This is a genomic window from Acidobacteriaceae bacterium (genome assembly GCA_028283655.1).
Taxonomy (GTDB): domain Bacteria; phylum Acidobacteriota; class Terriglobia; order Terriglobales; family Acidobacteriaceae; genus Granulicella.
Window position 1 is genome coordinate 172718 of sequence record JAPWKE010000001.1, and the last position, 113353, is coordinate 286070.

At 61.6% G+C, this 113353-nt stretch carries 106 protein-coding genes and 1 tRNA gene (1 of these 107 only partly in view); 52 read left to right on the forward strand and 55 right to left on the reverse strand.

The window, feature by feature from the left end:
- The first annotated feature begins 14 nt into the window (after positions 1 to 14).
- The 7 genes from PW792_00770 (at position 15) to PW792_00800 (ending at position 8254) form a co-directional block, all read left to right on the forward strand.
- A complete protein-coding gene (locus PW792_00770) occupies positions 15 to 476 on the forward strand; it encodes a hypothetical protein (protein MDE1160457.1) in 462 nt (153 codons plus the stop codon).
- Between the two features lie 64 nt (positions 477 to 540).
- The gene (locus tag PW792_00775; protein MDE1160458.1) at positions 541 to 1506 is read left to right on the forward strand and encodes a hypothetical protein; all 966 of its coding nucleotides are present in this window, start codon (positions 541 to 543) and stop codon (positions 1504 to 1506) included.
- Positions 1487 to 2239 carry a TetR/AcrR family transcriptional regulator gene (locus PW792_00780; protein MDE1160459.1) on the forward strand — a complete coding sequence of 251 codons (753 nt, stop codon included), beginning with the start codon at positions 1487 to 1489 and terminating at the stop codon, positions 2237 to 2239. Before PW792_00775 ends, PW792_00780 begins: the two co-directional genes overlap by 20 nt.
- Before the next feature lie 143 nt (positions 2240 to 2382).
- Positions 2383 to 2679, forward strand: coding sequence for a hypothetical protein (locus PW792_00785; GenBank protein ID MDE1160460.1), 297 nt, complete (start codon positions 2383 to 2385; stop codon positions 2677 to 2679).
- 117 nt (positions 2680 to 2796) lie between these two features.
- Positions 2797 to 3396 carry an HAD hydrolase family protein gene (locus PW792_00790; protein ID MDE1160461.1) on the forward strand — a complete coding sequence of 200 codons (600 nt, stop codon included), beginning with the start codon at positions 2797 to 2799 and terminating at the stop codon, positions 3394 to 3396.
- Between the two features lie 56 nt (positions 3397 to 3452).
- Positions 3453 to 8090, forward strand: coding sequence for a DEAD/DEAH box helicase (locus PW792_00795; protein MDE1160462.1), 4638 nt, complete (start codon positions 3453 to 3455; stop codon positions 8088 to 8090).
- Positions 8087 to 8254 carry a DUF5522 domain-containing protein gene (locus PW792_00800; protein ID MDE1160463.1) on the forward strand — a complete coding sequence of 56 codons (168 nt, stop codon included), beginning with the start codon at positions 8087 to 8089 and terminating at the stop codon, positions 8252 to 8254. The genes PW792_00795 and PW792_00800 overlap by 4 nt, the downstream gene beginning before the upstream one ends.
- 6 nt (positions 8255 to 8260) lie before the next feature.
- On the opposite strand, the gene PW792_00805 is transcribed toward PW792_00800, so the two are convergent.
- The 3 genes from PW792_00805 to PW792_00815 are packed head-to-tail and all read right to left on the reverse strand — an operon-like array spanning position 8261 to position 14961.
- Complete coding sequence (locus PW792_00805; GenBank protein MDE1160464.1) at positions 8261 to 10450, reverse strand: VWA domain-containing protein; 2190 nt, start codon at positions 10448 to 10450, stop codon at positions 8261 to 8263.
- 15 nt (positions 10451 to 10465) lie between these two features.
- On the reverse strand, positions 10466 to 14074 hold the full coding sequence (locus tag PW792_00810) for a TonB-dependent receptor (protein ID MDE1160465.1): 3609 nt from the start codon (positions 14072 to 14074) through the stop codon (positions 10466 to 10468).
- Positions 14075 to 14106: 32 nt separating this feature from the next.
- Entirely contained in the window at positions 14107 to 14961 is an 855-nt protein-coding gene (locus PW792_00815; protein MDE1160466.1) for a hypothetical protein, read from the reverse strand.
- A gap of 188 nt (positions 14962 to 15149) precedes the next feature.
- On the opposite strand from PW792_00815, the gene egtB reads away from it, so the two are divergent.
- The 3 genes from egtB to PW792_00830 all read left to right on the forward strand — a co-directional run bounded on the left by egtB (position 15150) and on the right by PW792_00830 (position 18467).
- Positions 15150 to 16472, forward strand: coding sequence for an ergothioneine biosynthesis protein EgtB (egtB, locus tag PW792_00820; protein MDE1160467.1), 1323 nt, complete (start codon positions 15150 to 15152; stop codon positions 16470 to 16472).
- Between the two features lie 93 nt (positions 16473 to 16565).
- Positions 16566 to 17537, forward strand: coding sequence for an L-histidine N(alpha)-methyltransferase (gene egtD / locus PW792_00825; GenBank protein MDE1160468.1), 972 nt, complete (start codon positions 16566 to 16568; stop codon positions 17535 to 17537).
- A 15-nt stretch (positions 17538 to 17552) separates the two neighbouring features.
- Positions 17553 to 18467: an SOS response-associated peptidase gene (locus PW792_00830; GenBank protein ID MDE1160469.1), complete on the forward strand. Its 915-nt coding sequence runs from the start codon at positions 17553 to 17555 to the stop codon at positions 18465 to 18467.
- On the opposite strand, the gene moaC is transcribed toward PW792_00830, so the two are convergent.
- The 9 genes from moaC to PW792_00875 form a co-directional block, all read right to left on the reverse strand.
- Positions 18464 to 18937: a cyclic pyranopterin monophosphate synthase MoaC gene (gene moaC, locus PW792_00835; GenBank protein ID MDE1160470.1), complete on the reverse strand. Its 474-nt coding sequence runs from the start codon at positions 18935 to 18937 to the stop codon at positions 18464 to 18466. The two genes, PW792_00830 and moaC, sit on opposite strands and share 4 nt — an antisense overlap.
- An 11-nt stretch (positions 18938 to 18948) precedes the next feature.
- On the reverse strand, positions 18949 to 20172 hold the full coding sequence (locus PW792_00840; protein MDE1160471.1) for a molybdopterin molybdotransferase MoeA: 1224 nt from the start codon (positions 20170 to 20172) through the stop codon (positions 18949 to 18951).
- A gap of 99 nt (positions 20173 to 20271) precedes the next feature.
- Positions 20272 to 21459, reverse strand: coding sequence for a hypothetical protein (locus PW792_00845; GenBank protein MDE1160472.1), 1188 nt, complete (start codon positions 21457 to 21459; stop codon positions 20272 to 20274).
- 50 nt (positions 21460 to 21509) lie between these two features.
- On the reverse strand, positions 21510 to 21797 hold the full coding sequence (locus PW792_00850; GenBank protein ID MDE1160473.1) for a DUF2007 domain-containing protein: 288 nt from the start codon (positions 21795 to 21797) through the stop codon (positions 21510 to 21512).
- A 42-nt stretch (positions 21798 to 21839) separates the two neighbouring features.
- A complete protein-coding gene (locus tag PW792_00855) occupies positions 21840 to 22640 on the reverse strand; it encodes a DUF3108 domain-containing protein (protein MDE1160474.1) in 801 nt (266 codons plus the stop codon).
- 30 nt (positions 22641 to 22670) lie between these two features.
- On the reverse strand, positions 22671 to 23252 hold the full coding sequence (locus PW792_00860; GenBank protein MDE1160475.1) for an isoprenylcysteine carboxylmethyltransferase family protein: 582 nt from the start codon (positions 23250 to 23252) through the stop codon (positions 22671 to 22673).
- The gene (gene waaC / locus PW792_00865; protein MDE1160476.1) at positions 23252 to 24304 is read right to left on the reverse strand and encodes a lipopolysaccharide heptosyltransferase I; all 1053 of its coding nucleotides are present in this window, start codon (positions 24302 to 24304) and stop codon (positions 23252 to 23254) included. Before waaC ends, PW792_00860 begins: the two co-directional genes overlap by 1 nt.
- Positions 24301 to 25362 carry a tetraacyldisaccharide 4'-kinase gene (gene lpxK / locus PW792_00870; protein ID MDE1160477.1) on the reverse strand — a complete coding sequence of 354 codons (1062 nt, stop codon included), beginning with the start codon at positions 25360 to 25362 and terminating at the stop codon, positions 24301 to 24303. The genes waaC and lpxK overlap by 4 nt, the downstream gene beginning before the upstream one ends.
- 17 nt (positions 25363 to 25379) lie before the next feature.
- On the reverse strand, positions 25380 to 26684 hold the full coding sequence (locus PW792_00875; protein MDE1160478.1) for a 3-deoxy-D-manno-octulosonic acid transferase: 1305 nt from the start codon (positions 26682 to 26684) through the stop codon (positions 25380 to 25382).
- A 75-nt stretch (positions 26685 to 26759) separates the two neighbouring features.
- Between PW792_00875 and PW792_00880 the strand changes: the two genes are divergently transcribed.
- Genes PW792_00880 through PW792_00895 form a run of 4 tightly spaced genes read left to right on the forward strand, consistent with a single transcriptional unit; the run spans position 26760 to position 30440 of the window.
- Complete coding sequence (locus PW792_00880) at positions 26760 to 27425, forward strand: hypothetical protein (protein ID MDE1160479.1); 666 nt, start codon at positions 26760 to 26762, stop codon at positions 27423 to 27425.
- Entirely contained in the window at positions 27422 to 27928 is a 507-nt protein-coding gene (locus PW792_00885) for a GNAT family N-acetyltransferase (GenBank protein MDE1160480.1), read from the forward strand. The genes PW792_00880 and PW792_00885 overlap by 4 nt, the downstream gene beginning before the upstream one ends.
- A gap of 19 nt (positions 27929 to 27947) precedes the next feature.
- The gene (gene trmFO / locus PW792_00890) at positions 27948 to 29321 is read left to right on the forward strand and encodes a methylenetetrahydrofolate--tRNA-(uracil(54)-C(5))-methyltransferase (FADH(2)-oxidizing) TrmFO (protein ID MDE1160481.1); all 1374 of its coding nucleotides are present in this window, start codon (positions 27948 to 27950) and stop codon (positions 29319 to 29321) included.
- 39 nt (positions 29322 to 29360) lie between these two features.
- Positions 29361 to 30440, forward strand: coding sequence for a hypothetical protein (locus PW792_00895; protein ID MDE1160482.1), 1080 nt, complete (start codon positions 29361 to 29363; stop codon positions 30438 to 30440).
- A 6-nt stretch (positions 30441 to 30446) separates the two neighbouring features.
- On the opposite strand, the gene PW792_00900 is transcribed toward PW792_00895, so the two are convergent.
- The 3 genes from PW792_00900 to der all read right to left on the reverse strand — a co-directional run bounded on the left by PW792_00900 (position 30447) and on the right by der (position 35882).
- Entirely contained in the window at positions 30447 to 31760 is a 1314-nt protein-coding gene (locus PW792_00900; GenBank protein ID MDE1160483.1) for a trehalase family glycosidase, read from the reverse strand.
- Positions 31761 to 31845: 85 nt separating this feature from the next.
- Positions 31846 to 33948 carry a hypothetical protein gene (locus tag PW792_00905; GenBank protein MDE1160484.1) on the reverse strand — a complete coding sequence of 701 codons (2103 nt, stop codon included), beginning with the start codon at positions 33946 to 33948 and terminating at the stop codon, positions 31846 to 31848.
- A gap of 74 nt (positions 33949 to 34022) precedes the next feature.
- Positions 34023 to 35882 carry a ribosome biogenesis GTPase Der gene (gene der / locus PW792_00910; protein ID MDE1160485.1) on the reverse strand — a complete coding sequence of 620 codons (1860 nt, stop codon included), beginning with the start codon at positions 35880 to 35882 and terminating at the stop codon, positions 34023 to 34025.
- A 66-nt stretch (positions 35883 to 35948) separates the two neighbouring features.
- Between der and PW792_00915 the strand changes: the two genes are divergently transcribed.
- From PW792_00915 to queD, 4 genes are all read left to right on the forward strand, one after another.
- Positions 35949 to 36224: a hypothetical protein gene (locus PW792_00915; GenBank protein ID MDE1160486.1), complete on the forward strand. Its 276-nt coding sequence runs from the start codon at positions 35949 to 35951 to the stop codon at positions 36222 to 36224.
- A gap of 62 nt (positions 36225 to 36286) precedes the next feature.
- Positions 36287 to 38464, forward strand: a complete 2178-nt coding sequence (locus PW792_00920; protein MDE1160487.1) for an ATP-dependent DNA helicase — start codon at positions 36287 to 36289, stop codon at positions 38462 to 38464.
- A gap of 12 nt (positions 38465 to 38476) precedes the next feature.
- Positions 38477 to 38740, forward strand: a complete 264-nt coding sequence (locus tag PW792_00925; GenBank protein ID MDE1160488.1) for a hypothetical protein — start codon at positions 38477 to 38479, stop codon at positions 38738 to 38740.
- Positions 38741 to 38753: 13 nt separating this feature from the next.
- On the forward strand, positions 38754 to 39131 hold the full coding sequence (gene queD / locus PW792_00930; protein ID MDE1160489.1) for a 6-carboxytetrahydropterin synthase QueD: 378 nt from the start codon (positions 38754 to 38756) through the stop codon (positions 39129 to 39131).
- On the opposite strand, the gene PW792_00935 is transcribed toward queD, so the two are convergent.
- The 3 genes from PW792_00935 to PW792_00945 all read right to left on the reverse strand — a co-directional run bounded on the left by PW792_00935 (position 39119) and on the right by PW792_00945 (position 42126).
- Complete coding sequence (locus PW792_00935; protein MDE1160490.1) at positions 39119 to 40297, reverse strand: glycosyltransferase family A protein; 1179 nt, start codon at positions 40295 to 40297, stop codon at positions 39119 to 39121. The two genes, queD and PW792_00935, sit on opposite strands and share 13 nt — an antisense overlap.
- Before the next feature lie 190 nt (positions 40298 to 40487).
- Positions 40488 to 41150 (reverse strand): dephospho-CoA kinase, encoded by a 663-nt coding sequence (gene coaE / locus PW792_00940; protein ID MDE1160491.1) that lies wholly within the window; start codon positions 41148 to 41150, stop codon positions 40488 to 40490.
- 4 nt (positions 41151 to 41154) lie between these two features.
- Positions 41155 to 42126, reverse strand: a complete 972-nt coding sequence (locus PW792_00945; protein ID MDE1160492.1) for a bifunctional 5,10-methylenetetrahydrofolate dehydrogenase/5,10-methenyltetrahydrofolate cyclohydrolase — start codon at positions 42124 to 42126, stop codon at positions 41155 to 41157.
- 145 nt (positions 42127 to 42271) lie between these two features.
- Here PW792_00945 and PW792_00950 point away from each other — a divergent pair, with 145 nt between their 5' ends.
- Positions 42272 to 42538, forward strand: a complete 267-nt coding sequence (locus PW792_00950; GenBank protein MDE1160493.1) for a hypothetical protein — start codon at positions 42272 to 42274, stop codon at positions 42536 to 42538.
- Between the two features lie 16 nt (positions 42539 to 42554).
- Here the strand turns inward: PW792_00950 and PW792_00955 are convergent, their stop codons facing one another.
- The 5 genes from PW792_00955 to PW792_00975 form a co-directional block, all read right to left on the reverse strand.
- A complete protein-coding gene (locus tag PW792_00955; protein MDE1160494.1) occupies positions 42555 to 42842 on the reverse strand; it encodes a DUF5076 domain-containing protein in 288 nt (95 codons plus the stop codon).
- 39 nt (positions 42843 to 42881) lie between these two features.
- The gene (locus PW792_00960; GenBank protein MDE1160495.1) at positions 42882 to 43112 is read right to left on the reverse strand and encodes a hypothetical protein; all 231 of its coding nucleotides are present in this window, start codon (positions 43110 to 43112) and stop codon (positions 42882 to 42884) included.
- A 258-nt stretch (positions 43113 to 43370) separates the two neighbouring features.
- Positions 43371 to 44432 (reverse strand): phosphate acyltransferase PlsX, encoded by a 1062-nt coding sequence (plsX, locus tag PW792_00965; protein ID MDE1160496.1) that lies wholly within the window; start codon positions 44430 to 44432, stop codon positions 43371 to 43373.
- A gap of 117 nt (positions 44433 to 44549) precedes the next feature.
- Entirely contained in the window at positions 44550 to 44744 is a 195-nt protein-coding gene (gene rpmF / locus PW792_00970; GenBank protein ID MDE1160497.1) for a 50S ribosomal protein L32, read from the reverse strand.
- A 116-nt stretch (positions 44745 to 44860) separates the two neighbouring features.
- Positions 44861 to 45412 (reverse strand): DUF177 domain-containing protein, encoded by a 552-nt coding sequence (locus PW792_00975; GenBank protein ID MDE1160498.1) that lies wholly within the window; start codon positions 45410 to 45412, stop codon positions 44861 to 44863.
- A 159-nt stretch (positions 45413 to 45571) separates the two neighbouring features.
- Here PW792_00975 and PW792_00980 point away from each other — a divergent pair, with 159 nt between their 5' ends.
- Positions 45572 to 47356 carry a DUF885 domain-containing protein gene (locus PW792_00980; protein ID MDE1160499.1) on the forward strand — a complete coding sequence of 595 codons (1785 nt, stop codon included), beginning with the start codon at positions 45572 to 45574 and terminating at the stop codon, positions 47354 to 47356.
- A gap of 44 nt (positions 47357 to 47400) precedes the next feature.
- On the opposite strand, the gene PW792_00985 is transcribed toward PW792_00980, so the two are convergent.
- Positions 47401 to 47955 (reverse strand): thiamine phosphate synthase, encoded by a 555-nt coding sequence (locus PW792_00985; protein MDE1160500.1) that lies wholly within the window; start codon positions 47953 to 47955, stop codon positions 47401 to 47403.
- 158 nt (positions 47956 to 48113) lie between these two features.
- Here PW792_00985 and sthA point away from each other — a divergent pair, with 158 nt between their 5' ends.
- Both sthA and PW792_00995 read left to right on the forward strand, forming a co-directional pair.
- On the forward strand, positions 48114 to 49508 hold the full coding sequence (gene sthA, locus PW792_00990; protein ID MDE1160501.1) for a Si-specific NAD(P)(+) transhydrogenase: 1395 nt from the start codon (positions 48114 to 48116) through the stop codon (positions 49506 to 49508).
- Between the two features lie 113 nt (positions 49509 to 49621).
- Positions 49622 to 50605, forward strand: a complete 984-nt coding sequence (locus tag PW792_00995; GenBank protein ID MDE1160502.1) for an ROK family protein — start codon at positions 49622 to 49624, stop codon at positions 50603 to 50605.
- A 63-nt stretch (positions 50606 to 50668) separates the two neighbouring features.
- On the opposite strand, the gene PW792_01000 is transcribed toward PW792_00995, so the two are convergent.
- The 5 genes from PW792_01000 to PW792_01020 all read right to left on the reverse strand — a co-directional run bounded on the left by PW792_01000 (position 50669) and on the right by PW792_01020 (position 56739).
- Positions 50669 to 51859 (reverse strand): MFS transporter, encoded by a 1191-nt coding sequence (locus PW792_01000; protein MDE1160503.1) that lies wholly within the window; start codon positions 51857 to 51859, stop codon positions 50669 to 50671.
- A 98-nt stretch (positions 51860 to 51957) separates the two neighbouring features.
- Entirely contained in the window at positions 51958 to 52764 is an 807-nt protein-coding gene (gene mutM, locus PW792_01005) for a bifunctional DNA-formamidopyrimidine glycosylase/DNA-(apurinic or apyrimidinic site) lyase (protein ID MDE1160504.1), read from the reverse strand.
- Between the two features lie 22 nt (positions 52765 to 52786).
- Entirely contained in the window at positions 52787 to 53809 is a 1023-nt protein-coding gene (locus PW792_01010; GenBank protein ID MDE1160505.1) for a hypothetical protein, read from the reverse strand.
- Positions 53806 to 54990 (reverse strand): polysaccharide biosynthesis C-terminal domain-containing protein, encoded by a 1185-nt coding sequence (locus PW792_01015; GenBank protein MDE1160506.1) that lies wholly within the window; start codon positions 54988 to 54990, stop codon positions 53806 to 53808. Before PW792_01015 ends, PW792_01010 begins: the two co-directional genes overlap by 4 nt.
- 342 nt (positions 54991 to 55332) lie before the next feature.
- Complete coding sequence (locus tag PW792_01020; protein MDE1160507.1) at positions 55333 to 56739, reverse strand: APC family permease; 1407 nt, start codon at positions 56737 to 56739, stop codon at positions 55333 to 55335.
- Positions 56740 to 56786: 47 nt separating this feature from the next.
- Between PW792_01020 and PW792_01025 the strand changes: the two genes are divergently transcribed.
- From PW792_01025 to PW792_01045, 5 genes are all read left to right on the forward strand, one after another.
- Entirely contained in the window at positions 56787 to 57299 is a 513-nt protein-coding gene (locus PW792_01025) for a DUF1572 family protein (GenBank protein MDE1160508.1), read from the forward strand.
- An 88-nt stretch (positions 57300 to 57387) separates the two neighbouring features.
- Positions 57388 to 58716, forward strand: a complete 1329-nt coding sequence (locus PW792_01030; protein MDE1160509.1) for an adenylosuccinate synthase — start codon at positions 57388 to 57390, stop codon at positions 58714 to 58716.
- A gap of 81 nt (positions 58717 to 58797) precedes the next feature.
- A complete protein-coding gene (locus PW792_01035) occupies positions 58798 to 59085 on the forward strand; it encodes an antibiotic biosynthesis monooxygenase (protein MDE1160510.1) in 288 nt (95 codons plus the stop codon).
- 74 nt (positions 59086 to 59159) lie between these two features.
- Positions 59160 to 59663: a nuclear transport factor 2 family protein gene (locus PW792_01040; GenBank protein ID MDE1160511.1), complete on the forward strand. Its 504-nt coding sequence runs from the start codon at positions 59160 to 59162 to the stop codon at positions 59661 to 59663.
- A 24-nt stretch (positions 59664 to 59687) separates the two neighbouring features.
- Positions 59688 to 60674, forward strand: coding sequence for a nucleoside hydrolase (locus PW792_01045; protein MDE1160512.1), 987 nt, complete (start codon positions 59688 to 59690; stop codon positions 60672 to 60674).
- Between the two features lie 82 nt (positions 60675 to 60756).
- On the opposite strand, the gene PW792_01050 is transcribed toward PW792_01045, so the two are convergent.
- Positions 60757 to 61110, reverse strand: coding sequence for a hypothetical protein (locus PW792_01050; GenBank protein MDE1160513.1), 354 nt, complete (start codon positions 61108 to 61110; stop codon positions 60757 to 60759).
- 225 nt (positions 61111 to 61335) lie between these two features.
- A complete protein-coding gene (locus tag PW792_01055; protein ID MDE1160514.1) occupies positions 61336 to 61932 on the reverse strand; it encodes an HIT domain-containing protein in 597 nt (198 codons plus the stop codon).
- Between the two features lie 408 nt (positions 61933 to 62340).
- On the opposite strand from PW792_01055, the gene PW792_01060 reads away from it, so the two are divergent.
- On the forward strand, positions 62341 to 64239 hold the full coding sequence (locus PW792_01060; protein ID MDE1160515.1) for a 30S ribosomal protein S1: 1899 nt from the start codon (positions 62341 to 62343) through the stop codon (positions 64237 to 64239).
- 78 nt (positions 64240 to 64317) lie between these two features.
- Here PW792_01060 and PW792_01065 read toward each other — a convergent pair whose 3' ends face one another.
- Positions 64318 to 65274, reverse strand: coding sequence for an AI-2E family transporter (locus tag PW792_01065; protein ID MDE1160516.1), 957 nt, complete (start codon positions 65272 to 65274; stop codon positions 64318 to 64320).
- 211 nt (positions 65275 to 65485) lie between these two features.
- Here PW792_01065 and PW792_01070 point away from each other — a divergent pair, with 211 nt between their 5' ends.
- Together PW792_01070 and PW792_01075 are read left to right on the forward strand one after the other, a co-directional pair.
- A complete protein-coding gene (locus PW792_01070) occupies positions 65486 to 66619 on the forward strand; it encodes a glycosyltransferase family 4 protein (GenBank protein MDE1160517.1) in 1134 nt (377 codons plus the stop codon).
- Between the two features lie 26 nt (positions 66620 to 66645).
- On the forward strand, positions 66646 to 68046 hold the full coding sequence (locus PW792_01075; GenBank protein ID MDE1160518.1) for a serine hydrolase: 1401 nt from the start codon (positions 66646 to 66648) through the stop codon (positions 68044 to 68046).
- A gap of 35 nt (positions 68047 to 68081) precedes the next feature.
- Here PW792_01075 and PW792_01080 read toward each other — a convergent pair whose 3' ends face one another.
- The 4 genes from PW792_01080 to PW792_01095 all read right to left on the reverse strand — a co-directional run bounded on the left by PW792_01080 (position 68082) and on the right by PW792_01095 (position 72654).
- Positions 68082 to 68741 carry a transglycosylase domain-containing protein gene (locus PW792_01080; GenBank protein ID MDE1160519.1) on the reverse strand — a complete coding sequence of 220 codons (660 nt, stop codon included), beginning with the start codon at positions 68739 to 68741 and terminating at the stop codon, positions 68082 to 68084.
- A 51-nt stretch (positions 68742 to 68792) separates the two neighbouring features.
- Positions 68793 to 69194, reverse strand: coding sequence for a hypothetical protein (locus tag PW792_01085; GenBank protein ID MDE1160520.1), 402 nt, complete (start codon positions 69192 to 69194; stop codon positions 68793 to 68795).
- Positions 69195 to 69237: 43 nt separating this feature from the next.
- Positions 69238 to 69831 (reverse strand): hypothetical protein, encoded by a 594-nt coding sequence (locus PW792_01090; GenBank protein MDE1160521.1) that lies wholly within the window; start codon positions 69829 to 69831, stop codon positions 69238 to 69240.
- Between the two features lie 72 nt (positions 69832 to 69903).
- Positions 69904 to 72654, reverse strand: a complete 2751-nt coding sequence (locus PW792_01095; GenBank protein MDE1160522.1) for an RNB domain-containing ribonuclease — start codon at positions 72652 to 72654, stop codon at positions 69904 to 69906.
- 381 nt (positions 72655 to 73035) lie between these two features.
- Here PW792_01095 and PW792_01100 point away from each other — a divergent pair, with 381 nt between their 5' ends.
- The 5 genes from PW792_01100 (at position 73036) to PW792_01120 (ending at position 75903) form a co-directional block, all read left to right on the forward strand.
- On the forward strand, positions 73036 to 73221 hold the full coding sequence (locus PW792_01100; protein ID MDE1160523.1) for a hypothetical protein: 186 nt from the start codon (positions 73036 to 73038) through the stop codon (positions 73219 to 73221).
- A gap of 69 nt (positions 73222 to 73290) precedes the next feature.
- Complete coding sequence (locus PW792_01105; GenBank protein ID MDE1160524.1) at positions 73291 to 73473, forward strand: hypothetical protein; 183 nt, start codon at positions 73291 to 73293, stop codon at positions 73471 to 73473.
- Between the two features lie 70 nt (positions 73474 to 73543).
- The gene (locus PW792_01110) at positions 73544 to 73726 is read left to right on the forward strand and encodes a hypothetical protein (protein ID MDE1160525.1); all 183 of its coding nucleotides are present in this window, start codon (positions 73544 to 73546) and stop codon (positions 73724 to 73726) included.
- A gap of 90 nt (positions 73727 to 73816) precedes the next feature.
- Positions 73817 to 74746 carry a hypothetical protein gene (locus tag PW792_01115; GenBank protein MDE1160526.1) on the forward strand — a complete coding sequence of 310 codons (930 nt, stop codon included), beginning with the start codon at positions 73817 to 73819 and terminating at the stop codon, positions 74744 to 74746.
- 35 nt (positions 74747 to 74781) lie between these two features.
- Positions 74782 to 75903: a metal-dependent hydrolase gene (locus PW792_01120; GenBank protein MDE1160527.1), complete on the forward strand. Its 1122-nt coding sequence runs from the start codon at positions 74782 to 74784 to the stop codon at positions 75901 to 75903.
- Here PW792_01120 and miaA read toward each other — a convergent pair.
- Genes miaA through PW792_01135 form a run of 3 tightly spaced genes read right to left on the reverse strand, consistent with a single transcriptional unit; the run spans position 75900 to position 78183 of the window.
- Positions 75900 to 76847 (reverse strand): tRNA (adenosine(37)-N6)-dimethylallyltransferase MiaA, encoded by a 948-nt coding sequence (gene miaA, locus PW792_01125; GenBank protein ID MDE1160528.1) that lies wholly within the window; start codon positions 76845 to 76847, stop codon positions 75900 to 75902. The genes PW792_01120 and miaA overlap by 4 nt on opposite strands.
- Positions 76841 to 77065 (reverse strand): hypothetical protein, encoded by a 225-nt coding sequence (locus PW792_01130; GenBank protein MDE1160529.1) that lies wholly within the window; start codon positions 77063 to 77065, stop codon positions 76841 to 76843. Before PW792_01130 ends, miaA begins: the two co-directional genes overlap by 7 nt.
- A gap of 20 nt (positions 77066 to 77085) precedes the next feature.
- On the reverse strand, positions 77086 to 78183 hold the full coding sequence (locus tag PW792_01135) for an energy transducer TonB (GenBank protein ID MDE1160530.1): 1098 nt from the start codon (positions 78181 to 78183) through the stop codon (positions 77086 to 77088).
- A 115-nt stretch (positions 78184 to 78298) separates the two neighbouring features.
- Here PW792_01135 and PW792_01140 point away from each other — a divergent pair, with 115 nt between their 5' ends.
- Positions 78299 to 78790: a MogA/MoaB family molybdenum cofactor biosynthesis protein gene (locus PW792_01140; GenBank protein MDE1160531.1), complete on the forward strand. Its 492-nt coding sequence runs from the start codon at positions 78299 to 78301 to the stop codon at positions 78788 to 78790.
- Positions 78791 to 78890: 100 nt separating this feature from the next.
- A complete protein-coding gene (locus PW792_01145) occupies positions 78891 to 79544 on the forward strand; it encodes a VTT domain-containing protein (GenBank protein MDE1160532.1) in 654 nt (217 codons plus the stop codon).
- Between the two features lie 101 nt (positions 79545 to 79645).
- Here the strand turns inward: PW792_01145 and PW792_01150 are convergent, their stop codons facing one another.
- The gene (locus tag PW792_01150) at positions 79646 to 80185 is read right to left on the reverse strand and encodes a hypothetical protein (protein ID MDE1160533.1); all 540 of its coding nucleotides are present in this window, start codon (positions 80183 to 80185) and stop codon (positions 79646 to 79648) included.
- Between the two features lie 168 nt (positions 80186 to 80353).
- Positions 80354 to 81277 carry a hypothetical protein gene (locus PW792_01155; GenBank protein ID MDE1160534.1) on the reverse strand — a complete coding sequence of 308 codons (924 nt, stop codon included), beginning with the start codon at positions 81275 to 81277 and terminating at the stop codon, positions 80354 to 80356.
- A 249-nt stretch (positions 81278 to 81526) separates the two neighbouring features.
- On the opposite strand from PW792_01155, the gene PW792_01160 reads away from it, so the two are divergent.
- Both PW792_01160 and PW792_01165 read left to right on the forward strand, forming a co-directional pair.
- Positions 81527 to 81931, forward strand: a complete 405-nt coding sequence (locus PW792_01160; protein MDE1160535.1) for a hypothetical protein — start codon at positions 81527 to 81529, stop codon at positions 81929 to 81931.
- A 249-nt stretch (positions 81932 to 82180) separates the two neighbouring features.
- Positions 82181 to 82831 (forward strand): carbonic anhydrase, encoded by a 651-nt coding sequence (locus tag PW792_01165; protein ID MDE1160536.1) that lies wholly within the window; start codon positions 82181 to 82183, stop codon positions 82829 to 82831.
- 119 nt (positions 82832 to 82950) lie between these two features.
- On the opposite strand, the gene PW792_01170 is transcribed toward PW792_01165, so the two are convergent.
- The 7 genes from PW792_01170 to PW792_01200 all read right to left on the reverse strand — a co-directional run bounded on the left by PW792_01170 (position 82951) and on the right by PW792_01200 (position 91052).
- Entirely contained in the window at positions 82951 to 83607 is a 657-nt protein-coding gene (locus tag PW792_01170) for a hypothetical protein (GenBank protein MDE1160537.1), read from the reverse strand.
- A 30-nt stretch (positions 83608 to 83637) separates the two neighbouring features.
- Positions 83638 to 85899 (reverse strand): bifunctional (p)ppGpp synthetase/guanosine-3',5'-bis(diphosphate) 3'-pyrophosphohydrolase, encoded by a 2262-nt coding sequence (locus tag PW792_01175; GenBank protein ID MDE1160538.1) that lies wholly within the window; start codon positions 85897 to 85899, stop codon positions 83638 to 83640.
- A gap of 276 nt (positions 85900 to 86175) precedes the next feature.
- A complete protein-coding gene (locus PW792_01180) occupies positions 86176 to 87471 on the reverse strand; it encodes an alpha/beta hydrolase (GenBank protein ID MDE1160539.1) in 1296 nt (431 codons plus the stop codon).
- 66 nt (positions 87472 to 87537) lie between these two features.
- Positions 87538 to 89301, reverse strand: a complete 1764-nt coding sequence (locus tag PW792_01185; protein ID MDE1160540.1) for a hypothetical protein — start codon at positions 89299 to 89301, stop codon at positions 87538 to 87540.
- A 110-nt stretch (positions 89302 to 89411) separates the two neighbouring features.
- Positions 89412 to 90473 carry a low specificity L-threonine aldolase gene (locus PW792_01190; protein MDE1160541.1) on the reverse strand — a complete coding sequence of 354 codons (1062 nt, stop codon included), beginning with the start codon at positions 90471 to 90473 and terminating at the stop codon, positions 89412 to 89414.
- Between the two features lie 125 nt (positions 90474 to 90598).
- Positions 90599 to 90675 (reverse strand) — tRNA-Pro (locus PW792_01195).
- Positions 90676 to 90779: 104 nt separating this feature from the next.
- Positions 90780 to 91052 carry an oxidative damage protection protein gene (locus tag PW792_01200; protein MDE1160542.1) on the reverse strand — a complete coding sequence of 91 codons (273 nt, stop codon included), beginning with the start codon at positions 91050 to 91052 and terminating at the stop codon, positions 90780 to 90782.
- Between the two features lie 63 nt (positions 91053 to 91115).
- On the opposite strand from PW792_01200, the gene ligA reads away from it, so the two are divergent.
- The 3 genes from ligA to PW792_01215 all read left to right on the forward strand — a co-directional run bounded on the left by ligA (position 91116) and on the right by PW792_01215 (position 95522).
- Positions 91116 to 93245 (forward strand): NAD-dependent DNA ligase LigA, encoded by a 2130-nt coding sequence (gene ligA / locus PW792_01205; protein ID MDE1160543.1) that lies wholly within the window; start codon positions 91116 to 91118, stop codon positions 93243 to 93245.
- A 122-nt stretch (positions 93246 to 93367) separates the two neighbouring features.
- Positions 93368 to 95020: an FAD-dependent oxidoreductase gene (locus PW792_01210; protein MDE1160544.1), complete on the forward strand. Its 1653-nt coding sequence runs from the start codon at positions 93368 to 93370 to the stop codon at positions 95018 to 95020.
- 10 nt (positions 95021 to 95030) lie between these two features.
- Positions 95031 to 95522, forward strand: coding sequence for a RidA family protein (locus PW792_01215; protein ID MDE1160545.1), 492 nt, complete (start codon positions 95031 to 95033; stop codon positions 95520 to 95522).
- 103 nt (positions 95523 to 95625) lie between these two features.
- On the opposite strand, the gene PW792_01220 is transcribed toward PW792_01215, so the two are convergent.
- The gene (locus tag PW792_01220) at positions 95626 to 96402 is read right to left on the reverse strand and encodes an SDR family NAD(P)-dependent oxidoreductase (protein ID MDE1160546.1); all 777 of its coding nucleotides are present in this window, start codon (positions 96400 to 96402) and stop codon (positions 95626 to 95628) included.
- A gap of 301 nt (positions 96403 to 96703) precedes the next feature.
- Here PW792_01220 and PW792_01225 point away from each other — a divergent pair, with 301 nt between their 5' ends.
- The gene (locus PW792_01225) at positions 96704 to 99523 is read left to right on the forward strand and encodes a DNA translocase FtsK (GenBank protein ID MDE1160547.1); all 2820 of its coding nucleotides are present in this window, start codon (positions 96704 to 96706) and stop codon (positions 99521 to 99523) included.
- A 60-nt stretch (positions 99524 to 99583) separates the two neighbouring features.
- On the opposite strand, the gene PW792_01230 is transcribed toward PW792_01225, so the two are convergent.
- From PW792_01230 to PW792_01240, 3 genes are read right to left on the reverse strand one after another with little or no spacing between them, the layout of a single operon-like run.
- Positions 99584 to 100357: a hypothetical protein gene (locus PW792_01230; GenBank protein MDE1160548.1), complete on the reverse strand. Its 774-nt coding sequence runs from the start codon at positions 100355 to 100357 to the stop codon at positions 99584 to 99586.
- A 43-nt stretch (positions 100358 to 100400) separates the two neighbouring features.
- Positions 100401 to 101708 (reverse strand): hypothetical protein, encoded by a 1308-nt coding sequence (locus PW792_01235; protein MDE1160549.1) that lies wholly within the window; start codon positions 101706 to 101708, stop codon positions 100401 to 100403.
- Positions 101705 to 103552, reverse strand: coding sequence for a DUF2339 domain-containing protein (locus tag PW792_01240; GenBank protein MDE1160550.1), 1848 nt, complete (start codon positions 103550 to 103552; stop codon positions 101705 to 101707). Before PW792_01240 ends, PW792_01235 begins: the two co-directional genes overlap by 4 nt.
- A 105-nt stretch (positions 103553 to 103657) precedes the next feature.
- Here PW792_01240 and PW792_01245 point away from each other — a divergent pair, with 105 nt between their 5' ends.
- The 9 genes from PW792_01245 to PW792_01285 all read left to right on the forward strand — a co-directional run bounded on the left by PW792_01245 (position 103658) and on the right by PW792_01285 (position 111596).
- Positions 103658 to 104395, forward strand: a complete 738-nt coding sequence (locus PW792_01245; GenBank protein ID MDE1160551.1) for a response regulator — start codon at positions 103658 to 103660, stop codon at positions 104393 to 104395.
- A gap of 32 nt (positions 104396 to 104427) precedes the next feature.
- On the forward strand, positions 104428 to 105123 hold the full coding sequence (locus PW792_01250; GenBank protein ID MDE1160552.1) for a response regulator transcription factor: 696 nt from the start codon (positions 104428 to 104430) through the stop codon (positions 105121 to 105123).
- A 3-nt stretch (positions 105124 to 105126) separates the two neighbouring features.
- Complete coding sequence (locus tag PW792_01255; protein MDE1160553.1) at positions 105127 to 105651, forward strand: L,D-transpeptidase family protein; 525 nt, start codon at positions 105127 to 105129, stop codon at positions 105649 to 105651.
- Positions 105652 to 105701: 50 nt separating this feature from the next.
- Positions 105702 to 106742, forward strand: coding sequence for a YpdA family putative bacillithiol disulfide reductase (locus PW792_01260; GenBank protein ID MDE1160554.1), 1041 nt, complete (start codon positions 105702 to 105704; stop codon positions 106740 to 106742).
- 95 nt (positions 106743 to 106837) lie between these two features.
- Positions 106838 to 108385 (forward strand): fumarate hydratase, encoded by a 1548-nt coding sequence (locus tag PW792_01265; GenBank protein ID MDE1160555.1) that lies wholly within the window; start codon positions 106838 to 106840, stop codon positions 108383 to 108385.
- Complete coding sequence (locus PW792_01270) at positions 108385 to 108681, forward strand: hypothetical protein (protein ID MDE1160556.1); 297 nt, start codon at positions 108385 to 108387, stop codon at positions 108679 to 108681. The genes PW792_01265 and PW792_01270 overlap by 1 nt, the downstream gene beginning before the upstream one ends.
- A 143-nt stretch (positions 108682 to 108824) precedes the next feature.
- A complete protein-coding gene (locus PW792_01275) occupies positions 108825 to 110375 on the forward strand; it encodes an OmpA family protein (protein ID MDE1160557.1) in 1551 nt (516 codons plus the stop codon).
- Between the two features lie 306 nt (positions 110376 to 110681).
- Positions 110682 to 111152, forward strand: a complete 471-nt coding sequence (locus PW792_01280) for a PA2169 family four-helix-bundle protein (protein MDE1160558.1) — start codon at positions 110682 to 110684, stop codon at positions 111150 to 111152.
- 81 nt (positions 111153 to 111233) lie between these two features.
- On the forward strand, positions 111234 to 111596 hold the full coding sequence (locus PW792_01285; GenBank protein ID MDE1160559.1) for a DoxX family protein: 363 nt from the start codon (positions 111234 to 111236) through the stop codon (positions 111594 to 111596).
- Here the strand turns inward: PW792_01285 and PW792_01290 are convergent.
- The 3 genes from PW792_01290 to bamD all read right to left on the reverse strand — a co-directional run.
- A complete protein-coding gene (locus tag PW792_01290; GenBank protein MDE1160560.1) occupies positions 111593 to 112156 on the reverse strand; it encodes a hypothetical protein in 564 nt (187 codons plus the stop codon). The two genes, PW792_01285 and PW792_01290, sit on opposite strands and share 4 nt — an antisense overlap.
- 17 nt (positions 112157 to 112173) lie before the next feature.
- Positions 112174 to 113079, reverse strand: coding sequence for an undecaprenyl-diphosphate phosphatase (locus PW792_01295; protein MDE1160561.1), 906 nt, complete (start codon positions 113077 to 113079; stop codon positions 112174 to 112176).
- Between the two features lie 67 nt (positions 113080 to 113146).
- A protein-coding gene (gene bamD / locus PW792_01300; protein MDE1160562.1) for an outer membrane protein assembly factor BamD crosses the window boundary here: on the reverse strand, positions 113147 to 113353 show its 3' end. The gene runs 810 nt beyond the window's last position; 207 of the gene's 1017 nt are visible here — the last part of the coding sequence; its start codon lies beyond the right edge, outside the window — the gene reads right to left on this strand; its stop codon occupies positions 113147 to 113149.

Below are 113353 nucleotides of genomic sequence, written 5' to 3' on the forward strand. Positions count from 1 at the left end.
TAGACGGTGTCTTGATGACGCTTCTGCTCTCCGCTGATGTTGCAGTTCAAGCAGAAATCGAAGGAGCAGGAAGCCAAAGGGTCAAAATCGAAGAAGGCAAGAATAGAAGGGACACGGTTTCAGCCGTGCCATCAGAGATCACTCTCGAACGCGCCCTAATGCTCATCAAGGGCGGCTTTTCTCATCGACTCGGCTATCTCGCCTGGCAGCGCTCCTTTACCGATCGCCGCATGCGCAACGAGCAAGACTTCCTCACCCATCGCGAATACATCCATAGCTACCCGGTCCGGGCCGTCTCTGCCAGTGCCTCGAAGAGTATCCCTACTCCTCCGCTTAGGCCTCCATCTCAGCGTTTGAGGTCAGTTTTCAGCCCGAGCAGGCGAGACAAGGGCTTTCAGTTGCCCCTAAAAGCCGCACCACGAGAGGTGCCTCCCTCCCAAACAGGCAGGGGCATCAGCAACCGGCGCAGAAAATAAATAAAAGAATTGCGTACTCTTTGGTATATACCTACTAGTACGCATTCAAGGAGATGCGCCTCCCATGTTCGATCGCCTCCTCCCCGTACTTCTTGTCGCTGGATTCTTTCTTCCTGCCGTAGCCCTTGCTGCTCCGGCGCAAACTCCGCCTGCTCCGCCGCTGTGGCAGTCTTCCTCTGTGCAGCACTTCTACGGCCTGCCGGACACCAAGGCCCACCAGAAGGGAACGCTTGTTCTCACGGGAGAAGCCCTCACCTTCACGTCAAAGTCGTCGAACACCACGATTCCTCGGTCGTCAATCGGGGCTGTAAGCGCGGGCAACGAACGGATCGAGCTTTGGGGGACCGGCGGTCAGGTGCTGCGGATGTTCATCCCGGAAGGCGGGGGGCTCGTGGCTGCTACGGTCATGCATCACCGGGTCGACATGCTCACGGTCGAGTTTCACGATGGCCACGACGTATGGCATTCGGCGGTCTTCTTTCTGCCGGCGCAGGAGGCGGAGCGAGCGCTGGCCGACTTTGCCGGCACTCCCTTCACGCCGCACCCGGCCCTTCCTTTCGTCTGCGAAGGACGACCGATAGAGCCGGGCAGCGTGGTCGTGGACCCCACGAACTGGGAGCATGCGGAGGTTCCCGCAGCGTATCGCGCACTGGTATACGAGCACCTGGTGGACCGTTTGCGTGTCACAAAAGGAGTGGGCCATGTGTACAGACCGGGCGAGCTTCGCTCTTCGAGCGTGTGCCCGCAGTTCACCATTCGCACTTCGATCGAGGTATTCAAGCCGGGCAATCAGATCAAGCGGGCCGCCCTGGGGCCGGTTGGGATGTTTGTGGGCACGACTCAGATGAGTTTTACCGCGACATTTTCTGACTCGACTGGACGCCTGCAACATATGGAGCAGATCAAGGCAAGCGTTCGCTCGCAGAGCGAAAGCACCGGCGTCGCGACCAAGGTGAGCAAGTCGATCGCCAAGCACTATGCCATGGCGATCAGGACTGCCGAGGAGAAGAATGCCGCGATTGCTCACTAGACAGACAGAAGGCGTTGCGATGAATTTGAGCGGGCCTCTTTTTTCGCCCTGGTGGGAGTGGTTTCAATCCAGCACGGTCACATCAGCTACGATGGGAGCGGTGAAACAGACCGCTCCCAAGCTGACGAAGCATGAGTTGAAGACGCGTGAAACTCGCGAGCTTCTACTTCAGGCTGCGAAGACAATCTTTATCCGCGACGGCTACGAAAACGCTGAGCTCGGTGAGATTGCCACTCTTGCTGGCCGCACGAAAGGCGCAATCTACGCGCAGTTCAAAAGCAAGGAAGACATCTTTCTGGCGCTTGTCGAAAGCCATGCGTTAGGTCGTCGCGCCGCGATGATGGAGCGCCTTGAACGGGCGAGCACGGTTACGGAGAATCTGGCAGAGTTTCGCAACTTCTTTCTCGATTTCAGCTCGGAAGAAACCTGGGGGCTGCTGCTGCTGGAGTTTCGTCTCTATGCGCTCAGGCACCCTGAGGCAAAGGAGCGGATGAGTCGCGTCTACGAGACGATCATGCCTCCGAACGAAGAGCAGGCTTATGCTGCGCTGCTGGGGCCTGCCAGCAAAAGTAAGGACGGCGTCAGCCGAACGGCAGCGGTACACTCTGCGTTCGGAATGCGATCTGCCCTGATGCTGACAGCACGCTTTGCGCCTGAAGTCATGAGCGTCGCAGAGGTAGAAAAGATTGCTGGAAAGGTTTTTGATGCTCTCTTTGGAGAGGCAAAGCGGTGACCTTCGCGATGTACGAAACGCACTTCATGCAAGCGTGAAAAGTGTTGTGCAAAAAGCTGAAAGCTCACCACAACTTTCAATCGCGAAGTACGTTTGACCTCCTAGTTGCACGATCTCAGGACGTGCAACGAAGGAGAGATGCGATGAAAAAGTACATGCTTACCACTGTTTGCGGACTCTGCCTTGCCTTCGGAGCCGCTGCTGCTGCTGAAGCTCAGGTCTACGTCCATGTTGGCCCGCCACCGCCGCGCCGCGAGTTTCGTCCAGCGCCCCGTCCCGGGTATGAGTGGCAGCCTGGTTACCATCGCTGGGACGGTCACGCGTACGTCTGGGTACCTGGCGCTTATGCCGCTCCTCCGCGCCGCGGTGTGCATTGGGTTCCCGGCCACTGGGACCGCCGCCACGGTGGCTACTTCTGGGTGGATGGCCACTGGCGCTAAACCTCTGTAGCCGTCCTGCTACAGGGCGCGAAGAGTAAGAGCAAACGCCGCGGACCTTTCATGGGAAAGGTCCGCGGTTTGCTTTCCGCGTGCGACCGCGTTCAACTAGTAGCCACCATGAGTGAATTGACTGCACAGGACCGCGCCCGCCGTATCAAAGTTCTCCTCTTCGACGTTGATGGTGTCTTGACGAACGGTGACATCACGATCATTCCGTCGCCGGATGGCGATCGCCACAAGGCTGTCGAGGTGAAGAGCTTCTCCGCACACGACGGCATGGGGATTTCGATTGCTCGGCTTGCCGGGCTGAAAATCGGTTTTGTGACCAAGCGTCAGTCGCAGGTCGTTGCGATTCGCGCGCAGGATTTGAAGATCGACCACCTGTATCAGGGGCAGTCGAATAAGCGCGAGGCGTTCGACAAGGTGTTGCTGGATGAAGCTGTCACAGCGGACGAGGTTGCGTTTGTCGGCGACGACATTATCGATCTGCCCGTCCTGCGTGTAGCTGGGCTGGCAATTGCCACGGCCAACGCGCGCTCGCAGGTAAAGTCGATGGCGCACTATGTCACCCCGCTGCCGGGTGGGCAGGGTGCGGGGCGCGATGCGATCGATTTCATTCTCGAAGCGAAGGGCGTGCTCGCGCAGACGATTGAGATGTACCTGGACCCGCATAATCCCGAGGCGAAGAAGGCTGATATCGGCACGGGAAATATGTAGTTTGATTGCACTGGAATTAGGGCGAAGAGGCGGCGAATAACGCGCTAGAATGAGCCATGATTCACGGGCCCTCCAGTAACAGCGCGACGACATCTCTTGAGCACCCGGCGTTAGCCTGGGCGCATCCGCTGGTGCAGGAGTGGTTTCTGACGAAGTTTGGATCGCCGACCGAACCGCAGATTGCGGGATGGCCGGCGATTCTTCGTGGTGAACCGACGCTGATTTCCGCGCCCACAGGTTCGGGCAAAACGCTGACGGCGTTTCTGGTCTGCATCGACAGGTTGTTGCGTGCGGCGTTAGAAGGCGGGCTCTCGCCGCACACGCATGTGGTGTACCTCTCGCCGCTGAAGGCGCTGTCGAACGACGTGCAGAAGAACCTCGACGGGCCGCTGGCCGAGATACGTGAACTGGCGATGCAGCGTGGCTATCTGTGCCCGGAGATTCGTACAGCGGTGCGTACAGGTGACACGTTGCAGAAGGACCGCACGGCCATGCTGAAGCATCCGCCGCACATCCTGGTGACGACGCCGGAGAGCCTGTACATTCTGCTTACGGCGGGCAAGCCTCGCGAAAATCTGCGCCGTGTGACGACGGTGATCGTCGATGAAATTCATGCGGTCGCGGATGACAAACGAGGCGCGCATCTGGCGTTGTCGCTGGAGCGGCTGGATGCGTTGGTGTGTGGTGAAAATCGTTTGTCGCCTGGAGCGATGTTGTGTGGGATGTCGCAGCGGCCGCAGCGTATTGGTTTGAGCGCGACGCAGAATCCAATTGAATTGGTGGCGCAATTCCTGACGGGCACATGGGAGCAACGCGCAACGATCGTGCAGGTAGGGCAGCGCCGTGTGCTTGATCTGGCGATTGAGGTTCCGGGCGATGAGCTTGGTTCGATTACGTCCACCGCGATGCGCGAAGAGATGTTTTCGAAGCTGGCAGAGCTGGCGTTGGCGCACCGCTCGACGCTGGTGTTTGTGAACACACGCGCTCTGGTGGAGCGGCTAAGCTTCGAACTCGCCGAGCGGCTCGGCCCCGATGCCGTGGCTGCGCATCATGGGTCGTTGTCGCGTGCGTTGCGTTTGGACGCGGAGCAGCGATTGAAGAACGGCGAGATTCGCATCCTTATTGCGACGGCCTCGCTGGAGCTTGGCATTGATATCGGCAGCGTCGATCTTGTTTGTCAGATTGCGTCCACGCGCGCTGTTGCTGTGGCGATGCAGAGAGTTGGTCGAGCAGGGCACTGGCGTGGAGCAATTCCGAAGGGCCGCTTCTTTGCGCTGACTCGCGATGATCTGATGGAGCAGGCGGCGTTGCTGCGTAAGATGATGCGCGGTGAGCTGGATCTGCTGGAGGTTCCGCCAGCGCCGACCGATGTGCTGATGCAGCAGATCGTCGCGATGTGTGGCGCGGAGAGCTGGGACGAGGATCAGCTCTTCGCTGTGATTCAGCGTGCTCATCCTTATCGCGAGTTATCGCGTGCGGCGTTCGATGAGCTGCTGGCGCTGCTGCACAACGGCATCGAGAGCTCGCGTGGACGATACGGAGCGTACTTGTTGCGCGACCGCGTGCAGGGCCAGGTTCACGCGCGACGTGGGGCGCGGATGATTGCGATCTCGAACGGCGGCGCGATTCCTGATACCTCGTTGTTCAGCGTAATGCTGCAGCCGGAGAACGTACAGATTGCCACGCTCGATGAGCACTTCGCGGTGGACTCTTCGCCAGGGGATGTGGTGTTGCTGGGCAATGCAAGCTGGCGGATTCAACGAGTGGACCCCGCAGGCAAAGTGCTTGTCGAAGACGCGCATGGTGCGCCGCCAAGCATACCGTTCTGGGAGGGCGAAGCCCCGCAACGTACGGGAGCGTTGAGCGATGGTGTGAGCGAGTTGCGCGACGAGATCGACCAGCGCACGCGCAGCACGAAGCCAAGCGACGTCAGTGCGTCGAGCGAAGAGGTTGCGGCATGTATAGCGTGGCTGAAGGCGGAGTGCTTTGTGTCAGACTCTGCTGCGTTGCAGATGGTGGCGTACGTTGTCGCAGGCCGCGCGGTGCTGGGTGCCGTGCCGACGAAGAAGCGCATCATCGCGGAACGGTTCTTTGATGAAGGCGGTGGACAGCAGTTGATTCTGCACGCGCCGTTTGGTGGGCGGTTGAACAAGGCGTGGGGGCTGGCGCTGCGCAAACGCTTCTGCCGTGGTTTCAACTTCGAACTGCAGGCAGCCGCGACGGACAACGGCATCAATATCTCACTGGCCGAGCAGCATAGCTTTCCTCTTGCAGAGGTCTTCCACTTTCTAAGTGTCAACACGGCGCGCACTCTTCTGGAGCAGGCTGCGATTCCTTCGCCGCTTTTCAAGAACCGCTGGCGTTGGGCGGCGGGGCGTTCGCTACAGTTGCTGCGCATGCAGAAGGGCAAGCGTGTGGCTCCGCAGATTCAGCGCACGCGTTCGGATGATTTGCTGGCGAGTGTGTTTCCCCATGCCTCAGCGTGTCCGGAGACGATGACGGGCGATATTCAGATTCCCGATCATCCGCTGGTGAATGAGGTGATGCGCGATACGCTGAGCGAAGGCATGGACATTGATGGTCTCGAGCAGTTGCTGCGCGACATCGCCTCGGGAGAGATTGAGTGCCTGGCGGTGGATACGCCGGTGCCTTCGCAGTTCGCACATGAGCTGATCAATGCGATGCCGTATGCGTTCCTGGATGAAGAGGATGCTGCGGCGCGGCGTACGCGCGCGGTAACGTTGCGGCGTTCGTTGCCGGACTCTGTGGCGGATGGCGCGGGCCGGTTGGACCAGGCGGCGATTGATGCGGTGCGCGCGCAGCTGTGGCCGGACGTTCGCGATGAGCATGAGTTGCATGATCTGTTGTTGCAGGTTGTGGCGTTGCCGTTGGAGTTTGTCGGAGAGGCTGCCGGGGCGAAAGCCCCCTCCTCTTCGGAGAGCCACAGGGCTCAGCAGCATTGGCCGCTGTTCTTCGAGCGTTTGGAGAAGAGCGGACGTGCGTTTGCCGTTGTGAGGGATGGCTCTGCTGCGTGGGTTGCGGCGGAGCGTCTTGAGGAGGCTCGCTTGCTTTGGCCGCAGGCTGCGTTGCCGGAAGTGCTGCTGGATACGGCGCGGCGCGATTCGGTAATTGGTGGCACGGAGGATCGTCCTGCGCAGACGCTGAGTGCGCGTGACGCGGCAACGCTGGCGGTCGCGCAGGGATGGCTGCAGTTGCTGGGACCGACGACGGCGCAGGAGTTAGGCGCGCGGTTGAAGCTGGCTCCGCGTTCCTTGCAGCAGGCGTTTCTTGCCATGGAGTTGCAGGGACTGGCGATGCGTGGCGTCTTCGAACGGGCTCGGCCGGGTGAGGATGAGCCGTTCCGCATGGAGTGGTGTGAGCGGCGGATTCTACAGCGCATCCATCGGTTGACGTTGCGCTCGTTGCGCGAGCAGGTAGAGCCGGTGACGGCGCAGGCCTTCATGCGTTGGCTGCTGGACTGGCAGCATGTTGCGCCGGAGCAGCAGGTGACCGGCGAGGAAGGCGTGCTCGCGGTGCTCGAGCAGCTTGAAGGTTTTGAGGCTCCCGCGGTGGAGTGGGAGCGAACGATTCTTCCGCGACGTGTGAAAGAGTATGACCCGCGTTGGCTGGATAATTTGTGCCTCGCTGGCGTGGTGGGCTGGGGGCGGTTGTCGCCGCATCCTTCGTGGAAGGAAGAGGCGGGCGCCGCTCCACGGCGTGTGATCCCAACGTCGGCGGCGCCGATCACGTTCTTTTTGCGTGAGTCTGCGGAGTGGCTGCCGGAGGCGATGGCGGCGAAGTGTGTGGAGGAGTCTGTGCTCGCGCAGTCTCTGTCGACGGAAGCGCAGAAGGTGCGAGCGTTGCTGGCGGAGCGTGGCGCGGCATTTACGGCGGATGTGCAGCGCGGGTGTGAGCTTTCGAAGCAGCAGACGATGATGGCGTTGTGGGAGTTGGCTACGGCGGGACTGGCTGCTTCCGATGGCTTTGACCAGTTGCGCGCGATGATGGACCCTCGCCGCAAGAGCGTGGCGTTGGAGCAAACAGCGGCGGTGAGTCTGCGCAAGCGTGCAGCGGCGCGGACGACGACGGGACGGTGGTCGCTGCTGTGCGCGCCTGTTGCGGAGACGGCGAAGGTTCGCTTCGAACACGCGAGCGAAGAGCAACGAGCGCAGGTGATTGCCCGTGCGAAGCAGCGTGAGTCTGCGCTGGATGCGCAGGCAAGGATTCTGCTTTGCCGCTACGGTGTGTTGTGTCGCGATCTGTTGGCGCGTGAATCGAATGCGCCGAAGTGGAGAGATCTCGTGCCAGTGTTGCGAAGGCTGGAAGCGCGTGGAGAGATTCGCGGCGGCCGATTTGTGTCCGGTGCGTTTGGCGAGCAGTATGCGTTGCCGGAGGCTGTTGAGGGCCTGCGTGCGGCGCGTCGTCAGCACGAAGCTCGCAAGACGGAAGCGGCGATTACCTTTGCCGCGGCTGACCCTTTGAACCTCGTCGACATTATCGTGCCGGGCAACCGCGAAGCCGCGATTCCCGGTCGCGAGGTGTCGATGGTGAACGGCATGGTGCTGCAGCCGGAAGCTGAGGCGGTGGTGAAGAGTTCGCGTCGGCGTTCTCTGGTGGACGTCGTGCGCGACGACATGGGACGCATCCCACAGATACGGCCACAGGTCACGCCGCAGCCGGGGTTGTTTTCGTGAACGAGAACGAACGCGTAGAACGTGAAGACGCTATCACCGAGCCCGCAGAGTTGCAGCCCGGTGACTTCTACATGGAGAACGGCTTCATGGTGTTTACGGAGCAGTATCACCTGCGCCGGGGTTACTGCTGTAACTCCGGCTGCAGGCACTGCCCGTATCGTTAGCGCGCGCTACTGCGCAGCCGGAGTGCTGGTCGCTGCTGATGCTGGCGTAGTCGTAACTGCTGGCAGCACGCGGACGGCCATGCGTGGGAAGCTGAAGGTGCCACCTGCGTCGTCGACGACGTTCACCTGGCAGATGTAGGTGCCGGGTTTGAGCTGCGAGGCGGGCACGTCGAACTGGAAAGCTACCGCGTCACGGTCAGGAATGTTGACGCGATCGGCAGTGACCGTCGGGGTTTCGAAGACCTTCGCTCCGTTGGAAAGAAACTCGATGGAGGTCAGTACCTTGGCGGCCTGTCCTTCGCGTCGGCCAAGCCCAGGCGACGCCGCAGGTGTAGCTGCTTCCTTCGGCTTGGTGGGGTTGTAGAGCTCGTAGAGGAAGTATAGGTGCTGGTCCTGGCGCACGATGTGCGAGACGTTCGGCACCCACTCCTGCCCGTCGCGCACGAGCAGTGACTGCGAGTAGCGCTGGTTGTTCGCTGTACGCTGCGTGCTGAGGACGACCGATGAGAGCTTCATCGTTGCCTTCTTCAGATCGGGTACATTGATGTCCGTTTCAAACGAACCCATGTTGCCGGTCTGGTTTTCGCGCACCACAAACTTCAGGTGATAGTGACCGGGCGCGAGCAGGAAGCCGGTGGAGTACTGGATGTTCTTGTGTGCGGCCTGCTGCGACTGGTCGACGGCGAGCTTGATCGTCTCGCGCACGTTGCCAAAGTCGACGCCGGATGCTGAGCCTGTGCTCGCGCGTACCTGCCCCATGATGTCGATCGTGGCCTTGTCTTCATTGCCCTTGCTGACGAAGGGAATCGCCGAGCCCGGGATGAGGATGCTGACGGGAACGTAGTAGCGATTATCGGCCTCGCGCAGATAGAGCGCCTGCAGATACACGGGCACGTCGGTCGCAGGGTAGTCGCTGCGCATCTGCTCCTTCAGCGCAAGCTCGCGATCTTCGTTCTTCTGGTGCTGGAAGTCGGCGGGCGAGAAGTAGCCCGGGCGATACTCCAGCTTCACGTCCTTGCGGTTGACCGTGACAGTGAGGTGGCGATAACTGCCATCGCGCTTCTGGTTGCTGGAGCGGAAGCCGAGGATGTAGTACGCCTCCGTGTCGTGCTGTACCTGCTGGAAGGCTGGTGCAAAATCGTTGGAGTCAAAGAACGCTTTGCCGCCGGTGTCCGTACTCAGGTTGCTAAGCGTTTCCTGTGAAGCGAAGTTGGAGTTGAACTGGCTCTTGACTGCAGCGCCGGTGTACGCAGAGGTGCCGCGCAGGCTGCCCTTGGTCGCATCGCCGACAGGTGGCAGCGCCTGCAGACCGCGCGTGTCCACCGAGTAGATCGCGAGGTTCGAGCGTGCGGCTGCGTTGGTGGCGGCGCGTAGACTGGCCTGGTTCTCGATGCCGTTGCGCGTGATGCCGCCGGAGAAGAAGAGCATGGACTTGCGTTGCTCCACGCGCTCAAGGCTCTTGGCGATGGTGCGGATCGCGAAGAGTTCGCGGTCCGTGTTCAGGGAGTTGAACTCGCTGTCGTCCGCGGCGAAGCTGGAGCCATCATCGCTGGTGGCATCGGTGGAGCCCGTGGTACCGCCGTTTGCAAAGCCCGTATCATCGTCGCCGTTGTAGCGCGAAAGAACGCGCAGCAGAGCGTCCTTGTTGCTGGTGAAGTCCTGGTCCATCTTGAGTGAGGTGGACATCGAAACCATCGCAACCAGATCGGCGGGCTGCATCTGCTTGTTCACGTAGTTGCGTGCGGCGTCGACGGCGCGGTCGATATCGTCGTCCTGCATGGAACTCATGTCGAAGAACATCACGATGAGCCGATGGTCTTTGAGCGCAGCGGGATCGGACGCGAAGTCGTTGTTCAGCATGTCGGCCACGCTGGTCTTGCCGGTGGCCGTACCTTTTTCGTTCAACACGGCGGCTGCATCGACGTTTTGAAAATCGAAGCTGGAGATCTTCTGCGGCTTCTTGTCTTCGGTGATCGTGAAGTCCGAGGCCGTCAGACCTTTCACCACTTCGCCGGTCTTCTTGTCACGCACGACAACGTTGGTGAGCACCATGTTGGTGCTGATCTTCATGGTGAAGCCACTGCTTTCCTGCTGCGGCTGGGCTTGCTGCGCGAAGGCTGCAACAGGCAGCGAAAGCAGCGCGCAGAGCAGCGCAGCGGTGGACTTGCGGGCGAATTCGTAACAGATATCTCGCATGGTTTCTCTCGCCGTTTAGAAGCGGTAGCGTGCAGTGAAGACGATTTTGCGCATGGCGGCCGCGCCGGTAACCTGGCCGAAGGTGGCCGAGTTCACGACAGCGTTTACGCCGCTGTACTGCACCGTGTTGAAGACGTTGGTCGCGCTCATGCGCGCCTCAAAGGAGCTGGTGCTGCCGAGCTGCACGATGCGCGAGAGCGCCGCGTTCGCAACCACCTGGCCGGGGCCTTCAATGCTGTAGCGCGAAGCCGAGCCATAGTGCGTCGGGTTGCAGGTGGCAAGTCCTGTGCTCGAGGCGCTCGAACTGCCAGGGCAGGTAAAGGCTGCGGTGTTGAAGTACTGGCCGACGCGCCCCGTGCCTGTGACCGACTGCGTGTAGTCGCGGTCCGGGCGCAGCGTGTACGTGCCGCCACCGGCGATCTGGGCTGAGGTGGATTGCACGCTCGGCGTGTAGTACGTGCCGGAGGCGAAGGTGAAGCTGCCGCTCAGAATGAAGCCGTCGAGGATCGAAGCCATCACGCCACCGTTATGCAGGAAGGCGCGGTTCGGGCCGAACGGCGCTTCCATCACCCAGTTGCCGGTGAGCTTGTGGCGAACGTCAAAGCTTGAGTTGCCGCGCTCGGCGAGCAGGTTCGCATCGTCCTGCGTGGAGCTGGTCGAAGTCGAGCCACCGATCGAAGAGGCATCGTCGATCGAGTGCGCGTACTGGTACGTTGCCCCGAGGCTGAAGCCATGCTGCAGGCGCTTCTGCGCAGAGACGATCAGGGCGTTGAAGGTCGACGACGCAAGCGAGTCTTCATAGGTGAAGGCGACCGCGTTCGGCGTCGTCACCGTGGAGAACTGGTGGTTCGGTGCGCGCACCACGTCAAGGTTGCTGCCGTGGGAGCCGTTGTAGTCAATGTTCAGCACGATGTTCATCGGCAGCGTGCGCTGGATGTCGAAGTTATAGACCTGCACCATACCGAGGCGATAGTTTGGATTCACGCCAAAGGAGTTCTGGTACAGCTTCGTCGAGCAGCCGTAGGGTGAGGCGATGGTGAGGTTTGACGTCGTGCAGCCGGTCGCGTTGGTGCTGCTGGCAAGCACGTTGTTCTGCACGGCAGCGAACGGCGGCTGGTAGCTGAGCAACTTGGCGAAGTTCGCAAACTGCGAAGTGTTGAAGTTCATGCCGTAGCCGCCACGAACGACGGTCTCCTTCAACCACTTTGGATGCCAGGCTATGCCGAAGCGCGGCGCGAACATCGTGCGATCAGGATGCAGCAGCGACTGCGTCGGGCCGACGCCGCACTGCAGCGAGCCGCTCGTGACGCCGTTCGGCGAAACGCAACCAACGCTGGTCGTGTAGGTGGAGACGCCGGTCAGGTTAACGAGGCGGCCGTCCTTCTCGTTGTACGGCGCGAAGTACTCGTAGCGCAGGCCGTAGTTGAGCGTGATGTTGCTGGAGACGCGGAAGTCATCCTGAGCGAAGAGGTCGAAGACGTTCTCGCGCAGGTAGATCTTATTCAGGCCGGCTTGAATCGTGCTCTGCTGCGGCAGGCCGATGAGGAAGTCGGCGAAGGACGAGCCGCCCGTGGCATCGGTTGCATTCTGTGTGTTGATGCCGGTAAACGTCAGCGTGCCAAGTGGGTTGGAACCGCCAAGAGAGTCCTGATGCAGGCGGCGGATGTCGAAGCCGAAGCGCATGTTGTGCTTCTTGCGACGCCAGCTCAGCATGTCAGAGAGTGAGATCGTTTGCGAGATAGTTTCACTTGGCTCGGTGTTGCTGATGGAGCTGTAGCGTGAGAGCGACATGCCCGGCAGGCCGTTGTAGAAGTTTGTACGGAAGCCGATGGCATGGTCGCTCGGTGTGGTGATGCCGATCTGCGTGGCCGGGTCGGTCGTGGTGTCGGTGAAGTAGTTGCGCGTCATCGCATGGGAGCGGTTCCAGGTGATGGTGGTGCTGTTGCTCAGGCGGCCATAGCCGATGGTGTAGCCGGTGCTGACGTTGTACCCGTCGCTAAGCGTCGCGCCGCCAAGTGCGAGGAAGATGTTGCGTGAGTCACTCGCGGAGTGCGAGTAGGAGAACGCTCCGTTGAGGTTCTGGCGCAGCGTGGGCTTCACATCCCGCCGCTGATGCATGCGCTGGAAGGGATTGCCTGCATCCTGTCCGAAGTTGCGCACGAAGCGTGTGTTCAGGCTCGTCGTATTCTGCCCGGCGGTGGTGATCGTCTGGTAGTTGTAGTTGTTCGTCGAGGTGCCGTCGCAGTTGACGTTGCACTGCGGATAGAAGCGCGCGAGAATCTGCTGCGCCTGCAGCGTAATGCAGCCTGTCTGCCCTGCTGTTGTGCAGGTAGGGATCGTGTTGTTCGCAAACGGCAGACCGGTGACCGGGTTGTAGATGACCGGCTCGCCGGAGGCCGTGAACTGGCCTGCGCGCTCCAGATTCGTCGGTACAGTGCCGGTGAGGATCTGCGGTGTCGTGTTGCGCGTTCCGCTGAAGTTGCCGAAGACGAACTGCTTGCTGCTCGGTTTGAACAGGCCGGGAATATACGGCGATCCAGCGAAGCTCGCGCCAAAGGAGTTCTTGCCGTAGCTGGGATTGGTCACGGGTGTGAGCGTGGGCGACCACGGCGCAGAGTCCAGGCCGGACCACTCCCCGTTGTAGTAGAGACTGCCGTGCGGTTGCGTAGGGTTGAAGCCGCGGAAGCTGCCGAATCCACCTCGGCCACCACCACCTCCTCCGGGGCCACCTCGACCGCCGCCGCCACCGCCACCGCCGGGACCCATGCCGCCCATCATCGGGCCAAGTACGCCGACGATCGCGTCGACGCTGACGCCTTCGGGCATGCTGCGGCCTTCTGACTTGGCGCGATCCATCGCTTGTTGGACGCGGTCGCGAATGTCATCTTCGCTGAAGTTGGCGAGGCCGTTCATCTGCGCGGACTGGCCGCTGATGGAGATGGACTCCGTGGAACTGGCTGCGCCACCTTCGAGGCCCGCGAGCGAGGGCATCGTGACGCCACTATTGCCACTGCCTGCGGCGCTGGCTTCTGAGGTTGCGCTGTCGTTGCCGCTGAGGCTCAGCCCTTGCAAACCACTGGTGAGGCTGGTTGCTGAAGTCGTAGAGGGCCTGGCTGCTGCCGTGGCTTCTTCCTGCGCGGCGCGGCTGGCGAGCTCCATGGAGAAGTTGGTGGCGTCGACGGTCGCAGGCGGGGGAGCGTCTGCGCTGAAGACCACTTCGATGGTCTTCGCGGCGAAGCCCATCAACTCCGCTCGGATGACGTAGCGACCATTCTTCGGAATGGCGATGGCGTAGGCTCCATCGATGTCTGTGGCGGCGGTGTACTTGCGGCCTGTAAGCGTGTTGGTGGCGGTAACGGCGACGCCGGGCAGCGGCGTCGCCGCTGCTTTGCCTGCGCCTGCTGCTGCAACCGTTCCGCGGATCGTTCCGCCCTGTGCGGCTGGGGCAACCTGTGCGGAGGGGGCAACCTGGGCTGTGACCATTGCAGGAGCCTGCTGGGTGGCAGCGGGTGCTTCGGCAGGTGCTTGCGCCATAAGGCTGGCAGCGCCGGTGATGAGCGCTAGAGTTACGGCTGCTGTGGCCGACACGTTTGCTTTCGCGCGCAGGCGCGTTCTGAACAACACGATGGGGAACTCCTTACTTCACTTCTCTTTTGTTACTTCGAATCCGAGGGGCCGGGCGGGTTGCCACTGCTGGGCATCACGGGTGCACCGTGAAGATGAGCGCCGGGTGTAGAGACGGAGAGTTCTTTCGGTACAAAGATGCCGTTCTTCAACTCGCCCTGTCCGTAGATGTTGTCCCCGATTTTGATGTCCGCGAGCGTAATGCTTTCTGCTCCGGGTTGTTGCGGCGGAGGTGTTGCTGCCCCGTTGCCGTTGTTGAGGTTCATGCGTCTTCCGCCGCCACGGCGGAAGGAGGTGGATTCGTCGAAGCCGATTGTCTGGGAGACGCCGTCCGTGCGATGCACGGTCATCTTCGCGTTGTCGAGATCGATCGCGGTGACTTTGCCGGTGATGTAGGTCTTGCCCATGTTGGCGCGCATCGCGGCAAGCGTTGCGCCATCGGTGGCGATAACGGCGACGGCGTGCAGCGTCTTGGTGGAGGGATCAATTTGTCCGACGGCCATCACGCCGTCCCCGGCCTTCAGGTCCGCGAGCGTTGAGGTCTGCATGTTGCCCATGCCCATACCGCGGCGGCCCTCGCCGCCACCGTACTCCGGCGCACCGGTCCCCGGGCCGCCAGCATGCGGAGTGCTGCGCAGAATGCGGGTGTTGTCACTGGTGACCACGAGCGTCGTGCTGCCGTCCTCGGCCTTTAGCGTGAGCGTCTTCCCGTCGACGGCCTTCAGTTCGCCCTGCGCACGCGGCATTCCGGCGAACATGCCGCCGCCCTGACGCGCGTGCGGTTCTTCCTGCGCGTGGAGCCGCGCTGCGGGAGTGGCGGCAAAGAGCGCGAGCGCTGCGGCTGCAGTGAAAATGCGGTGCCGGGATGCAAACGTGGGCCTGGTCAAAACTTTCCTCCAAATGCCTGAAACGGTGGTCAGTTGTAGAGACGTCCATCTTTTCAGGAAGTTCCTGTGTCGCGTGGGTATTTTCGCGTCGTGGCACGAATTTAGACGGTATCCGCGTACTCTTGGAGCACCGCGACGGGCGGTGAATGCATCCAAAACTGCACATCCTGACGAGGAGAGCCACGTCCATGCTCACCCAGAACACCGCCGCCCTTTCGCTTCTGGAACGCTATCGCAGCGTTCGTGGCGCGACGATGCGCTTTGTTTCGCCACTTTCGGCCGAAGATCTGATGGTTCAGTCATGCCCGGAGGCGTCGCCTCTGAAATGGCACCTCGCGCACACTTCCTGGTTCTTTGAAACGTTTTTGCTCTCGGAGTTTGTGGCGGGCTATCAGCCGTTCCACCCGGAGTTCCGGTGGCTGTTCAACAGCTACTACAAGTCGCTGGGAGAGATGCCGGAGAAGAAGCTTCGCGCGTCGTTTTCGCGACCGCCGCTGGACCAGATTCTGGCGTATCGCCAGCATGTGGATGCGGGGATCGAGAGGTTGCTGACGCAGGCGGTCGAGGACGAGGCGCTGCGGCGCATTGAGCTGGGGCTGCAGCATGAGCAGCAGCACCTGGAGTTGGCCGCGACGGACATCAAGCACGCGTTCTTTACCAACCCTCTGCATCCGGCGTACGCGAGCGCGGTGGCGAAGGGTGAGGAGGAGCGGATTGCGCCTCCGCTGGAGTGGGTGAGCTATGCGCCGCCTGCGCCGGGGCTGGTGGAGTTTGGTGTGACGCCGGACGTTGCGGCGGTGGACCAGTTTGCGTTTGATAACGAGACGCCGCGGCATCCTCGCTATCTTGGAGCGTTTCAACTGGCGTCGCGGCTAGTGACGTGTGCGGAGTACCTGGCGTTTCTGGAGGAGGACGGGTACACGCGTCCGGAGCTTTGGCTCTCCGAGGGCTGGGATGCGATGCGCGAGCAGGGATGGCAGGCTCCGCTGTACTGGCAGCGCGATCCCGCGGCGAAGGCAGGCTGGTCGATCTTTACGCTGCATGGCTGGCAGCCGCTGGAGGAGCTTTCGGAGACTCCGGTGTGTCATCTGAGCTTCTTTGAAGCGGATGCGTTTGCGCGATGGAGCGGGTGTCGGCTGCCGACGGAGTTTGAGTGGGAGTATGCGGCGGCGCAGCTTGCATTGCCTGCTGTGGAAGCCGGGACGGCGAATCTGCTGGAGTCCGATGCGCTGCATCCTCGGGCGGCCGTGGTCGGCGAGCGGGCAGAGCAGCTTTATGGCGATGTGTGGGAGTGGACGCAGTCGCCGTATACGGGGTATCCCGGTTATGCTCCGCTGCCGGGGGCGCTGGGTGAGTACAACGGTAAGTTTATGAGCTCGCAGATGGTGTTGCGCGGAGGCTCGTGCGTGACGCCGCAGACGCATATCCGGGCGACGTATCGGAACTTCTTTTCACCGGGAACGCGATGGCAGTTTTCGGGGCTGCGGCTGGCTCGGGACAGAGCGGCGTAAGTTTTCTAACAACCAGAAGCCGGGGTCGGGCATCTGAACGCCGTAGCTCCAAAGCACGCCAACCTCAACCAAGAGAAATGCGAGGCGTTTCCTGTGCCGATTGTCGAAGCCCCCAACAGCCTGCGCGAAGCCGTTCGCGAGGCTGCCATTGCAGGCCTTTCTTCTTCCCCGAAAACGTTGCCGCCGTGGCTCTTTTATGACGAGGCCGGCTCGAAGCTCTTCGACGAAATTACGGAGCTGCCCGAGTACTACCTGACGCGCACGGAGCGGGAGCTGTTCAAGCAGCTTGCGCCGCAGCTCTATCGCTACTTCAGCGGCCCGGTCACGGTGGCGGAGCTGGGAGCGGGAAGCGCGGGGAAGACAGGGGTGCTGCTGAGTGAGCTGGCGTCGCGCCAGCGCGGACTGCTGTATCAGCCGATCGATGTTTCGGCTTCTGCGCTAGAAGATGCGGCGGCGGCGCTGACGCGCTTTATTCCGGGGCTGCAGGTGCAGCCGCAGGTGGCGAATTACATTACTGAGAACTATGAGATCGAGCGGCCAGCGGGGAGCGAGGTCTTTGCGCTCTACATCGGCTCTTCGATCGGCAACTTCGATCCGGCCGAGCAGCGGGCGATTCTGCAGAAGCTGCGCGAGCATCTTCTGCCGGGCGATACGCTGCTGCTGGGAGTCGACCTTGCGCCGAGTGCGGGCAAATGCGTGAATGCGCTGCTGAAGGCTTACAACGATGCGGCCGGGGTGACGGCGGCGTTCAACAAGAATGTGCTGGTGCGGCTGAATCGCGAGCTGGATGCGGATTTCGATCTCGAGGGCTTTGCCCATGAAGCGCGTTGGAACGCAGAGCGGTCCCGGATCGAGATGCACCTGATCAGCCTTGCACCGCAGGTGGTGCATGTTGAGGGCGAGCGGTTTGTGTTTGCCAAGGGCGAGACGATCCATACGGAGAACAGCTACAAGTTCACCGATGCGAGTCTGGAGGCCCTGCTGACGGATGTGGGTTTTGCGAAGAGCGAGACTGTGCTGGACGCGCATGGATGTTATGCGGTGGCAATGGCGCGAGCCGTGTAACCTTGCGGCAGAAGCATGTGTGGTCGATACCTTCGCCGAGCGGACAAGAAGCGCGTAGCCGAGCATTTCCATCTGCCCGGCGAGCCGCCGTTTCCGCTGCCCCCTGACTTCAACGTTGCGCCTACGACTCATCAGCCAGCCATTCGTTTGAACCGCGAGAGCGGCGAGCGGGAGGCCGTGTTGATGCGGTGGGGGCTGGTGCCGTACCAGGCGAAGTCGCTGGACGAGTACAAGGGCATTTCCACGATCAATGCGCGCGCCGAGAGCGTGCAGGTGGGGATGTGGAAGCGGTTGTTCGAGCGGCAGCGTTGCCTGATTCCTGCGGACGGTTTCTATGAGTGGGAGACGCTGTTGCCTTCGGCGGCGAGTGGGCCGAAGAAGGCGAAGCCGCGGAAGAAACCGATACGGTTCTGGCTGAAGAACGATCCGGTCTTTGCGTTTGCAGGGCTGTGGGATGCGTGGAAGAATCCGGCGACCGGAGAGTGGCTGCAGAGCTTCGCGATCATTACGACGGAGGCGAACGAGATGCTGGCGTCGATCCATACGCGGATGCCGGTGATCCTGCAGCCGAAGGATTATGCGCGGTGGATCGATCGGAGTCCGGGAGCGGTGTTGCCGGTGGATTTGCTGCGGCCGTTCGATGCGGAGGCGATGGAGTCGGCGGAGGCGAACCCGGCGGTGAACAATGCTCGCAACAATGGGGAAGAGTTGTTGGAGAAGCCGTTGGAGGATGACGGGTTCTCGCTGGGGGTTTTAGGGATTTGTGGTGGGTGGGGGAAAACCTCGACGCAAAGGGCGCTACGGACGCAAAGCTGCGCGAAGGGATTTGTGGCCGGGTGGAGGAAAGAAGACGCCACGACGCTAAGAGCGCCACGTTTCGCCACGTTTTTTTATGCAGGTACGTTTTTGGGGCGGGTACGTCTTCGCTAGGCTGAGGGGCGTTTGTAGTCGCCGGATTTGCCGCCGCGCTTTTCGAGCAGAACGACTTCGCGGATGCGGATGGATTTGTCGAGCGCCTTGGTCATGTCGTAGACGGTGAGGGCGGCGACGGAGGCGGCGGTCATGGCTTCCATCTCGACGCCGGTGCCTGCGACGGTGGCGGCGGTGGCGCGGATGTCGACACCGCCGGTAGTGATAGTGCAGGCGACGTCGACGAAGCTGAGCGCGAGCGGATGGCACATGGGGATGAGCTCGCTGGTGCGCTTGGCGGCCTGGATGCCGGCGAAGCGGGCGACCTCGAGCGGGTTGCCCTTGGGGTTCTGGGGGAGCGCGGCGAGGACCTGTTCGTTCAGCTCGACGAAGGCCCCGGCTATGGCCTCGCGTTTGGTGGCGGGCTTGGCCGAGACGTCGACCATGTGGGCTTCACCGGAGGCGTCGTAGTGGGAGAGTTTCTCGGTCATTGTCCTGTTCATTATGCGCGCAGAAGGATGCGGACGGGCGCATCCGCTGCGAGGCCCTCGGGTGGGACGACGGCGAAGCAGTTGGCGCGGGCGTTGGCGGCGACGTCTCCTGAGCCTTGCCAGGCGACGGGCGTGACGCGCGTGGCCGAGAGGTGAGCCGGGAGGAAGCGGAGCAGGTTGGGTTTGCCGGGGAAGGCTTCCGCGGCCGTGGCGAGGACGAAGTTTGGGGCGAGCGCTTCTCGTTGACCTGCGAGGGCGCGGAGCAGCGGCGCGACGAAGAGATGGAAGCAGACTTCGGTGGAGACGGGGTTGCCGGGGAGCCCGAAGAAGGGCTGGCGGTTGCCGAGGTGGCCGAAGACGACGGGCTTGCCGGGCTGGATGCGTGCGCCGGTGAAGTGGAAGGTGGCTCCGGCTTCGGCGAGCGCCTGCTCGACGAGGTCGTACTTGCCCATGGAGACGCCGCCGGTGAAGAGGATGAGGTCGGCTTCGCGGGCGGCGGCGAGGCGGTCGCGGAGGTCGTCGAGGGTGTCGCGGGCGATGGGGAGCGGGAGCGGTTGGGCTCCGGCGGCGTGGACGAGCGCGGTGAGGGCGTGGGTGTTGGAGTTGAAGATCTGCTCGGGCTCGGGGACAGGGTTGAGGTCGGTGTCCGGATCGAGCTCGACGAGCTCGTCGCCGGTGGAGATGATGGCGACGACGGGGGGGGCGTAGGTCTGGAGGGTGGAGCGGCCGCAGGAGGCGGCGAGGGCGATGGTGGCGGCGTCGATGCGGAGGCCGGGGCGAAGGAGAAGCTGTCCGGCGAGGGCTTCGCTGCCCTGGGGGACGACGTTTTCACCGGGCTGCAGGGTTCGGCCCGGGGCGGCGTTGACGAAGCCGTCGAGGAGAGTGGCATGCTCGACCATGAGGACGCAGTCGCAGCCTGCGGGCAGGGGAGCGCCGGTCATGATCTCGATGGCTTCGCCGGGCTGGAGGGGGCGCCCGCGCCAGAGTTCGCCTGCGCGGACGGTTCCGAGGAGCTTGAGTGGCTGGCCAAGGCTGGCGGAACGGAGAGCGTAGCCGTCGCGCGTGGAGCGGTGGAACGGCGGCTGGTCGCGCTGGGCGTGGAGTTCTTCGGCGAGGACGGTGTTCCGGCAGGCTGCGAGGCTGGTCGAGCGGCTGGTGGCCGGTGGGCCGAGCTTTGCGGCGTGGGCGAGAACGGTGCTGAGGGCTTCGTCGAAGGCGAGGACTTGTTCGGCCATGGCTTTAGGATGACAGATTTAGTGGCGGCGGCTGAGGGTGGCGGGGCAATGAAAAGCCCCGGCTGATGGCCGGGGCTTTTCATTGGGTCGTGTAGCGGGTTACTTGCGGCCAGCCTTGAAGTGCGTCTGGATCTTGACGTCGAGGGTCGCGAGGACTTCCTTCACGCTGGGAGCGAACTTGCCGTCCGGGTCGAGGTCCAGGTACTGCTGGTACGCTTCGACGCAACCTGTGGGAGGAACAATCTTCTGGGTCTTGGGGTCCAGGGTGGCCTTCTGGAGAAGGATCTGGCCCTTGACGAAGTAAGGATCGGGACGCTTTGGGTCGGCGGCGATGGCCTTCTCGGCTGCAGCGAGGGCTGCTTCGCTGAGCGTCGCGTCCTGCTGGCTGGCGTTGTAGAGGATGGCAGCTTCGTTGCCGTAGTACTGACCGGCGCTGGCGGGCTGCAGCTTCACAGCGCTCTCATAGGAGGCCTGAGCTTCCTGAACCTTGCCGGACTTGGCGAGGGCGTTGCCCATCTGGTTGAAAGCGACGGCCTGCTCGAGGGGCGAAGGCTTCTTGGACGCTACGTTGAGGTCGATGCCTTTCTTGTAAGCGTCGACTGCGTCGCTATAGTCCTTGATGACGTCGGTGTCGGACATGGCGGGCTTGCCAGCCTTGCGGTCGGCGACAGCAGCAGCGTCAGCCTTGCCTGCAAGTGTGTCGGCGTAGGTCATCCAGAGGATGCTTTCTTCCGGCTTGAGGACGGTGGCGGACTTCATGTCAGCCGTGTCCTTGTCCCAGTTCGGGGTGGCGGACTTCATGTCCGCGCGAACGGCGTTGAGGGTCGCGTTCAGGTTCTTGATGGTGCTGTTGGCAGCCATCGTCGAGGCGTTCTGCTTCTTGAACTCTTCGATCTTCTGGCGCTCTTCTGGCGACAGAGCCTTCATGTACTCTTCGCGGGTCATGTCGAAGTCGATGGTGACGTCGGCACCGGCGGCGACCTTCATGTTGCGGCGGTCCACGGTCTTGGCGTCCTGGATGACGTAGACGTAGTAGTCGCCGGGAGCGACGCCCGCGCCGGTGTAGTTGCCGGTGCTGTCGATCGGAAACTTGTTGGTGATCTTGGCATCCTTGACGGGGCCGGCGTCGTGCGTGAACTCGATGTCACCGGTGGTCAGGGGCTGGCCGGCGGCGTTGTTTACTTTGCCGTGCACCTTTGCGGGCTCGTTCTGAGCAAACGCTACGGTCGCCGTCGTCAGCGTGGCCGTCAGGGCCATCGCCATCATCTTCGTGTTCCAGTTCTTCATCGCTTGTCCTCATCGGGCGGTATGGTTTTTGCCCGGCAGCACCGCTTAAGTTACTCCACGCCACGCTCGTCGGCAATCTCTGCCGCGAGCACTTCCTCTTCGCTCAGGGGAGCGAACTCTGCACCGTCGAGCACTTTGCGTGCTGCGGCTTCGTCTTCTGCGCGTACGCGAAGGGTTGCGGCAAAGGCCACGGGGATAAGTCCGTTGGCGTTTTCGCCCTGTAGAAATGCCAGGATTCCTTCGGATTCGAGGGCCATGAGCGCAACCTGCGCCGAGGCTGGTTCCGGGAAGGTCGCGACTGTGACTAATTCGCCGGTATTGCTTATTTGTTCACTCATTGGAAGCACTACCTTTCGCACCACTGCAAACATTAGATGCTGCTATTTGAGATCCACCGACTGGAGGTGAAAGGTAATGGTTCCCCAGAAGAGCCGGGCCTGAACCTGGACCGGGAGATGACGGGCATCGTCGGTGTACCAGATCCAAATAGAGCCACGGTTTTTCACTACACCTTCATCAGCGGTCGCCTGAACTTTGACGGTCTGGAAGGTGCCAGCGGGTGTCTTGATTTCTTCCTTGTCTTCAACTTTCATGCCGACCGTGACGGTCCGCATGGAGTCAGCGAGAGGGAAGCTGATGGTCTGGCCGACGAGGAGCGGCTGCGACTGGGTGTAGAACATGCCGCTGAGCGAGTCGGAGACGCAGGCGGGGATGTTGGCTTCCTTGTGCGTGGCCGTGCCTTTGACGAGGTTGCGCTCGTTCAGGGTCTGCTTGCCTGCGGCGTAGTTGAAGCTGAGCTCGCTGGCGATCTTGCGGCGGCCTTCCTGGGTCTGCTTGTTGAAGCCCGTGGAGCAGCCGGTCTTGAGGTCGATGCCGGACTGAAAGCCGTCGACGACAGGGAAGAGCATGTTGACCGCGCCGACGGAGTCGCCGGTGGCGGTGATCTTCAGCGTGTTGCCGACGGTGTCGAGATGGAAGACGGCGATTCCGGCGGTGAAGACGCGCCAATCGACGGTGAAGGTCAAGGTCTCGTGCTGAGGCCATAAGAAGCCCGGAGTGGGGGGCTGCAGGGCGGGAATGGGTTTCTGGGGAGCCGGAGTCTTGTTGCCGAACGCCTGTGCCGATGCGTTGGGAACCGACAGGCAGAAGGCCGCCAAAGCGGCACACATCAAAGCCTTCAACAGAGTCCTTCTCCTGTTCGGGGGAGTGTTCTAGGCGTGGGTGCGGAAGAGGAACATCCGCAGCACAAGCAGAGCGTAAATCGCCGCTGCACCCATGGCAGCATTGTACTCGCGGTGATGCAGGTACCGCTCGCGGGAGAAGCGCCCGGCACCGATGTCCGAGCCTTCGAAGCGGGCTGGGGTGAGGCGCGGGAGCAGGCGGGGAACGCGTTTGGCGTAGTCGTCGAAGCCCGGGAAGACGCCGCGGAGGAAGTCCTCTTCGGAGAGGATCGTCGGCAGGTAAATGGCGAGGAAGAGCCCGACGAGCAGGATGGCGAGCCAGATGTTTCCGGCGGCTACGGCGATGCCGAAGGCGATGCCCATCGAGCCTAGATACAACGGGTTACGGGTATGAGCGTAGGGTCCGGTGCGGGTGAGTTCGGCGTTCTTTTTCACGTAGCCTGCGGCGTATCCGCGCAGCCAGAGGCCGGGGAGAACGAGGAGGAGGCTCGCCGCCAGCAGGTGCCACGAGGGGTGGGCGAAGGCGATGAAGAGGACGGCGGTGACAAAGCCGAGAGGCACGCGAATTCTGCGTGCAATCTTTTGCCATCCTGTACGTTGTTGCGCGGCCATCAGAGTATTGTCGCAGAGTTGCGGCCGTGGCCGTATCCCATCTGCTCGATGGCGGCGAGGACGTCTTCGGGCGTGATGCGGGCGAGTCCGGCTTCGGTCTCGGCGGTGCGTTTGTAGGTGGTGGCGGAGGCGGGGTCGCGCAGGACGGCTTTGGGGCCGGGGCCCCAGGGGCCGTTGCGTTCGGGGGAGGTGGGGCCGAAGAGCGCGACGGTGGGGACGGCGAGCGCGGCGGCGAGGTGGACAGGGCCGGAGTCGCCGCCGATGCAGAGGTCGGCGCGGCGCAGGAGTGCGACGAGGCCGGCGACGTTGCAGACGACGGTGCGGGCTGCGCCTTCGCTGGAGGCGACGACCTCGGCGGCTTCGGGGGCATCGGCGTGGGGGGCGTTGACGACGACGTCGTAGCCGCGCTGGCGGAGCTCGAGGGCGAGCGCGCCGTAGTGGGTGGTCGGCCAGCGTTTGGCTCCCCAACCGCCTCCGCTGGCGAGCACGGCCATAGGGCGGGCGAGGACGGCTTCGCGGTCGGCCCACTCTTCGGCCCAGGGAATTTGTGGAAGCTGAATGGCGGCATCGAGCTGCTGGGTGACGGCGAGCGGGAGGTTGAGGGCCTGGCTGAGGAGCGCGGTGCCCTGTTCGACGACGTGGATGCCCTGGCGCGAAAGCGGGCGGGCGTAAAGCCAGGCGGCCTGTTTCTCGCGCGGGTCTGCGAAGCCGAAGAGCGTGCGGCCACCGGCGAGTCTGCCGATGAGCGCGGAGCGCAGCGTGCCCTGCATGTCGATGACGGCGTCGTACTGACCGCGCAGCTTGCGAAAGCTGCCGAGTGAGGCGAGGGTTTCGCGGCCCAGCGGAGCGGCCTTCCATTTGCGGATGGGTACGGCGTAGCTGTGGGTGATGAGCGGGCCGGACTCGTCCCAGTTGGTGAGCAGGGGCTGCCAGCGTTCGTCGATGACCCAGTCGATCTGGCAGTCGGGGCGGGCGCGTTTGAGCGCGGCGGCGGCGGGGAGAGCGTGCAGAACGTCGCCCATGGCCCCGACGCGGACGATCAGAATCTTCATGCGGTACGTTCCTCGACGGTGCGGAGGACGGTGTCAGGTGCGGCGAACTCGACGCGCAGTTTGGCGATGAGGAGCGGACCGATGGTGGCGAGTTTGTCGCGCATGGCGGGGGAGAGTTTGACGGAGTCTTTTTCGGTGGTGATGATGCCGCTGGCGTTGAGGCGTTTGGCGGTGGCGAGGATGCTGGCGATGTCGCCGTCGAGGTAACGGTGATGGTCGGGGAAGGCCATGGTTTCGATGATGCCGCAGCCGGTGCTGAGCAGCATTCCGGCGAAGTCGGTGGGGCGGGCGATGGCGCAGAAGGCCATGGGGCGGAAGCCTGCGCCGAGGACGGAAAGCGGCGAGTCGAAGTCGAGGCGTCGGCGGATGATCCAGACGGCGGCTTCGGGGCGCTGGTAACGGGCGATGCGGGGAAGCACCTGCGCCTGTTCGTTGTCGCGGACGACGAGGACGTCGGCTTTGCGGAGGGCGGAGATCGGTTCGCGGCGATTGCCTGCGGGCAGGAGAGCGTCGTCGAGGTCTTCGAGGGTCACGAGCGCGGTGTTGATCTGGCGGGCGAGCTGGACGTGCTGGAAGCCGTCGTCGAGCAGATGAAGGTGGCGCTGGGTGTTCGCGTCGGTGGTTTCGGCGGCTGCTTCTGCGGCGAGGCCGACCTGGTAGCGGTCTGCACCAACCCAGACGTCGGCGCCGGTGCGCTGCGCGATCATGACGGGTTCGTCGCCGAACCAGAGGGCTTCGGAGATTTCGTCGCCTTCGACGGAGCGGTCGTTGAGCGCGAGTTCGACGCGCTGGATGCCGTCTCCGAAGCGCTTGTAGCCGCGCGAGAGGACGTCGACCTGCCAGCCGCGATGCTGCAGGAGCTTGATGAGCGCGATGACGACGGGGGTCTTGCCTGCGCCGCCTGCGGAGAGGCTGCCGACGCTGAGGACGGGCCACTGCAGACGTCTGGCTCGGCGTGCTTTGAGGCGTTGCGCGATGCCGGAGACGAGGGCGTAGAGAGGGACGAGCGGCCAGGCCCAGGGACGGCGAGCGTTCATGATGGAACCTTTTGTGCTCATGGCTGAATCTTGTTTGCTCATGGCTGCACCTGGTGGAGGATGGCTGCGACGGTGCGAGCGGTTGCGCCGGATTCTTCGTTGAAGACGGCGCGCGCGCGTTGTCCCATGGCCTGCGCGCTGGCGGGGTCGTCGAGCAGGCGGAGCCAGGCTTGTTCGAGCTCGTTCTCGTTGTTGACGAGTTGGATTGCGTTCGCGGCGACCAGGTGGGCCATGATGGTGCGGAAGTTTTCGAAGGAGTTGCCCATGGTGATGGGGACGCCGAAGTGTGCGGGTTCGAGCGGGTTGTGGCCGCCGCGGGGGACGAGGCTGCCGCCGACGAAGGCCATGGTCGCAAGCGAGTAGATGGAGGCGAGGTCGCCGATGGTGTCGAGGATGAGGATTTCGAGCGGGCCGTCGCTGGTGAGGCTGTACTGCGGGGCTGGGTCGCGTGCCCAGTCGGAGGCGCGGAGGTAGCGGAAGGGGGCGGCGAAGGCTTCGGCGCGCTTGAAGTTTTGCGGATGCCGCGGGGCGAGGATGAGCAGCGCCTGATGGCGTGTTGCGATGTTTGCGGCCCAGGCGGCGATGACGAGTTCGTCTTCCATGCGGCTGGCGTCGCGGTCTTCAACGAGCGACCCGGCCACAATGATGGGGCGGCCTGTAGCTTCGGCACGTATGCGGTCAAGCAGCGGCGAGAGCTTCGGTGTGCGGATGTCGAACTTGAGGTTGCCGAGGGTCTGTACGTCCGGTGCGCCGAGTTGGGTGAGGCGGCTGGTGTCTTCTTCGCTTTGTGCGAGGAAGAGCGAGACCTTGGCGAGGACGTGCTTCCAGAGCGCGCGGACCTTGAGTGCGCGGCGGAAGCTGCGGTCGCTGACGCGGGCGTTGACGACGAGGCGCGGGATATTGCGGCGCTGGCCTTCGTGGAGCAGGCGCGGCCAGAGTTCGCTTTCCATGAGCACGACGGCTGCGGGTTGCAGGGCGCGGAGGTAGGCGCGGGTACTGAAGGCGAAGTCGAGCGGCATGTAGAAGACGCGGTCTGCGCCGAAGCGTTCGCAGGCGAGGGCGTAGCCGGTGCGCGTGGTGGTGGAGATGACGACGCACCAGCCTACGCCGAGCGCGGCTTCGAGGTCGCTGACGAGGCGCTGCGCGGCGAGAGTTTCGCCGACGCTGACGGCGTGCAGCCAGAGGACGCGTTTGCCCGCGATGTGGGCGCGAAGCGCGGCGGGGACTCGGCCGAGGCGCTGGGCGAGGCCTTCGCGGTAGCGTTGCGTGGTGGCCATGCGAAGCAGCCACCAGGGCGAGGCGAGGAGGAGCGCGAGAGTCAACGCGAGGCTGTAGAGCAGCATCAAATTCGGGACTCCTGCCTGCACCCGTACGCGCGTTTTGCCTCGTCCACCATGGGGAGAGGATAATCAATGCCGATGCGTCTTCGCACTTTTCTCCCGCTTGCTGCCTTTCTGGTCGTTGCGTCTGCTGCCCATGCGGAGAAGCCGCGCAAGCCGACGACGCCGTTTGCGGCTGGTCAGTATCCGATGCATGACGCCCATGCGAGCGAGCATGTGACGATTGCCGCGGAGCCGGGAGATACGAAGGAGACGCAACCGCATACGCGGCTCGACTACTACGAGCATGACATGCTGCCGGTGCGCGTGATCGTGACGAATGACTCCGACCACGCGGTGACGTTATCGGATGCGCGCATTGACTTCATTACGGCGGATAACCAGAAGGTGCAGGCAGCGACGCCGGATGATCTGAACCGTCGGATGTATGAGCTGAAGCAGAGCCGGGAGAAGTCGATTCCTTTGCCGGGGCCGTTGCCGTCGATCAAGTACCACTCGAAGCCGATCGATACGAAGATCATGGCGGACGATGCGGACTTTGGCTTCAAGACGACGACGGTGAAGCCGCATGAGACGGTGGCAGGGTATCTGTACTACGACGTGGAAGGGCTGGATAAGCCGGTGCTGAAGCATGCGGTGCTAGAGCTTCGCAAGGTGCGCTGGCAGGATGCGAGCGGCGAGGGCGCGGTGCTGGATACGTTTGAGATTCCGCTGTCGCCTGCGGACGTGAAGGAAAAGAAGTGAGCGCAGAGCTTTGTGTGCGGTGGGCTGAAAGCACGGATGTGCCGACGATTCTGGGATTCATTCGCGAGTTAGCGGAGTATGAGCGCGAGCCCGATGCGGTGCTGGCGACGGAAGCTGACCTGCTGCGCGATGGCTTTGGTGAGCGTCGTCGGTTTCGGAGCTTTGTTGCGGAGTGGGAGGGCAGGCCTGCGGGGTTTGCGCTGTTCTTTGAGAGCTACTCGACGTGGCGCGGACATCATGGGATCTGGCTTGAGGACCTGTATGTGACGCCGAGCCTGCGCAGCAAGGGGATCGGCAAGGCGTTGATGGCGCAGGTGGCGAAGGTTGCGGTGGAGGAAGGCTGCCCTCGCATGGAGTGGAGCGTGCTGAACTGGAACGCGCCAGCGATTGCGGTGTATGAGCGCGTGGGGGCGCACAGGCAGGCAGAGTGGAGCATTATGCGGGTGGCCGATGAGAAGCTGGCTGCGCTGGCGGAGCAGGCTCCGGCGTTGCGGGGCGCGTAACCCGATAAGCTAGTAAGTGATGAAGACTGTTCATGTGATTGGCGGAGGCCTTGCGGGGCCTGAGGCTGCGTTGCAGGCGGCGCGTGCGGGCTGCAAGGTTGTGTTGAGCGAGATGCGTCCGGTGCGATCGACGGAAGCGCATTTGACGAGTGATTTTGCGGAGCTGGTGTGCTCGAACTCGCTGAAGAGCGAGAGCGAGAACTCTGCGCCGTGGCTGCTGAAGCAGGAGATGCGGCGGGCGGGTTCGTTTCTGCTGAAGGCTGCGGATGAAGCGAGTGTGCCGGCTGGACATGCGCTGGCGGTGGACCGCGAAGTGTTCTCGGCGAAGGTGGCGGCGATGATCGAGGCCGAGCCAAACATTGAGGTGCGCCGCGAAGAGGTGACGCGCCTGGATGAGAGTGCGGAGGACGTGATCACGGTGCTGGCGAGCGGGCCGCTGACGTCGTCGCCGCTGGCGGGTGAGCTGCAGCGGTTGACTGGCTCCGACCACCTGGCGTTCTATGATTCGATCTCGCCGATTGTGGATGCGAGCACCATCGATATGGAGAAGGTGTACTTTGCGGCCCGGTGGGACAAGGGTACGGCGGATTACATCAACTGCCCGTTTACCAAGGACGAGTACGACGCATTTATTGACGCTCTGGCGACGGCGGAGAAGATTGAGCACAAGCCGTGGGAAGCGATTCCTGATGCGGGCGATGTGGCGGCGAAGGCTGCGGACGAGAAGCTGAATTACTTTGAAGGCTGCCTGCCGATTGAAGAGATCGCTCGTCGTGGCAAGGACACGCTGCGCTTTGGGCCGATGAAGCCTGCGGGGTTGACGAACCCGCGCACCGGGCGCTGGCCGTATGCGGCGGTGCAGTTGCGGCAGGAGAACCTGCGTGCGGACAGCTACAACCTGGTGGGGTTTCAGAACTCGCTGAAGTATGGCGAGCAGGCGCGCATTTTGAAGATGATTCCGGGGCTGGAGAATGCGAAGTTCCTGCGCTATGGGCAGATCCACCGCAACACGTACATTCATGCTCCGACGCTGCTGACGGAGACGCTGCAGTTGCGCTCGCATCCGAACATCCTGATCGCGGGGCAGCTTTCGGGCGTGGAAGGCTATACGGAGTCGATGGCTTCGGGGCAGTTGGCTGGGCGCTATGCGGCGGCGCTGGCGAAGGGCGAGCAGCCGACGCCTGCTCCACGGCTGACGGCGAACGGTTCGCTGTCGTACTACATCACCCATGCGGAGACGAAGCGCTTCCAGCCGGCGAACATTACGTTCGATCTGCTGGTGCCGCTTGAGGAAGAGCTGCGGAAGAAGATTCGCGACAAGAAAGAACGGCACAGAATTCAGTGCGAGCGTGCGCTGGAAGCCTGGGACGGCTGGCTGGCGGGAAACGTCTAGAGCTGCAAAGAGTGCGTGGTACTCTCGCTGCACACTCTTATGCGACCTCTCGGCCCTATTGAAGCGATCTCGCCGGCAATTGCACGTACCAGACTTGTGCTGTTTACTCCGTTTCGTTTCGGAGGCACGTGGAAGATTTCGATCTCGGCGTACCTCGGTGTACTCGGTACGGTCTTTATGCCGTGGCCGATGATGTATCTCGCGTTCTTCTTCAAAATGGTTCCTGCGCAGGCGCGCGGTGCGTTTCCTACGTCCATTTTGATGGTCATGTCGCTGGTGTTTTTTGCGGTGTACGTGGCGCTGTTCTATCTGTGCTCGCGGCTGCAGTTTTCCGTCTTTGGCCTGGTACTGCATCGTGAGTCGCGGGTGGCTTCTGCGTGGCGAACGTTTGGTGACGCAGCATTGCCGTGGACGCTGTTCAAGATGGTGACCGGATGCGTCGTGCTGGGGCTGCTGGCTGTGCCGCTGGTTCGGATGGTGTCAGCGTTTGTGCCTTTGTTGGACCAGCTGCAGGCGAAGCCCGGGCAGCCGATGGATCCTCAGGCGTTTCATGCGCTGCTGGCGTTCTATGGAGCGTTCTTCGGCCTGTACCTGATCTTTGGTCTTTACATGTGGGTGAACTCGCTGCTGGCGGACTTCATCGTGCCTTCGCTGGCGCTGGAGCGGGTTTCCCTGCGTGAGGCGTTTCGCCGCCTGTTTGTACTGGTTCGACAGGAGCCGCTGCAGGTGCTGGGCTATGCGCTGATGAAGCCCCTGCTGGCGATTGCGGGATTTCTCGTCGCACTGATTCTGTTTGAGATCGCCATCGTGATCGTGGTCCTCGTGCTGGTCCTTGTGGCGCTGCTGATCGGGGTTGTGCTTCACCTGCTGCATGTGCCGACGGCTGTGCTGAGTGTGCTGGCGGTGTGCGTTGGCCTGGTGATGTATGTCTTCCTGATTGTGTACGGCTGCGGCGTCAGCCTTGGGCCGGTGATGGTCTTTCTTGAGGCGTATCTGCAGTGCTTCCTCGGCGGTCGCTATCCGCTGCTGGGCGATGCGCTGGACGCGACGACGCCCCCACCGCCTGCGGTGTACTACCCGCCGGTGATGGTGGCGCCGCCTCCTGCTATGGAAGGCTGAAGAGGCTCAGGCTTTCGGCGCTTTGCGCATGGCCTCGGCGAATTTAAGGAAGACGAGGGCGCAGGGAGAGTAGCCACCGGGGTCCGGCTGGGTGAAGGTGCCGGTGAGTGGGTCGATCTGCTGGCGGAACTCGCCGTGGCGCATGATCGCTGCGGTCCACTGCTGCATGAGGTAACGCTGCTCGGCGTGTTTGCCGTAATGGTCCATCCAGCGCAGGGTGCGGAGCGCGGTGAGCGCCTGGGTTGCGCCACCCCAGCTGTTGCGTGGGATGGGGCGGACGAATTTGGGGTCGTCGGCTGCGATGCTGGGGAAGGGGAAGGTTGTCCAGTAGGCTTTTGGGTTGCTGAGCTGGCGTGTCCAGAGCTGATCGAAGAGGCTGCGGTCGTGGGCGATCTTCGTGTCGAGGACGTGCTCGCCGAGGACGCGGAGGTTGGCGACCGAGCGCACGCGGACGAATTTGTTTTCGGTGTCCAGGTCGTAGAAGCTGGCGTCCTCTTCGCACCACAGCTTGGCGAGGATGAGGCGGCGGAGCGTTTCGGCGTCTTCACGCCAGCGGGCGGCTTCGGCGTGTTTGCCTAGGGCGTCGGCCATGTGGGCGAGCGCGATGCGCGCGCCGAAGACGGTGGCCGAGAGGTCGGGGCAGAGGCGCGGCATGCCGGGAGCGACCGCGGATTTGCGGGCGTCGTTGTCGGCGCAGCGCTTGGGGACGCCGTTCCAGCGCGGGCTGTTGTCCTGGCCGGTGTCGTAGATGCAGAAGGCTTCGACGAGGCCGGTGCCGCGGGTGTTGCGATAGCGGCGGAGCCAGGCGTCCCAACGTGAGCAGGCGTTGTAGGCCTCGGTGAGGAAGGCTTCGTCGTGCAGGAGCTGCGAGAGGTCCCAGGCGGTGGCGGCGATGGGGACGACCATCTGGATCTGGGCGAAGCCTGCTTCGGAGAGCTTGACGCTGGCGGGGAGCTGGCCGTCCTCGCGCTGGTTGGCGAAGAAGGCGCGGTGGGTGTTGCGGGCGATGTCGAGCGGGGTGAGTTTGTCTTCGCGCGGAGCGACAAAGCGGGCGAGTTGCGCGTAGGCGAGGCTCTCGTGCGGGCCGCACTCCTGCCAGGCACCCTGGTAGGTGCTGCCTTCGAAGAGGATGGGCTTGTCGAAGTGAGGGGTGGTTTTGACGTTGCCTGCGAGGACCGCGAGCGCGGCGCTCCAGGTGGTATGCCACGTTTGGTCTACGGTGGACGGCTGGGCGTGAGCCAGAAGAGGCCTTGCTGCGGGAGAGAGGGCGGCGGCGGTGAGGCTGAGTTGGTGCAGGAAAGAACGTCGCGAGCTTCGCATGGCTAACCAGCCTACATGCTTCGTGCCACGACTGTGTAGCGGTGCGAGGATGCGCTTCCTGGACGGGAGCGCATCCTCGCGCAGGTCAGGGCTTTACGCCGACGCTGTTTTGCGCGATGGCTGAAGCCATCGGGGTGATGACGGGAGCGGCGACGCCAAGGTATTCGACGACCTGGTTGGTTGAAAAGTCCGCGGCCCAGATGTCACCGGAGCTATCGATGGCTGAACCAGCGACGTTCGTCATGGTTGCGTTCCCGGAGTAGCCGTTGGCTGGTGTCAGCAGGGTCCCTGTTGAAGAGATCTGTGACAGAGCGAACTGCGTGGAGGCAGCGTTGAAGTACCAGATGGTGTTGTTTCCATCGACGGCTGGGGCAGCCGGATACTGCGCGGAGTTCGTGTATCCGTTGTTGCCGGAGAGCAGCGTGCCATCCGCTGCAAGCTCAACCAGGCTACCGGAGACAGCGCCGCTGTAGTAGTAGTTGGCGATCCACACGTTGCCCGAATGATCGACGGCCATGCCGTTGGGCAGAGCATCTGCGGTCGTGACTTCGCCTGTGGTGTATGGCGCGTTAGCATTGGCTGTTCCGGCGAAGTTCAGCTCTCCGACTTCAGCGGATTCACCGTTGCCTGCGAACCAGACGTTATTGCTGGCGTCGTTGACCACGTAGAGCGGGAACTGCGCACTGTACCCCGAGGTGGTGTTGTAGGTGGGAAACGCTGTAATGGTGCCGCTTTGCGTGATCTGAACGACACCGTTTCGCTGTCCGCTGACTCCGCTTGAGGCGCTGTTCACGGTCCAGACGTTATTGTTGCCGTCGACGGAGATTCCTGCAGGGCCGAACACGCTGGTGCTGTAGTCGTTGAGCAGTGTGCCGGTGGAGCTTACTTCTATGATGTGTCCGTCGTTGCTGGTTCCACCGCCGTAGCTGGAAACCCAGGTGTGGCCGAGGCCGTCGACGGCGATGCCATAGCTGTACTTCAGCGTGGCGGGCGTGAAGCCGCTGTTGCCGGAGAGGAACTTGCCGGAGTTTGAAATTTCAGTGATGGGGCCGTAGAAGCTTGATACCCATGCGTTGCCGGCGTCGTCGATCGCGATGGCGGAGGGGCTGGCAAGGCCGCCGCCGGTGAAGACCAGACCGATGCTGAAGTCGTTTGGCTGGGTGGGCAGACTGGGCGCGAAGGGGGCGGTGGCGGCCTGCAGATCGTAGAGCGCGGAGAGGTTTGCGCCGGGGTGATGCGCGATGTTGAGAGCGGCGGTCGCGGTGTCCGTGGCTACGGTGCCGCTGGTGGTGCCGTCGGAGGTGGCAGCACTAAGCAGCGTGGAGCATGCTCCGGAGGCTGAGCCGTCGGGGGTGCCAGCGTTAATGCAGGCGGCGAGGATGTTGCCGAGCGTATTGATCGTGCTGGTAGGCACGGTGCCTGCACCGGAGGGGGTTTGGCTGAGAGCTGCTCCGGTGGAGACGTCTACGAGGCTTGCAGCGTTGGCGAAGGCGTTAGCGATGCCTGCGGTTGCGGCTGCTGTTCCGCTGGAGGAGACGTGCGTTGCGTCTACGGCGTAGCCCGCGATGGCGTAGGCCGTGGCGACGGTGGTCAGTTCGTTGACGTTGAGAAAGGGCACGGTGGAGGCAAAGGTGCCGGAGGCGGGGCAGGTTCCCAGCGTGGCGAGGAAGCCTGCTGCGGAGTTTGTGCTGCCTGCGGCCAGGCCGGGGTTGCCGCCGAGCGCGTAGAGGTAGACCTGAGCGCCTGCGGTGCAGGTGTAGTCGTTGGTGATGGAGAAGGAGCCTGTGGAGTCGGTGAGAACGTAAGCTCCGATGGCGTCTGACTGTCCAGTCGTGGCGGCGTTCAGCAGAGAGAGGGAGGCGTTGCCGTAGCCGGTGGTGTTGGCGGCCATCAGGTAGATGTGCGAACCGACGACGGGCTGCTGGCCGCCGAAGACTTCGCCCTTCATAGCGAGTCCCGAAGCGCTGCTGCTTGAGGTGCTTACCGGACCGATGCCGCAACCGGTGGCGAGAAGGGTGAAGAAGGCTGCGATGGAAACGATTGTTGAGGACGGAATGGGACGGGCCATGCTTGCTCCTGTCGTTCGTGCGGACGGCTGGGCGTACGGACGCTGGTGACGGTCAGCGCGTGGACGAAGTGGACTGATGATGGTCAGCGAAAGCACAGAAAGCTGCAACGATGAACGCATCGTTGCAGTGTGCTGCTAGTGCGGGGCCCGAAGGGAGAAGTGGGCGAAGGGAAGGAGGAGCTAAGAGGCCGAGTTTACTCGGCCTTCTTCTTATTGCGTGCTTTGATCTTAAACCAGATGGGGGAACCAATGAACTTGAACGCTCGGCGGACTTCGTTGGCGAGGAAGCGTTCGTAGCTGAAGTGGAGCTTGACGTCGCGGTCGGTGAAGAGAATGAAGGTAGGCGGAGCCACGGCGGCCTGCGTCATGTAGTAGATCTTCACGCGGCGGTTCATCGGCACACTGGCGCGCTGGAAGTCGACGGAGTCGAGGAAGCGGTTCATGTTGCCGGTGGAGATACGCTTGCGGCGTTCGCGGCTGACAAGCTGGGTCTTCTTGAAGACCTCTTCGACGTTCAGCTCTTCGAGCGCGGAGATGAAGATGAGCGGAGCGTAGTCGAGGTACTTGAGCGAGTCGCGGACCTGTTGCTCGTAGGCCTTGCGGTCTGCTGGTGGCTTGCCGTCGTAGAGGCGCATGCCGTCGGGGCCGACCTTGGTCATGGCGTCCCACTTGTTGACGAGGATGATGACGGAGCGACCGGACTCGTGCGCGTAGCCGCCGATGTTGGCGTCGAGCGCGGTGACGCCTTCGGTGGCGTCGATGAGCAGGAGCGCCACGTCGGCGTCTTCAAGGTGCTTGCGGCTCATGATGACCGAGAGCTTTTCGGCCAGGAGCTTGGTCTTGCCCTTGCGCCGAATGCCTGCGGTGTCGATGAAGCGGAAGCTGTGGCCGTCGCGTTCGACAACCTCGTCCACGGCGTCGCGAGTGGTGCCTGCGATGGGTGAGACGATGGCGCGCTCGGTGCCGGTGAGGGCGTTGAGCAGCGTGGATTTGCCGACGTTGGGGCGGCCGATGATGGCGACCTTGGTCTCGCGGAGAACGTGCTCGCCGTGGGACTTCAGCTTGCGCTCGCGGGGAGCGTCTTCGCTGTCTTCGTCCTCGTCGAAGCCGGGGCCCATGTCTTCATCGAACTCTTCTTCGAAGCCTTCTTCGTTCTCGGTGGGCTCTTCGGCGACGAACTCGGGCGGCAGGGCGGCCCAGACTTCGTCGAGGAGATCGCCGATGCCGGAGTTGTGCTCGGCGGAGATGGGCAGGACGTTCTTGAAGCCGAGCGTGCGGAAGTTTTCGGCAGAGGACTCAAGCGCAACCGTGTCCATTTTGTTGACGGCGAGGAAGAGCGGCTTGCCGCCGCGCTGGAGCAGGCGGGAGAGCTCGACGTCGGGCGCGGTGATCTCGGTGCGGCCGTCGATGACCATGATGATGGCGTCGGCTTCTTCGAGGCCGATCTTGGCCTGACGGAAGATTTCGCTGGGGATGAGGGCTTCGTCGTCGGGGATGACGCCGCCGGTATCGACGAGGCGAACATTGCGGTTGGCCCACTCGACTTCGCCGTAGATGCGGTCGCGGGTGATGCCGGGCTCGTCGCCGACGATACTGCGTCGGGTGCCGGTGAGGCGGTTGAATAGCGTGGATTTGCCGACGTTGGGGCGGCCGCAGATGGCGACCAGCGGCATGCGATCGGGCGTGCGGTGGCTGGCGGCGGTTGCGATTTCGCTGGCGAGCTTTTCGAGCTCGCGGTTTTCGCGCTCTTCGTGCGAGGAGCCGGAGCCGCCGAGGGAGAACTTCTTGCGACGGCCGACGATGTACTTGTCCTCGTCGTCCTCGGGGCGCAGCGTGACTTTGCGCTCGAACTCGGGCGATTGCTTCGGCGTGAGGGCTGCCTTGGAGGAGGCGGCCTTCTTGGCCGCGATCGTCTTGCGCTGCTTGGGCGTGGCGCCAGCGATTTGGGCACCGGTTTTAGCGCCTGAGCGCGGGGCCTTGCCGAGCTTAGGCCGGGTGCTGGCCTGCCGGTGTTTTTTGCCCATTCGTTTTTTCTGTTCGCGCTTCGGTGCCATAAATCCTCTTTCTTTTATGGTCGCACGTTGGCCCCCTGAAGTCTCAGCAAAGACTAGGATTGAGAGATGGAATTAGACGGATATGCAGGGAAACGGTTCGCGCTGGTGCTGACCGATGAGCAGGACGAGACGACGGCGTTCGGTGGGTGGATGGCATTTCTGGTGGGCGATGCGCTGGTTCTGCGGCGTGAAGACGGCACATTGAACGTCGAAGACGAGTGGATTGCCCGGATTCGCGCGGTCGATACGGATCGGCTGCGGGAGATTCTGCCCGAAGCGGATTTTTTCCTGCCGCTGAACGTCGGTCCGATGGCCGAAGGCGAAGCTCCAAAGCTTTCTTAGCCGAAGAAGTGGTTGTGGGAAGATGCGCCGGGCGAAGAAACGGCGGATATCATGCTAGCTAGATGCCGCTGGTAAACCAGATCGAAAAGCTCCACGAACAACGGGCCGTCGATGGCCCGCTACCGTCGTTGTATGAGTTTTTTCACCAGGGCGGTTTGCTGGCCAAGTCGACGCTGAACTTCGAGCAGCGGCCGGGACAGTACAAGATGGCGCAGACGATCGAGCAGTGTTTTGCCGACAAGCGCCACCTGATCGTCGAAGCCGGGACGGGCACGGGCAAGACGCTGGCGTATCTGCTGCCCGCGTTGCGGCAGGCGCGGGAGCATAAGCAGCGCATCATCATCTCGACGGGAACGAAGAACCTGCAGGAGCAGTTGTTCTTCAAGGACATTCCGTTTCTCGAGTCGCTGCTGGGGCCGCTGCGGGTCTGCTACATGAAGGGCCGGGCGAATTACCTGTGCAAGCAGAAGATGTATGCGTTGCGCGATAACCCGCTGCTGAGCGGGCTGGATGAGATTGAGCAGTTTCACCAGATTGCGCGCTGGGAGAAGCAGACCGAGACGGGAGACCGCGCGGAGCTGAACGCGTTGCCGGAGCACTCCGCGTTGTGGCACAAGCTGGACGCGCGCAGCGAGGTTTGCCTGGGGCAGACGTGCCCGAACTGGGAGCAGTGCTTTGTGACGTCGATGCGGCGCAAGGCGCTGGAGAGCGATCTGGTGATCGTGAACCACCATCTCTTCTTCGCGGATTTGAACATCAAGCAGCAGGCCGGGGATGCTCCTGATGCGGGCATTCTGCCGGAGGCTGCAGCGGTGATCTTTGACGAAGCGCATGAGCTGGAGGATGTGGCGTCGCAGTACTTCGGCGTGGCGCTGACGAACTCGCGCTTCGATGAACTGGCGCGCGATACGGAAGGCCTGCTGCGGGCGAAGAGCGTGAGCACGTCCGGCGTGGAAGCGGCGACGGCGAACCTGCGTGATCGTTCGCGGATGTTCTTCTCGGCGCTGCCGGTGGGGCCGTCGCACATGGGCAGGCTGGAGTTCAGCGACCGCGTGGACTTCCTTGAACATGCGGGCGATGCGTATATCGGGGCGACGAACGCGCTGACGCGGCTGGAAGGCGAGCTGGAGCGTTTGCGCGAGGTGGAAGAGGCGTCCGGGCTGCGGCGGCGTGCGGCGGACATTCGTCATCATCTGAAGTTTCTGCTCGAGGGCGATGACAAGAACAACGTTTTCTGGATTGAACGCCGGACGAGCTCGAACCTGCGCAATGCGGCGCGCTCGCAGCCGCGAACGACGGGGCTAAACGATCCGCTGCTGGCTAACGGCATTGTGTCAGCGCAGGCTTCGGCGAGCATTGCGGCACGGGCTGCGGAGGCACAGCTCTTTACGAGCTTTACGACGCATCTGCAGGCGACGCCGATTGATGTGTCCACGCTGCTGACGGAGACACTGTTTGCGCGGTACCCGACGGTGGTGCTGACGTCGGCGACTCTGACCGTGGCGGACGGCGAGGGCCAGCCGAGCTTTGAGCATTTGAAGAAGCGGCTGGGCATTCCGTTCCCGAAGGAGCTGGTGGTGTCGTCGCACTTCGATTACGCGAAGCAGGCGCTACTGTATCTGCCGCCGACGATGCCGGAACCTCGGCATCCGCAGTTTGTGGTGCAGGCCACGGAGAAGATTCGTCGCGTGCTGGAGATCTCGCAGGGGCGGGCGTTCTGCCTCTTCACCAGCTATGCGCAGATGCGCGAGTTGCACGATCGTCTGCTGGGGCAGGTGCCGTATCCGCTGCTGATGCAGGGGACAGCACCGCGCCATGCCTTGCTGCAGCAGTTTCGCGATACGCCGAATGCGGTGCTTTTTGGGACGTCGAGCTTCTGGCAGGGGATCGATGTGCAGGGCGAGCAGTTGAGCTGCGTGATTATCGACAAGCTACCGTTTGCAGTGCCGACGGACCCGATTCTGAAGGCACGGACGGATGCGATCAACGCTGGCGGAGGCAATGCGTTTGCCGAGTTACAGATCCCGCAGGCGGTGATTGCGCTGAAGCAGGGCTTTGGGAGGCTGATTCGCTCGCTGTCGGACCGCGGTGTGCTGATGCTGCTGGACCCGCGTATTCGCACGACGCGGTATGGGGCTACGTTTCTTGACTCGCTGCCGCCGTACCGGCGCACGGACGATATCCGGGAGGTGGAGATGTTCTTTGAACAGCCTCCGCCGAAGGCACGCAAGGACGCGTAAACTAGAGCAGGCATGGGCCGCAATCTTTACATTCTCGCCGGCACGTTAGGGGCGCTCGCGCTCATCTCTTTTCTGTTGTCGGTAACGCATCTCGCGCAGGGGCCGGGATCGCCGGGGGACGCCGCCTTGTGGCGCACGTCGGCGATGGGTTTGCTGCTGCTGTCATTGCTGGTAGGGCTGGGCGGAACGATGTCCGCGCTCTTTGAGCAGGCAGAACGCCGCCACGAGCAACAACGTGACGAGCAACGTCGCCAGCGTCGTGAGGACGCTCGCTAGGAACGCATACATCATGTACGAAGTCACCGTCGAAGCTCACTTCTCCTCTGGCCACTACTTGCGGAACTACTATGGCAAGTGCGAGAACCCGCATGGCCACAACTATCGCGTGCTGGTAACACTAGCTGGCGAAGAGCTGGATGAGGCAGGGATGCTGCTCGACTTCAAGCTGCTGAAGCAGGTGCTGCGGCCGACGGTGGATTATTTGGACCACCAGATGATCAACGATCTTGAGCCATTCACCACGGTGAACCCCTCGGCCGAAAACCTGTCGAAGTACTTCTTCGACAAGGTGGCCGATGAGGTTGTCCGGGTGAGCGCGGGGCGCGTGCGCGTGAAGGACTGCACGGTGTTTGAGACGAACACCAGCTACGCTCGTTACTCCGAGTAGCGGCGTCCACGCCAGAGTGCCTGGCTTCCGAATTTTGCGCGCAGCCATGCTGTCCACTGCAGCAGAAGCAGAAGCGTGACGCCGAGCGGATGCAGCAGTGCTGACCACCACGGTTGTTTGAAGCGGTAGGCCGCGATCAGCCGCGGCAGGGCGGCTGCAGCTATGGCGATGCAGAGTAGAAGGCCACCGAGTAGGAAGCTGTCGATATCCAGCGCGACGCTGCCGTGCAGCAGTTGCTGCCAGTCGGTGATGGCGAGATAGAGCAGCCAGAGCGCGCAGGCCGCAGGGGCTACCTGACCCAGAAATAAGGACAACGAACGCCAGAGCAGCTTGCCGAAGGTGGGCGTCTCTTCCGCAGATTGGCGGCTGAGGCTGTTCCACGTTGCGGCGGGGGCGGATGGCTGCGCGGTGGCGAGGCGCGTGAGGTCGATGAGGTCGGTGCGAAAGCCGTGCTCGCGGAAGGCGCGGGGCAGTTGCAGGCCGTCGTGCTGGGAGGCTCGGATCTCAGCATGGCCTCCACTGGAGAAGTATGCTGCGCGGTCGACGAGGAGGAACTGTCCGCTGCCAGCGGCGTACTGCGGCTGGCTGGAGCGCTGCAGGCCGCGCAGCGAGTGGTGCGCGAGCAGCGTGAAGTGTTGCAGCGGAAGAAGCAGGGCGCCTAGACCGCCAGTGGTGCGGGAACGGGGAAGGCCGGAGAGAAGGGAGACTTCGCGGGAGCGCAACGCGGCTACGGCGCGAGCGATGGCCCACGGGTGCAGCACGATGTCGGCGTCGAGAAAGAGCAGAAGGGGTGCGTGCACGGCGGTGCGTGCGAGCTTCCAGCAGGCGTGCTGCTTGCCATTCCAGTCGCGCGGCAGGGCGGCGGAGTGGACGAGATGCACGCGCGGGTCGTGTGCGGCGATCGCCTGCACGATGGACGCGGTGGCGTCGATGGAGGCGTCGTCACAGACGCAGAGTTCGACGGTCACCTCTGCACTGGCGAGCGCGCTGGCGATGCAGGCGGCGATGTTTTCGGCTTCGTTGCGTGCGGGGATCAGGACGGCGACGTACTCGCCTTCGACGTAGCCGAAGCGCGGCGGACGGTAGCGTCGCAGGTTGAAGGCGAAGCGCACGGCGGGGAGGGCGGCGAAGAGCGCGGCGATGGCGAGGGTGATGAGGAGGAACACTGGCGTCAGGGCCTCACAGGCTGCGAGAGCGGCTTGGAGGCATCAGGGGCGAGTGGCATGGTTCATCTTCGCATCAAACGTTCGCCCCGTAGATGGCGGCGGACGGATTGCGGCTGAAACAGAGCGGCCTGCCCGGAAAGCTCTTCGCGTTTGTGAAGGGACGTTCCGGGCAGGCCACGATGTGGGTGGGTTAGAGCGCGCGTTCGCGGAGGATGAGCTCTTCCCAGACGGCGTTCGCTTGTTGGGTGAGTTCGTCCATGCTGCCTTCGTTATGGATGACGAGAGACTGTCCGGCGAAGGCGGCGTTGGCCTTCTGCTGAGCGAGGCGAGCGAGGGCGTCGGTGGCGAGCGCGGCGCGTTCGTCTGCGCTGAGTTCGCGGCCTGTGGCCATGCGTTCGACGAAGCGAGCGACCTTGGTGTCGTCTGGTGCGGTGACCATGACGATGACGTCGAAGCGGTCCTGCCAGTTCTCGCCTGTGCCGGATTTTGCGGAGAAGATCAGCGCCGACTCGACGACCGCGATAGCGTGCGGACGCTCTGCACGCAGCTGCGCGATGCGCTTTGCCTGCTTGGCCAGCACGGCAGGGTGGACCAGGGCGTTCAGCTCTTCGATGCGCGGGTTTTCTGGATCGAAGGCGAGGCGGGCGAGCTCGCGGCGGTTGAGCGTGCCGTCTGCTGCGAGGATGCCGGGGCCGAAGCGTTCGACGATTTCGTCGAAGACTGGCTTGCCCGGCACCATCAGCGCGCGACCCATTTCATCGCTGGCAAAGACGACTGCGCCTTGTTCCTGAAAGAGTTTTGCGACGGTGGATTTGCCGCTGCCGAGGTCCCCTGTGAGTCCGACTCGAAGCATTGGGTTATTTGCCTCGCCGCATACGAGCGGCCTTCACGGTGTTTGCCATGAGCATGGCGATGGTGAGCGCACCGACGCCGCCCGGGACGGGCGTGTAGGCGCTGCTGGTGGAGAAGGCCATCGGTGCGATGTCGCCGATGACAGTCGAGCCGCGCTTGGCGAAAGTGGCCTTGCGGGTCTCGTGGTCGGGATGCTCCGAGGGGAAGAACTCGACAACTTCGGCTTCACCGGTCAGGCGGTTGATGCCGACGTCGACGAGCGTAGCGCCGGGCTTGACCATGTCTTTGGTGACGAAGCCGGGGCGACCAATGGCGGCGACGAGGATGTCGGCTTCGCGCGTGAAGTCGGCCAGGTTTTTCGTGCGCGAGTGGCAGACCGTGACCGTGGCCGAGGCGTTGATGAGCATCGCGGCGATGGGCTTGCCGACAATGTTGGAGCGGCCCAGGACGACTGCGTTTACGCCGGAGACGGGGATGTTGCTGCGCTTCAGCACTTCCATGATGCCTGCGGGGGTGCAGGGTGCGAGCAGCTCGCTGGCGTCGGTGCCGTTGAGCAGGCGACCGGCGTTGATGGGGTGGAAGCCGTCGACGTCCTTGCTGGGGTGCACGGCTTCGAGCAGACGCTGGGTGTCGACGTGCGCGGGCAAGGGAAGCTGGATGAGGATGCCGTCAATCTCGTCGCGGGCGTTCAACTGGGCGACCAGTTCGAGCAGGTCTTCGGTGGTGACGGAGGCGTCGGGCGTGTGCATCTCGGAGTAAATGCCGAGCTCAGCACAGGTTTTCACCTTGCTGCGCACGTAAATCTGCGATGCAGCTACGTCGCCGACCAGCACAACGGCAAGGCCCGGTGTGTAGCCAGCGGCGACCGCGCTCTTTACTTCCTCGGCCACTTCGGCCTTGATCTCTGCGGCGATTCTTACGCCGTCCAATACTCGTGCCGCTGTCTGGTTGGCGATTGCCGCCGCTGTTTCACTCATGTGTACAAGGATATCGCGGCGCGAGGAATGTTTGCGTGGCGGCAAAAAACACGCACAATTCGCAAACAACCTATGGAGAGGGTTGCGTTTCTAATCCTGAAACGCAGCAGCTTGCGTAAACAACACTTCTATAAGGGGCGCTGAGATGACCGATAGGGACAACGAAGAGAAGCAAGATCGCTGCCTGATCGAAAAGTTCACCCCGGCTGACCTCATCATGTTGCGCTATGACCTGCTCCAGACGGGGGTTGATAGCTTTCAAGCTGCCGAAATTGTCGCCAACTTTCTCTCAGGACGAGGGTATGGGATCTCGTCGCAGGAGGCGCGTGGCGTGGCGTTCAGCATTGAAGGCGCGGGGGTGACGCCGGAGATTATTCAGTCTGAGCTGGAGCGCGTGGCCCGCGTAATGTAACGCGCAGGCCACGCGGCTACATCAGTTCGCCTTCGGCTTCGTCGGTGGGAGATTCGATTTCAGCGTCAAAGGACTCGAGCAGGCGATCGAGGAACGCTTCCTCGTCGATGTCTTTGTTGCTCATGGCCTCGGCGTTCACGATGTGGCGTGCGAGGTCGGCGAGCACGACTCCCCAGGCGGCTGGGTCTTGAAAGGTGCCGGTGCGCAGGCTGACGTGCTGGCTGGCTTCGGCTACCCAGACGCGCAGGAGTTCAAACGAAGCGTTGTCGCGTTCCGCAGCGGGTGGTGGGTTAAGAAACTTCATGCTCATGGGGTGAGTTCGACTCGCTTCCGCAGGGGGTGATTAGTAGTGCCAATCCGAGCTTACGAGAACGAGCGCAACCCCGACCAGCAGAATGCCGACAAAAACCAGGAACCAGCGATATCCGCGGTGCAAAACCGCCTCACGGCTCTGTGCGCGAACGTGCCGGGGCACCATCCAGAGACTGAGCGGAGCGTAGAACCACGCCGCAAAGAAGTATCCGGAGATGACGAGCAGGAGCAGTGGCGCGATGGGGCCGTGGAGGTATCTCATGCGTATGGAAGATAAGAGCGTTGCGGGAAGTCTTGTCCATCGTAGTCCCTCGGGATGCGACGCGAGAAGTTTTTAGGTGCGGAGGTTGTTTCCCGAGGTTCATTTTGGAACAAGCCGCTGCGAACGCAGCAGATTACGAAAAAGATATTGGCGGAATCTTCATCCACGTAGCGGTGCCATGCGTACACACTTCACACATGATCACCGCATACGTCGCACTCAAATTGTGTTTTGTGTCGGTTGCCGTCTATCGGCGGATCAACTGGCGGCAGGTTCGAGAGCGGTTTCAATCGCTGCGTTTACGTCAGCATCCGCAAACTCCGCTGCCACTCGAATGCCATTCATAATGGCGCGCTCGTTTGAGCTGCCATGACCGACGATGGCTACGCCGCGAACGCCGAGCAGCGGTGCGCCGCCGTATTCGGAGTAGTCGAGCCGCTTTTTGAAGGCCTTGAAGGCGCGCTGGCTGAGCAAGGCGCCCACCTGTGAGGTCACCGTCGACTTCAGGCTTTCACGCAGGCTCGAGTTGACGAGTCTGGCGATGCCTTCCGAGGTTTTCAGCGCGACGTTGCCTACGAAGCCATCACAGACGACGACGTCGGCGCTGCCGTTGTAGAGGTCGCGACCTTCGACGTTGCCCAGGAAGTGGATGACGCCGCGTGTGCCGAGTTCACGCATCAGCGGCAGGGTGTCGCGAACGAGCGTATTGCCCTTGGAGTCTTCTTCGCCGATGGAGAGCAGGCCGACGCGCGGACGGGCGACCCGCAGCACGTTCTTCGAATACATGTGGCCCATGACGGCGAACTGCAGCAGGTTGTCGGGGTCTGAGTCCACGTTGGCACCGACGTCCAGCAGAACGCAGGGTGCTCCGGTGCTGGTCGGCAGAATGGTGGCCAGGGCAGGGCGGTCGACGCCGCGGAGCGAGCCGAGCACCATCTTGGCGGTGGCCATGGCTGCGCCGGTGTTGCCGGCCGTGACGAAGCCTGCCGCGCGGCCTTCGCGCACCATCTTCAGCCCGACACGCATGGAGGAGTCACGCTTGGAGCGCACAGCCTGTGCGGCCTTGTCTTCCATGGAGATCCACTCGCTGGCCTGGACGATGAAGATGGGCAGGCGCTCGCGCTTGGAGGAGCCGACGACGAAGCCGCCACCTGAGGAGGCTTTGAGGGCTTCGCGAAGCTTCGGACGCAGAATGTCTTCCGGTCCCACCAGGTGAATGCGAACTCCTGGCAGGGTGCGAGCAGCGAGTATGGCTCCGCGGATTTCAGGGTCGGGAGCTTTGTCGCTTCCCATGGCATCCAGAACGATGTCGATGGACATATCTCAGTGAGGGTACCGCGAAGTGAGGCGGAAATCTTTCGATAGGTATCGTGATGTTCAACACGAAAGGCACGGCCTGAGCCGTGCTGTTCGCGTTAGAAATTGCAGGAAAGGGACTTAGGCTGCAGTTGCAGTCTTGTCCGGGCCATACTGGCGGCCCTTGTACTGTCCGCAGGAAGCGCAAACAGTGTGGGGAACGCGCTTGGCGCCACAGTTGGGGCAGTTGCCTACGCCGGTGTTGGGCGTAAGGAAGTCGTGCGAACGGCGCTTGGCGGTACGCTGCTTGGAGTGGCGGCGCTTAGGATTAGGCATGGTATTCCTCTCAAACGTTTCCTGACCGCAGGCGGCGAACGTACCGCGAACCGGCAGATCAAGAATCCGGAAGTTCTAAAATTTTGCAGCCGGCTTTGTGAGCACGGAGATCTGCGTTAGGACTTTGGCGGCAACGATAGCCCGGCCAGCGCATTCCAGCGCAGATCGGACGGCGTTTCGCTGCAGTTGCAATCCGTAGTGTTGCGGTTCACGCCGCACGACGGACACAAGCCCTTGCAGTCCTCTCGGCAAAGAGTCCGTCCGGGCAGGCCTAAAAGAACCTGCTCACGCACGGCGTCCTCCAGCCGCAGGCCGCTTTGTTCATAATAACCGATTTCTGTCTCATCTTCAGAAATTGCGTGTTCGCCAGCCTCGGCATCGACGCCGCCGGGGCGAAAAATGAGGTCGAAGCGGCCAGAAAGATGCTTTTGGATGGGGTCGAGGCAGCGTGCGCAGAGGAGTTCGAAGTTGCCTTCGTACTTTCCGCGCAGGCGAATGTCTTCTACTTCTTCCTTGGGCCCGCGGTGCTCGATGAGCAGGTCGGCCTGGCCTTTGATGGCGAGCGGGCCGATCTGTCGAACGTCGGGCGCGTACTCGATCTCGCCTGCCGGAATTGCCTGGTCAAATTCCAGGGACTCGTCGGCAAGTAGTTCTGGCGTAATCATCATGGTCTGCACCCTCCAACCTTCATTTTCTCATGCACTGTTTCTTTTGCTACCTAGAGGCTGGAGCGGATGTGGGTCGTATGCTGGAGTGCAACGCAGCGCGCAGGGATATCTGCGCCGCTGTTGCCGATCTCACCCGAATTCTTCAGGAGCCACCTTATCGTGCGTGTTGCCCTTTCTGCCCTTCTGTTCGCTGCTGCCGCCACGGCTGCTGCGCAAACGCCGGTTGCGGCGAAGCCTGTAGACGCTCAGCCTGCCTGGATTGCTCGCTCGGATGCGTTTACGAAGCAGTTGCTGGAGATCAGCCTGCGCTACTCGCCGGAAGAGGCGTCGTCGCAGGGCATTGCCTCGGCAGACGCGCGGATTTCGGTCCCTACGCTGGCGATGGAGAAGAAGCAGCGTGCGGAGGAAGAGGCTGAGGTCGCGAAGCTGAAGGTCGCGCTGAAGACGGAGAAGGACGAGAACGTTCGCCAGGACCTGCAGATTCTGATTCACGCAGAGGAGCTGGGGTTCCGCGAGCAGGAGTTCAGCTGGCAGCATCGAGTGCCCTACAGCAATGCGTCGATGGACGTGTATGGCGGCCTGCAGGTGCTGCTGGATGACCAGATGTCACCGGAGCGTCGCGCGAAGGCGGTGACGCGGTTGAAGGAGTATGCGGGGCTGGAGGGCGGTTATCGCCCGTACACGGACGTGATGATGGAGCGCACGCGGGAGCAGATGGCCAAGCCCGGCGTGATTTATCCCTCGCGGCAGGCGATGCTGACGCAGCTTGGGCGCAATCCGGCGATTGTGGACGGCATTGCCGCGCTGTTTACCAAGTACAAGCTGACGGGGTGGGAAGAAGCCTACGCGACGCTGAAGAAGCAGCTCGCCGCGTATGACGAGTTTGAGCGTTCGACGGTGCTGCCGAAGGCGCGAACAGACTTCCGCCTGACCCCGGAGGAGTACAAGCTTGCGTTTGAGGGCTTTGGCATCGACATCACGCCGGAGCAGATTGCGGCGATGGCCCACAAGGCGTTTGCGGAGTACCAGGCGGAGATGGTTCCGCTGGCGGCGAGCATTGCGAAGAAGCATGGATGGAAGTCGACAGATTATCGCGACGTGATCGCGGAGCTGAAGAAGCAGCAGATTGAAGGCGATGCGATCCTGCCGTTCTACGAGAAGCGGTTGCACGAGATTGAGAAGATCATCGTGGAGCACCAGCTTGTGACGCTGCCGTCGCGGCCTGCGATTATTCGTCTGGGTACACCGGCAGAGAGCGCGCAGTTGCCCGCACCGCACATGGTGCCGCCGCCGTTCCTGCACAACACGGGGCAGCGCGGTGTCTTTGTGCTTCCGCTGAATATGCCTGCTGGAGCGGGCGAGGCGAAGGCCGCCAAGGTGGACGATTACACCTTCGACGCGGCGAGCTGGACTCTGATTGCGCATGAGGCTCGTCCGGGCCATGAACTGCAGTTTGACTCGATGGTGGAGCATGGCGTGTCGAAGGCGCGTGCGCTCTATGCGTTCAACTCCACGAACGCCGAGGGCTGGGGTTTGTATGCGGAGTACATCACGAAGCCGTATATGTCGGAAGAGGGGCAGTTGATCAGCCTGCAGTTCCGTCTGTTGCGCGCGGCGCGTGCGTTCCTTGACCCGGAGTTGCAGGCGGGGAAGATTACTCCGAAGCAGGCCATGGACGTGCTGACGAAGGATGTTTGCTTCTCTGTGCCGTTTGCGAACCAGGAGATGGAGCGTTACACGTTCCGTATGCCGGGACAGGCGAACAGCTACTTCTACGGCTTTACGCGGCTGCTGGCGCTGCGCAAGGAGACGGAAGCAGCGCTGGGGCCGAAGTTTGTGCCGCTGCGCTTCCACGACTTCATTCTGGCGCAGGGATTGCTGCCGCCGAACCTGATGCAGAAGGCGGTGGAGGAACACTTCATCCCGGAAGAGAAGAAGCGGTAGGTCTGGTGGATTGAGGGGAGACGGCGGCCTTTGGCTCGCCGTCTCTATTGCTGCCGCGTCGCGAAGAGGCGGATGGCTGCGATGCCTGCCGCGCCTGCCTGCAGGCAGGCTTCGGTGTTTTCTTCCGTGATGCCGCCGAGCGCCAGTACGGGAATCTTCGTGGCGGCGCGGCAGGCCTCGGCTAATGCCGCGATGCCGGTGCCCGGGACGACGATCCGGCCGGCAATGCGTTTTTCGAAGACAGGGCCAAAGAGGATAAGGTCAGCGGCTTGTTTGTTGGCTCGTTCCACGTCGCAGAGGGTGTGGGCGCTGACGCTGACGAAGGCTCCTGGTATGAGGGAGCGGATTTGTGCGGGGGTGAGTTCGCCCGAGCGGGAGGTCAGGTGGACTCCAGCGGCGTGGGCCGCCATGGCGACGTCTGCCCGGGCGTTGATCAGCAGACGGGAGGAACTGCCCTGGAGGGTTTGCTGCCATTGTTTGGCCATCTGCAACAGATCGCCCGCATTGAGGCTTTTCGCGCGCAGTTGCACGAAATCCACACCCTGCTGCATCCAGCGTTTGAGGTCGTTTTCGGTGGTGGTTTCGTCGGCAATCGCCATTTTCAACATCTGCGCCAGTGTATGCCTCGCTTCTGCCGTTTGTGTTCATCGCTAGAGCCGTTCATCCGAGGGGTCTAGAATAGACAGCGGTTCACTGCTTCACTTTCGCGCCTCTGTGGCGTCTGCATCTTAAAGCTCTGGAGTATGTTTCGACGCCTATGGCTACTGTGTATGACCTTATCGTGATTGGTTCCGGCCCCGCGGGCCAGCGAGCCGCCATCTACGGCGCGAAAGTGGGCAAGAAGGTTGCCCTTGTGGAAAGCCGTGAAGTCGTCGGCGGCGCCTGTATCAACACCGGCACCATTCCGTCGAAGACCATGCGCGAAGCTGTGCTGCATCTCTCCGGCTATAACTACAAGTCGATCTATGGCATGAACTATCGCGTGAAAGAGCGCATCACGATGGCAGATCTCGCCTTCCGCGTTCAGCATGTGATCAAGACCGAGGTCGACGTGACCGATGCGCAGCTCTCGCGGAACAACGTGGAGATGCTGACGGGTGTGGCGAGTTTTGAAGATCCCACGCATGTTCGCGTGACGAACTCGCGCGGGTCGACGGTGTACGAAGCGACGAATATTCTGATCGCCACCGGCACGAAGCCTGCGACCAGCCCCAAGGTGCAGATCAACGGCACGACGATCATCAACTCCGACCTGATCCTGAACCTGACGAACCTGCCGCAGACGATGATCATCGTTGGCGGTGGTGTGATCGGTGTGGAGTATTGCTGCATGTTTGCGGCCCTTGGCGTGCGTGTCACGCTGATTGAGCGCCGCCCGCGGTTGCTGGAGTTTGCTGACACCGAGATGGTGGAGGCGCTGAGCTATCACCTGCGCGATGCGCGTGTGACGATGCGTCTGAACGAAGAAGTCGAGTCGGTCGAAGAGATTGACGGCAAGGTTGTTGCGACGCTTGAGTCCAAGAAGAAGCTGCAGGGCGATGCGTTGCTCTATGCCGTTGGCCGCCAGGGCAATGTGGATGAGTTGAACCTCGCTGCTGCGGGCATTGATGCTGACGCGCGTGGACGTATCCCGGTCGACAAGGACTTCCGTACGAAGTGTCCGTCGGTGTTTGCGGCAGGCGATGTGATCGGCTTCCCGTCGCTGGCTTCGGTCTCGATGGAGCAGGGCCGCATTGCGGCAGCGCGTGCGTTCGGCGATGTGACGATTGTGTCGAATCCGAGCTTCTATCCCTATGGCATCTATACGATCCCGGAGATCAGCTTTATCGGCAAGACCGAAGAGCAGTTGACGGAGGAAGATGTGCCGTACGAAGTGGGTCTGGCGTACTACCGCGAGATTGCGCGTGGCCAGATTCGCGGCGATACGACGGGACGTTTGAAGCTGATCTTCCACCGCGAAACACACTCGATTCTGGGCGTTCACATCATCGGCGAAGGTGCGGCAGAGTTGCTGCATATTGGCCAGGCGGTGATGGCGCTGGGCGGTAAGATCGACTACTTCGTGGAGACGGTTTTCAACTACCCGACGCTCGCGGAGTGCTACAAGGTTGCAGCATTTAATGGCCTCAATCGCGTCTCCCGTCTCGACTAATTGAGCGATTCCCGTTGACGACAGCGGGTTTCGCGTTCTACCGTCACAGAACCTCGCGGCTTTCTGGCCGCATGACCGTCCAACAAAGTAGCCGGGAAGAGGGGATCGCGATTATGTCGACGACCGTCATTGCACCGCCACCGACGTCGGGTACGCCCGAAGGCCATGGCCACGTTACGACCATTGGCGTCATCCTGACGCAGCGTATTTATGCGGGCGTGATCCATAACGGCACGCTTGCGGGCGAGTTGAAGATCTTTCCCGACAGCCCGATTCCTGAGGATGAGGACGACGACAACTCGCTGGTGGAGTTGCCGGCTGAGTCGCTTGTGGCGGCGATTTGCGATGTGGTGCTGCCGCTGGCGCGGACGCATGAGTCGCATCTGCAGGCCATCGGTGTGGCGATTCCGGGCCTTGTCCGCAATGGTTCGGTGGAGGACGCGCCGAACTTTCCGCAACTGAAGGGCGAGCGGCTGGAGCAGCGCATTACGCAGGCCCTGGCGGACCGCGGGCTGAAGACGCGGGTCTGCGTGTTGAACGATGCAGACGCGATGGCAGCAGGGTTGGCTTCGACGCATGGCAAGCTTGACCGCAACATCCGTGTCTGGACGCTGGGGACGGGCATTGGCTACGGCGTGTACCCGTTCATGGAAGGCGCGTGGGAAGGCGGCCACACGGTCGTTACGCTGGATGATCGCGAGAACTACTGTGGTTGCGGCGGGCGTGGGCATCTGGAAGGCATCATGGGCCATCGTGCAATGCGCCTGCGCTTCCTGGACATGGAGCCTGAAGAGGTTTTCGAAGCAGCCAATCGCAAAACGTCGCCGGACCATCGCTGCCTGGAGTTCAAGAAGCTTTGGCATCGTGCGCTGGCTGCAGCAACGGCGAGTGCCGTGCATATCTCGGGCGGTGGTAAGTTCTTCCTCACTGGCTTCAATGTCCGCTTCCTGGATATGAACATGCTGCGGCAGTATCTGAGCGAGATGGTGAAGATGAGCTGCCTGCAGAACTACTCGATGGAAGTGGTGCCGGATGACCAGGCGGTACGCGTGCTGGGTGCAGCGGTTGCCGCCAGCCAGATGTGCTCGCGTAGCTAAACGTTTCTGCAAACGAGCGGGGCATGGCCTAGGCCATGCCCCACTTTGTATTTGGGCGTGTGACTAGTGGAAGGCGACGAAGTCCAGCGGCGGACCGGCGTCGGGGTCAGAGAGCATAGTCTTGTCGAGTCGGCGGGCCCATAGCGCCATGAAGATCACGGAGACTGCGACGGCAGCGGCCGCGAGTGGAAGCTTTTTGTAGCTGCAGCCGGTGGCGATCATGACGCCGCCGAGGCTGGCTCCAAGGGCGTTGCCCAGGTTGAACGCGCCTTGATTGAGGGTGGAGGCGAGGTTCGGAGCGCGGCGGGCCTTTTCTACGATGCGCGCCTGCAGCGGTGCTCCGGCGGCGAAGTGCACGAGGCCCCATAGGAGCACGATGGCGGCCATGGGCCAGCGGTAAGGCATGGCTAGCGGCATCACGAGCAGTACGGCGGCGACGGCGGCATATCCGCCGACGATGGTGAGCATCTGCCGCCAGTCGCTGAGCTTTCCGCCGAGCAGATTGCCCACCGTGATGCCGACACCAAAGAGGACGAGCACCCAGGTGATGGCGCCTTCGGAGAGGTGCGTGGCTGTGCCCAGCATGGGGGCGATGTAGGTGAAGACGGTGAAGAGCGAGACGGAGCTGAGCGTAGAGAGTGCAAGTACGAGCAGCACCTTGGGCTTGATGACCGTGGCGATTTCGTGGCGAAGCTCGACGGGTTCCAGGGGCTGCGTGGGGACGAGGAAGATCAGGCCGAGCATGGCGATGAGGCCGATAGGCACGAGGCAAAGGAAGGTCGCTCGCCAGGTGAGTGCGTGGCCGATGGCGGTGCCGGCGGGGACGCCGAGGACGTTGGCGAGCGTGAGCCCGGTGAACATGGTGGCGATGGCCTGGGCCCGCTTGTTCTTCGGTACGAGGTTCGAGGCGACGACGCTGCCGGTGCCGAAGAAGGCTCCATGGCAGAGAGCGGTGATGATGCGGGCGCAGAGCATCAGCTCAAAGTTTGGCGCGTAGGCGCAGCAGATGTTGCCGATCAGGAAGAAGCTCATCAGGATGATGAGTGAGCGTTTGCGCTCGACGCGGGCGAGGGCCATCGCCACCAGCGGCGAGCCGAAGGCGACGCTGAACGCGTAAACCGAGACGATGACGCCTGCTTTGGGGATGCTGATGGAGAACGAATGCGCGAGGTCCGGCAGCAGACCCATGATGACGAACTCAGAGGTGCCGATGCCGAAGGCGGCTACCGTCAGCGCCAGAATGGCTTTTCGCATAACGCCCATCGTAGCGTGAATGCAGGGTTTCGGGGGGAGGGTTTCGGGTGGAGCGGTAGATTCGCGCTGCGTTCCGGGCGTTCTAAACCCTGTGTCGTTTACTTCTGGCAGTGTGGGCAGTAGACCGTGGTGCGGCCGCCTACGACGATCTTTTTGAGAGGCGTGGCGCAGTCTTTGCACTCTTCTCCGGCGCGGCTGTAGACCTTGTGCTCGAGCTGGAAGAAGCCGCGGACCCCGTCGGCGTCCACGTAATCAGAGACGGAGGAGCCGCCGAGCTGGATGGCGTGTAGCAGCACGGCCTGCAGGGCGGTGTGGAGCTTGAGGAGCTCGAGCTTCGTGAGCTTGCCCGCGTGCTTCGTGGGGCGGATGCCGGCGCGGAAGAGGCTTTCGTCGGCGTAAATGTTGCCGACCCCATGCAGGATGGACTGGTTGAGCAGCGCGGCCTTGATGGCGAGTTTGCGTGCTTTGAAGAGCGTGGAGAAGGCGTCGGCGGTGACGGTGGTGGGCTCAACGCCGGGGCCTTCGTAGCCTTCGGCGAGAGACAGGCGGCCGAAGCGACGTGGATCCACGAAGCGGAGTTCGCGGCCGTCGGCGAAGGAAAGTACAGCGTGCGTGTGTGGCGGCAGCGGCACGGCTTGCTGCGAGACGAGCAGGCGGCCGGTCATGCCGAGATGCACGAGGAACTGCCCGGCTGGCTTTTTCTTGCGCGCCAGTTCGATGGCGATCGTTTTGCCGACGCGCCGGACGCGGTCGATCGTCGCGCCGGTGAGGGCTTCGACGATCTCGGCTTCGGGTGTTTTGAAGGTCTGCGGCTTGCCGCTGGTCCACACGCTGACAATGCGCTGTCCGCGGACGCGGGCGTCTACGCCGTTGGCAACTGTTTCGACTTCGGGGAGTTCGGGCACAAGCTCAGGATAGCTGGTTCAGCTACTGAGGAACTCGCATCGAGGGAGCGAGGCGTTCGTAGGCTTCGCTGAAGAGTACTTCGAGGCGGCCATCACGGGCGGCTTGAACGATGTCGGGATGCTCGTCGAGATCGTCGACGCAGACGGTTTTCTTGCGGAAGTAGGCGAGGTCAGAGAGACGGGGATAGTTGCCGGAGCCTGCGACGCTGCCGAAGTCGAGGAAGCGGTGCTGCTGGTAGAACGGCGTCGTGTAGACGTTGATATTGCTTCCGCTGGTCCAGCCGTTGGTGAACATGCGTGCGCCTTCACTCTCGAGGCGGAGGATGAAGTAGCTGCGGATCATCACGCGGATGATTCGGCGAAAGAAGGGGAGGGGAGCGTCTCCGCTGTCGAGCAGCCCGGCGTAGTAACGGCCGTCGCGGTCGAGGTATCGCAGGAAGCTATCCCAGCTGCGGTCTGCGTCTTCTTCGAAGAGCGCGCGGCCCCGGATGAGGGAAGGGGCTACGCCGTGGTATCCGCAGAACTGCTCAAGCAGGGCCTCGGAAAAGAGAAAGACACCGCAAAAGACGAGGCGTTCGCGGCCAAGCAGAAGGTCGAGCCCGGCTTTGCGGTTGACGTTGGCCTGCAGGAGATTTTTCAACGGCATCAGTCGCTGCCGCACCTTCAGCTTGCTGATGCGCTGCCGGGCCGCCGTGTCGAACTCAGAGTCCGGCTTGCTGAAGTGCAGAACTCCGCGTGGGTACAGAGGCTGTGGGCGGAAGCGTGAGCCGGCTGGGAGGTCGCTGCTGCCGACGAAGAGAGCGACGAGTTCGGCTGCTTCGCCGAGTTGCCTTTGCGCTTGCTGCAGTGGAGCTTCGGTCTGTACGCCGTCCCAGAAGATGAAGTAGAAGCGTGTGTCGGGCTGGTCGCGTCGGTCGGTAGGCACTCGCTCGAGCGAGTCGAAGAAGATGGCTGTGCCGGGACCTTCGCTGAGCTCGGGATTTGAGCGCACGCCGAGGTATCCCCACCAGAGTTTGGAGCTATCCAGCCGAAGTTCTGCGATCACTGTTCTTCCTCGGCGGGACGGCTGGTGCGGAGGATACGACGGAGCAGGGCGGCAGGACGAACGGATTCAGGGATGTCCCAGAGGCTGCGAATGAAGTCGGGCAGGTTGTCGTGGGTGAGCTTCAGCGAAGTCGGCAGAACGTAGTAGTTCATGATGAGCTCGCCGAGAATGAGAGACGAAGCTGCCCCAAACAGACCGTAATGGCGCGCGAGCACGTAGGTGAAGATAACCGTCAGGCCGGTGGCGATGATGTAGTAGACGCTTAGCTTCTGATGCTGGTTGGTGGCAGCCAGCAGCGTGGAGCTGGTGGACCAGAGCGAGTAGCAGACGACAACGCCGAGCAAAATGGCGAGCAGGCCCTTGCTTGGTGGGACGTGGCCAGCGGTCCAATGGGTCAGGAACCAGGGACCAAAGCTCATCATGGCTGCGACCAGCGCAAGAGCGATGCCAAGCGCAAGCTGGCAGGAGCGGCGGTGCAGAAGCTTGACGAGGTCCCAGTTCTTGGCACCGAAGGCCAGGGAGAGTTCGGGCCAGAAGGTGGAGTTCACCATTTGCACCATTTGCAGTGCAACACGGGAGACCTGCCGAGCGGTGGAGAAGATCACAACATCCAGCGGGCCGAGAGCGTACTGCACGGCGAGCACGGTTCCCTGGAGGTTGAAGGCGTTACCTAGCGGGAAGCCCAGAAAGGCGATGGCCGGGCCGCTCATGCGCTTGATCTCGTTCCAGCTGGCATGTTGCCAGCCGAAGCGCAGCCAGGGGATGTCGTAGCGCACCTTGATCGCAAGAATGATGGTGCCGACGATGTTGGCGAGCGCGTAGACGAGCGCGGTAGTGCGTGCGCCTTTATGCATCATCACCGGAATGATCATGGCGGCGAAGGCCAGCAGCGAGATGATGCTCTTGTAGAACGAGCCTTCGGCGTAGCGGGCGATGCAGGTGTAGGCTGCGCCGAGGAGTTGCTCGAGCTGGCCGAGGAGCACAGCGATGCCGAGGTAGAAGATGATCCAGCGAGCGTCTGAGAGTTGGATCGCCGTGAGCTTCAGCATCTTGTCGATGGGAGCGAAGTAGACGACTGGACCGAGCAGGAGGCCAACGGTAGAGCAGGCAGCGGTGATCAGCCACCAGCAACTTTGAAAGACGCGCAGCGTTCCTTCGCGGTCGCCAGCGGACTCCCGCATGGTCATGTCATTGCCCGCTACGGAGCCAAAGCCGATGTTGCTGAACGCGAGGTACGAGGGGATCGCATTGACGATAACCCATTCGCCGTAAAGCGTGGTTCCCCAGAAGTGAAGGAAGATGGGAACCTGGGCAAAGGTGATGATGGAGCTGGAAAGGCGGCTTATCCAGTTGGAAAGGAAGCCGAGATACAGCCGTCGCTGCGTTTTTGTATCGATGGTTCTACCCTCGTGGCAAACGGCCGTGGCCTGCTGCGTTTTTCCCTGACGAAAATTCGGTTGGGTGGCAGCAGCCCCAGTATATCGGCCACCTGCTGTAGATGGCTTCAGATGATTGTGACGGGCTCAGGCCGTGCGACGGCTGCGTAGCGTGTAGAAGAGATAGCCCAGGGCGTTTACGCCAACTGTTGTCAGCACGATCTTTACGGTGAACGCCGAGGCGCTGCCTACGACGACGAACGGATAGGCGTTCAGCAGGGTAGCGAAGAGCGTGGCGAGGACACCTATGCCGCATAGCCAGGCGGCCCAGCGGGGCATGGCTTTGCGGATGGCCCGTGCGCCGCAGATGGGAATGAGGAACATGGCGAGGTAGGCGAGGTTGTAGAACTCGCTGGAAGCGTCGTTCAGTACACCGAAAGCTTCTGCGGCGTGGACGCCAGCGGATGCCAGTACCAGCAGGGCTGCCACCACGAGGCTGGTGAGCAGGATGGAGTTGGCCGGGATCTTACGGCTGTTGAGCCGCGCGAACCATTCGGGGATCATGTGGTCCCAGCCTGCGGTCATGGGCAGGCGCGTAGCGCCGGTGAAAAGGTAGCTTGCTGCGCCGATGATGCGGATCTGCAGCAGGAGCATGATGATCTTCGCGACCCAGGCCATGGGGCCGTGCTCGCCGAAAGCCTGCGCGAGTGTCTGCGGGATGGGCGCAACGTAGTTGATGGCGTCGCCCGAGTGCAGGCCGTGGAAGGTCATCACCGAGGCCGTTCCCAGCGTGAACATGAGGAAGACGATGGGGGTGGCGATGATGACGGAGCGGCTGATGGCGCTTTCGGCGGCGTGGGTTTCGCCGGCCATGATGGCGATGTACTCCAGCCCGGCGGCGGCGAAGAGGACCTGGCCGATCAGCGAGAGCGAGGTGAGATCATGAGCCGGGAGATGCAGCGGCGCGGGGTTCCAGTGGATGTGCGCACCGTGGGCCAGCGCCCAGAGCGGAGCGACGATGAGCAGGGCGAAGGCGGCGATCATGGCCGCGCCGGAGATGTTGTGCAGCCACTTGCCCCAGCCGAGCCCGCGTAGCGCGACCCACATCAGCACCAGCACGATGACGGCGAGGATGCTGTAGACGACCTTATGGTTTTCGGGCAGTGAGGCGGCGCGCGGGCCGATCATGAACGCCATTTCGCTGGGGATCTGGAAGAGGATGGCGGCGATGGAGCTGATCGCGTAGGCCCAGACGTTGAAGGCAACCATGAAGCCGACGGCGTCGCCGAAGGCCTTGCGGGCCCAGACGTAGAGGCCGCCTTCGAGGGGCATGGCGCGGTTCAGGTAGAAGACGGCAACAGCCATGGGGGCGTAGAAGCAGACGAACGCCGCAACCCACACAAGGAACTCACCGCGACCCAGCCCGGCGGCGATGCCGACCCAGGAACTGCCGACGACGGTAAGCACCTGCGCGAGAACGAGATCGCGCATACGCAGTTGGCGATGCAGGCCATGTTGGCTGAGTTCGGGGGAAGGGGTTTCCTCGGAGACCATTGCGGCTATCCTCGCACAGCCGTCGCTCCGGGTACTATGGCAGCATTATGGCCGATGCAAATGCGCTTGCCGCCGCTTTTACCGAGTACGCGATCTGGAGTCTGAACCGCAGCGAAGTGCAGATTGGGCACTGCCTGGGACGTCTGAGCGAAGAGCAGATGCAGCAGCGTGGTGGCGACCACGAGAACTCGATTGTGAACCTGCTGCTTCATCTCGACGGAAACATCCGGCAGTGGGTTCTGCACGGTGTTGCCGGGCAAGAGGACGTGCGGCAGCGTGAGCAGGAGTTTGATCTTTCCCCGAAGCTCTCGGGCAGGGAAGCGTTCTCTCAGCTGCAGGGCACGCTGGCGGCTTGCCGGGAGGCGTTTGCGGCGGTTTCCGCGGACCGTCTGCTGGAGATCATCGATCCGCAGCCGTCAGGAAGCTATCGTTTCCCGACCGTGATGGCAGCGTCGGCGCGGGCGTTTGGGCATCTCGAATATCACACCGGGCAGATTATTTTGCTGACCAAGCAGATCGCGGCGACGGACCTCGATCTGACAATTCCGAGGAAACGTTGAGCCTCCTGCCGAAGCTGAGGCGGTATAATGACACAAAGGCGCGGTGGTTTTGCCCGCGTACTTTTGCCTTCCGGAGCACATCCCGCTCGTGATCACCAGAACCCAGCCGAAGTCAGCCGTCATTCTTGGAGCCCAGTGGGGCGATGAAGGCAAAGGCAAGATTGTCGACGTTCTCAGCGAAAAGTTCGACATCGTTGCACGTTACGCCGGTGGCCACAATGCTGGTCATACCGTCATCATCGAAGGTAAGAAGATCGTTCTGCAGCTTATTCCGTGTGGCGTACTGCGCCCCGGCTGCGTGGGCGTGATCGGCAACGGCGTCGTCCTCGACCCAGCCGCTTTCCTTGCCGAAATCAAAAAGTTGAAGGACGCTGGTCTGCCTGCGCATGACCCTGCTGCCAAGCAGCTCTTCATCTCCAACCGTGCGCAGGTCATCCTGCCGTACCATCGCATGATCGAGCTGGCAGCAGAGACCGCTCCCGGTCGTCAGACGATTGGAACGACGCGTCGCGGTATTGGACCGGCGTATGAAGACAAGATTCATCGCAACGGCCTGCGTGTGGCCGACCTGCTGAACACCTCGCTGCTGCGTACGCACATCAACAACGCCTGCCACGAGAAGAACACCATTGCGCATGCTCTCTTCGGCACCGAGCCGCTCGATCCGAAGCAAATGTACGAAGACTACGTTCGCTTTGCCGAGCAGCTGGCACCGTATGTGACCGATACGGCCGAGATGCTGAACAAGGCGCTCGACAACGGCAAGAGCGTGATGTTCGAAGGCGCGCAGGGTGCGTTGCTCGACATCGACCACGGAACGTATCCGTTTGTCACCAGCTCGAACTGCACCTCGGGTGGCGCTGTGACCGGTACGGGCGTTGGTCCGACCAAGATCGGTACGGTCATCGGTGTGACGAAGGCGTATGTGACGCGTGTGGGTGAAGGCCCGTTCCCGACAGAAGACTTTGGCCAGGATGGCGAACTGCTGGCTCGTCGCGGCAATGAGTTTGGTGCTGTGACCGGACGCCCGCGTCGCTGCGGCTGGCTGGATCTGCCGCTGCTTCGCTACTCGAACATGATCAACTCCACCGAGTGGCTGGTGGTGACGAAGATGGACGTGATGGACGAGCTGGAAGAGATCAAGGTCTGCACGGCATACAAGGTCGACGGCAAGCTGACGGATACGATCCCGGCTGACATCCGCGGCTTCAAGACGATTGAGCCGATTTATACGACGGTGAAGGGCTGGAACTGCTCGACCGAAGGCATCACCGAGTACGACAAGCTGCCGAAGCTGGCGCAGGAGTACCTGGAGTTTGTGGCTCAGGAGTCGGGAGCGAAGATTGGTATGATCTCGACCGGCCCGGATCGTGTCCAGACGATGACACTGCCCGATTTTGCTGCTGTTCTCGGTTAGACTTCGTTTTTTCGTTTCTCGCAACGCGGCGGAGGAATAAGCTTTCCTTCGCCGCGTTCTTTCTTTTCAAAGGGCTTATTCATGATCTCCTTCGCTGTTCGTATGACCTTCCGCTCGGAAGACCACCAGGATATTCAGCACGATCTCGTCGAGCTGACGCGGCTTTCGCGTCAGGAGCCGGGCTGCGTCAGCTACATTCCGCACTGGGTCGAAGGGCATCCGGACACGGTTCTTATCTATGAGCAGTATCGGGATGAGGGGGCGGTGGAGCACCATCGCGGCACCGAGCACTTCAAACAGCATGCGATTGGCGGGCTTTACCAGAAGATGCTCGAGCGGCATGTCGAGAATCTGCACGCGATTGCGTAGTCTTTCCCCAGGGCTACTGCGTCTTTTGACGTATGCCACGCTTCCGGTCTAACATCCGCGATAAGTCAATGCGCTTGCTCAGCACATCCCGTCGACTCATCGTTTTCGCGCTGGTCGCGTTCGTTTTTGCGAGCGCGGCTTTTGCCTTTGCACCCAAGGTCAAGAAGGCGGCCAAGCGTGATCTGCGCGCCGAAGTGCTCGCCATTGACGACCAGTGGCGGAAGGCGACCTCAAGCAACGACACCGTGGTGATGGACAAGCTGATGTCGGACGACTATCTGGGGATCAGCGGCAACGGGCAGGTAATGACCAAGTTGCAGCAGATTGACCGGATGCGCGACCGCACCATGATGGTCACGAGCCTTTCCACGGACGATGTGAAGGTGAAGCTAATCGGGCAGAGAGTGGCGATTGTGACCTCCTCTGCCGATCTGGACGGCAGCATCGACGGGCACAAGGTTCATGGCCGCTTCCAGTCCACGCGCGTCTACCAGCGTCGCCCGACGGGGTGGAAGATTACAAACTTTGAAGCGACGCCGATGCGCCCGTACCCGCACGGCTCCCCTCACGACGAGTAGCCGTTTCGCATTATGCTGAAGGGCATGGCTCTGAAGCGTTTCCTGGCTGTTGCCGCCTTCGTGTTTGTTGCCGCAGCTCCGTTGCGATCTCTTGCACAGTCCCCAGCGAAGCCGCAGCTCGTGGTCTTCGATACCGATATCGGCGATGACATCGATGATGCCTTTGCGCTAGGTCTGTTGCTGAACAGCCCTTCGGTTCATTTGCTGGGTGTGACAGCTGATTGGGGTGATACGGCGTTGCGGGCCCGTTTGCTCGATCGCTTCCTGGCCGAGACGGGGCATACGGAGATTCCGGTGTTTGCCGGGCCGGAGAAGACGCACCCGCAGATGGCGAGCTTTACGCAGAAGCGTTGGGCCGAACGTTCTCCGGCAAAGACGCATGGCGATGCGGTGGCTTTTCTGCTTGAGATGGCGACGCAGCATCCCGGCGAGGTGACGGTTGTGGCTGTCGGTCCGATGACAAACCTGGGTGCAGCGTTTGAGCGCGACCCGGCCGCCTTTCGCAAGCTTCGTCGCATAGTGATGATGGGTGGTTCGGTGCGCCGGGGATACGGCGAGCCGCCGTTCCTGCTGCCGCGCAACCAACCTTCGGCTGAGTACAACATCAAGATGGATATTGCCGGGGCGAAGAAGGTTTTTGACAGCGGTGTTCCTCTGTTTGTGCTGCCGCTGGATGGCACGCAGATTCCGGTGGACGAGACGAAGCGGTCGTTGATCTTTAGTGCCAGCACACCGCTGACGGACGTTCTTGCACTGCTGACCGCGCAGTGGATGGCGAACCAGCACTGGCCGGTTCCGACGGCGTTCGATGCGGTGGCGGCCCTGTATGCGATTGATCCGGCAACCTGCCCGATGACGCTGATACATCTTGAGGTGGACGCCGAGGGGTATACGCGCGAGCGGCCTGGAACTCCCAATGCGGAGGTCTGCCTGCACAACGACTCAGACCGCTTCTTTCAGCGCGCGATCCCGATCTGGCTTCGGGGTTCAGAGAATGCACCTGAACGGTAGGCGCACAGAGGGCACAGAGCGCAAAAACTCGATCCGAGGATCGAGTTTGCTCTTTGCAGGAAGTGCTGTGACGTTATGCCAGCTACGCCACTTGCCGGGTGATCTCTTCGAGGACAGCTCGCGCTGTCGTTTCTGCTGCCGTCGTGGAGGCTACGGTTGCCTTCGCGGGAGCAGCCTTTACCGGAGCAGAGAGGCCAAGAATATTGAGCCCCAGAGCGCGGCGGAATAAGGAGCGCGTCGAACCAGTCAGGCGAGCATCTTCCGGTTCGGATCCCAAACCTGCGAGATGAGCCTGAATCGCGAGCGGCGCGTAGTCGGCAGCACCGTCCTGCGGCTGCCGCATCTGTAGTTCAGTCACGAAGGCCATCCCGCCATGGCTGTTCCGGCGGGAGGAGCTACGGTTACCATCAATCGGCAAAATGCTTGGAGTTGGCATGGCAAAGTTCCTCGAGTCGCGGAAAGCGATCATTAGTAACTATGACGCCGGTACTTTGGTGGGAGTTGTCTTTCAGGTACTTGTTCACAAAAATTTAGCAGAACGAAAATAAGCAGTAACGACAAGGGTTTGCGCGATTTGGCTTGGTAACCAAGCAGGCAAACCTTTGCCTGCTCCGCTTGGTACGGCGCACTGGTTTTGGGGTAACTTCTGCTGCCCGAACGACTAAGCGGCAGAAGTGGGCGCTTCTGTGGGATCTTCGGCGAGTGCTTTGCGGAGGCGGTGCCAGCTGTCGTCGAGCATCTCGGGAAGAACGCGTGTCTCGCCAACGACTGTCATGAAGTTCGTGTCTCCGCTCCAGCGCGGGACGGCGTGCAGGTGGACGTGGTGGGCGACTCCGGCACCGGCAGCTTCGCCCAGGTTCAGCCCCATATTGATGCCGTCGGGCTTGTAGACCACGCGGAGGACGCGTTCGGCCCGGCGAGCCAGCCGCATCATCTCGTCGGTGGTGGCCGCAGGCAGCGCTGCGAGCGAGGCTTCGTGCTGATAGGGAACCACCATCAGATGGCCGCCGTTGTAGGGAAAGGCGTTCAGGACGAGGTAGCAAAACTCGCCGCGATCGAGGATCCAGGTCGACTTTTCGGCGGCTTCGCGAGCCATGCCATGTTCGACGGCCCACTCGACCGAGGCCAGCATGTTGCAGAAGACGCAGTGATGGTCGCCGGGCCAGGCTTCCAGGGCCTCCGGCACGCCTCGTTTGGTGCTACGTTTTTCTCCACCTGTTACGTACGCGTAGCGCCACGGCGTCCAAAGCCTATCCATCGAGCCTCCATCCAGCCGAGTATACCGGCGAGGGTGGAGAGGACGGCTTCTCAAGGGACGATTGGACAAGCGCTTTGTTCGTTCTGCGACTAAATGGCGTGTGGTGCATCTGAAGGGGAAGGCCGTGCTTTGTTGAAAGCCCGTTGCAGCGGCCAAAATCAAAGGTTTTCGATGACCCTGCAATTGACCGCTTGTTCTGGCGGCTGCTACACTTGATCTTGTAGCCCATGCGTGCGGGATCCAAGACGCACTGGGTTGAGCAACACCTTCACTCCCGCCTGACATCTCGACCTGTAGTTTCGGCCACCTTGGCCGCGTGTCCTCACGCCACCAACGTTCCGGCTCTGCAAGTCGCTGCTCGATGTACGGACGCCAGTGAACAAAGGATCCCGGAGAACACACATCAGCATGCCTGACAACATCACTTCAACCGAGAGCACAGCCCTGAACACCACACTTGAACCCACCTCCAACGAAGCGGTAGCCGAAACCCCGGCAACCGAAACCACCGCCACCAACCTCATCGAAGAGCAGACCACTCCGGTTGCTGCTGCTGTCGCTATCAACGAAGAGCCCGAGTACGACGCGGACGATTTCGCGAAGGCACTTGAGAGCTTTGATCGCGAGCAGGCTGCCGAAAAGGACGCTGCCCAGTCGATGACTGCTGAAGAGTCCATCGTCGTCGGCACCGTTGTGAAGATCACCGACAAGCACGTCGTGGTCGACATCGGTCTGAAGAGCGAAGGTCTTATCCCGCTGGACCAGGTCGTCGATCACACCGGCGCGCCCAAGTTCAACGTGGGTGACAGCGTGGAAGTGGTTGTGGAGCGTGAAGAGGCCGAAGGCGGCTATCTCGTTTCGCACGAGAAGGCCCTGCGTCACAAGGTCTGGGACACTCTCGAAGAAGCCTGCAACTCGAAGACCCCGGTGAAGGGCATGGTCCTTTCGCGTGTCAAGGGTGGTCTGACCGTTGATATCGGCATCAAGGCATTCCTGCCTGGCTCGCAGGTCGAAGTGCGCCCCGTGCGCAACCTCGACGGCTACATCGGCCAGGAACTGGAAATCCGCGTCATCAAGCTGAACAAGAAGCGCGGCAATGTCGTGGTTTCCCGCAAGGAAATCCTCGAGGAAGAGCAGAACGCCAAGAAGGACGTTACGCTTCAGAACCTCGAAGAAGGCGCAGTCTTCACCGGTGTTGTGAAGAACCTGACCGATTACGGCGCATTCGTTGATATGGGCGGCCTCGATGGTCTGCTGCACATCACCGATATGAGCTGGGGCCGTCTCACCCACCCGCGTGACCTCGTCAACGTGGGCGATGAGATCCAGGTCAAGGTTCTCAAGTTCGACAAGGAAAAGTCGCGCGTTTCGCTCGGCTTCAAGCAGCTCACGCCTGATCCGTGGCTCGACGCCGTTGAGCGTTACCCGGTGGGCGCACAGGTTCGTGGCCGCGTACTCTCGGTCACCGACTACGGTGCGTTCGTCGAACTCGAGCAGGGTATCGAAGGCCTGGTCCACGTCAGCGAGATGACCTGGTCCAAGCGCATGAAGCACCCGTCGAAGATGGTCAAGCCCGGCGATGAAGTCGACACGATCATCCTCTCGGTGAACCCGAACGACCGCCGCATTTCGCTTGGCATGAAGCAGCTCCAAGACAACCCCTGGGAAGAGCTTGAAGGCAAGTATCCGGTGGGCATGGAAGTGGAAGGTCGCGTTCGCAACCTGACCGACTTCGGTGCATTCATCGAAATCGAAGACGGCATCGACGGCCTGGTTCACGTTTCGAACCTGTCGTGGACCAAGCGCATCAAGCATCCTTCGGAAGTGCTGAAGAAGGGTGAGAAGGTCAAGGCTGTTGTTCTCGGCGTCGAGCCGGAAAACCGTCGCCTCTCGCTCGGCATCAAGCAGCTTCAGCCGGACGTCTGGGACACCTTCTTCGCTCAGCACCGCGTCGGTGACGTGGTCAAGGGCAAGGTTCTTCGCACCGCTCAGTTCGGCGCGTTCATTGAGCTGGCTGAAGGCGTTGAAGGCCTCTGCCACGTATCGGAAGCAGTGGATGAGAGCGGTCGTCAGCTCGAACTCAACGCTGGTGACGAGCACGAGTTCAAGATCGTCAAGATGAGCCAGGAAGAGAAGAAGGTTGGCCTGAGCATCAAGGCGGTTGGCGAAGAAGCTTCACGTGCGGAAGTCGAGTCCTACAAGGAATCGGCACGCGGCGGAAGCAGCAAGAGCCAGAACTCCTCGAGCAACTCCGGTTCCACCACACTGGGCGACCTGCTCAAGTGGAAGCAGAGCGAAAACGACTAACCCTCGCCTCACAAGGCAAACGAAAGGCCACCCGCAAGGGTGGCCTTTCTGCTTTGCGGCAACGCGTAGAGGGAAACGCTATGCCAGCTCGTCTGAGCTTTCCATATGCTGCTTCCAGCTCTGCACCAGCAGCATGGTCGCGGCGACGATCACCGGCCCGAGCACGAAGCCTGCGAAGCCAAACATCCCCAGCCCGCCGAAGACGGAGACGAAGATCACAGCAGTGTGGAGGTCTGTCCTGCGACCCACCAGCGCGGGGTAGAGGACGTTGTCGAGGTTGCTGACGATGACTCCGCCCCAGACCGCCATGATGATCGCCTTGGTCCATCCTGCGGCCAGCGCGAGGTAGATCGTTACGGGAACCCAGATCAGAAAGGCGCCAAACGCAGGGATCAGGCAGAGGATGGCGGTGATGGCCGCCCAAAGCAGGGCTCCCGGAACGCCGAGCAGCAGGTAGGCCAGCCCGGAGAGCAGGCCCTGAATTCCGGCGATGAGGAAGCGGCCAAGGAAGATGGCGTGGGTCACCTCGCCGAGCCGCTTCAGGAACGGGCGGGCCTCTTTGTCCGGCATCGGCAGCAACGACAGCAGGGTTGCGTGTGCGGTCTCCGCATCGCGCAGCAAAAAGAAGAGCAGGAAGAGCATCAGGCCGATGTGGAAGACGCCAACCGCAACGTTGCGGAAGCCGGTCGCCATCCATCCGGCGGCCATGCCTGCGACGCGCTTGCCCTCCTGGTCGGGTGCGAGCTGGTCGAGCCCTTGCTCGAGCAGCGGGCCGATCTTGTGGTGCTGATCGGCAAAGCGCTGCATGTCATCTGCGGCGTCACCGCTGGCCACATAGTGCGTGGCCTGCATGGCTTCAACCACAAGCGTGCGCACCACCAGGATGCTCGGCAGAACGACAGCGACGGTGACGGCCCCCAGCAGCAGCCACGCACAGGCCATCGCTCCCATGCGCTTGCGCAGCCACAGCCGAGGCTCGTGCAGCACGACCGCCAGCGCAACGGCGCCGGTCAACGGGAACAGCAATGTGTGCATGAAGATCAGGCATCAGCACGACTCCGACTGCGGACACCAGGAACAACGTGCGGCTTCGCCACATCGACCAGCGTTCGTTCTCGCTCACTTCGTTTGCCTCGTTCTCGTTCCGTGCCCGATTTTTCTTGCTCTACTTACAGATGCAGGATGTGGCGTTGTCACTGCCTCGCGTGTTGTTCCAATGCCAGACAACGTACCATGAGGGACAGCCATGCAGACGTCCCAAGAGTACGCACTCCAGCACCCTGATTCCGTGCCGCTTGTTATCGCGCAGCTTGATTCGCTAGGAGGAGCCGAGCGCAGCCTGCTTGCCATGGCTCGCTGGCTGCATTCGCAGGGACGCGCGGCGCACCTGGTCGTCTATGAAGATCAATGCAACTTTGCGCAGTATGCTGACTTTCCGCTGCCGATTCATGAGCTAAAGCCTGCTGGTGGCGTGCGCGCCAAGATCGCGGCGCTCAAACAGTACTTTGCGACGCATCATTACACCTCTCGGCCGCTGCTCTCCGGCTACCAACCTGCTCTGCACGCCACGCTGGCACGCATCGGCTCGTTCCACTGCCTGATGCATGACACACCAGTGCTTTTTGAGGTGGAGGAGCTTCGCGATCAGTCGTTCAAGCAGCGTCTGCGGACGTGGGTCTCGAACAAGATCATCGGCATTGGGCTTCGCCGCGGCCAGACGATCGTCACCAGCGAGTTTTTGCAACAGGACTGCCGCAAGGAGTTCGGTGTCCGCGCACAGATCGCCCGCATGGGCGGCTTCGTGAGCCTGTCCGGGTTTGTCCGTCGTCCCTTCGATGGCGAGTTGCGCCTGTTGTCCGTCTGCCGCATCGAGGCGAACAAGCGCGTCGACTGGATGCTGAACGCGCTTGCCTCGTTGGAGCGGCAGCAGCCTCCGCTTTCTTCGCAGATCCCCTGGCGGTTTGACCTTGCCGGTAAGGGCTCTTTGCTGGAGGCGATGCGTGCACGCGCTGCGGAACTCGGCCTCAGCGAGCGCGTCCACTTCCATGGCTTCGTCCCGGACGATGCACTCGATGGGCTTTACGACAGCGCCCATCTCTTCCTGATGCCTGCGGTGCAGGGTTACGGCATTCCGGCTGTCGAAGCGCTGGCGCGTGGTATCCCTGTGCTGCTGCACCGCGACTCCGGCGTCTCCGACATTCTGCTCGATACGCCATGGGCTTCGGTGCTCACGGGCGGCGAAGAGGAGCTTGCTCCGAAGCTGGAGGCGATGATGCGTTTTCTTGCCACCAATGGCCAGATGTCTGCGCCGCCGCCGCCTGCTTTGCCGACGGAAGACGAGTGGGCGCACCGCGTCGCCTCACTTTGCGGCTACGTCTAGACGGCTGGCAGCGGTATGCTGTCGACATGCGCCTTGTCCTTTCCGCCGCCGCACTTCTTGCCGTTTGCACCGTCGCCACCTTTGCCCAGGAACTACCTGCCGCTACCCAGCAGCAGGTAGAAGCCATTGCGCAGAAGGTGCTCAAAGATACCGGCGTGCCTTCGGCGTCAGTCGCCATTGCGGAGAACGGCAAGGTTGTCTACGCACACTCGTTTGGGCTCGCGAACGTTCAACCGCCGCGGCCCTCCGTACCGTTGATCGCGTATCCCATCGGCTCGGTCTCCAAGCAGTTCACGGCTGCGGCGATTCTCCTGCTGCAGCAGCAGGGGAAGCTCTCCGTCGACGACCCCGTCGCCAAGTACTTCCCGAAGTTCACGCGAGCGAACGACGTCAAGCTTCGCAACCTGCTCACCATGACCTCCGGCTACGAAGACTACGCGCCGCAGGATTACATCATCCCCGCATGGATGCACGAGGTCTCGCCGCTGAAGAACGTGACCGAGTGGGCGACGAAGCCGCTGGACTTTGAGCCGGGCAGCGAGTGGCAGTACTCGAACACGAACTATGTGATTCTCGGCCTGATCGTGGAGAAGGTCTCCGGCAAGCCGTTGATGCAGTTCCTGCGCGAAAACATCTTTACGCCGCTCCAACTGAAGGGCGTCTTCAACACCTACCGAGAGCGCGAGAAGCTCGAAGTCACCGGCTACGTCTCGCACGCGCTTGCGCCTGTCCGTGTGCAGCCGCTGGAGGCTGCAGGCTGGTACGACGGCGACGGCGATCTTGCCATGCCGCCGTCGACGCTCGCGGAGTGGGACCTCTCCTTCGCGAAGAAGTCACTGCTGTCTCCCGAGAGCTACAAGATGATGGAGACCGCGTTTACCTTCACAAGCGGTAAACCCTCTAACTATGGCTTCGGAGTGTTTACGCGCACGCTCAACGGCCATCGCGCACTGGAGCATAGCGGCGAGGTCGGCGGTTACGTCGCAGAAAATATCGCGTTCCCGGACGACGGTGCAGCGATCGTCGTGTTGACGAATGAGGTGGCTTCTTCGGCGGCCGGCTCCATCGCTCACGGCATCCTTCCGCTGCTCTTCCCTGACTCTGCAAAGCCAGTTGCTGCGTCCGGCGATACGCTGGTCTCGACACTACGCACGTTGTTGCCTGAGCTGCAGCAGGCGAAGATTGATCGCAGCGCACTGACCTCAAACGCCGCGTACTACTTCACTCCGGAGACGCTCTCGGACTTCCAGTCCACGCTCGCTCCGCTGGGCGCGTTGAAGAGCGTGAAGCTTCTGCGGAGCGCACAGCGCGGTGGCATGACCTTTGGTGCTTACAGCGCAGAGTTTGAGAAGGGCACCGTTCACCTCAGCACGTATCTCACGAAGGACGGCAAGATCGAGCAGTTGCTGGTCGTCGGCAAAGAGTAGCCGTAGGCTTTAGCCCACGGAATAAGGCTTCTCCTCTAACGTTTTCCCAACAGCGGTTCGGCACGCGCTCTGCGCCACGCCGAGCCGCTTAGCATTCCTTGCTCACGCATCCGCTGAAGCACTTCGTTTCTGCGCTGTAGAGCATGGTCAGGGTGCTGGAGCACGGAGCTATACGCAGGCCGCGCGATCAGCCCTGCAAGCAAGGCTCTCTTTGCGGTGTCGATCTGCAGCGGTGTCTGGTTGAAGAAGCTCTTTGCTGCGGCGTCGATACCGCGCTGCTCATCGCTGAAGTACACCACGTTGAGAAACATCGTCATCTGCTCTTCGCGAGTAAACTGCCGACGCAGATGCGCGGCCAGGCGCAGCTCCCGCATCTGTCGCACAAACGTCTTCTGCGACGCATCGGGGCAGCTCAGAATGCGGGCCAGTTGGACGGTGTAATGCCCATCGGTCGGGTCGCCTTCGGCCGCGCGCAGAGCAGGGAACTGCGGTCTCAACTCTTCGACGGTATAAACGTGAAGCTTCGGCAGACATCCCGTCGCGTTGGCATCGCCTTCCGTTGCAGGCGTAAACGCTGCGGCAGAAGCGCGGTCATACCCCGCAACCGGCCAGTAATAAAGCCATGCTCCTACAGCCGCAAAACAGAGCAGAAGAGTGACAGCGATTGCAGTGAACCAGCGAAGAAGTGTTTGCATAAGGTGCTGGCCGCAGAGTAGCAGAGCTTGCTCGCCGTTGCTGGTCTTCCGTTACTCAGAAGCCGGCTGCTCGTTGATATCTTCGCCCGGTGGCTGGCAAAAAGCATGGCGGTCGCCGTTCCAGCATTTGAGCACAACGCTCGCAGCATCTCTCTGCCCCCTCGTGGCGGACGGGTCGGTAGAGAGCACTTGCAGGCGACTGCGCTCCTGCTCCAGTTGCGTTGCGTTTAGCCTGAGGCTGGAAACGAACTGCAGCAGATACGCGGTCATGGCCTTCTTCTCAAAGACCCGACGAAGTGCTTCGTCGTTCACTCGTTCGCTGGCATTGCCTAGCGCGATCGTGTGAAGACTATCGCCGAGAGTCTCTTTGGTCTGGTCCGGACGATCGAGAAACGTGATGATCGCGTCATCGTTCTCTTCCAGCCCTGGAAGAGCGGTGAGGAAATGTAGCAACTGCGGGCCATCCGCTGGGAGCAGTCTTGGGCGTACCGATGCTCTAAACTTTGCCTGTTGTTCTGCGTTCATTTGCGCAAGAATGCGCTTGTTGGCTCTCGATAAAAAACGGGTCAGGAGCCTGCACCAGAACGTCCGGCTCGCGAAGCATCGGAAGGACTAGGTGAATGAGTTCCTGCAGGCCGGAGCCGCTGAGCTCTGTGGGCTGCAGGGCTAAAAACGCACCCCTGCGAAGGATGAGGTCTGGATCGCGAAGGTGTGCCGCAATCGTCGGCAGATATTGAACCGGAAGCGAAGCGTACGGGGAGTGCGCCGGACGCTTCGCTCCGGGCAGGTAAAGCAGCCCCAGAAGCATCATCGCGTTCTGGCGGACTCTCAGGCGCTCATCGCTGGTCCACCGAATGAGCTGAGGGATCGCGTTGTCCCGCTCGGAGGCTGTTGCCTCCTCGGCAACCATGCTGATCTGCAGCGGGTTCGCAGGAGAGACGTGCTCTGGAAGATGCTCGACAAGGCTGCCAAGCGTGAGATTGGGTTCTGCAGGCGTAGTCGCTGCTCGCTGCGCTGCGCCATACGGCGCAGCCGCACAAAGAGTGCCAGCACAAAGCAACGCGAGCTTCAGCGAAAACCGAGTCTTCACGGCGACCTTCATGCGAGTAACGCAAGGAGCAAGTGTTTGCATACGGACCTGGCCGCAGAGTAGCAGAGCCGTCTAGCTCTTGCGGTACTTTGCCCTTTTGGCGTGCTTCAACGTCTTCGAACTCTTCTTCTGCTTCTCTGCCTTCTTGCGTTCGCCGAACGCGCGCGGCGAGTTGGGGTTTGCGGCCTTGCCGCTCGCAGGTTCTGTACCCGGCAGCAGCGCAAACTGTAACCGTCGTTGCACGCGGTCGATGCGGTCGAGAACGACCTCCACACGCTGGCCCGGTTTGAAGGTGTGTCCCGAGCGTGCGCCAACGATGGTGCGGTCTGTGTCGCGGAAGCTCCAGTGATCGCCGGGCAGGGAAGCGATTGGCACCATGCCTTCGATGAACATTTCGTCGAGTTCCACGAAGAAGCCGTACTTGGTCACCGACAGAATCATGCCGCCGAAGTCGTCGCCGACTTTGTCCGCCATGAACTTCATCTTCTTCCACTCGATCAGCTCACGCTCGGCTTCGGCCGCACGGCGCTCGGTCAGTGAACACTCGTTGGCTATGTCGTTCAACTCCGTCACTGACATCGGCCCATCTTCAAACTCACGCTGCTTGCGTGGAGGAGCGGCCTCTTCCTTCCACGGCTGCTTGTCCGTCGAGCGAATCGCTCCACCGAGAGGTGACGCACCGTCACGAAGCATCGCCCGCATCAGTCGATGCACGATGAGGTCAGGGTAGCGGCGAATCGGCGAGGTGAAGTGCGTGTACGAGGGTGAGGCCAGCGCGAAGTGTCCCTCGTTCTGCTCGGCGTAGCGCGCCTGCTTCAGCGAGCGCAGCATCATGTAGCTAAGGATGCGTTCTTCGGGGTGTCCGACGATCCTGCGAATGAGCTTTTGATACATCTGCGGCGTGACCGGTACCTGCTCCGGCACTTCGCGTGTGCGGGCCGGGGCGGCGCTGCGACCGCGTGCGCTGCTCTGCTTCAGCGAGCGCCGGTCACTCTTCATCGTCAGCTTCTTTACCGGCATGGCCCCGATGCCCAGCGTCTGTCCGAACGAGGCAGCGGTCTCTTCGAAGTCGATGATGCGTTTGGGGTCGGGCATCTCGTGGATGCGGTACATCGAGGGAATCTGCTGCGACTCCAGCCATGTGGCCACGCACTCGTTCGCGCTCAGCATGAACTCTTCAATCAGCCTGTGCGACCAGCCGCGCTGCGATCGCACAATCGCCTTCATGTTGCCGTCCGGGTCAAACTGAACCACCGGCTCCGGCAGGTCGAAGTCAATTGAGCCGCGACGCACGCGCTTGCGGTTCAGCCGCAGGGCGAGCTCCAGCATGGCGTCAAACCGCTTCGGCATCCCGGGCTGTTCCATCTCCACGCGCTCGCGCTCGGCAAGGTCGTCAGCGGTCGGCTCGCTCAGGGCTTCAGGGATGCTGCGCCCAGCGTTCAGGCACGCCTGCACGCTCGTGTACGTGCAGCGTCGCGCCGAGCGAATGATGCCTTCGGTCACGCGATAGCCCGCGATCTCGCCGTGCGCATCGATCTCCATGACGCAGCTCATGACGAGGCGGTCTTCCTGCGGGAGCAGAGAGCACATTCCACTCGAAAGTGCGTGCGGGAGCATCGGTACAGCGCGGTCCGGGAAGTAAACGCTGTTGCCGCGGACGCGTGCCTCGGTATCCAGCGCGGAGCCCGGCCGCACATACGCGCTGACGTCGGCGATGTGCACCTGCAACTCGGTGTTGCCGTTGGGCAGCGAACGCACCAGGACCGCATCGTCGAAGTCCTTCGCGGTCTCGCCGTCGATCGTCGCGACGGGCAGTTCGCGGAAGTCTTCGCGGTCGACAAGCTCGTCCTCGCTCAGCGATGCCACCGTTTGCCGCGACTGCTCTGCCGCCTCGATCAGTACGTCGGCCGGGAAGGTGTGCGGTAGATGATGCTTGCGGATGATGATCTCCACGTCGACACCGAAGTCATCGGGATCTCCCAGCACCTCAAGAACGCGACCCACGGCGGGCTGCCCTCGCTGCGGGAAGCGCGTAATCTCCACGTCAACGGCCAGGCCTTCCAGCGACAGCTCTTCCGCCGCGCCACGCTTCTTTCGGCTCTTGCGAGCTTCATCGCCCAGCGTTCGATTCGCGTTGCCCGCACGGTCGATGACGACCTCTGCTCCCTCGGGAATCGCAATCGTGCCGCCCACGCGCTCGTCCAGCGGGGTGACGTAGTTCGTTGTCAGCCCGGACTCTTGATAGCCTGGCGACCGCCGCGCTGTTCGCGCGTAGTGGAAGATGCCCACTACGGTAGGGTTGCGGCGCGTCAGCACGCGGGCTACCCGACCGGAACGGCGTCCGTCACGGCCTGGTGGGAACTCGTCCACCAGCACCAGATCGCCGCCCATCGCGCCGTTTAACTCATTCGGAGCCACAAAGATATCGCCGCTGACCGCTGTCTGCCCCTGCGCGGCTGAGGCCGCATCAGGACGCACAAACCCAAATCCATCGCGATGCAGATCCAGCTTGCCGCTCACCAGTCGATCGCGCCCACCGCGATCCTCGGCCTCGAAGCCGTCCCAAAGCCCACCGGGAGAGCGCTTTGGCCGCTGCGGAGTCTCCTCCTTCGCTCGCGGCAGCCCCCATTGCTCGTCGCCCAGGCGCACAAGCTCGCCGCGGGCGACCATGCGGGTCAGTTGCTCCACCAGCAACCGTCGCTCGCGGCCTCCGCCCAGTCCTAGTTCTTTGACCAGTTGTTTGTAGCCAGCCTTGTTTCCGGCGGACCGGCCAATCCGGTTTAGAAGCTCTCGATCACTGCGGGGATACGGTCCACGGCCCATTCGCCGAGCATACCAGTGCACCCGGTCAGCCCATTGCTCGTGCACGGAAAACGTGACCGATTGGCGTCGGCTGGTAGTTCACAGGCGACCCCGCAACACATCGCCAGACGACTCCTGCTCTGAATTCAGGAACTTACTGAGAGGTCAGACGGAGCCTTGAGATGGAGGAAGAGATGAGCTCCAAAGTAATCATGCAGTTACTTCAGTAATGTTTACTAAAGCATAAATAGATAAGTACTGGAAAACGTTGGACTTAGCCTCTACATGCACCTTACGTTGTAGACATCTGGTTTGTCCAGAGAAACTTTCAAGCAGTACCGAACTACCAAATTTAGCAGCTTTAGTAACCAATTTCTTTACCGATCTCTAAGGAGTTTCCCCATGCAGAAGTTCACCGTTCGCGCTCTTGTCCTGTCCCTCGCTGTTGCCGGCGCCGTCGCCACCACCGTTTCCTCGCAGGCTGCAACCCGCAACCCGCTCACGACCAAGACTGCAGTTTTGACGGACACCTCTGTCCCGGCTCCCCTGTGCAACCCACGTGGTGTTTCGAAGTGCGGCCTCGACTAATCCGCTGCCGCCTGTAAGTACCTGATTACTCGCTTCGACCATCCCTGTTCAGCCCTTTAGGAGTTTCCCATGCAGAAGTTCACCGTTCGCACTCTCGTTCTCTCCCTCGCAGTAGCTGGCGCTGTCGCCACCACCGTGTCCTCGCAGGCTGCCACCCGCCGCCCGCTCTCGACCAAGATTGCTTTGACCGACACCTCTGTCCCGGCTCCCCTGTGCAACCCACGTGGTGTTTCGAAGTGCGGCCTCGACTAATCCGCTGCCGCCTGTAAGTACCTGATTACTCGATTCGACCATCCCTGTTCAGCCCTTTAGGAGTTTCCCCATGCAGAAGTTCACCGTTCGCACTCTCGTTCTCTCCCTCGCAGTAGCTGGCGCTGTCGCCACCACCGTGTCCTCGCAGGCTGCCACCCGCCGCCCGCTCTCGACCAAGATTGCTTTGACCGACACCTCTGTTCCGGCTCCTCTGTGCAACCCACGTGGTGTTTCGAAGTGCGGCCTCGACTAATCCGCGTATGACCCTTAGGTTGTAGGAAAAGAATTGTGACAGCGCGCTCGGTAGGGGGATACCATAAAGGTCTCACTCGGAGTGCGTTCTATGTCTGCGAAATTCGCCCTTCAATATGCGCTGATTGTGCTGTCACTATTGGGTTTGGTAGTGGCACTCTTGCTGCTTAAGAAGCGCCTCGTAAGTACATACCCGGCTCTTTTTTCATTGATTCTGCTCCGTGTGGCCACCTCGCTGGTTGGAGTGGGAATTCTGTATCACCGCAAAACTTTGCATTTGTCGCTCGAACTGGCATATCAAATCTACTTCGATTGGTATTGGTTCTCTGTCATTTCGCAGACTTTGCTTGAAGTTGCCATCATTTATGGTGCCTACCGCATTGCGATGAAACCGTTAGATGGGCTCAAACGGATAGGTAGCGTGATTTTTGCTTGGGTCGCCAGCGTTTGCATTCTATTGTCGCTTGCGGTCGCTCTCGGGCCGCACACACAGGGTGCTAGCTATTTCGCGACTTTGCTCGGCCAGATGCAGCAAGGTGTCAGTGTTCTCACCCTCTGCCTGCTGCTGTTTGTTTGCTTTGCCGCTCGTCCTCTTGGCTTGACCTATCGCAGCAGGGTTTTCGGCGTGATGCTGGGTATGGGAATGGCTTCGACGAGTTCCTTGGTTATGTCAACCTGGTACTCGACGAAGGCTCTGCAGTCTGTTTATTCACCGGCTTTTCTCGTAGGTGCGCTATGCGGCCTGGCAACGTTAACCGTGTGGGCGACGTACTTTGCTCTGCCTGAGCAGGAACGCGCTCTGGTACTGCTTCCCACCACATCACCGTACTTCACCTGGAACCGCATCTCAGAAGCCTTGGGAGACGAGCCTGGTCTGGTGGCCATCTCCGGCTTCCGCCCGGCGATGCTTGCTTCCGCGGAGTTGAAGGCGATGATCGTGGCGCAGAAGAGTCTCCAATCTGTTGCCGATGAACCGGCACAGGCTATGCTCGTTGACCGGATCGCGGTCGGCGCCAACTAACGTAATTCTGTTCTTAGGATCTCGAACGCGCCAGAATGGAACCGGTTACTCACACACTTACCGGTGCCCTTCTGGCGCGTTCCGGCTTTAACCGCAAAGCAGCTTACGCTACGGCGGCGATGGCGATCGCTGCTGAGTTTCCGGACATCGATACGGTCTCAAGCGTAGGTGGCCCCGTCGCGGGCTTTGTGCATCATCGTGGGATCACGCATACCTTCCTTGGCTTGCCGCTTGAGGCTGCGTTTCTGCTCGGCTGCTTCTATGGGCTACATCGTTGGCGGCTCGCACGAGCTCGCAATCGGGGTGTGAGCGATCTGAGTTCGATCACGGCAGCGCCGGTGCGGTGGGGGATGCTTTATCTCCTCATGCTGCTCGCGCTGTGCTCGCACCTGCTGCTCGACTTCACGAACAACTACGGCATCCGTCCCTTCGCGCCCTTCAATCCGCACTGGTACGCGGCCTCGATCGTCTTCATCTTCGATCCGCTACTCTTTGTCTTCCTGCTCGCAGGGTTGCTTTTGCCCGCTCTACTGCGGCTGGTTGGCAGCGAGATCTCCAGTACCCGGTCGCGATCGCGCGCCTTCTCCTCAAAGGCGCCTGCGCAGGTTGTCCTCACCGTGATTGCGGGCTATTACCTCTTGCGTGTCTATGAGCATCTCCGCGCAGGGCAACTTGCCCAGGCGCAGTTTCTGGCGCTCGCGGCACCGAACGACGCTGGTTCGCCTACACCGATCCTCACGGCGCAGCGTTCGCTGGTTAGCCCCGATCCGCTTAGCGTCTTCCGCTGGCACGCCGTCACCGACTTCGGCCCGGCATACCTGCTCGCTGAGATCGATACCTACCGTGGCACCATCCTCTCGGCCGACACCACGGAGCGTAAAGCCAATACGGCTGATCCCACGATCCGCGCGGCTATCGAGTCGCCCATCGGGCGTGCTTATCTTGACTGGTCATCGATGCCCTGGATCGCGGTCGATCGTCCTGACCTGGGGATCACGCCGGGGCAGCCTACGGTCGTCACTTTCACCGATCCGCGCTTCATGGGCGACGTCCCGATCCTGCGTTCCCGCAGCCGCACCCCGCTTACCGCGACGGTAGAGCTGGACACTCAAAATCACGTCCTCGCCCAGACACTCGACGGCAAGCTGCAACCCTAAGCCTTTGGGCTGACTGTCCCCAGGAAATTGCGAACGGCATCGAGTGCTTCGCCTTGCACCAGCGACTCATCGCCGCTACCAGCGAGCCACTGGATATCCTTATCGCGACGAAACCAGGTCATCTGCCGTTTGGCGTAGTTTCTATGCCCCTGTTGAACTTCGGCCAAGGCGGCGTTCCTCTCGGTCTCCCCGCGCAGAAGCTGCAGGGACTGCAGGTAGCCCAGCGTCGTCAGTCCGCGAGCATCGTCCCCAAACTCGGCTCGAATAGCCTCTGTTTCAGCTAGCAGACCTCGATCAAACATCGCGGCGGCGCGTTCGTTGATGCGCTCGTAGAGCCGCGCTCGCGGCACATCAAGCCCCAGCTTCAGAACGCGATAGCCTTGCAGTGCCTCGCGGCCTGCCTGCCACTGTTCGGTTTGCGGCTTTCGGCCAGCCAAGGAGACCTCGATGGAGCGAATGAGCTTCGGCGTGTCATTGGCGTGGATGGCTGCAGCGGCCCGGGTATCCAGCCGCGCGAGCACCCGGTGCAGATACCCCGGGCCGCGAGCCTCTGCGCGCTTCCTCAGCCTCTCTCGCAGCCCCTCATCCCGCAGCGGAGCAGGAGCCAGCCCTTCCAGGGTTGCGCGCAGATACAGCCCCGTTCCGCCAGCGAGGATCGGCAGTTTGCCGCGCGTGCTGATTTCGTCCAACGCGGCGCGCGCATGGCGCGCGTAGTCACCCGCCGTCGGGTGCTCGTCGGGAGCGTACAAGTCGAGGCAATGGTGCGGCACGCGAGCGCGTTCTTGCGAGGAAGGCTTCGCCGAACCCACATCGAGGCGCTGATACACCGCGACCGAGTCGCAGGAGACGATCTCGCCGCCAAAACTCTCTGCAAGTAGCAGGCTGAGCGCGGTTTTTCCGCTGGCGGTCGGACCCACCAGCACGACCAGCGGCTTGTCTACCATTGCTTCCACCATCCTGAGTACAGCACCCGTTCCGCGCCCGCTCGTACCGCCATCGCCAGCACGACGAAGACGGCGAAGAGCACCAGAGCCCGCGCCATGGCAAGCTTCTCCCGTGCGCGGCTGGCTTCAAGCCGTACTTCGTACTCCGCGATCGCTTCTCGCACGCGGGCGTTGGTTTCTTTCATCGGTTCGGCAGGGATTGGCTTGGAAGGCGTCACCGCTCCAGCGTACCTCGCCGCTAGCGCTGCGTGTTGACGAGGTAGTGGAAACGGATGACCAGGTTCGGGCCGTGGAACTCCTTGGGCAGCGGATGCAGCTTGCCCTGAGTCACAATCGAGCCCCACGCCGAGCGGTTGATCGCCTGATCGTGCGTCGAGCTTTCGAGCTTCCAACCACCGATGGTGCCATCCGGCAGAATCGTCAGCAGCCAGTAGCACTCGCCAGACTTCGACAGCGGCGGGCGGACCTCTTCGGGCAGCAGCGGATACCAGGCGTTCGCCGTATCGCGCTGCAGGCGAGCCATGTACTGGCTGAAGTCCACACCCTGCGTGTCCGAAAGGATTTCAGCACCAGCGCCCATATTGCCGCCACCGGGCAGGTTGCCGCCCACGGCGTTGCTCGGCATCGCCCCCGTTGCTCGCGGGGAGGAGTGTGCCAGATCGCTCATCGCCGAACTGGCGTTCGAGGAGTTGCGCGGCAGAATCGGGTGGGAATTAGCCTGCGGCGTCGGTGCATCGGCCATCGGCTGGGAAGGACGTGGCTGAACGCGCGGCTGCGGAGAGTCCGGCAGACTCGGCGCGCTGCTCGGAGCCATCTTCGGCGTGGGCTGGGGAGCCGGCGGCTGTGGCTCTTCGCTCTTCGGTGTGGGGGCGGCAGATTTCTCCATGCTGAACTTGTCCGACTGCGACAGCTGCGGCTTGGGTGGAGGAAGCTCGTTGCGCGGAATCGCCTTCATCATCGGCGCCTTCGGCAGCACGGGCGCGGTCAGCATCGTCAGTTCGTGTTGCTTCATCGCGTCGCTGGGTAGCATCAGCTTCGGCGCGTGCCAGAGGACTCGCGGGCCGTAGAACACGAACCACGCAATCGCCAGCCACACGAAGACGGAGATGTAGATCGATTCGCGGAAGCGTCCACGGGCTCGTTCATCTTCGATGGAATCCAGCAGATGCACCAGTTCATGCGCTTCCAACTCACCGTAGCGGGCTGTGCGGATGCGCGAGGACTCCGGCGCAACGACGTTGCCGTCGCTGTCATGCGGAACGACTGGGCCGGTCTGCGGGGAGGCAGGTGGCGTCGTCTCAAAACTCTCTGGCTGGTTCGGGTCGATAGGTGGCATCTAGCTTGTACTAAGTGTCAGACGGTCGATCCACCCTCACAGTTGCGGCCCGTCCGTTGGCAAAGCAGTTTCTTTGCTGCTTCGCCTCCTCCATTCTCGCATTTATGCTGGGCGGATGACGCTTCATGGCATCACCGCCTGCATTCTTACCGCCAGTGACCGCTGCTCGGCCGGCACGCAGGTTGACGTTTCGGGGCCTGCACTCGCGGCTATTCTGCTCGAGCACGGTGCAACGCTGCTGCCCGCGCACCTTGCGCCAGACGACGCTGTGCGGATCGCGGCTGGGCTTCGCGAAGCCGTGGCCTCTGGCGCGGCGCTTGTGCTCACCACGGGAGGCACCGGGCTTTCGCCTCGCGATGTCACGCCCGAAGCCACACTTTCGGTCTGCGAACGTCTTGTCCCGGGCCTCGCCGAACTGATTCGTGAGCAGGGTCGCGAGCAGACGCCCTTCGCTTCGCTTGGCCGGGGCGTGGCGGGAGTGCTGGATCGGACCCTCATCGTGAATCTGCCGGGTTCGCCGCGTGGCGCGGAAGATGGCTTGCGTACGATCCTGCCATTGCTGCCGCACGCTCTTGCGTTGCTCGCCGGGCAAACGGACCACGGCTGAGTGTTGCGGGCTCAGGCGAGGGGTTGCTCTGTGTTCTCTGCGACTTCCGTCTGCCTGCCGAACATGGTTTTGCGGGCGGAACAACGTAAGATGGTACGTGGTGAAACTGCATCCCGTTATTCTTCTCCACAAGTTCTCCGCGACGCTGCTCGCGGTGCTCAAGCCCCTCGGCATCTGGGGCGTAGGCGCGCTATCGCTCATTGATTCGGCGCTTATTCCGATCCCGGTCTCGATGGACGGCGTCCTTATCGGCTACGTCGCGACGGACCATAGCCGCTTCCTTGCCTACAGCCTGATCGCGGCCGGAGCCGCAGCCCTTGGCTCGCTTGTGCCGTACTACATCGGCCGCGCGGGTGGGGAGCTGGTGCTGCTCAAGCGCATCAACCGCGAGCGCTATGAGCGCATCCGCGACCGCTTTGAAAAGCAGGAGTTCCTGGCCATCATGATCCCGGCCATGCTTCCGCCGCCGACACCTATGAAGCTCTTCGAGTTCGCCGCCGGTGTCTTCGAGATGAAGCCCCTGACGTACATTCTGGCGATCTTCGTTGGCAAGATGATCCAGTTCCTCGTCTGCTCGCTGCTGACGATCTGGTTTGGCCCCACGTTGGCGCATTCCCTGCGTACGGCCTTCCATGAGCACATGGCGGTCAGCCTCACCGTGGTTGGCTTGATTCTGCTAGTGGTTGGTGTCTGGTTCGTCCGCAAACTCTTTGACCGCAACTCGAAGGACTCGCTGCCGGTTGAAGGGGAGTAGGACATTCGGTAAGGACGGGGCAGGGGCTTTCAAACACAAGCCTCTGCCTCAAACAGTAAAAGGCCGCGCCATTGGCGCGGCCTTTACTGCGTAACGAAAGACTAGGCTGCGTGACCAGCCGTTGCGGTTGACTCTGCCAGCTGCTTCGCCAGCGCAGGCAATCCGAACAACACCGTCGCCACCAGTCCTGTCGACACCAGATCGTTGGCATAGAAGGGAAGAGCGGACACAAAGCAACTCACCAGTCCGGCGGAGCTATGCGGATACATTCCGCTACCCACCCACACAGCAAAGTTCGAAAGGAGGAAGAAGCCCGTTGCCGAAGCGAAGATCGCTGCTGCAACACGCAGGGTGGTCACCTTGCTCAGCACATCGCTCGCCATGATGCATACCGCGGCGTACCAGAACCACGTGACGAGATAGCTGCTCGCGTGGAATGGATAGCTGTACACAAAGTGCGTCAGCACGAAGTCGGTCGAGGCCATGACGGCTACGGCAAACACCGCCTGCCAGCGCGGACGGCGCGAGCCAAAGAACAGCAGGCCTGCACCCACGGCCGTAAAGTTCAGCGCCGTGCCGTGAAAGGTGTGCGGAAGAAAGCGGGTCAGAGCCGCAAGGATCAAAACGATAAAGGCGAGCATAGGCAGGTGGCCTTCAAATTTTCAGTGAAATAGTGGCGCAAGCGCCTTTGGTCGATTGTACGCGAACGCCGCTGTTTACCGCGTATTTCGCGTTGGATGCTACTTCAAAGCCAACAAGGGCCTGCCGTTTCCACGACAGGCCCTATTGGTACTTCGCCAATCAAAGGCCTAACGCTGTACGACCAAATCATCGGAGAGGCGGAAGTGCTGCACCGACTCAGCCGGGATCACGATGTCGCGATTGCCCGTCGTTCCGGCAATCAGAGTACCCGCACCTGCACCGGAAGCTGCACCGATAGCCAGACCAACGCCGCCGGTAGCGATGCCGCCGATCAGCATACCTGCACCGGTCATACCGCCGATCCAGCCTGCCGTGCGCTTGCCCTTGCCCTTCTTGGTGTGGACGTTGTCATGCGTATCCAGGGCGTATTCGTTGCCGCCGAGCGTCATCGAGGTGAGGCGAAGTTCGAGGATGGAGGCACCCTTGAAGTGTCCACGGCGATGCGAAGCATCTACGCGTCCGCGTACCGGGGTACCCTTCGGGATAATCACCGAACCGTTGCGTACGATTGGCTCTGCGAACTCACCCGAGAAGTGCGAGCCTGCCGGAGTATGCTTCACGTCAATGCGCTCGTTGATGCGGATCGCCAGCGTCGTTCCCGCAGGAACCGTCAGGTTGATCGGAGCTACTGGAGCTGCTACAGGTGCCGCTGCGGCACCGCTCGTTGTGCCTGCCGGAGCCGTCGTGTCCTGCTGCGGGGCGGCGGCCACGGGTGCCGTCACAGGCGGTACCGGAGCGGCCTGGCTGAGGGGCAGCACGACAGGCTTCGTCTCAGCGGGCTTCGTGCCGGCGGGCGGTGGCGTTGTTTGCGTGGAAACCTGCGGCTCCTGGCCGGAGACCGGAGGCTGAACCACCGTCGTCACCGTGTTGCCGTTCTTGTCGATGTACTGCACCTGCTGGGCCATGTTGGTCGCTGAGGCAGCATTCTTGGCCTGATCGAGCGCCTTCTGCTCATCGCTCTTGCAACCCGTAATCAGTCCTAGCGAAAGAATCGCAACACCAGCGGCCAGGTGAATTCGTTTCATCAGCATCTCTCGTACCTCTCCTTGTTGTGCATCGTGTGCACAGATCTGTGCAGGGAGCCCGACTACTTGTGACTTATTCATCCTGCAGACAGGGAGATAGATGCAGACGCTTACTCTTTTCGCTGCCTCAGTGCGTGGGAAAGGCTGAGAAAAGCAAAGTCGAGGGAATCCTCGGAATATCGCGTTACGACATCGGAAGATAGGAAAATTCGGGCCCGAACGCCACCATTTGCTGTGGCATACTCCATTCCAAGGATGCACTCACCGCGCCATTTCGTACGGTCTCTTCTGCTCACCGGCATCATGCTGGGCCTGAGCGTGATGGGTGTCGTGCGACTTCATCACGCGCATGTTGCGTCGCATCTTGCCAGCTCGCACCACCCTGTGCCGGTCCAGCAGCAGACGCGTCGCTCGCCCAACAGCGGTCGACGCTCGGGTGACAACTCGGCCTCGGCCAGCGGTCATGCAGAGTTTGGCAGCTACCATCACATTGGCTCGGGCGGCGGTCCTGCGATCGCTTCAGCTCTGCCTGTGTCGGCCCCGGCTCTGCGTTTTGATGCTCCCCTTCACTCGCATCCTCTTGCCACGCGCAACGTCGTGGCTGTCGGCAGCGCGCCGCGCGCTCCCGGCGATCCTCGCGGTCCTCCTCAACTCGCCTAGTCTGCCCGTCAGCTTCAGCACGGCAGCCTCGTTTCCTCGGTGTACTCAGCGTTGTCGGCTGTTGAGTTCGCACCCTGAACGCGGTCTCGCCAAACGAAGTCGCCGGACTTTGCTGTCTGCGTTTGCCGCATCGCAGCCAAGGCCCTGCACCTCCTGCTGAAGCTCTCCGCAAAAGACCCGCCGCGCCTCCCCACGCGTCGCCGCACAAGCCGCCCGCTCTCCCCAGCGAGTGGCCACAGGAGAGTTTCCATGCACCGTTTACTTCAGGGCTACGCCCGCTTTCGTACCGAAGTCTTCCCACGCATACAGCCCGCGTTCGAGCGTCTCGCGCACGGCCAGTCGCCGGAAGCGCTCTTCATCACCTGCTCGGACTCGCGCGTTATGCCGGAGCTGATTCTGCAGGCCGAGCCCGGCCAGATCTTCCCCATTCGTCTTGCGGGGAACCTCGTTCCGCGCCCCGGCAATGATCCTTCGGGCATTGCCGCGACCATCGAGTACGCCATCCGCGCGCTGAAGATCGCCGACATCGTTATCTGTGGCCACTCCGGCTGCGGCGCGATGAAGGAGTTGCTCGAACGCGCGCATCGTCATGATCTGCCGGACGTCACTTCGTGGCTTGACCACGCTGGCCCCGCCTCCAACTGGCTTCGCCGGACCTTTGACGACACGCGCAGCCTCACCCCGGCGAAGCGCCTTCATCTGCTCACGGAAGCGAACGTGCTCGCGCAACTCGAGCACCTTCGCCAGCACCCGGCGGTGGCCGAAGCCCTCGCCGCGGACAAGCTTCGGCTCCATGGCTGGATGTTCGATATTCCTTCCGGCATCCTCAGCGAGTTCAACGCGCAGAGTGGCTCGTTTGAAGCGATCTGCGAGCCAGAGGAAGCGCGAATGGTCGCATAGCGTTTGGGCGGCCCGCATCGCCGCCACGGTTTTGCTACGCCGCTTCGAAGCAGAGCGTAGCTCACAAGGTTGTTCCTTTTCGGCCGCTGCCAACGCCACGGGCAGTGGCCCTTTTTTGTCTAAAATCGGAGTTCGGGCCGCTCGGCTGCTGTTTCCGGCGCAGTGTGAGGAAGAAGTAGGGGGCCAACCAGAACGACTGCTGAGGGCGGAAGCTGGATCCACACCCAACGAACGCCTACGGCTGCAATAAGCAGCAGATAAGCCGCCATCTGCCGCTCACCGATAACCAACTGGATGAAAGGAGCGAAGGGGAAGAGCAGGAAAGCCCACAACGGTACGTCCCTGGTTCCAAGAAGTACGGACAACATCGCGACGCAGATAGCGCAATAGGTCAGTACGGAAGCGATCACTTGATAGGACCTGCCGCCTGCTCCGCTGGCTGCACTTCGCATGGCTTTTCCGATGGCCATACCCACAAAGATCGCGCATATCCACGCGGCCCATGACTGATGAATCAAGTAGCAAAGCTGCAGGGCAAGGTAGAGCAGGATGCTCGCGCCAATCGCTGCTGCTACGCCCCATGCGGCGGACTTCAACAGGGTTTTGCGGCCTTGCGTTGGAAGCCACTCCTGCACTCTTCCCGCGCAAACAGAGCAGATCCTGTTCTTATTCAGCGTGAAGAACTCTCGGTGGAGTTCGCGCCCGCAAGCGGTGCAATGTAACGGCGCATCACCGTCAAGATAGACGGCTCGATCAAACTGAAGAGGACTTTGCATCGTGTCGCCTGAGTGTAGCAAGGCCCGCGGCTAAATCTTCTGCACGCGAAGCACTTCGCGAACGCCGTCTACCTTGCGAAGGTTCTGTGTCAGCTTCGTCAGATGCCGTACATCGACGGTTTCGATAACGAACTCGACGTTCACGACACCGTCTTTCGCGGGCTGCGAATCCACGGAGCGAATATTCGTGTTGTCGTCGGAGATGATTGCGGTGAACTCGCGCAGCAGACCGGAACGGTCGTCGCACACAATCACCAGCTTGACCGGATACGTTGTCGGCTTCGGTCCGCCTGACTTGCCTGCGGCTTCCGGTGCTGCCGACCACTCCACTTCGATGCGGCGGTCGGCTTCGTACAACAGGTTCTGCACGTTACTACAGCTTCTTGCATGGACCGCAACGCCTTTGCCGCGCGTCACGTAGCCAATAATTTCCTCGCCACGAATCGGGTTGCAACAGCGTGCGCGATAGACCAGCAGGTCGTCCTGACCTTCCACCTGCAGGCTGTCCGATCCCTTCCCGAAGAAGACCCGCTTCACGGCGTCAGACATGTGCGCCAGTGTGTTCCCGACCGGCGCTTCCTGCGCGGTCTGCTCCGGCAACGCCGTCGAGCCCGGCTCCAGCTTGTTCAACACCTGTCGCGTGGAGTACTTGCCGAAGCCGATGCCGGCCAGCAGGTCTTCCTCGCCGCCCAGGCCGTACTCCTGCGCTACGTGGTTGAAGTCCGCCGTGCTGTGCTTCGAGAGGCTGACCTTGTACTTGCGTGCCTCGCGGTCCAGCAGCTTCTTGCCGATCTCAATCGCGCGTGCGCGCTGGTTCTCGTTCAGCCAGTGCTTGATCTTGTTGCGTGCGCGCGAACTCTTGGTGAAGGAGAGCCAGTCGCGCGAAGGCGCATGGCCCTGCTGCGTGCTGATCTCGACGATGTCGCCGTTGCGCAGTCGCGAACGCAGCGGCACGATGCGTCCGTTCACCTTTGCCCCGGTGGTCGCATGGCCTACGTCCGTGTGGATGGCGTACGCAAAATCCACCGGGCTCGCGTCCTTCGGCAGCACAATCACCTTGCCCTTGGGCGTGAAGGTGTAGACCTCTTCCGGGTACATATCCATCTTCAGCGTGGACATGAACTCGTTGGGGTCGTTCATCTCGCGTTGCCACTCGATCAACTGCCGCAGCCACGCCAGACGCTCTTCATCCTTCGCGCTGACGTTGTCGGTGGCCTTGTACTTCCAGTGTGCGGCGATACCTTCTTCCGCCACGCGATGCATGTCTTCGGTGCGAATCTGCACCTCGAACTGGTGGCCGCCATCCGCGATCAGCGTCGTGTGCAGCGACTGATAAAGGTTCGGTCGAGGCATTGCGATGAAGTCTTTGAAGCGTCCGGGGACGGGGCGCCACGTTGCATGCAGCAGTCCAAGCGCGGCGTAACAGTCCTGCTCGCTCTGCGTAATCACGCGGATCGCGAAGAGGTCGAAGACCTGGTCTACGGGAACGTTGTGCGCGGTCAGCTTCTGCTGGATGGAGTAGAGGCGCTTGATGCGCGACTCCACGCGGGCGATGATGCCTGCATCGCGCAGCTTCGCTTCCAGTGTTGCCACCACGCGCTTCAGAAACGCTTCACCCTCGCCGCGCAACGACTCGACTTCGTTCGTGAGCTGCGTGTAGGTGAACGGATCGGTATAGCGGAACGCAAGGTCTTCTAGCTCGCCACGCACCTTACCCATGCCGAGGCGATGGGCGAGCGGCGCATAGACATCCAGCGTCTCGCGGGCGATGCGCTCCTGCTTCTCGGGCTTCAGATGCTCGAGCGTGCGCATGTTGTGCAGCCGGTCGGCCAGCTTGATGATCACCACGCGAACGTCGGTGACCATGGCCAGCAGCATCTTGCGAATGTTTTCGGCCTGGTGGTCTTCGCGGTTGGCGAAGTTGATCTTGTCCAGCTTGGTGACGCCTTCCACGATGTGCGCGACCTGTTCGCCGAAGCGCTGCGCGATGTCGTCCGGGGTCACATCGGTATCTTCCACCGCATCGTGCAGCAGACCAGCGGCGATCGCCGTGGCGTCCATCTTCAACTCGGCCAGCAACTGCGCAACTTCCAGCGGATGGATGACATACGGCTCGCCCGACGCGCGCTTCTGCCCTGCATGATGCTGCAGGCAGAAAAGCCATGCCCAGCGAATCAGGTTCAGATCGTCATGCGGGCGGTTTGCCCGCACCGTGGTCAACAGGTGTTCAAAAGTGGCTTCGAGCGGATCGCCTTCGGGGAACTGGTTGTAGCGAAGGTCCACCGGCGGCATGGCGTTTTCGGGCTGTTCGTCGCCTGCGGTTTCCAGCGCAAACTCGCCGCTCGGCTCATCCAGCGGATTCACTGCGGCTCGCGGCTGGGCCGCCACCGTTGCGCCGTGGAGCAGAGTTGCTTCCTGGCCCAGACCCGACTCGCTGGCAAACTCCGGCGTCTCTGCAGCATGAACGCCTTCTGCCGCGCCAACTGCCCGGTTTTCCCCGCTGCCAGGGATCATAGACCCCGGCTCACTTGTGGCCATACAGCATTATAAGCGGCAGACGTTATCACGTTACGAACGCCCCACAGGTCCTGGCTCTTTTACGCCTGGCTGCAGCGGCGTGTTCTTCGGCAGGTCCTTCACGCCCGGCACGGAGGGCGCGGGCTTGGCCACGTCCTTCACGGCTTGCGGAACCCGCACCAGTCCGGGCTCCGGCCGTGGACCCTTGTGCGTCCACTCCACCAGTTCGTCGAACGCCCGCATCTCTTCTTCGGCGGTAATGTTGCAGTGGCCCTCGCGCTTTACATACTGCTGCACAAGGTTGGCTCCGTAGCCTGCGTACTCCACCGTCTGGTTGTACAGCGAGAGCGTGCTTGCCGGGATGATGGGGTCGTACACCGTGTGTACAGCCAGCATCGGCTTGGTCAGGTGGCCGCTCGGGGTGTAATGCCGCATCAGATACGCCCGCGCCTTCGGGTCGGCTGCGTAGCGACGTACGTTGTCGTTCAGCGCGAAATCGCCCCGGCTGTCGTTCGGGTTCGTTCCTGTGTAGATGAAGTTGCGGTTGTCGAAGGGATTGCCGCCTGCACGGCGAATCATGTCGCCTACGACGTAGGTATAGTACGCAATATTCCAGGCCACGCCCGCGTCGGTATGCACGCCCATCAGCATTCGCATGGCTTCGGCGTCCTTCGGATCGCGGCGCAGAGCCGCAGCGATCTTCTCCCGCTCGGCGTCGTTTGCAATGTAGTCCGGCGGAACGTTCAGCAGCGGCGGCGCAGCGTTGGGGAAGAAGTAGTCGAACGCGGCCCGCAGCGCAAAGCGCCGGTCAAAGCTCACAAACGTTGGCCCGACGGCACCGCACAGGTCCAACCCGCCGAGATAGGGCTTCGGGTTCAACTCCAGCGTCACCATCGTCAGCGCTCCACCCATGGAGCCGCCAGCCACGTAGCTTTCCTTCGGCTGGCCGTATTTGCGTACAAAGTAGCGCCGCAACGCCTCGGTCTCGGGGTACGCCTGCGGTAGCGCCCATCCGGGCAGGGAGTAGCCGCTCTGGGCCACGGCATAGCGGCGCTCGAAGAACGGTGCCTGCTGGCCCACCAGCCGCTCCGCAAGGTGGAACGTCACCGGAGTCATGGAGTAGCCGTGGTAGAAGACCACCAGCGAGCCGTTCCAGTCTGCGGGAATGTCGATCCGATAGGCGGCGCCGTCGAGCACGCCTGTCTCCGTCAGCCCCAGCGGCCCACGCAGTTGCTGTGTCGCCGTTGGCTTCGGGTCGGCAGCGCGAGCGGCCACGGTGGCCGTCATGACGCAGAGCGCAGCCACAGCAACGCTGGCGGAACGCCAGATCTTGATTCGGGAAAACATTCTCATCGCGGTAGTACCGCCGATTTTACTCCGACCCGGCGGCCACTCCGCAATGTGTCTGTTCGCTTAGCGATCTCCGCCGAAGTGGAACGCCCAGGCCACACCGAAGGACAGAATCGGATAGAACCGCAGCGGACGAATGTCCGAGTTGATGTCGTTCAACTCCTGCTTCAGGTCAGCCTGCGCTTCGGAGTCCGTTTCCAACGACGAGCAGCCGTACGATCCGCTCTGCGACCCACATGCTGAACCCTGCAGCACGAAGTTGATCCGCGGGTTGTTGATGTACTGTACGCCGACCTCAAACGGGAAGCTGAGGTGCTTGCCCGAGCGCGGAATCATGTTGCCTGTTCCAATCGTCAGGCTCGGCGCGGCTTGCCAGCCAAACGTCATGGACGCGTTGCCGTGCACCGGATCTGTCGGGTCGGAGGTGTAGTCGTCGTCGTTCAGCGAAAACTTGTTCCCGCCCGGAACGTAGAGCTGAGCCGTCATCTTGTTGCCGTTGTAGAACGTTACTCCCGGCGAAATGCGGAAGGTGTTGCCGAAGGGGAAGATGTCCAGCGCCAGATTGCTCGAGATCAACTGGATCGCAGCGTTGAACTTGAGGCCGTCGTAGGAGAAGGGCCCGTGATACTGCGCGCCGCTTGCGCCCACGCGAATATTCATCCTGCTCGCTACCGGCATCGCCAGGTCGAGTCCGCCACCGGCAGCGCCGATCTTCAACTGCACACCAAGCGCATGGAACGGCCGGACGCCTGGGTTCATCACCACCGGTTCGGCCTGTCCTTCGGACACGGGAGCCTCGCGTCGAACGGATGCCAGATACATTCCCTGAGTCTGCGGCTGCATGGAGACGGGGGAAGCCTCTGCCTGGGGGAACGTCGTTCCTGCAGGCACTACACCGATGGGCATACCGGTCTGCGGATCGGCTTGCCCAGGCTGCGGGAAGATGACTCCGGGCATCGGCGCAGGCTGTGCGTTCTGCTTTGGCTTGACGGGGATGGTGTACGCCGGCATTGTGCCCGGCTGTCCCGGCTGAGCGTAGACGAGCTTCTCGGGGGCTTCGCTGTGGGGCGTCGCCATTTTAGGAGCCGGATAAATCTCCGTTCCCAGCCCGGTGATGCGATCGCTGCCCGCAGCGGGGGTGTCGTTCGCGACAGGCTCGTACACATTGGTCGGCACTGATTTGAGTGGGGGCAGATAGTCGCCCGAGGGTTGCGGCACGTTCGTTGGCGGCACCACTTCTTTGCCCAGCGGCACGACGGAGTCGTTGCCTGCGGCTTGCTGCGCGGTATCGTCTGCCGCGGGCAGGGCATACACGGTGCGCGGGATATACGTTACGGGCGGCAACGTCTCACCGCTGCTGTGCGGCACGCTCGTTGCGGGCACAATATCGGTTCCGAGCGGCATCAGCGTGTCGCTGCCTGTGTTGTTTGCAACGGATTCCGTCGCTGCGACAGGGTGCTTGGAGCTGATGTGCGCGCGAGTCGATTTTCGATAAGAAACGCGGCTTCTGCTCGAAACCGAGGATCGCCTCGTTATCGCAGGATGCGATGCGGTATGCCGGCGGTGAACCGTTGTTGCCGGAGCGCTCGTCCCTTGCTCTACGGGCTGCGTGTAGCGATGGCTCAGATCGATAGGGTGTACATCACCCTGAGCGGCGCTGGGTTCCTGAACGCCTGTCTCGAGCTGCCAGCCTGTTGCTGGTAGTGTTGCTGCGGCAATCTCGAGCGAGCGCACGCGATTCTGCATCAGGTGTTGTGCGGTAGCACGATCCGCGCCCAATGCAAGCAGGCTTGCGAGCGAAACAAAGCAGAGGTATCCAGTTTTCATATGTTTAGAAGAACCGCATCTCTGCGGTTCTTCTGACTCTACGGTCTTCAGGTGCAAATTGGATTAACACTGAAGTGCCAAAGGGAACCTGTAAAGGTTCGGTTCCCAATTCAGGCAATGACGGGTTGCCTGCTGCAGGCTTCTGCAAGTGCTGCAGAGAAACGCATCACGGACTCCTGCGTCGTGTCCCACGAACACATCAGGCGTGCACAGGAGCCGATAAACTCATAGAAGATCCATCCCTGGGCGCGGATGTCTGCTGCAACGTGAGGGGGCATGTCGACGAAAAGCGCGTTCGCTTCCGGCGGCCACATTACCTGTACGCCGGGAATGTCACGAATCTGCTCATAGAGCAGCGAGGTCATGGCGTTGGCGTTGGTCGCATTGCGCAGCCACACGTTGTTTTCAAGTAGTCCCAGCCAGGGGGCCGAGATGAAGCGCATCTTGGAAGCGAGTTGGCCTGCCTGCTTGACCCGGTAGGCGAAGCCTTCTGCCTGGGCGCGGTCGAAGAACACGATCGCTTCGCCGACGGGGAGTCCGTTCTTTGTGCCACCGAAGCAGAGCACATCGACTCCGGCCTTCCAGGTAATCTCTGCCGGCGAGACGCCGAGATGTGCGACGGCGTTGGCAAAGCGCGCACCGTCCATGTGCACCTTGAGCCCGTTCTCCTTCGCCACTGCGGTAATGGCTTTGATCTCGTCCACGCTGTAGACGGTGCCCATCTCGGTAGCCTGCGTGATCGTTACTACTTCAGGGCGAGGGTAGTGAATATCGTTGCGGCGATGGATGATTTCGAGCACGGAAGCCGGAGCCAGCTTGCCTGCGGGGCCTTTGCCTACCAGCAGCTTTGAACCGTTGGAGAAGAACTCCGGTGCGCCACACTCATCGGTTTCGACGTGAGCAGACTCATGGCAGATGACGGACTGGTACGAGCGGCAGAGTGAGGCCAGAGCAAGGGCATTGGCGGCGGTGCCATTGAAGACGAAGAAGACTTCGCAGTCCGTCTCGAAGAGATCGCGAAAGGCCTGGCAGACGCGTGCCGTCCAGGCATCGTTCCCATAGCTCGGTTCGTGGTCGCTATTGTTGGCGCGCACGAGATACTCAAGCGCCTCCGGGCACATGCCCGAATAGTTGTCTGAAGCGAAGTGCTGCATGGTCGTCCCCTTCGCCATCAAGGGTAAAACATTGGTCTCATGCGCAGAGTGCAGGCGAGGGTTTTGTGGAAGGACAAATCTGCGAACGGAGCGATTTTATCGCTCAGCCGGTACGGCAGATTCATTGTGAAGATGGAAGTAAATGGTCGGGACGACTAGATTCGAACTAGCGACCTCACCCACCCCAAGGGTGCGCTCTACCAGGCTGAGCCACGTCCCGACTTACAACAAACAGCGCCAGCCAAAGCGGCTCGCGCGGGGGTAAAAACAGTGTACTACGGCAGGGCCGTCCAAAACCTGGACGACCCTACGGAAATCTTGTGGTTAGTGGGTAGGAGCGACGTATTCCTTCGGCAGCTCGCCGCCTGTGCCAAAGAAAAACTCGTTCATCTGCTCGACCAGGAACTCCTGTGCCTCGCGGGTCCACGGCTGCAGACGATACTCGTTCAGCAGCATCTTCTGCCGTTCGATCCACTCGTCCCAGGCCTTCTTCGAGACGTTCTTGAAGATCTTCTGTCCGAAGTCCGAGTCAAACGGCGGCTCGTCGAGCCCTTCCATCTCCTGCTTGTACTTCGTGCAGAACACCATGTGCGCCATCTGGAAACTCTCCTTATTGATCACCAGTTTACCGCGTCTGCGCGTCCTATACTTTTTCTTGTCATGCTGACCGTCGAAGAACAGATCGAGGCCCTCCGCGAAGAACTCCGTCACCACGAGCACCTCTACTATGTGCTCGACGCTCCTGAGTGGGACGACGCCCAGTACGACGCGGTGATGAACCGCCTGAAGGGCCTTGAGGCGGAGCATCCGGAGCTGCTTACGCCGGACTCGCCAACCCAGCGCGTCGGCGGCAAGCCGAAGGACGGCTTCACGAAGGTCGCGCACTCGCGGCCGATGCTTTCGCTCGACAACGCCTATAACGCCGAGGAGTTGCGCGGTTGGGCGGAGCGCGTACAGGGCGGTCTAGCGGCCAGCGAAAAGGTCGGTTATGTTTGCGAGCTGAAGCTCGATGGGCTTTCACTCGCCGTGAACTATGTTCCTGGCAAAGGCGGGGATGCGGTCTTGTCGACTGGCGTTACGCGCGGCGATGGCTCTATCGGCGAGGATGTCACCACGAACGTTCGCACCATCCGCAGCGTGCCGCTGCAGGTCAGCGCGGCGAAGCTGCAGGCTGCAGGTCTGCCGCAGTCGTTTGAGGTGCGTGGCGAAGTGGTGTTGCCGCAGAAGGCCTTCGAGAAGATGAATGAAGAGCGCGTTGCTGCGGGTATGGCTCCTGCGGCGAACCCGCGCAATGCTGCGGCTGGCACGATCCGCACGTTGGAGCCGAACGTGGTTGCGCAGCGCCGTCTCGAGTACTTTGCCTACTTCCTGCTGCGCGATGGTGAGAGCTTTATCCCGGAGCAGACGGACGCGCTGGCTGCTCTGCGAACTGCGGGTTTTCTGGTCAACAAGCAGACGCGCAGTGTGAAGACGATCGACGAGGTGCTCGCCTTTATTGACGAGGCTGAGGGACTGCGCGACTCGCTGCCGTACGACATCGACGGCGTGGTCATCAAGGTGGACTCCATCGCGCAGCAGCGCCGCCTCGGTTTCACAGGGAAGGCTCCGCGCTGGGCGATCGCATACAAATTTCCCGCGCGTGCCGCGAACACGGTGCTTGAAGACGTGCTCTTTCAGGTTGGTCGCACCGGCAAAATTACGCCCGTTGCGGCGCTCAAGCCGGTCTTTATCGGCGGTACAACGGTTACGCGAGCCACGCTGCATAACGCAGACGAGATTGAGCGGCTTGGCGTTTGCATCGGCGACACGGTAGCGGTCGAGCGCGGTGGCGATGTGATTCCGAAGATCACGCACGTTGTCACGGAGGCCGCTCGCGGGACACGCGAGATTACGTTTCCGTCGCTCTGCCCGATCTGCTTGAGCGAGTTGGTGAAGGAAGAGGGCGAGGTCGATTGGCGCTGCGTCAACGACAACTGCCCTGCGCGGATCGCGGGAGCGATGCAGCACTGGGCCTCGCGCGGCGTCATGAACATCGAAGGCCTTGGGGAGTCGATGGTCGCTCAGTTGCTCGGCCAGAGCGGCGAAGCGGCTGCCGAAGGCGATAGCGAAACGGTTGAGGCGCAGGCTTCGGCGGAAGTCTCCGAAAGCGGCGAGCCTGTGCTTGTCCGCGAGCCGCTAGTGCGTTCGCTCGCGGACCTCTATGACGTGGAAAAGGTGAACGTCGAGAAGCTGATGTCGCTCGACCGCATCGGGCAGAAGACGGCGGATGCGCTGCTGGCGCAGATCGACCGCTCGCGCAAGGCAGGGCTTGCGCGCGTGCTGATGGGACTTGGAATCCGTTTCGTCGGCGACCGCACGGCGCAGTTGCTTGCCGAGCACTTTGGGGATGTCGCGAATCTTATGACAGCCTCGCGCGAAGAGCTCGAAGCCGTGAACGAAGTGGGCCCCAAGGTTGCGGAAGCGATCACCGACTTCTTTGCCGTAGAGCGCAACGCGCAGATGGTGCAACGCCTGCGTGAGCTTGGCGTAGATATGACCGCAGAAAAGCGCGAGGTCGGGACGAAGCTTGCAGGGCAGACCTTTGTGCTGACGGGTACGCTGCCGACGCTGACTCGTGACGAGGCCAAGGCACTGATCGAGTCTGCTGGCGGCAAGGTTTCCGGCTCGGTGTCGAAGAAGACGAGCTACGTCGTCGCGGGCGAAGAGGCCGGATCGAAGCTTGAGAAGGCGCAGCAGCTTGGTGTTGCGGTGCTGGATGAAGAAGCTTTGCAGCGGCTGCTGAACGAATAGCGTTCAGCCGTTTCGCCGGGTTGCGATACAGTCAAACCATCAAGCAGTAACCAGTCATTCATAAATGGGCCCTCGCTGGCGCCTTGCGCCCAGCTTTACCTAATAGAGGACAGGTGTCACGGATGGGACTTACTCGCCGGCAGTTTTTAACGCGCGTCGGACAGGCCGGAGGCTACTCGGCCGCAGTCGTCGCGATGCAGGGTTTCGGCCTTTTCCCCACATACGCTTCGGCGAGTACGCCGAACCTTGCTGCGGCACCCAACTCTGGCAAAGGCGTTCGGGTCGCGATTCTCGGCGGTGGGATCGGTGGACTTGTGGCAGCGTATGAGCTGCGCGAGCTGGGCTACGAAGTCACGCTTCTGGAAGCGCGTTCGCGTCCCGGCGGTCGTAACTGGACCGTTCGCGGTGGCGATACGGTGGAGTTTCTCGACGGCACCAAGCAGCACTGCACGTGGGACGCAGGCCACTACCAGAACTTCGGCCCCGCGCGCCTGCCCTCAGTACACAAGCTTATGCTCGGCTATGCGAAGAAGCTGGGAGTCGAGCTACAGGTCGAGGTCAACACCACGCGTTCGAGCTTCCTGCAGAACGATAACGCCAACGGCGGCAAGCCGGTGCAGCAGCGTCAGGCGATCAACGACACGCGCGGGCACGTCTCCGAGCTGTTGATGAAGTCGATCAAGGGTGGTTCGCTCGACCAGGAGATGACCAAGCAGGACCGCGAGCGGATGCTCGACTTCCTAAGCCTCTATGGTCCGCTGGATAAGACCGGAAAGTACGCTGGCTCCGACCGCGCTGGCTACGCCATTGCTCCGGGGGCTGGTGAGCAGACGGGTAAGCTGCTGGAGCCGCTCGACATGCACACGCTGCTCGACGCGAGCTTCTGGGACGGCATGTTGTTTGAGGAGACCTTTGACTGGCAGGCGACGATGTTCCAGCCGGTTGGCGGTATGGACCGCATCCCGTACGCGTTTGCGAAGTCGCTCGGAAGCATTGTGAAGTACAACTCGCCGGTGACCGAGATTCGCAAGACGGCGAAGGGCGTGCGCATTGGCTATGAGTCCGAAGGCAAAGCGCATCAGCTTGAAGCGGATTTCTGCATCTGCGGCCTGCCGCTCTCGCTGCTGAAGAAGATTCCGAACGACCTGAGCAAGCCGGTGCAGAACATCATCTCCGAGTGCACCTACGGCGATGCGTACAAGATCGCGTGGGAGAGCCGCCGCTTCTGGGAGCAGGATTACAACGTCTACGGCGGGCTGGAGTTTGTGAACGTTGGCTGCTCGCCGGTGTGGTTTCCGTCGGAAGGTTTCTTTAAGGAGCGCGGCGTTTTTGTCTCCGGCTACACGGAAGAGCACACGACTCCGCTGGTGATGATGCCGCTCGAAGGCAAGCTGGCTGAGAGTCGCAAGAGCATCGAGCGCCTGCATCCCGGGCATGGCAAGGAGCTCGAGAAGCCGATGTACCTGAACTGGGCGCAGATCAAGTGGAACGAAGGCTCGTGGATCGACACCTACGGTGCAGGGCAGGGGCGCAATGCTTCGGCCGTGACACAGGGCTCGGGTCGCGCGACCGCCCGCGTCATTGCGCCGAACCAGGAGAACTACGAGATTCTGCTGAAGGCTGATGACCGCATCTTCCTTACCGGCGACCATATGAGCCATCTGGTCGGCTGGCAGGAAGGCGCAGCCGAGAGTAGCCATCGCGTCATTCGCCTGATTGAAGACCGCGTGAAGCAGGCGCGCGTTGCCACGCAAACGGACAAGATCTTTGCCTAAGGAGAAGAGTATGAAGCTGAAGTTTGCACTCGTTGCCGCACTTGCCGTAGCTGCTACTACTACGGCAGCTCACGCGCAGACCGCCGTCAAGCACATCCAGAACGAGAAGAGCCCGCTGGCTGCAGCGGTCTGGGCAGGCGACACGCTGTACTGCTCGGGCCAGATCGCTGACCCGCTTACCCCTGCTGACCCGGCGAAGAATTCGGCGGCTGTCTTTGGCGATACGCAGGAGCAGACGTTCAGCATCCTGACTAAGATCCAGGCACTGTTGAAGAGCCAGGGTTTGGAGATGAAGGACGTGGTGAAGATGACGGTCTTCCTCGCAGCCGATCCGGCGAAGGGCAACAAGCTGGACTTCCCCGGCCTGCAGGCCAGTTTCACGAAGTTCTTCGGCACAAAGGAGCAGCCGAACAAACCGGCTCGCTCGGCTGTTCAGGTTGCTGCGTTGGTTCTTCCAGGCGCGTTGGCCGAGATTGAAGTGATCGCGGTGAAGAGTAAGTAGTGAGGGCAAGTGGTTAGTATTTTGTGACTGTACGCCGCGCATTGCGCGGCGTACTTTTGCACTAACCACTAACCACTAACCACTAACCACTAACCACTATTCCCTACGTCGTACGCGTGACTACGTACGCGCTGGCCTGCGCGTTGGGGCAGAGCACCATCGTCTGGATCGTCACATGTGCCGGACGAGTGGCAGCCCAAACGATCGCGTCGGCGATGTCTTCGCCGGTGAGCGGCTGCAGGTTGGCGTAGGTCTTGGCGGCGCGCTCTTCATTGCCGTGGAAGCGCACCTTGCTGAACTCGGTTTCGACCATGCCCGGGTCGATGGTGGTGACGCGGAGGTCGGTGCCGTTCAGGTCGATGCGCAGACCGTCGGTGATGTAGCGTTCGGCAACCTTTGTGGCGCAGTAAACCGCGCCGCCCGGATACGCTGCGAGGCCTGCAATCGAACCGAGGTTGATGACGTGACCGGTGTTGCGGGCCACCATGCCGGGAACGACCGCTCGTGTGACATAGAGCAGACCCTTCACGTTGGTGTCGATCATCTCTTCCCAGTTCTGCACGTCGTCTTCGTAGACCTTATTCAGCCCGCGGCTGAGGCCAGCGTTGTTCACCAGCACGTCGATCTCGCGCCACTCGGCGGGCAGCGTGGCAAGTGTGCCCTCGACGGCGTCGCGATCGCGAACGTCGAGTTCAAAGCTGAAGGTATCTTCCGCGCCGAGCGAGCGGAGCTCTGCTTCGAGCGTCTTCAGGCGGTCGAGGCGACGGGCGCAGACCAGCACCTTTGCGCCGAGTTTGGCGAACTCCTTTGCCGTTGCTTCACCGATACCCGCGCTTGCGCCGGTCACAAATACCCGCTTGCCTCTAAGAGAAATTGCCACGATCGATTGTCCCCGTTCTGTTTTCCGGCGACCGACTTCCGTCGCCCCTCTGGCGAATGGATAGTGGTGCCTACGTCTTTATGATGCACAATCTGCCGGGAAGCCGCGAACTCCGGTTGGAGCTCGTTTGGGTGTGGAGCGGTGTCGAGCGTGGTTCCGCCCCGGTGATTTGCGGCGGCAGGCGTGGAAGAATTGAGGATGCTCTGGTGGTCATTGTGTTCTGGCCGGCCTCCGCGGCGCACCAGCGCATGCGATGCTCGGCCCTGACCGCGCCTCGTGTTTGCTTCAAGGGGACCCAAGTATGCGACCACAGCGACTCGTTTACGCGCCTACGCGCAGCCGCAGGCTGAACGAAATGTTCGGCCTCTGCGTGTTGGCCGCCGCAGGCCTTCTGCTGCTTGCGCTGGCGACCTACACGCCTTCGGACCCATCGTTTAATACGGTCGCTTCGATCTCGTCACTGCGCCCGGCGCGCAACTGGACAGGGCTGATTGGTGCGTACAGCAGCGACCTGCTGCTGCAGATCTTTGGTGTTGCCATCTTTGTGTTGCCGCTGTCGCTCATTCGCGTGGGCGTTAGCTGGATGCGTTCGAAGCCCGTGGGGGCTGCTGCGGCGAAGCTCCTGGGGATGGTGCTTTGGCTGCTCTTTGCGCCTGCGGTGATTGCTCTGCTGCCCGGTCACTTTCTGTGGCGTCATGCGTTGCCGATCGCTGGCGTCGAAGGTCGCCTGATCGCTGACGGGCTTGTAAAGTTTGTGAACCTGCCGGGTGCTGTGACGATCGCTGGCCTCATGGTGGCGCTCTCGCTTTATCTTTCGACGACGTTCCTGCTGGCGATGGCGCGGGAGTGGTTCTCGACGAAGTTTGCGTTCGTTGGTGCGATGCGCAGCCGCTGGTCGAACTGGCGGACTCACCGCGATCATGCACCCGAAGCTGTAGAAGCAGCGGAGTTGAATCAACGTCAGGCTCGCGCGGCTGCGCGGTTGAAGTCTGAGCCCATACCTGAGGAGATGCAGCAGGCAAAGGATGCGCGGCAGCAGAACTCCCTGCTGGCTGGCTTCCTGTCGCTCTTCCGCCGCAAGCAGGCGCTTGCAGAAGGTGATGGCGAGGACGATGACCGCGCTCGTTTTGGAGGAGAAACGCCCTCGGTGTGGGACTCGCTTCCGCGCACGGATGTCGATGCTCCCACGGCGACGGCGTTCACCACCGCCGCCGCTGCTGCTGCACCGTTCGCTGCAAAGCTCGCCGCGGCCGCTGCACCTTTGCGCGAGGCGGAGTTGCCGTTCAGCGCATCTGAACCGGTGATGGAGCACGGCGAAAGCTACGAGCCGGTGGAGGATGATGGCTGGCTGGATGCGCCGGAGCGTGCGACGTTTGGCCGCAGCCCGCTGGAGAATGTCGACATCCCCGAAGCGCCGCCTGCGCGCATTCCTGTTGCCGAGCCGCTGCGTCCGCAGTTGGTGCGGCCTTCGATCACGCCGATGGCTCCCCCGGCGAATCGTATCGAGGAAGTTCCTGCGGCTCCGCGTCGCATCAACCCTGTGCCTGAGCCACCTGCGATGCCTTCGCCGATGGCGAACCTTCGCGATCAGAACATCGCGTTCGGCAAGCGAGCGGATGCGGATGTGCGCTCGATGACGATTACGCCGAAGTCGATTCGTGGCTATAAACTTCCGCCTTCGTCGTTGCTCTACCACTCGGACGAACAGGCCGAGATTCGCGAAGATCAGCTTCGTGAAGAGGCGCGTCTGCTGGTGGAGAAGTGTGCGGAGTTCGGCGTGCAAGGCAAGGTGGAGCAGATCAATCCCGGCCCTGTTGTGACGACGTTTGAGTTCAAGCCGGACAGCGGTGTGAAGTACGCCAAGGTGACCGGACTGGCCGACGATCTTTGCCTCGCTATGGCTGCAGAGAGCGTGCTGATTGAACGGATGCAGGGCAAGAACACCGTTGGTATTCAGGTGCCGAACACCTCACGCGAGACGATCTGGCTGCGGGATGTGGTGGAGTGCGAGTCGTTTGTTCACTCGAAGTCGCGGCTGGCGATTGCGCTGGGTAAGGACATCAACGGTGGCATTGTGACGGCCGATCTGGCGGCGATGCCGCATGTGCTGATCGCGGGCTCGACCGGTTCGGGTAAGTCGGTGGCGATCAACGCGATGATCATGAGCGTGCTCTTCAAGAGCACGCCTGAGCAAGTGCGCATGATCCTCGTTGATCCGAAGCGCGTCGAGCTTGGTATGTATGAAGGCATCCCGCATCTGTTTACGCCGATCATTACGGAGGCAAAGCAAGCTGCGAATGCTCTGCGCAATGCGGTGAAGGAGATGGAGCGGCGGTTGAAGCTGCTGGCTGCCAATCACGTTCGCAACATCGACCAGTTCAACAAGCTCTTTGATAACGGCAGCGAGTATCTCTTCGAGGACGTCAATCAGGAGCCGCTGCCGTACATCATGATCATCATCGACGAGCTCGCCGATCTGATGATGCTCGACCGCGCGAATGTAGAAGAGTCGATCACGCGTCTGGCGCAGATGGCGCGTGCTGTTGGCATTCATCTTGTGCTGGCAACGCAGCGTCCTTCGGTGGACGTGATCACGGGTTTGATCAAGGCGAACGTGCCGACGCGTATGAGCTTCCGGCTGGCGACCAAGACGGACTCGCGCACGATCATCGACTCCAACGGCGCAGAGAGTCTTCTGGGTCGTGGCGACATGCTCTATCTGCCGCCGGGAACGTCGCGTCTGCAGCGTGTTCATGCGCCCTTTGTGACCGAGAAGGAGATCGCCGGGGTTACGGAGTTCTGGCGCGCACAGGGCGAAGCTGAGTACGTCGAAGGTTTCCTCGAAGGTCCGAAGGACGAGAACTCAGAGTCCGGCGGACGTGGCTCCGATGGGGAAGACAACGATCCGATGTTCGACGATGCGGTACGTCTGGTCTTCGAGTTTGGTAAGGCGTCGACGTCGCTGCTGCAGCGTCGTCTGCGTGTTGGCTATGGCCGTGCGGCGCATCTGATTGACATGATGGAGCGCGATGGTCTGGTGGGGCCTGCGGATGGATCGAAGCCTCGCGAGATTCTGAAGCGGCCGGATTTCTTCAGCGAAGTAGACAGCGCGATACGGTAGTTTCTGCGTAAAGCCATCGGGGCCGAACTCTTGAGAGTTCGGCCCCAATGGTTTTCAGGCTTACTTCGTTGCGGGTTTTTGGGGGGCCGCGTTGGATCGTCGCAGCCAGCGCAGGACGTCTGCGCGAAGCTGGCGATAGCCCGGCTCTCTGGCGTAGTGGCGGATCGTTCCGTGGCCGCTACTTGTGTACCAGTTCAGAGAGAAGTCGCCGCTGGCGGCTTCGGCCTTGTCTTTGCCGATGCGGACTTGCGGGTCGCGTTCGAGCGCGGTCTTGGCGGCTTCTGCGCGTTCGAGCGAGATGTACTCCGAAACTTTGCCTTCGGGGGTGAAGTGTTCGAAGTTGTAACGGGCCTCGGAGCGCCCCATCGGGACGAAGTACTCGCGAACGAGCCATTGTTTGCCGGCAACGTCGAAGCTGTCGATGAGGTCAGACTCGAGCGGTGAGAGGTTGTCGGCGCCGCGCTTGCGGGCCTGACGCAGCAACTCGCGTTCGCTGTCGAAGTCCTCCCAGCGGCCCAGTTTTGCCTCTACCAGGACGAGATCTTTGTGTGCAGGCCACATGCCTGGGTCGATCATGACGGCGTGGCGAAGGCTTAGCTCTGCGGCCTCGTACTCATGGAGCATCAGGTCGGCGTCGCCTACGCCTTTGGGGCCGCGGGCGTCATCGGGATGGGCCTTGGCGTACGCCTCGTAGAGCGTTCTGGCGCGAACCGCGTCTTTAGCGGTCAGGGCATCGCGCGCTGCGGTGAGAGCAGGCGGCGTAATCGTCTGGGCAGAGGCCGCGACGGCCGCGCACAGGGTGATCAGGAGAGTTGGAAAAGAAACACGCACCACAACAGGGTAGACGTTTCCGACGCTGCTTCGTGATGTTGTTTCTTTAGTGGTGTCCGCTGCGATGTTTTACCTGGCTGACGGCCGTTGCGCCAAGGATGGCGACGACGGCGAGCAGGGCGATCCACAGTAGCTCCGGATGGCGCTCGGTGAAGGGGCGGCTGTCTTTGCGAGGAGCGTAGGCCGGGTTGGGCTGTTCGGGGCCAAGCCAGGCGGCCGCGGCGACGTCGCCACCCTGAAAGAGGCGGGCGTAGTCGTAGACGGGAGCGGCGAGGGCTTTGTCGCCGTACCTCAGCGTGTAGCTTGAGCCGGGGGCGGCGTCGAAGCAGAGACGGCGCTGGCGCATCTGCAATGCGACGCGGGTAATGGGCAAAGGAGCGTCGTTGGCGTTTTGCACGCGGAGCTCGATGGTGGCTGCGTCGTCCATATTGGCGGCGAGCACGGCGCTGACAGAGAGATGCTCGGAGTGAATGGGGGAGGCTCCTGGAATGCGTGCAGGCATCTGTACGCGAGAGATCTCTCCGCTGAGCTCTTCTCCGTGGCTGCCGTCGTCGTGCCGGGTGACGTCGCGAAGGACGACGTTCCGAACGAAGTTGGTGTGGAACTCCGCAGGGAGTTCTACGCTCAGGCGCTCGACGGGGACGTGTGCCGGGATGTTGAGGCGAGCGACCGTGGCAGAGCCCTCCTGATGCAGTGTGGAGGTTTCTACGACGGTGGTGTAGACGGTCTGTGCTTCGCGGCTGGGCGGGACGGTGGCCCCGGTAAGGACCTCGACGGGCAGCGGCTTCGGCTTGCCGTCGAGCGCGGTGAAGTGCAGCACAACGTGCAGCGTGGGGAAGGTTTCTTCAGCCAGTGGCAGGGTCGTGGAGCGCGAGAGGTGCTGCGCCGTAAGGTCGAAGAGCGTGAAGGTACCAAGCTGGATGGGTGTCGAGTGGGCGACGAGGCCGATGCCGGTGACCTCGGCTGTGGCTACGAAGTCGTGCGCGTTGAGCACGAGGTTTACGGCCGAGTACGGACGCGAAGGCATGGCGAGGTCGAAGGCGATGGCGTCGCCGGTCATACCGAGGTTCTGCACCGTGGCGGCGACGGGCTCGCTGGTGGCTGCGGAGCTTTCGGTGAGAGCGTAGGCGGTTTCGACGGTGCCGTTGCGATAGAGGCGAAGGTCATTGCCTGCCCGGTTCTCGGCGTGGGCGAAGGTGGTTGCGTCGAGCACGGCGCAGGTGGTGCCGTGGAGGCCGGGGGAGATGTTGATGGCGCGTTCAAAGCGAAGGTGCGCGGGCTCTGCCGGTGGAGCGTCCATGGAGGCCGCAGACTGCAGTAGAAGAGCGCCGAGGGCGCAGGTAAGAAGCTTCATTGTGCGACCTCGTCGTTCTGGTCCAGCACATGATCGAGCCCGAGCAGACCTTTCTGGTACGCAAAGCTGACGGCGAGCAGAAGTGCGCCGAGCGCCAGGTAGCTGATGATGCGGAAGCCTGTGCTGAGCGTACGCATGTCGTACGCCACGGTCTTGATCAGGGTGATTGCAAGCAGAAACAGGCCTGTCCAGCGAACGAGTGCGATTTTTTTCCAAAAGCCGAGGGCCAGCATAGCGGCTCCCTGCACGGCGAGCCACGCGGAGAAGGCAAAACCGCCGAGAGCCAGCATGTGCATGTAGTCGTCGTTGGCGGAGGTTGGAGCGAAGACGATGTTGATCTGGCGATAGGCGGTGGTGGCCAGCGTGAGATTGAAGAGAGAGAAGGCGACGATGCTGAGAAGCTTTGGATCAGGAGCAAAACGGACGCCGGTAACGAGTTTCGGCGCTCGGGCGAGGATGACGCCGAGCACAAGCAGCGCGCCAAGTTCGGTAGCGAAGCCGCGGTTGAAGAAGACAAGTCGTCCTGGCCCGAAGACCTCTGGCCCCAGCAGTGCGCCGCCGACACCTAGCAGCATGGCGGCAGTGGCGAGGTGTCCCAGCACGGCGCGGGCACGGGCTTCGAGCCCGGGCATGGAAGCCAGCCAGATGACAGCGACAGCTTCTGCGAGCCAACCTGCGGTGATGCCGTGCCCGGTGAGTTTGAGCGGGATGGCGACCGTGATGAAGCTGAGGGCGAGCGAAAGGTGGATGGCGGAAGCAACGGCGCTGTGGCGGACGCGGGAGATCGCCAAATAGGCTGCGGCGAAGAGCAGAGCGGCCCACGGTTCGATTGCAGGGCGGCGGGAACCGGCGAGGAAGGCGTAGACCGAGAAGGCTCCGAAGAGCGCCGTGGCGACGGGCATGATCACGTTGACCAGCGCAGAGTCAGCCTGGCTGGCGAGCAGTGGGATGGCCGCAAAGATGGCCCAGAGCAGGGTAACGAGTGCGAGCGTGAGTCCGAGCAGGTCGGGGGCGAACGATTGCATGGCCCAGATCGCGACGAAGACCGCGGTGATGGGAAGGGGGCCAAGCAGGAGCAGGTTCCAGGGTTTGGCTCGAAGCAGCGCGAGCAGAGCTGCTGCGATGGCGGCAAGATAGCTGAAGAGAAAGATCTCGTGGTTGCCCCCGGTGGCGAGCAGCATGGGCGTGATGTAAGCCCCGAAGAGAGCGTACGCGGCCAGCAGTTGCGCGTCCTGCGTGATGGCCATGGTGGCGTTCCAGGCTGTGACGAGCACCATGCCCAGCAAGGCGACAGGCGCGGGCACGAGGTGGAAGATCTGGAAGCTTGCCCAGAGCGAAAGGTACAGCACACCAGTCCCGACGGCTTTGAGAGCGTAGCTGAAGGCCGGGGTGCCGTTGCGGCGGAAGCGCTCTGACCACAGGATGAGACCGCTGCCTGCCGCGAGCCCGATAAGGATGCGGCCGCTTGGGCCGATCCAGCGATTGTCGAAGGCCCACTTGAGGAACCATGCTGCGCCCACGAGCAGAAGGATCACCGCAAGTTTGCTAAGTACCTGCGAGCCAAGTCGGGATTCAATGCTGACGGGTTTGCTGCCATCCGGTTTCGTGCCATCCACGGAAGCGAAGACCGGCGAGGATGCCGGAGTGAACTCGGTGGATACCGACCGAGGCGCAGGTGCGGTGCGACGAAGAAGGGGCTGACGAGAAGACGCGCTGGTTTGAACCATCTGTCGCAGCTCGGCGACTTGTTCTTCCAGCCGTGAGACACGGGAACGGAGCTCCGCGTTTTCTGAACTGCTGAAAACGCTGTCGTTGGCGTCGGGCGAACCGGGTTCATTCGTCATGCCCTCCACTGTACCCGAGTCGAGAAGGAAGGCCGCTTCGAAATGATTTTCGCGCAACGCGGTTGCGAGCCATGCGTTGCCCGCGTAGGCTGAAGCTCGGTACCCATGACTCAGCCGCTTCGCATCCTTGTTATCGACGACGATCCCGTGATGCGCGAACTTCTGGAAGCCTTGCTCGGCATCGCCGGGTACCTCGTCGAGACGGTGAGCTCCGGCGAGGGAGCGCTTCTGCGGATGGATGAAGGCACAGCGTTCGAGGCGATCCTGACAGACCTGCACATGCCGGGCATTCAAGGCAGGGAGCTCGCAGCACGCTTGCTGGCGGTTCGCCCGAAAGGCATGGTGCTGCTTGGCATGAGTGGAAGCTTCCCAACGGAGAGTGAGAAAGAGCTGCTTGACGTCTTTCTGCAGAAACCTTTCACGGTGGAAGAGTTTCAGGCAGCGCTTGAGTCGGCACGGCAGCAACTTGTCGCGTCCCTGCGCACGCCCGTCGAGCGCACAAGCTCGGCCGTTGTGCTGGATGAAGCGGTCTTCGCACGTTTGCTGGCGACGCTGCCAGCCGATGCTCTACGTAGCGTTTACCGCCTTACGCTGGACGATGTGCGCGAGCGGCTGGTGCGTATGGACGTTGCTGTTGCAACCGGGGATCGCGCGGCGCTGCACCGCGAGGCGCATTCGATCAAAGGTGGATGCGGCATGGTAGGGGCGGCAGAGCTTTATCAACTTGCGGCCACCACAGAAGAGGGAACCGCATCTGATACGAGTGCTATTGCAGAATTCGCGGCTGCGTGTCAGCGACTGGAGCGTATTCTGGACGAGAAGTTCCCCGTGTCCACGAAATAAGCCGTACCGGCCCTGCTATCTGATGGAGATACATGCCTAACACCAGGAAGACCGCCAAAATCGCACCTGACGTACGTATTGTCGTTGCCGACGATCATCCTGTAGTGCGTTTCGGTGTCAAAAACATTCTGCTAAGCGAAGAAGGCTTTGAGGTCGTAGGCGAAGCTGCCGATGGCGAGCAGGCCATTACGGAGACGCTGGAGCGCGAGCCGGACATCCTGTTGCTCGACATGCAGATGCCGAAGCTGCCGGGGCTGGAAGCGATGCGCGCCATCATGAGCCGCTCGCCGCGCGTGAAGATCATTCTGTTGACCAGCACGATCTCCACGCAGCAGATTATCGAGGCGCTGCAGATCGGCGCTCGCGGCATTGTGCTGAAGGACGCCGTTGCCGGCGATCTGGGCGAGAGCATTCGCTCGGTGTTGAGCGGCGACTACTGGATCGGCGGCCAGCGCGTGGCGAACCTGCTGGCGGCGCTGAATGACCTGATGCAGCAGGCCGCGGCCGTGCCGGAGAAGAAGACGTACGGTCTGACGCCGCGAGAGCTGGAAGTGGTGACCTGCATCGTCGAGGGCTGCTCGAACAAGGACATCGCCAAGCAGTTCACGATCTCGGAAGAGACGGTGAAGCGGCATCTCTCGAACATCTTCGATAAGACGGGCGTGAGCACGCGTCTGGAGCTGGCCCTGTTTGCGATTAGCCACAAGCTTGTGGACCTGGATGCATAACGTATGTCACGTCAGCGAAGTTTTGTCGCAGCCGTCGTCAGTTTGACGACGGCTGTTGTGTTTGCAGGGTGTTCGAGTCGCGGAGCTTCCTCGCTTCCTTTGCAGGGAGTTGATCGGCTCGTTGTCGTAAAGCATGAACATCGTCTTTCCCTGTATCGCGGCGGCCAGGAAGTGGCTCGTTTTCACGTCTCTCTGGGGCGAGGTGGGCCTGGGCCTAAGCTGCAGGAGGGGGACAAAAAAGTCCCGGAGGGAAGCTACCTCATCGTGGCTCATAACCCTCACAGCACGTACCATAATGCGTTGCGCGTGGGATATCCCACGCCGATTCAAGAGGCTGAGGCGAAAGCTCGTGGTGTCAATCCTGGTGGGGACATCATGATCCACGGTATTCATAATGGGTTTGGCTGGCTCGGCGCTTTGCAGGGCTATGTCGATTGGACGGAGGGCTGTATCGCACTCACGGATGCGCAGGTGGATGCGGTCGCTCGTGCGGTTCCCGACGGAACACCGATCGTCATTGAGCATTAGGCGGAAGGGACTTCGTCTGATCGCCTCTGGCGTCTCCGTACAATAGTCCTATGAGCGAAGAATTATTTGACGTCCTTGTGATCGGCGCTGGTCCTACCGGCCTGGCTTGCGCGATTGACGCGCAGAATGTTGGCCTGCGTGTGGTGGTGATCGACAAGGGATGTCTGACGAACTCGCTCTTTCATTACCCGGCAGGGATGACGTTCTTCACCACGCCGGAGCTGCTTGAGATCGGCAACATGCCGTTTCCTTCGACGAATCAGAAGCCCACGCGCAGCGAAGCTCTGGAGTACTACCGCAAGGTGGCGCAACATTATGCGCTCGATGTGCGACAGTATGAGCGTGTCGTTCGTGTCAGTGGCTCGGATGGGGCGTTTGAAGTTCACACGGTGGACCGCTTTGACCGGACGACGATTCATCGGGCGAAGAAGCTGATCGTCTCCACGGGCTACTACGATCTGCCGAACAAGCTCGGCATCGACGGCGAAGAGCTCTCCAAGGTGGCGCACTATTACAACGAGGCGCACCCTTTCGCGGGAGAGGATGTCCTCGTGATCGGCGGCAAGAACTCCGCGGCGATAGCGGCGCTAGACCTGTGGCGGCACGGAGCACGCGTCACGCTGATCCACCGCGGAGCGGAGCTTCATCGTCACATCAAGTACTGGATCAAGCCGGACATTGAGAACCGCATCAAGAACGGTGAGATCGGGGCGTACTTCAATACGGTTTGCACGAAGATCACGGAAGATTCGATCACCCTGCAGGCACCCGAAGGCGAGAAGACGTTGCCGAACCGCTTCGTCTTCGCGCTGACGGGCTATCAACCGGACTTTACGTTTATCGAATCGCTGGGCGTTCATCTGGATGCGGCGAACGCTCGTTGCCCTGTCTGCAGCAAGGAGACGCTGGAGTCGAACGTTCCGGGGATTTATCTCGCGGGCGTCGTTGTGGCGGGCGAGCGAACGAACGAGGTCTTCATCGAAAACGGTCGTTTTCATGGGGCGCTGATCGCGGCGGATCTGGCCGCGAAGCTGACAGATCGGGCTGTGGCGAAGCCGGTTGCGCCGACACATACGGTTGCGGCCGAGTAAGCAAGCTGTTCAGTTATCGCGCGGAAGCGCCGCGACGTTCTGGATGAAGGTTGAGCCGTAGTCGTATCCTTAGAAGCGCAAAAGAGGCTTCGCCAATGACGACTATTCAGCAGAACGACTTCATCGAGAGCGTGCGTGCCGCGCTGCAGTACATCAGCTTTTATCACCCCATCGATTTCATCGAGAACCTCAACCGCGCCTACGAGCTGGAGCAGTCTCCCTCGGCCAAGGACGCGATGAAGCAGATTCTGGTGAACTCGCGCATGTGTGCCGAGGGGCATCGCCCCATCTGCCAGGACACCGGCATCGTTACCATCTTTGTCAAGCTCGGCATGGAGTGTCACTTCGCCAGCGGCAGCGCGCCCTCGACGATGACGCTGCAGGAGATGTGCGACCAGGGTGTGCGGGAAGCATGGCTCGACCCGGACAACAAGCTGCGCGGCAGCATCCTGGCTGACCCTGCGTTCTCGCGCAAGAATACGCGCGACAACACGCCGTGCGTGGTCGAGGTTTCGCTGGTGCAGGGCAATACGGTGGACATTACTGTGGCCGCGAAGGGTGGCGGTTCCGAGGCGAAGTCGAAGTTTGCGATGCTCAATCCGTCCGACTCGGTTGCGGAGTGGGTGTTGAAGACGGTGCCGACGATGGGCGCAGGCTGGTGCCCGCCGGGAATGCTCGGCATCGGTATCGGCGGCACGGCGGAGAAGGCGATGCTGCTGGCCAAGCAGGCGCTGATGGACCCGATCGACATGCAGGAGTTGAAGGCCCGCGGAGCGAAGACGAACGTCGAGAAGCTGCGCGAGGAGATCTACGACAAGGTGAACGCGCTGGGCATCGGCGCACAGGGGCTTGGCGGCCTGACGACCGTGCTGGACGTGAAGATTCTGGACTGGCCTTCGCACGCCGCAAACCTGCCGGTGGCGATGATTCCGAACTGTGCGGCGACGCGTCATGCGCACGTTGTGCTGAAGGGCGATGGCCCGGTCTACATTGATCCGCCGTCGCTGGAGCATTGGCCGGCAATGACGTATGAGGCGCATGGAGGCAAGCGTGTGAACCTCGACACGCTGACGCAGGAAGAGACGAAGACGTGGAAGCCAGGCGACGTGCTGCTGCTCAACGGCAAGCTGCTGACCGGCCGCGATGCAGCGCACAAGCGCATGACCGAGATGCTTTCCCGTGGCGAGAAGCTTCCCGTCGACTTCACGAATAAGCTGATCTACTACGTTGGCCCGGTCGATCCGGTTCGCGACGAAGCTGTTGGCCCGGCTGGGCCGACGACAGCAACGCGCATGGATAAGTTCACGCGGCAGATGCTGGAGCAGAGCGGCCTGATCGGCATGGTGGGCAAGGCTGAGCGTGGCGTTGCGGCCATTGATGCGATTCGCGATAACGAAGCGGTCTACCTGATCGCAATCGGCGGCGCGGCGTATCTGGTGTCCAAGGCGATCAAGCACTCGAAGCTGCTGGCGTTTGAAGACCTTGGCATGGAAGCCATCTACGAGTTCGATGTGGTGGATATGCCGGTCACGGTGGCGGTCGATGCGAAGGGCAACAGTGTCCACATTACTGGACCGGAAGAGTGGAAAGAGAAGATCGCGCACTCGATGGGGCTGGGAGAGGTTGCTATCCTGAACCAATAATGGATAATGACGCCACTTTCCGTCTCGTTACGCGTGCTGTCGCAGTGGTCGCTTTTCTCTTCGCGCTGGTTCAGTTGTTGTCATTTCCTTCGGACCTTCATGGGATGCTTCATTACGTGCGGAACATGCATTCCATGTCGGCAGCAGATGATGCCTATCGTTCCTACCAGACATATTGGATTCGTTATTACGGGATCGCCTTGCTAAGCCGACTGATTTCTTTTGCTGTCAGCTTCAGCGTGGGGATGGCTCATGTTCATGGCGGTGAAAGAGTTCACCGCTTCTATGGTGCTTAGATTCAAAGGGTTGCCCGTGAAAGAACTATCTTTCGCGGGCATCGCGTTTTATGAAGGAAGGCATCCATCTCTTTGTCGCGTTCAATACGCACGCCCGCAGGCTGTGCTTCGGGCAGCAAGAACCAGCAAGGAGAACCTAAGCAATGTTCAGCAAGACCATGCGAGTCGCCGGTGTGCTTTCAGCCACGGCACTTCTTTCGGTTGCATCCCTCAGCGCGTTCGCGCAGGAAGCCAACCCGACCACCATTGCTCCCGGAGCCAAGCACGGCGTAGTTGTCGCTGACGGCCCAAATGGGACGTACATCTATCACGTGAAGGTGGTTGAGCGTGATCTTGATGCCGTGAACTATCTGAACCGTTCTGGTTCAACGAAGATTGCTTTCAAGGGTACAAATCTGATGCCTAACGCGTATGGCGAAGGCAAGGTAGAGTCCGCGACCGGCAAGACAAATATCTCGGTGAACTTCAAGGGACTGACCCCGGCTAACGGCTTTGGCCCGGAGTATCTGACGTACGTGCTTTGGGCGATTTCGGCAGATGGCCGTCCGCAGAACCTTGGCGAGCTTGAGCTTGCAGGGGATAAGGCCAGCCTGAGCGTGAGCTCGTCGTATCAGTCGTTTGGCATGATCGTGACCGCGGAGCCGTACTTCGCTGTGTCGCAGCCGAGCGATGTGGTGGTGCTCCAGAATGTTTTCTCTGACAAGACCGAGGGCATCCTTCAGCATGTGAACATCCACTACTCTCTGCTGCCAAAGGGCTTGTATGCCAACACGGGCGGATCGAAGTCGGTAGAAGATCCGATCACAGATCGTGAGCATTATCCGTTGGCGTTGTATGAGGCGCATAATGCGGCTCGCATCGCTCTTGCTGCAGGTGCGGAGAAGTACGCTCCTGGCGTTGTTGAGCGCATGCGTTTGAACTTGAAGAACGCTGACGATATGCAGGCTTCGAAGCACCGCGATGTGAAGATGATCTTCACGCAGGCTCGCGAAGCAACACAGCGTGCAGAGGACGCTCGTCTGATTACGCTGCGCAAGCAGGCAGCGGAGCGCTCGCAGGCAGAGCGTGATGCGCGCGCTTCGGCAGAGAGTCAGGCAGCACAGTCGCAGCAGGCGGCGGCCGATGCCCAGGCTCAGGCCGACCGTGCAGCCGCAGCGAAGGCGCAGGCCGATGCAGATCGTGCTCGTGCCGAAGCGGAAGCGGCCCGTGCCCGTTCGCAGGCGGATGCTGCAACTCAGGATGCTGCTGCAACGCGTGAAAAGCTAAAGGCGCAGCTCAACGGCATTCTGGCAACGAGTGAAAATGCTCGCGGCCTGATTGTGAATATGAACGATGTGCTGTTCGACACCGCGAAGTACACGCTGAAGCCGGCAACGCAGGTTTCGCTGGCGAAGGTTGCTACGATCCTGCAGCTCTATCCCGACCTGAAGGTACACGTCGAAGGCTACACCGACTCGGTGGGCGGAGACGATTACAACCAGAAGCTGAGTGAGAATCGCGCAAACGCCGTGAAGGACTTCCTTACCCAGAACGGCGTGCCTGCGGACAACGTTACCTCGCAGGGTTATGGCAAGACTCACCCCGTTGCAGATAACGGAACCAAGGAAGGCCGCGCTCAGAACCGTCGCGTGAACCTGGTGGTTTCGGGCGCTGCGATTGGTGTGAAGGAGTCCACGCCAGACAGCCAGCAGTAACAAAGACGACAGCAAACAAGTGAAAGGGAGCGGCCACGTGGCCGCTCCCTTTCGCTTGTTGCGTTATGTGTGATGCGATGAAATCGTCATAAGCTTTTCAAAATCAGTGGGTCAACGCTCTGTGCATTCACTGCATCTTTCTATGTGTACGGCGAAGTTGAAAAGCTTCGCAAAGAAGCGAATGTGGTTAAGGGAACGGGGTTTTCGCGATTTCTCCCGTTTGTTGCCGGCGCAGGAGAATCGCGTGCAACCGGCGGACCTTAGCCGCATCACGAACATATCTAAAAGGTGGGAGAGGAGACGATCATGGCGAACACACTCGAAGGATCGACGAAGAACAAGGAGACTGAAAAGGTCCTGCTCCATGTCATCCAGTCATTGCAGGATGGTCAGCAAGGTTTTGCGGATATCGGCGAGCACCTACAGGACGAAACCCTGAAGAAGTACTTTCTAGCCGAGAGTCTGCACCGAGCAAACTTCCGCGCAGAACTTGAAAACGAATTGCATCGCTCAGGTATGGCCGATGTGAAGGAGTCCGGATCAACGGCTGGTATGCTGCATCGCGTCTGGGGCGATTTGAAGGCAAAGATGGGTGCAGGTGACCACGAACTGCTTGCGACTGCGGAGCAGGGTGAGGATGAAGCCAAGAAGGCGTACAAGGATGCGCTTGAGCATGAGCTTCCACTTCCAATACGTGAACTGTTGAGCACGCAGCAGGCGCACGTCATCAGCTCGCACGACTATGTTCGCAACCATCGCGATGCTTTAAAGAAGTAATCGCACCTGGCGAGTGAAGTTTATATGCTGAAGGGCAGCTGCATCTGCAGCTGCCCTTTTCATGGAGTCGTGGAGTAACTGATGCGTGCAGGACGAGCGTTGATGGGCGGACTCTACGTGGTCGCTGGTATCGGGCACTTCGTGGTGACGCGTGCGTATCTGCGCATCATGCCCGACTATCTGCCAGCGCATCGCGAACTCGTACTGTTGAGTGGCGCTGCAGAGGTTCTGTGTGGTGTGGGCGTGTTGTTGCCCGCGACGCGGCGCCTGTCCGCGTGGGCCACGGTTGCTTTGCTGGTGGCGGTTTTCCCCGCGAATCTGTGGATGGTGCAGCACCCGGAGATCCTACCCGGCGTGCCGCTGTGGGTACTTTGGCTCAGGCTTCCGCTGCAGCTGCCGTTAATTGCCTGGGCGCTGCTCTACACGAAGCCTCAGGCAAGCTAGAGCGTGGCGGCGAGGGCAAGAAACTCGTGCACGTCGCGAAGAGACACTGCGTCCGTGCAGCGTTCGAGTGAGGTGTTCTGCGCGTTGATGCGAAACTGAACAGCCTTGGCTCCGGCGAGGTTCTTTACGAACTCTTCGTCTGCTCCAAAAGGGATCACCTCTTTCGCCACTTTGTGGCGGGTGCCGGAGAAGGCAGGCCACTCTTTCCACGCACTCTTCGGGCCGACCATGTAGAGTTCATCCTGCTTGCCGTCGATGACGGTCTGGAGAGAGCCACGCTTGCCGGGGTTAATCCACTCACCGCCGTCCAGCGAGAGCGTGAGCACGTATTCGACCGGGGCGCTTGGCTGGCGGACTGCGGAGAGCAGCAGCTTGACGTGCGAGGGATTGCGGTCGGGGGAGGTCTCAACGAGGCAACGCCCGGTATCGATGGCAACGGAGAGGATGCGTTGCCCGGAGTACGGGTCGATATCGTCGTGAACGTGCTTCGGATGTCCTGCTTCCGCGCTCCCCGCAAAGCAGAGCGCGAAGAGGGCGACACTGGCTCCCATTCGCTTCATGCGAGCCAGTGTACTGGCTAATAACCGATGTGATGCAGGAAAAGAACGCCGACGCTGGCCACGATGCAGTAGATGCCGAAAAGCCACCAGCGACCCGCTTCCAGCCAGGAGCTGAGCCACTTCAGCGCGGCGAGACCGGCGAAGAAGCTGAGCACCATGCCGATGAGCGAGTAGACGAGGCTGCTGTGCAGGTCGATTGACGTTCCCGCAGCGGTTGCTTCGTGCGAAGCCTTCAGCAGGCGGAGCACCTCGCGAGCGATGACGGGCGGCGTGAGGATGACAGCCAGCGCGAACGAGAAGCGCTCGGCGCGTTCACGCTGCGCACCGACCAGCATGCCGGTCGAGATCGTTGCGCCCGAACGCGAAAAACCGCGGAACGGAAGGCAGAGACCCTGCACGGCGCCCATCCATCCAGCCTGGCCAAAGGTCACGTTATCGCCGGAGCGCGAGGCTGCCCGTTCGTAGGCAAGCGTCTGTGATTTCTCTTCGCCCCGCTCCTTCAGCCCCGCGAAGAGGATGAGCAGGCCCGCCGCAAAGAGTGCTGTGCCAACGAGGTCGAGCCGGGAGAAGAGCATCTCGATCTCTGCTTTCGGCAGGCCTTTGAACGCGGTTTTTTCGATCACCTTGATGATCGGGTAGCCGATGATGGCGGTCAGGGCCGTGGCCCAGATGGCGCGAATGGCGAAGCGGGCGAAGGCATCGCCGGTGGCGAAGTAGGAGCGCTTCCACTGGTTCCAGAAGTAGACGATGACGGCGAACATCGTTCCGGTGTGCAGCATCACCAGCACCAGCGTCATGGCTGGCGAACTGGGGTCGAGCCCCAGCAGCTTTTCCGCCACAACGACGTGGGCGGAACTGGAAACGGGCAGCAACTCGGCAAGGCCCTGAACGATGGCCAGAATCAAAACCTTCAGCAAGAACATGCGCTGATTTTACGGCAGGTCGTCGCTGCAGAATGCGACACTTTCGTCACCATTTTTTGTGGCGAAGCTAGTCGCGGTCACTGCCGTAGACCGGGATGCCCTGCGCCACGCGAAAGGCGAGGCTCTGGGCCCGGGCGGCGTACTCGGATTGAGGGAACTGTTTGGCCAGATCATCGGCAATCTGCTGGCAGTTCATTTTGGCCTGTTCTGACCGCTTTGCCTGGTCGTCGACCGTGTACATGGTGACGAGCACTCCCTGCCGGTAGGCCGCGTC

Excerpts from the sequence above, each read along its gene's own strand:
- PW792_00770 (MDE1160457.1), top strand. The coding sequence starts at position 15 with ATGACGCTTCTGCTCTCCGCTGATGTTGCAGTTCAAGCAGAAATCGAA.
- PW792_00775 (MDE1160458.1), top strand. The coding sequence starts at position 541 with ATGTTCGATCGCCTCCTCCCCGTACTTCTTGTCGCTGGATTCTTTCTT.
- PW792_00780 (MDE1160459.1), top strand. The coding sequence starts at position 1,487 with ATGCCGCGATTGCTCACTAGACAGACAGAAGGCGTTGCGATGAATTTG.
- PW792_00785 (MDE1160460.1), top strand. The coding sequence starts at position 2,383 with ATGAAAAAGTACATGCTTACCACTGTTTGCGGACTCTGCCTTGCCTTC.
- PW792_00790 (MDE1160461.1), top strand. The coding sequence starts at position 2,797 with ATGAGTGAATTGACTGCACAGGACCGCGCCCGCCGTATCAAAGTTCTC.
- PW792_00795 (MDE1160462.1), top strand. The coding sequence starts at position 3,453 with ATGATTCACGGGCCCTCCAGTAACAGCGCGACGACATCTCTTGAGCAC.
- PW792_00805 (MDE1160464.1), bottom strand. The coding sequence starts at position 10,450 with ATGCGAGATATCTGTTACGAATTCGCCCGCAAGTCCACCGCTGCGCTG.
- egtB (MDE1160467.1), top strand. The coding sequence starts at position 15,150 with ATGCTCACCCAGAACACCGCCGCCCTTTCGCTTCTGGAACGCTATCGC.
- PW792_00830 (MDE1160469.1), top strand. The coding sequence starts at position 17,553 with ATGTGTGGTCGATACCTTCGCCGAGCGGACAAGAAGCGCGTAGCCGAG.
- moaC (MDE1160470.1), bottom strand. The coding sequence starts at position 18,937 with ATGACCGAGAAACTCTCCCACTACGACGCCTCCGGTGAAGCCCACATG.
- PW792_00840 (MDE1160471.1), bottom strand. The coding sequence starts at position 20,172 with ATGGCCGAACAAGTCCTCGCCTTCGACGAAGCCCTCAGCACCGTTCTC.
- PW792_00845 (MDE1160472.1), bottom strand. The coding sequence starts at position 21,459 with ATGAAGAACTGGAACACGAAGATGATGGCGATGGCCCTGACGGCCACG.
- PW792_00850 (MDE1160473.1), bottom strand. The coding sequence starts at position 21,797 with ATGAGTGAACAAATAAGCAATACCGGCGAATTAGTCACAGTCGCGACC.
- PW792_00860 (MDE1160475.1), bottom strand. The coding sequence starts at position 23,252 with ATGGCCGCGCAACAACGTACAGGATGGCAAAAGATTGCACGCAGAATT.
- waaC (MDE1160476.1), bottom strand. The coding sequence starts at position 24,304 with ATGAAGATTCTGATCGTCCGCGTCGGGGCCATGGGCGACGTTCTGCAC.
- lpxK (MDE1160477.1), bottom strand. The coding sequence starts at position 25,362 with ATGAGCACAAAAGGTTCCATCATGAACGCTCGCCGTCCCTGGGCCTGG.
- PW792_00875 (MDE1160478.1), bottom strand. The coding sequence starts at position 26,684 with ATGCTGCTCTACAGCCTCGCGTTGACTCTCGCGCTCCTCCTCGCCTCG.
- PW792_00880 (MDE1160479.1), top strand. The coding sequence starts at position 26,760 with ATGCGTCTTCGCACTTTTCTCCCGCTTGCTGCCTTTCTGGTCGTTGCG.
- trmFO (MDE1160481.1), top strand. The coding sequence starts at position 27,948 with ATGAAGACTGTTCATGTGATTGGCGGAGGCCTTGCGGGGCCTGAGGCT.
- PW792_00895 (MDE1160482.1), top strand. The coding sequence starts at position 29,361 with ATGCGACCTCTCGGCCCTATTGAAGCGATCTCGCCGGCAATTGCACGT.
- PW792_00900 (MDE1160483.1), bottom strand. The coding sequence starts at position 31,760 with ATGCGAAGCTCGCGACGTTCTTTCCTGCACCAACTCAGCCTCACCGCC.
- PW792_00905 (MDE1160484.1), bottom strand. The coding sequence starts at position 33,948 with ATGCGTTCATCGTTGCAGCTTTCTGTGCTTTCGCTGACCATCATCAGT.
- der (MDE1160485.1), bottom strand. The coding sequence starts at position 35,882 with ATGGCACCGAAGCGCGAACAGAAAAAACGAATGGGCAAAAAACACCGG.
- PW792_00915 (MDE1160486.1), top strand. The coding sequence starts at position 35,949 with ATGGAATTAGACGGATATGCAGGGAAACGGTTCGCGCTGGTGCTGACC.
- PW792_00920 (MDE1160487.1), top strand. The coding sequence starts at position 36,287 with ATGCCGCTGGTAAACCAGATCGAAAAGCTCCACGAACAACGGGCCGTC.
- PW792_00925 (MDE1160488.1), top strand. The coding sequence starts at position 38,477 with ATGGGCCGCAATCTTTACATTCTCGCCGGCACGTTAGGGGCGCTCGCG.
- queD (MDE1160489.1), top strand. The coding sequence starts at position 38,754 with ATGTACGAAGTCACCGTCGAAGCTCACTTCTCCTCTGGCCACTACTTG.
- coaE (MDE1160491.1), bottom strand. The coding sequence starts at position 41,150 with ATGCTTCGAGTCGGACTCACAGGGGACCTCGGCAGCGGCAAATCCACC.
- PW792_00945 (MDE1160492.1), bottom strand. The coding sequence starts at position 42,126 with ATGAGTGAAACAGCGGCGGCAATCGCCAACCAGACAGCGGCACGAGTA.
- PW792_00950 (MDE1160493.1), top strand. The coding sequence starts at position 42,272 with ATGACCGATAGGGACAACGAAGAGAAGCAAGATCGCTGCCTGATCGAA.
- PW792_00955 (MDE1160494.1), bottom strand. The coding sequence starts at position 42,842 with ATGAAGTTTCTTAACCCACCACCCGCTGCGGAACGCGACAACGCTTCG.
- PW792_00960 (MDE1160495.1), bottom strand. The coding sequence starts at position 43,112 with ATGAGATACCTCCACGGCCCCATCGCGCCACTGCTCCTGCTCGTCATC.
- plsX (MDE1160496.1), bottom strand. The coding sequence starts at position 44,432 with ATGTCCATCGACATCGTTCTGGATGCCATGGGAAGCGACAAAGCTCCC.
- rpmF (MDE1160497.1), bottom strand. The coding sequence starts at position 44,744 with ATGCCTAATCCTAAGCGCCGCCACTCCAAGCAGCGTACCGCCAAGCGC.
- PW792_00975 (MDE1160498.1), bottom strand. The coding sequence starts at position 45,412 with ATGATGATTACGCCAGAACTACTTGCCGACGAGTCCCTGGAATTTGAC.
- PW792_00985 (MDE1160500.1), bottom strand. The coding sequence starts at position 47,955 with ATGGCGATTGCCGACGAAACCACCACCGAAAACGACCTCAAACGCTGG.
- sthA (MDE1160501.1), top strand. The coding sequence starts at position 48,114 with ATGGCTACTGTGTATGACCTTATCGTGATTGGTTCCGGCCCCGCGGGC.
- PW792_00995 (MDE1160502.1), top strand. The coding sequence starts at position 49,622 with ATGTCGACGACCGTCATTGCACCGCCACCGACGTCGGGTACGCCCGAA.
- PW792_01000 (MDE1160503.1), bottom strand. The coding sequence starts at position 51,859 with ATGCGAAAAGCCATTCTGGCGCTGACGGTAGCCGCCTTCGGCATCGGC.
- PW792_01015 (MDE1160506.1), bottom strand. The coding sequence starts at position 54,990 with ATGCGGGAGTCCGCTGGCGACCGCGAAGGAACGCTGCGCGTCTTTCAA.
- PW792_01020 (MDE1160507.1), bottom strand. The coding sequence starts at position 56,739 with ATGGTCTCCGAGGAAACCCCTTCCCCCGAACTCAGCCAACATGGCCTG.
- PW792_01025 (MDE1160508.1), top strand. The coding sequence starts at position 56,787 with ATGGCCGATGCAAATGCGCTTGCCGCCGCTTTTACCGAGTACGCGATC.
- PW792_01035 (MDE1160510.1), top strand. The coding sequence starts at position 58,798 with ATGATCTCCTTCGCTGTTCGTATGACCTTCCGCTCGGAAGACCACCAG.
- PW792_01045 (MDE1160512.1), top strand. The coding sequence starts at position 59,688 with ATGGCTCTGAAGCGTTTCCTGGCTGTTGCCGCCTTCGTGTTTGTTGCC.
- PW792_01050 (MDE1160513.1), bottom strand. The coding sequence starts at position 61,110 with ATGCCAACTCCAAGCATTTTGCCGATTGATGGTAACCGTAGCTCCTCC.
- PW792_01055 (MDE1160514.1), bottom strand. The coding sequence starts at position 61,932 with ATGGATAGGCTTTGGACGCCGTGGCGCTACGCGTACGTAACAGGTGGA.
- PW792_01060 (MDE1160515.1), top strand. The coding sequence starts at position 62,341 with ATGCCTGACAACATCACTTCAACCGAGAGCACAGCCCTGAACACCACA.
- PW792_01065 (MDE1160516.1), bottom strand. The coding sequence starts at position 65,274 with ATGCACACATTGCTGTTCCCGTTGACCGGCGCCGTTGCGCTGGCGGTC.
- PW792_01070 (MDE1160517.1), top strand. The coding sequence starts at position 65,486 with ATGCAGACGTCCCAAGAGTACGCACTCCAGCACCCTGATTCCGTGCCG.
- PW792_01075 (MDE1160518.1), top strand. The coding sequence starts at position 66,646 with ATGCGCCTTGTCCTTTCCGCCGCCGCACTTCTTGCCGTTTGCACCGTC.
- PW792_01080 (MDE1160519.1), bottom strand. The coding sequence starts at position 68,741 with ATGCAAACACTTCTTCGCTGGTTCACTGCAATCGCTGTCACTCTTCTG.
- PW792_01095 (MDE1160522.1), bottom strand. The coding sequence starts at position 72,654 with ATGGGCCGTGGACCGTATCCCCGCAGTGATCGAGAGCTTCTAAACCGG.
- PW792_01100 (MDE1160523.1), top strand. The coding sequence starts at position 73,036 with ATGCAGAAGTTCACCGTTCGCGCTCTTGTCCTGTCCCTCGCTGTTGCC.
- PW792_01105 (MDE1160524.1), top strand. The coding sequence starts at position 73,291 with ATGCAGAAGTTCACCGTTCGCACTCTCGTTCTCTCCCTCGCAGTAGCT.
- PW792_01110 (MDE1160525.1), top strand. The coding sequence starts at position 73,544 with ATGCAGAAGTTCACCGTTCGCACTCTCGTTCTCTCCCTCGCAGTAGCT.
- PW792_01115 (MDE1160526.1), top strand. The coding sequence starts at position 73,817 with ATGTCTGCGAAATTCGCCCTTCAATATGCGCTGATTGTGCTGTCACTA.
- PW792_01120 (MDE1160527.1), top strand. The coding sequence starts at position 74,782 with ATGGAACCGGTTACTCACACACTTACCGGTGCCCTTCTGGCGCGTTCC.
- miaA (MDE1160528.1), bottom strand. The coding sequence starts at position 76,847 with ATGGTAGACAAGCCGCTGGTCGTGCTGGTGGGTCCGACCGCCAGCGGA.
- PW792_01135 (MDE1160530.1), bottom strand. The coding sequence starts at position 78,183 with ATGCCACCTATCGACCCGAACCAGCCAGAGAGTTTTGAGACGACGCCA.
- PW792_01140 (MDE1160531.1), top strand. The coding sequence starts at position 78,299 with ATGACGCTTCATGGCATCACCGCCTGCATTCTTACCGCCAGTGACCGC.
- PW792_01150 (MDE1160533.1), bottom strand. The coding sequence starts at position 80,185 with ATGCTCGCCTTTATCGTTTTGATCCTTGCGGCTCTGACCCGCTTTCTT.
- PW792_01155 (MDE1160534.1), bottom strand. The coding sequence starts at position 81,277 with ATGCTGATGAAACGAATTCACCTGGCCGCTGGTGTTGCGATTCTTTCG.
- PW792_01160 (MDE1160535.1), top strand. The coding sequence starts at position 81,527 with ATGCACTCACCGCGCCATTTCGTACGGTCTCTTCTGCTCACCGGCATC.
- PW792_01165 (MDE1160536.1), top strand. The coding sequence starts at position 82,181 with ATGCACCGTTTACTTCAGGGCTACGCCCGCTTTCGTACCGAAGTCTTC.
- PW792_01170 (MDE1160537.1), bottom strand. The coding sequence starts at position 83,607 with ATGCAAAGTCCTCTTCAGTTTGATCGAGCCGTCTATCTTGACGGTGAT.
- PW792_01175 (MDE1160538.1), bottom strand. The coding sequence starts at position 85,899 with ATGCCGCCGGTGGACCTTCGCTACAACCAGTTCCCCGAAGGCGATCCG.
- PW792_01180 (MDE1160539.1), bottom strand. The coding sequence starts at position 87,471 with ATGTTTTCCCGAATCAAGATCTGGCGTTCCGCCAGCGTTGCTGTGGCT.
- PW792_01185 (MDE1160540.1), bottom strand. The coding sequence starts at position 89,301 with ATGAAAACTGGATACCTCTGCTTTGTTTCGCTCGCAAGCCTGCTTGCA.
- PW792_01190 (MDE1160541.1), bottom strand. The coding sequence starts at position 90,473 with ATGGCGAAGGGGACGACCATGCAGCACTTCGCTTCAGACAACTATTCG.
- PW792_01200 (MDE1160542.1), bottom strand. The coding sequence starts at position 91,052 with ATGGCGCACATGGTGTTCTGCACGAAGTACAAGCAGGAGATGGAAGGG.
- ligA (MDE1160543.1), top strand. The coding sequence starts at position 91,116 with ATGCTGACCGTCGAAGAACAGATCGAGGCCCTCCGCGAAGAACTCCGT.
- PW792_01210 (MDE1160544.1), top strand. The coding sequence starts at position 93,368 with ATGGGACTTACTCGCCGGCAGTTTTTAACGCGCGTCGGACAGGCCGGA.
- PW792_01215 (MDE1160545.1), top strand. The coding sequence starts at position 95,031 with ATGAAGCTGAAGTTTGCACTCGTTGCCGCACTTGCCGTAGCTGCTACT.
- PW792_01225 (MDE1160547.1), top strand. The coding sequence starts at position 96,704 with ATGCGACCACAGCGACTCGTTTACGCGCCTACGCGCAGCCGCAGGCTG.
- PW792_01235 (MDE1160549.1), bottom strand. The coding sequence starts at position 101,708 with ATGAAGCTTCTTACCTGCGCCCTCGGCGCTCTTCTACTGCAGTCTGCG.
- PW792_01240 (MDE1160550.1), bottom strand. The coding sequence starts at position 103,552 with ATGACGAATGAACCCGGTTCGCCCGACGCCAACGACAGCGTTTTCAGC.
- PW792_01245 (MDE1160551.1), top strand. The coding sequence starts at position 103,658 with ATGACTCAGCCGCTTCGCATCCTTGTTATCGACGACGATCCCGTGATG.
- PW792_01250 (MDE1160552.1), top strand. The coding sequence starts at position 104,428 with ATGCCTAACACCAGGAAGACCGCCAAAATCGCACCTGACGTACGTATT.
- PW792_01255 (MDE1160553.1), top strand. The coding sequence starts at position 105,127 with ATGTCACGTCAGCGAAGTTTTGTCGCAGCCGTCGTCAGTTTGACGACG.
- PW792_01260 (MDE1160554.1), top strand. The coding sequence starts at position 105,702 with ATGAGCGAAGAATTATTTGACGTCCTTGTGATCGGCGCTGGTCCTACC.
- PW792_01265 (MDE1160555.1), top strand. The coding sequence starts at position 106,838 with ATGACGACTATTCAGCAGAACGACTTCATCGAGAGCGTGCGTGCCGCG.
- PW792_01270 (MDE1160556.1), top strand. The coding sequence starts at position 108,385 with ATGGATAATGACGCCACTTTCCGTCTCGTTACGCGTGCTGTCGCAGTG.
- PW792_01275 (MDE1160557.1), top strand. The coding sequence starts at position 108,825 with ATGTTCAGCAAGACCATGCGAGTCGCCGGTGTGCTTTCAGCCACGGCA.
- PW792_01280 (MDE1160558.1), top strand. The coding sequence starts at position 110,682 with ATGGCGAACACACTCGAAGGATCGACGAAGAACAAGGAGACTGAAAAG.
- PW792_01285 (MDE1160559.1), top strand. The coding sequence starts at position 111,234 with ATGCGTGCAGGACGAGCGTTGATGGGCGGACTCTACGTGGTCGCTGGT.
- PW792_01290 (MDE1160560.1), bottom strand. The coding sequence starts at position 112,156 with ATGAAGCGAATGGGAGCCAGTGTCGCCCTCTTCGCGCTCTGCTTTGCG.
- PW792_01295 (MDE1160561.1), bottom strand. The coding sequence starts at position 113,079 with ATGTTCTTGCTGAAGGTTTTGATTCTGGCCATCGTTCAGGGCCTTGCC.